At 60.5% G+C, this 113,633-nt stretch carries 110 protein-coding genes (1 of these 110 running past the window's edge); 59 read left to right on the top strand and 51 right to left on the bottom strand.

Annotation, left to right across the window (positions count from 1 at the left end):
• From HUV48_RS05595 to rpsI, 3 genes are all read left to right on the top strand, one after another.
• Positions 1–728 carry the 3' portion of a COX15/CtaA family protein gene (locus HUV48_RS05595; RefSeq protein ID WP_176266818.1) on the top strand. 373 nt of this gene lie to the left of the window's left edge, so 728 of the gene's 1,101 nt are visible here — the last part of the coding sequence; its start codon lies off the left edge, out of view; the stop codon is at positions 726–728.
• 174 nt (positions 729–902) lie between these two features.
• The gene (gene rplM / locus HUV48_RS05590; protein ID WP_176267303.1) at positions 903–1,382 is read left to right on the top strand and encodes a 50S ribosomal protein L13; all 480 of its coding nucleotides are present in this window, start codon (positions 903–905) and stop codon (positions 1,380–1,382) included.
• Positions 1,382–1,990 carry a 30S ribosomal protein S9 gene (gene rpsI, locus HUV48_RS05585; RefSeq protein WP_225871554.1) on the top strand — a complete coding sequence of 203 codons (609 nt, stop codon included), beginning with the start codon at positions 1,382–1,384 and terminating at the stop codon, positions 1,988–1,990. The genes rplM and rpsI overlap by 1 nt, the downstream gene beginning before the upstream one ends.
• Before the next feature lie 86 nt (positions 1,991–2,076).
• On the opposite strand, the gene HUV48_RS05580 is transcribed toward rpsI, so the two are convergent.
• From HUV48_RS05580 to HUV48_RS05570, 3 genes are read right to left on the bottom strand one after another with little or no spacing between them, the layout of a single operon-like run.
• Positions 2,077–2,934 carry a metallophosphoesterase family protein gene (locus HUV48_RS05580; RefSeq protein WP_176266817.1) on the bottom strand — a complete coding sequence of 286 codons (858 nt, stop codon included), beginning with the start codon at positions 2,932–2,934 and terminating at the stop codon, positions 2,077–2,079.
• On the bottom strand, positions 2,931–3,791 hold the full coding sequence (locus HUV48_RS05575; RefSeq protein ID WP_176266816.1) for a diacylglycerol kinase family protein: 861 nt from the start codon (positions 3,789–3,791) through the stop codon (positions 2,931–2,933). Before HUV48_RS05575 ends, HUV48_RS05580 begins: the two co-directional genes overlap by 4 nt.
• A 42-nt stretch (positions 3,792–3,833) precedes the next feature.
• Positions 3,834–4,100 carry a hypothetical protein gene (locus tag HUV48_RS05570; protein ID WP_176266815.1) on the bottom strand — a complete coding sequence of 89 codons (267 nt, stop codon included), beginning with the start codon at positions 4,098–4,100 and terminating at the stop codon, positions 3,834–3,836.
• A gap of 193 nt (positions 4,101–4,293) precedes the next feature.
• Here HUV48_RS05570 and HUV48_RS05565 point away from each other — a divergent pair, with 193 nt between their 5' ends.
• A complete protein-coding gene (locus HUV48_RS05565; protein ID WP_176266814.1) occupies positions 4,294–4,593 on the top strand; it encodes a UrcA family protein in 300 nt (99 codons plus the stop codon).
• A 159-nt stretch (positions 4,594–4,752) separates the two neighbouring features.
• On the opposite strand, the gene HUV48_RS05560 is transcribed toward HUV48_RS05565, so the two are convergent.
• The 3 genes from HUV48_RS05560 to HUV48_RS05550 form a co-directional block, all read right to left on the bottom strand.
• Positions 4,753–5,493 (bottom strand): LytR/AlgR family response regulator transcription factor, encoded by a 741-nt coding sequence (locus HUV48_RS05560; protein ID WP_176266813.1) that lies wholly within the window; start codon positions 5,491–5,493, stop codon positions 4,753–4,755.
• Entirely contained in the window at positions 5,486–6,745 is a 1,260-nt protein-coding gene (locus HUV48_RS05555) for a sensor histidine kinase (RefSeq protein ID WP_176266812.1), read from the bottom strand. Before HUV48_RS05555 ends, HUV48_RS05560 begins: the two co-directional genes overlap by 8 nt.
• A gap of 90 nt (positions 6,746–6,835) precedes the next feature.
• Positions 6,836–8,353: a fumarate hydratase gene (locus tag HUV48_RS05550; RefSeq protein WP_404799927.1), complete on the bottom strand. Its 1,518-nt coding sequence runs from the start codon at positions 8,351–8,353 to the stop codon at positions 6,836–6,838.
• A 193-nt stretch (positions 8,354–8,546) separates the two neighbouring features.
• Between HUV48_RS05550 and HUV48_RS05545 the strand changes: the two genes are divergently transcribed.
• The 5 genes from HUV48_RS05545 (at position 8,547) to HUV48_RS05525 (ending at position 13,951) form a co-directional block, all read left to right on the top strand.
• On the top strand, positions 8,547–9,158 hold the full coding sequence (locus tag HUV48_RS05545) for a protein-L-isoaspartate O-methyltransferase family protein (protein ID WP_225871553.1): 612 nt from the start codon (positions 8,547–8,549) through the stop codon (positions 9,156–9,158).
• Positions 9,158–10,684, top strand: a complete 1,527-nt coding sequence (locus tag HUV48_RS05540; RefSeq protein WP_176266810.1) for a TolC family outer membrane protein — start codon at positions 9,158–9,160, stop codon at positions 10,682–10,684. The genes HUV48_RS05545 and HUV48_RS05540 overlap by 1 nt, the downstream gene beginning before the upstream one ends.
• Before the next feature lie 103 nt (positions 10,685–10,787).
• A complete protein-coding gene (locus HUV48_RS05535; protein WP_176266809.1) occupies positions 10,788–11,354 on the top strand; it encodes a DUF2497 domain-containing protein in 567 nt (188 codons plus the stop codon).
• A gap of 60 nt (positions 11,355–11,414) precedes the next feature.
• Positions 11,415–13,568 carry an alpha/beta hydrolase family protein gene (locus tag HUV48_RS05530; RefSeq protein WP_176266808.1) on the top strand — a complete coding sequence of 718 codons (2,154 nt, stop codon included), beginning with the start codon at positions 11,415–11,417 and terminating at the stop codon, positions 13,566–13,568.
• Positions 13,565–13,951: a (2Fe-2S) ferredoxin domain-containing protein gene (locus HUV48_RS05525; protein WP_176266807.1), complete on the top strand. Its 387-nt coding sequence runs from the start codon at positions 13,565–13,567 to the stop codon at positions 13,949–13,951. Before HUV48_RS05530 ends, HUV48_RS05525 begins: the two co-directional genes overlap by 4 nt.
• On the opposite strand, the gene HUV48_RS05520 is transcribed toward HUV48_RS05525, so the two are convergent.
• Complete coding sequence (locus HUV48_RS05520) at positions 13,948–14,253, bottom strand: hypothetical protein (protein WP_176266806.1); 306 nt, start codon at positions 14,251–14,253, stop codon at positions 13,948–13,950. The genes HUV48_RS05525 and HUV48_RS05520 overlap by 4 nt on opposite strands.
• Positions 14,254–14,382: 129 nt before the next feature.
• Between HUV48_RS05520 and HUV48_RS05515 the strand changes: the two genes are divergently transcribed.
• Genes HUV48_RS05515 through xth form a run of 3 tightly spaced genes read left to right on the top strand, consistent with a single transcriptional unit; the run spans position 14,383 to position 15,996 of the window.
• Positions 14,383–14,811, top strand: coding sequence for a CBS domain-containing protein (locus tag HUV48_RS05515; protein WP_176266805.1), 429 nt, complete (start codon positions 14,383–14,385; stop codon positions 14,809–14,811).
• A 42-nt stretch (positions 14,812–14,853) separates the two neighbouring features.
• Positions 14,854–15,183 (top strand): HesB/IscA family protein, encoded by a 330-nt coding sequence (locus HUV48_RS05510; RefSeq protein ID WP_176266804.1) that lies wholly within the window; start codon positions 14,854–14,856, stop codon positions 15,181–15,183.
• A gap of 39 nt (positions 15,184–15,222) precedes the next feature.
• A complete protein-coding gene (xth, locus tag HUV48_RS05505; protein ID WP_176266803.1) occupies positions 15,223–15,996 on the top strand; it encodes an exodeoxyribonuclease III in 774 nt (257 codons plus the stop codon).
• Positions 15,997–16,063: 67 nt separating this feature from the next.
• Here xth and HUV48_RS05500 read toward each other — a convergent pair whose 3' ends face one another.
• The 9 genes from HUV48_RS05500 to HUV48_RS05460 all read right to left on the bottom strand — a co-directional run bounded on the left by HUV48_RS05500 (position 16,064) and on the right by HUV48_RS05460 (position 22,192).
• A complete protein-coding gene (locus tag HUV48_RS05500) occupies positions 16,064–16,723 on the bottom strand; it encodes a cell wall hydrolase (RefSeq protein ID WP_176266802.1) in 660 nt (219 codons plus the stop codon).
• Between the two features lie 190 nt (positions 16,724–16,913).
• The gene (locus HUV48_RS05495) at positions 16,914–17,315 is read right to left on the bottom strand and encodes a DUF1491 family protein (RefSeq protein WP_318656055.1); all 402 of its coding nucleotides are present in this window, start codon (positions 17,313–17,315) and stop codon (positions 16,914–16,916) included.
• 42 nt (positions 17,316–17,357) lie between these two features.
• Entirely contained in the window at positions 17,358–17,837 is a 480-nt protein-coding gene (locus HUV48_RS05490) for a PaaI family thioesterase (protein WP_176267299.1), read from the bottom strand.
• A 26-nt stretch (positions 17,838–17,863) separates the two neighbouring features.
• Positions 17,864–18,439: a ribosome hibernation-promoting factor, HPF/YfiA family gene (hpf, locus tag HUV48_RS05485; RefSeq protein ID WP_176266801.1), complete on the bottom strand. Its 576-nt coding sequence runs from the start codon at positions 18,437–18,439 to the stop codon at positions 17,864–17,866.
• A 126-nt stretch (positions 18,440–18,565) separates the two neighbouring features.
• Positions 18,566–19,252, bottom strand: coding sequence for a DNA polymerase III subunit epsilon (dnaQ, locus tag HUV48_RS05480; protein WP_176266800.1), 687 nt, complete (start codon positions 19,250–19,252; stop codon positions 18,566–18,568).
• A 45-nt stretch (positions 19,253–19,297) separates the two neighbouring features.
• The gene (coaE, locus tag HUV48_RS05475; protein WP_176266799.1) at positions 19,298–19,909 is read right to left on the bottom strand and encodes a dephospho-CoA kinase; all 612 of its coding nucleotides are present in this window, start codon (positions 19,907–19,909) and stop codon (positions 19,298–19,300) included.
• The gene (locus HUV48_RS05470; RefSeq protein ID WP_176266798.1) at positions 19,906–20,760 is read right to left on the bottom strand and encodes a shikimate dehydrogenase family protein; all 855 of its coding nucleotides are present in this window, start codon (positions 20,758–20,760) and stop codon (positions 19,906–19,908) included. Before HUV48_RS05470 ends, coaE begins: the two co-directional genes overlap by 4 nt.
• Positions 20,757–21,356: a Maf family protein gene (locus HUV48_RS05465; RefSeq protein ID WP_176266797.1), complete on the bottom strand. Its 600-nt coding sequence runs from the start codon at positions 21,354–21,356 to the stop codon at positions 20,757–20,759. The genes HUV48_RS05470 and HUV48_RS05465 overlap by 4 nt, the downstream gene beginning before the upstream one ends.
• The gene (locus tag HUV48_RS05460; protein WP_176267298.1) at positions 21,353–22,192 is read right to left on the bottom strand and encodes a pyruvate, water dikinase regulatory protein; all 840 of its coding nucleotides are present in this window, start codon (positions 22,190–22,192) and stop codon (positions 21,353–21,355) included. Before HUV48_RS05460 ends, HUV48_RS05465 begins: the two co-directional genes overlap by 4 nt.
• Positions 22,193–22,513: 321 nt before the next feature.
• On the opposite strand from HUV48_RS05460, the gene hemE reads away from it, so the two are divergent.
• The 4 genes from hemE (at position 22,514) to HUV48_RS05440 (ending at position 26,025) form a co-directional block, all read left to right on the top strand.
• Positions 22,514–23,536, top strand: a complete 1,023-nt coding sequence (gene hemE / locus HUV48_RS05455; RefSeq protein WP_176266796.1) for a uroporphyrinogen decarboxylase — start codon at positions 22,514–22,516, stop codon at positions 23,534–23,536.
• A gap of 32 nt (positions 23,537–23,568) precedes the next feature.
• Positions 23,569–24,012, top strand: a complete 444-nt coding sequence (locus HUV48_RS05450; RefSeq protein WP_176266795.1) for a CopD family protein — start codon at positions 23,569–23,571, stop codon at positions 24,010–24,012.
• Positions 24,013–24,221: 209 nt separating this feature from the next.
• On the top strand, positions 24,222–25,487 hold the full coding sequence (rho, locus tag HUV48_RS05445; protein WP_176266794.1) for a transcription termination factor Rho: 1,266 nt from the start codon (positions 24,222–24,224) through the stop codon (positions 25,485–25,487).
• Position 25,488: 1 nt separating this feature from the next.
• Complete coding sequence (locus HUV48_RS05440; RefSeq protein WP_176266793.1) at positions 25,489–26,025, top strand: AAA family ATPase; 537 nt, start codon at positions 25,489–25,491, stop codon at positions 26,023–26,025.
• 15 nt (positions 26,026–26,040) lie between these two features.
• On the opposite strand, the gene HUV48_RS05435 is transcribed toward HUV48_RS05440, so the two are convergent.
• Positions 26,041–26,739 carry a dienelactone hydrolase family protein gene (locus tag HUV48_RS05435; RefSeq protein WP_176266792.1) on the bottom strand — a complete coding sequence of 233 codons (699 nt, stop codon included), beginning with the start codon at positions 26,737–26,739 and terminating at the stop codon, positions 26,041–26,043.
• 96 nt (positions 26,740–26,835) lie between these two features.
• Here HUV48_RS05435 and HUV48_RS05430 point away from each other — a divergent pair, with 96 nt between their 5' ends.
• Complete coding sequence (locus HUV48_RS05430; RefSeq protein WP_176266791.1) at positions 26,836–27,096, top strand: DUF6489 family protein; 261 nt, start codon at positions 26,836–26,838, stop codon at positions 27,094–27,096.
• 34 nt (positions 27,097–27,130) lie between these two features.
• Positions 27,131–28,405, top strand: a complete 1,275-nt coding sequence (gene mnmE, locus HUV48_RS05425; RefSeq protein WP_176266790.1) for a tRNA uridine-5-carboxymethylaminomethyl(34) synthesis GTPase MnmE — start codon at positions 27,131–27,133, stop codon at positions 28,403–28,405.
• 43 nt (positions 28,406–28,448) lie between these two features.
• Here mnmE and HUV48_RS14600 read toward each other — a convergent pair whose 3' ends face one another.
• On the bottom strand, positions 28,449–28,583 hold the full coding sequence (locus tag HUV48_RS14600) for a hypothetical protein (protein ID WP_318656072.1): 135 nt from the start codon (positions 28,581–28,583) through the stop codon (positions 28,449–28,451).
• Here HUV48_RS14600 and mnmG point away from each other — a divergent pair.
• The 10 genes from mnmG (at position 28,530) to HUV48_RS05375 (ending at position 44,071) form a co-directional block, all read left to right on the top strand.
• On the top strand, positions 28,530–30,323 hold the full coding sequence (gene mnmG, locus HUV48_RS05420) for a tRNA uridine-5-carboxymethylaminomethyl(34) synthesis enzyme MnmG (protein ID WP_318656069.1): 1,794 nt from the start codon (positions 28,530–28,532) through the stop codon (positions 30,321–30,323). The genes HUV48_RS14600 and mnmG overlap by 54 nt on opposite strands.
• Positions 30,323–30,943, top strand: a complete 621-nt coding sequence (gene rsmG, locus HUV48_RS05415) for a 16S rRNA (guanine(527)-N(7))-methyltransferase RsmG (protein WP_176266788.1) — start codon at positions 30,323–30,325, stop codon at positions 30,941–30,943. Before mnmG ends, rsmG begins: the two co-directional genes overlap by 1 nt.
• Positions 30,944–30,952: 9 nt before the next feature.
• On the top strand, positions 30,953–31,735 hold the full coding sequence (locus tag HUV48_RS05410) for a ParA family protein (protein WP_176266787.1): 783 nt from the start codon (positions 30,953–30,955) through the stop codon (positions 31,733–31,735).
• Positions 31,732–32,709 carry a ParB/RepB/Spo0J family partition protein gene (locus HUV48_RS05405; protein WP_176266786.1) on the top strand — a complete coding sequence of 326 codons (978 nt, stop codon included), beginning with the start codon at positions 31,732–31,734 and terminating at the stop codon, positions 32,707–32,709. Before HUV48_RS05410 ends, HUV48_RS05405 begins: the two co-directional genes overlap by 4 nt.
• Before the next feature lie 79 nt (positions 32,710–32,788).
• Complete coding sequence (locus HUV48_RS05400) at positions 32,789–35,308, top strand: CHASE2 domain-containing protein (protein ID WP_176266785.1); 2,520 nt, start codon at positions 32,789–32,791, stop codon at positions 35,306–35,308.
• Positions 35,305–35,685: a response regulator gene (locus HUV48_RS05395; RefSeq protein ID WP_176266784.1), complete on the top strand. Its 381-nt coding sequence runs from the start codon at positions 35,305–35,307 to the stop codon at positions 35,683–35,685. Before HUV48_RS05400 ends, HUV48_RS05395 begins: the two co-directional genes overlap by 4 nt.
• A gap of 19 nt (positions 35,686–35,704) precedes the next feature.
• Entirely contained in the window at positions 35,705–38,224 is a 2,520-nt protein-coding gene (locus tag HUV48_RS05390) for a poly-gamma-glutamate biosynthesis protein PgsC/CapC (RefSeq protein ID WP_176266783.1), read from the top strand.
• Positions 38,221–38,988, top strand: coding sequence for a hypothetical protein (locus HUV48_RS05385; protein WP_176266782.1), 768 nt, complete (start codon positions 38,221–38,223; stop codon positions 38,986–38,988). Before HUV48_RS05390 ends, HUV48_RS05385 begins: the two co-directional genes overlap by 4 nt.
• On the top strand, positions 38,985–39,845 hold the full coding sequence (locus tag HUV48_RS05380; protein WP_176266781.1) for a hypothetical protein: 861 nt from the start codon (positions 38,985–38,987) through the stop codon (positions 39,843–39,845). Before HUV48_RS05385 ends, HUV48_RS05380 begins: the two co-directional genes overlap by 4 nt.
• Positions 39,845–44,071 carry a hypothetical protein gene (locus HUV48_RS05375; protein ID WP_176266780.1) on the top strand — a complete coding sequence of 1,409 codons (4,227 nt, stop codon included), beginning with the start codon at positions 39,845–39,847 and terminating at the stop codon, positions 44,069–44,071. Before HUV48_RS05380 ends, HUV48_RS05375 begins: the two co-directional genes overlap by 1 nt.
• Here HUV48_RS05375 and HUV48_RS05370 read toward each other — a convergent pair.
• Genes HUV48_RS05370 through msrC form a run of 3 tightly spaced genes read right to left on the bottom strand, consistent with a single transcriptional unit; the run spans position 44,068 to position 46,250 of the window.
• Positions 44,068–44,985, bottom strand: a complete 918-nt coding sequence (locus HUV48_RS05370) for a hypothetical protein (protein ID WP_176266779.1) — start codon at positions 44,983–44,985, stop codon at positions 44,068–44,070. The genes HUV48_RS05375 and HUV48_RS05370 overlap by 4 nt on opposite strands.
• Positions 44,982–45,710 carry a response regulator gene (locus tag HUV48_RS05365; RefSeq protein ID WP_176266778.1) on the bottom strand — a complete coding sequence of 243 codons (729 nt, stop codon included), beginning with the start codon at positions 45,708–45,710 and terminating at the stop codon, positions 44,982–44,984. The genes HUV48_RS05370 and HUV48_RS05365 overlap by 4 nt, the downstream gene beginning before the upstream one ends.
• Before the next feature lie 57 nt (positions 45,711–45,767).
• Positions 45,768–46,250: a free L-methionine (R)-S-oxide reductase MsrC gene (gene msrC / locus HUV48_RS05360; RefSeq protein WP_176266777.1), complete on the bottom strand. Its 483-nt coding sequence runs from the start codon at positions 46,248–46,250 to the stop codon at positions 45,768–45,770.
• 63 nt (positions 46,251–46,313) lie between these two features.
• On the opposite strand from msrC, the gene HUV48_RS05355 reads away from it, so the two are divergent.
• The gene (locus HUV48_RS05355) at positions 46,314–47,783 is read left to right on the top strand and encodes a PQQ-dependent sugar dehydrogenase (protein ID WP_176266776.1); all 1,470 of its coding nucleotides are present in this window, start codon (positions 46,314–46,316) and stop codon (positions 47,781–47,783) included.
• A 4-nt stretch (positions 47,784–47,787) separates the two neighbouring features.
• Here HUV48_RS05355 and HUV48_RS05350 read toward each other — a convergent pair whose 3' ends face one another.
• Positions 47,788–49,527: an acyl-CoA dehydrogenase family protein gene (locus HUV48_RS05350; RefSeq protein ID WP_176267297.1), complete on the bottom strand. Its 1,740-nt coding sequence runs from the start codon at positions 49,525–49,527 to the stop codon at positions 47,788–47,790.
• Positions 49,528–49,576: 49 nt separating this feature from the next.
• Here HUV48_RS05350 and HUV48_RS05345 point away from each other — a divergent pair, with 49 nt between their 5' ends.
• Positions 49,577–50,512, top strand: a complete 936-nt coding sequence (locus tag HUV48_RS05345; RefSeq protein WP_176266775.1) for an L-threonylcarbamoyladenylate synthase — start codon at positions 49,577–49,579, stop codon at positions 50,510–50,512.
• An 8-nt stretch (positions 50,513–50,520) separates the two neighbouring features.
• Here HUV48_RS05345 and HUV48_RS05340 read toward each other — a convergent pair whose 3' ends face one another.
• The 6 genes from HUV48_RS05340 to HUV48_RS05315 all read right to left on the bottom strand — a co-directional run bounded on the left by HUV48_RS05340 (position 50,521) and on the right by HUV48_RS05315 (position 55,881).
• A complete protein-coding gene (locus HUV48_RS05340) occupies positions 50,521–50,859 on the bottom strand; it encodes a hypothetical protein (RefSeq protein WP_176266774.1) in 339 nt (112 codons plus the stop codon).
• Between the two features lie 81 nt (positions 50,860–50,940).
• Positions 50,941–51,693, bottom strand: coding sequence for a head GIN domain-containing protein (locus tag HUV48_RS05335; protein ID WP_318656053.1), 753 nt, complete (start codon positions 51,691–51,693; stop codon positions 50,941–50,943).
• Positions 51,694–51,821: 128 nt separating this feature from the next.
• Positions 51,822–52,355 (bottom strand): CarD family transcriptional regulator, encoded by a 534-nt coding sequence (locus tag HUV48_RS05330; protein ID WP_176266773.1) that lies wholly within the window; start codon positions 52,353–52,355, stop codon positions 51,822–51,824.
• A gap of 245 nt (positions 52,356–52,600) precedes the next feature.
• Positions 52,601–52,939, bottom strand: a complete 339-nt coding sequence (fdxA, locus tag HUV48_RS05325; protein WP_176266772.1) for a ferredoxin FdxA — start codon at positions 52,937–52,939, stop codon at positions 52,601–52,603.
• A 45-nt stretch (positions 52,940–52,984) separates the two neighbouring features.
• The gene (locus tag HUV48_RS05320; RefSeq protein WP_318656052.1) at positions 52,985–53,305 is read right to left on the bottom strand and encodes an RNA-binding S4 domain-containing protein; all 321 of its coding nucleotides are present in this window, start codon (positions 53,303–53,305) and stop codon (positions 52,985–52,987) included.
• Positions 53,302–55,881 carry a helicase-related protein gene (locus tag HUV48_RS05315; RefSeq protein ID WP_318656051.1) on the bottom strand — a complete coding sequence of 860 codons (2,580 nt, stop codon included), beginning with the start codon at positions 55,879–55,881 and terminating at the stop codon, positions 53,302–53,304. Before HUV48_RS05315 ends, HUV48_RS05320 begins: the two co-directional genes overlap by 4 nt.
• Positions 55,882–56,080: 199 nt before the next feature.
• Between HUV48_RS05315 and HUV48_RS05310 the strand changes: the two genes are divergently transcribed.
• Genes HUV48_RS05310 through HUV48_RS05290 form a run of 5 tightly spaced genes read left to right on the top strand, consistent with a single transcriptional unit; the run spans position 56,081 to position 62,124 of the window.
• Complete coding sequence (locus HUV48_RS05310) at positions 56,081–57,712, top strand: M23 family metallopeptidase (RefSeq protein WP_225871552.1); 1,632 nt, start codon at positions 56,081–56,083, stop codon at positions 57,710–57,712.
• Positions 57,713–57,760: 48 nt separating this feature from the next.
• Positions 57,761–58,756, top strand: a complete 996-nt coding sequence (gene hemB, locus HUV48_RS05305) for a porphobilinogen synthase (RefSeq protein ID WP_176266770.1) — start codon at positions 57,761–57,763, stop codon at positions 58,754–58,756.
• Positions 58,749–59,315 carry a GNAT family N-acetyltransferase gene (locus tag HUV48_RS05300; protein WP_176266769.1) on the top strand — a complete coding sequence of 189 codons (567 nt, stop codon included), beginning with the start codon at positions 58,749–58,751 and terminating at the stop codon, positions 59,313–59,315. Before hemB ends, HUV48_RS05300 begins: the two co-directional genes overlap by 8 nt.
• The gene (locus tag HUV48_RS05295; protein ID WP_318656050.1) at positions 59,312–61,558 is read left to right on the top strand and encodes a fused MFS/spermidine synthase; all 2,247 of its coding nucleotides are present in this window, start codon (positions 59,312–59,314) and stop codon (positions 61,556–61,558) included. Before HUV48_RS05300 ends, HUV48_RS05295 begins: the two co-directional genes overlap by 4 nt.
• 2 nt (positions 61,559–61,560) lie before the next feature.
• Entirely contained in the window at positions 61,561–62,124 is a 564-nt protein-coding gene (locus HUV48_RS05290) for a gamma carbonic anhydrase family protein (protein WP_176266767.1), read from the top strand.
• A 27-nt stretch (positions 62,125–62,151) separates the two neighbouring features.
• Here the strand turns inward: HUV48_RS05290 and HUV48_RS05285 are convergent, their stop codons facing one another.
• The 4 genes from HUV48_RS05285 to HUV48_RS05270 form a co-directional block, all read right to left on the bottom strand.
• On the bottom strand, positions 62,152–63,759 hold the full coding sequence (locus HUV48_RS05285; RefSeq protein WP_176266766.1) for a cisplatin damage response ATP-dependent DNA ligase: 1,608 nt from the start codon (positions 63,757–63,759) through the stop codon (positions 62,152–62,154).
• 22 nt (positions 63,760–63,781) lie between these two features.
• On the bottom strand, positions 63,782–64,813 hold the full coding sequence (locus tag HUV48_RS05280; protein WP_176266765.1) for a ligase-associated DNA damage response exonuclease: 1,032 nt from the start codon (positions 64,811–64,813) through the stop codon (positions 63,782–63,784).
• A 62-nt stretch (positions 64,814–64,875) separates the two neighbouring features.
• Positions 64,876–67,266 carry an ATP-dependent Clp protease ATP-binding subunit ClpA gene (gene clpA, locus HUV48_RS05275; protein ID WP_176266764.1) on the bottom strand — a complete coding sequence of 797 codons (2,391 nt, stop codon included), beginning with the start codon at positions 67,264–67,266 and terminating at the stop codon, positions 64,876–64,878.
• Positions 67,267–67,419: 153 nt separating this feature from the next.
• A complete protein-coding gene (locus tag HUV48_RS05270) occupies positions 67,420–67,626 on the bottom strand; it encodes a DUF1192 domain-containing protein (protein ID WP_404799917.1) in 207 nt (68 codons plus the stop codon).
• Positions 67,627–67,742: 116 nt separating this feature from the next.
• Between HUV48_RS05270 and HUV48_RS05265 the strand changes: the two genes are divergently transcribed.
• From HUV48_RS05265 to HUV48_RS05255, 3 genes are all read left to right on the top strand, one after another.
• Positions 67,743–68,765: an NAD(P)H-quinone oxidoreductase gene (locus HUV48_RS05265; RefSeq protein WP_225871551.1), complete on the top strand. Its 1,023-nt coding sequence runs from the start codon at positions 67,743–67,745 to the stop codon at positions 68,763–68,765.
• Positions 68,766–68,903: 138 nt separating this feature from the next.
• Complete coding sequence (locus HUV48_RS05260; RefSeq protein WP_176266763.1) at positions 68,904–69,617, top strand: DUF1013 domain-containing protein; 714 nt, start codon at positions 68,904–68,906, stop codon at positions 69,615–69,617.
• A 73-nt stretch (positions 69,618–69,690) separates the two neighbouring features.
• Entirely contained in the window at positions 69,691–71,421 is a 1,731-nt protein-coding gene (locus HUV48_RS05255; RefSeq protein ID WP_176266762.1) for a long-chain-fatty-acid--CoA ligase, read from the top strand.
• 9 nt (positions 71,422–71,430) lie between these two features.
• Here HUV48_RS05255 and HUV48_RS05250 read toward each other — a convergent pair whose 3' ends face one another.
• Both HUV48_RS05250 and HUV48_RS05245 read right to left on the bottom strand, forming a co-directional pair.
• Positions 71,431–71,844 carry a bactofilin family protein gene (locus tag HUV48_RS05250; protein ID WP_225871550.1) on the bottom strand — a complete coding sequence of 138 codons (414 nt, stop codon included), beginning with the start codon at positions 71,842–71,844 and terminating at the stop codon, positions 71,431–71,433.
• Complete coding sequence (locus HUV48_RS05245) at positions 71,837–72,967, bottom strand: M23 family metallopeptidase (protein WP_225871549.1); 1,131 nt, start codon at positions 72,965–72,967, stop codon at positions 71,837–71,839. The genes HUV48_RS05250 and HUV48_RS05245 overlap by 8 nt, the downstream gene beginning before the upstream one ends.
• A gap of 305 nt (positions 72,968–73,272) precedes the next feature.
• On the opposite strand from HUV48_RS05245, the gene HUV48_RS05240 reads away from it, so the two are divergent.
• From HUV48_RS05240 to wecB, 10 genes are all read left to right on the top strand, one after another.
• On the top strand, positions 73,273–74,559 hold the full coding sequence (locus HUV48_RS05240; RefSeq protein WP_176266760.1) for a glutamate-5-semialdehyde dehydrogenase: 1,287 nt from the start codon (positions 73,273–73,275) through the stop codon (positions 74,557–74,559).
• Positions 74,559–75,209 carry a nicotinate-nucleotide adenylyltransferase gene (locus tag HUV48_RS05235; protein WP_225871548.1) on the top strand — a complete coding sequence of 217 codons (651 nt, stop codon included), beginning with the start codon at positions 74,559–74,561 and terminating at the stop codon, positions 75,207–75,209. Before HUV48_RS05240 ends, HUV48_RS05235 begins: the two co-directional genes overlap by 1 nt.
• A gap of 120 nt (positions 75,210–75,329) precedes the next feature.
• Entirely contained in the window at positions 75,330–75,692 is a 363-nt protein-coding gene (rsfS, locus tag HUV48_RS05230) for a ribosome silencing factor (RefSeq protein WP_176266758.1), read from the top strand.
• A 12-nt stretch (positions 75,693–75,704) separates the two neighbouring features.
• Complete coding sequence (locus HUV48_RS05225) at positions 75,705–76,127, top strand: 23S rRNA (pseudouridine(1915)-N(3))-methyltransferase RlmH (protein WP_176266757.1); 423 nt, start codon at positions 75,705–75,707, stop codon at positions 76,125–76,127.
• Positions 76,128–76,146: 19 nt separating this feature from the next.
• On the top strand, positions 76,147–77,409 hold the full coding sequence (locus HUV48_RS05220; protein ID WP_176266756.1) for a murein hydrolase activator EnvC family protein: 1,263 nt from the start codon (positions 76,147–76,149) through the stop codon (positions 77,407–77,409).
• A 64-nt stretch (positions 77,410–77,473) separates the two neighbouring features.
• Positions 77,474–78,823: a S41 family peptidase gene (locus HUV48_RS05215; RefSeq protein ID WP_176266755.1), complete on the top strand. Its 1,350-nt coding sequence runs from the start codon at positions 77,474–77,476 to the stop codon at positions 78,821–78,823.
• A gap of 56 nt (positions 78,824–78,879) precedes the next feature.
• On the top strand, positions 78,880–79,356 hold the full coding sequence (locus tag HUV48_RS05210; RefSeq protein WP_176266754.1) for a disulfide bond formation protein B: 477 nt from the start codon (positions 78,880–78,882) through the stop codon (positions 79,354–79,356).
• A 20-nt stretch (positions 79,357–79,376) separates the two neighbouring features.
• Entirely contained in the window at positions 79,377–79,874 is a 498-nt protein-coding gene (locus HUV48_RS05205) for a demethoxyubiquinone hydroxylase family protein (protein WP_225871577.1), read from the top strand.
• 93 nt (positions 79,875–79,967) lie between these two features.
• On the top strand, positions 79,968–80,561 hold the full coding sequence (locus HUV48_RS05200) for a hypothetical protein (RefSeq protein ID WP_176266752.1): 594 nt from the start codon (positions 79,968–79,970) through the stop codon (positions 80,559–80,561).
• A gap of 40 nt (positions 80,562–80,601) precedes the next feature.
• Entirely contained in the window at positions 80,602–81,747 is a 1,146-nt protein-coding gene (gene wecB, locus HUV48_RS05195; protein WP_176266751.1) for a non-hydrolyzing UDP-N-acetylglucosamine 2-epimerase, read from the top strand.
• Here wecB and HUV48_RS05190 read toward each other — a convergent pair.
• The 3 genes from HUV48_RS05190 to HUV48_RS05180 form a co-directional block, all read right to left on the bottom strand.
• Entirely contained in the window at positions 81,738–82,751 is a 1,014-nt protein-coding gene (locus HUV48_RS05190; RefSeq protein WP_176266750.1) for an NAD-dependent epimerase/dehydratase family protein, read from the bottom strand. The genes wecB and HUV48_RS05190 overlap by 10 nt on opposite strands.
• A gap of 10 nt (positions 82,752–82,761) precedes the next feature.
• Positions 82,762–83,721: a UDP-glucuronic acid decarboxylase family protein gene (locus HUV48_RS05185; protein ID WP_176266749.1), complete on the bottom strand. Its 960-nt coding sequence runs from the start codon at positions 83,719–83,721 to the stop codon at positions 82,762–82,764.
• A gap of 124 nt (positions 83,722–83,845) precedes the next feature.
• A complete protein-coding gene (locus HUV48_RS05180; protein ID WP_176266748.1) occupies positions 83,846–85,195 on the bottom strand; it encodes a lipid II flippase MurJ in 1,350 nt (449 codons plus the stop codon).
• A gap of 135 nt (positions 85,196–85,330) precedes the next feature.
• Between HUV48_RS05180 and HUV48_RS05175 the strand changes: the two genes are divergently transcribed.
• Both HUV48_RS05175 and HUV48_RS14645 read left to right on the top strand, forming a co-directional pair.
• Complete coding sequence (locus HUV48_RS05175) at positions 85,331–86,599, top strand: nucleotide sugar dehydrogenase (RefSeq protein ID WP_176266747.1); 1,269 nt, start codon at positions 85,331–85,333, stop codon at positions 86,597–86,599.
• 55 nt (positions 86,600–86,654) lie between these two features.
• Complete coding sequence (locus tag HUV48_RS14645; RefSeq protein ID WP_176266746.1) at positions 86,655–87,224, top strand: sugar transferase; 570 nt, start codon at positions 86,655–86,657, stop codon at positions 87,222–87,224.
• A gap of 34 nt (positions 87,225–87,258) precedes the next feature.
• Here HUV48_RS14645 and HUV48_RS05165 read toward each other — a convergent pair whose 3' ends face one another.
• Together HUV48_RS05165 and HUV48_RS05160 are read right to left on the bottom strand one after the other, a co-directional pair.
• Positions 87,259–88,122: an NAD-dependent epimerase/dehydratase family protein gene (locus HUV48_RS05165; RefSeq protein WP_176266745.1), complete on the bottom strand. Its 864-nt coding sequence runs from the start codon at positions 88,120–88,122 to the stop codon at positions 87,259–87,261.
• Complete coding sequence (locus HUV48_RS05160; protein ID WP_176266744.1) at positions 88,119–89,243, bottom strand: glycosyltransferase family 4 protein; 1,125 nt, start codon at positions 89,241–89,243, stop codon at positions 88,119–88,121. The genes HUV48_RS05165 and HUV48_RS05160 overlap by 4 nt, the downstream gene beginning before the upstream one ends.
• Before the next feature lie 48 nt (positions 89,244–89,291).
• Here HUV48_RS05160 and HUV48_RS05155 point away from each other — a divergent pair, with 48 nt between their 5' ends.
• Positions 89,292–90,422: a glycosyltransferase family 2 protein gene (locus HUV48_RS05155; protein ID WP_176266743.1), complete on the top strand. Its 1,131-nt coding sequence runs from the start codon at positions 89,292–89,294 to the stop codon at positions 90,420–90,422.
• 37 nt (positions 90,423–90,459) lie between these two features.
• Here the strand turns inward: HUV48_RS05155 and HUV48_RS05150 are convergent, their stop codons facing one another.
• Genes HUV48_RS05150 through HUV48_RS05140 form a run of 3 tightly spaced genes read right to left on the bottom strand, consistent with a single transcriptional unit; the run spans position 90,460 to position 94,210 of the window.
• Entirely contained in the window at positions 90,460–91,578 is a 1,119-nt protein-coding gene (locus tag HUV48_RS05150; RefSeq protein ID WP_176266742.1) for a glycosyltransferase, read from the bottom strand.
• 5 nt (positions 91,579–91,583) lie between these two features.
• Entirely contained in the window at positions 91,584–93,227 is a 1,644-nt protein-coding gene (locus tag HUV48_RS05145) for a right-handed parallel beta-helix repeat-containing protein (RefSeq protein ID WP_176266741.1), read from the bottom strand.
• Positions 93,228–93,247: 20 nt separating this feature from the next.
• The gene (locus tag HUV48_RS05140) at positions 93,248–94,210 is read right to left on the bottom strand and encodes an EpsG family protein (RefSeq protein ID WP_176266740.1); all 963 of its coding nucleotides are present in this window, start codon (positions 94,208–94,210) and stop codon (positions 93,248–93,250) included.
• 95 nt (positions 94,211–94,305) lie between these two features.
• Between HUV48_RS05140 and HUV48_RS05135 the strand changes: the two genes are divergently transcribed.
• The 3 genes from HUV48_RS05135 (at position 94,306) to HUV48_RS05125 (ending at position 99,540) form a co-directional block, all read left to right on the top strand.
• Complete coding sequence (locus HUV48_RS05135; RefSeq protein WP_176266739.1) at positions 94,306–95,427, top strand: glycosyltransferase; 1,122 nt, start codon at positions 94,306–94,308, stop codon at positions 95,425–95,427.
• 121 nt (positions 95,428–95,548) lie between these two features.
• Positions 95,549–97,507 (top strand): asparagine synthase (glutamine-hydrolyzing), encoded by a 1,959-nt coding sequence (asnB, locus tag HUV48_RS05130; protein WP_176266738.1) that lies wholly within the window; start codon positions 95,549–95,551, stop codon positions 97,505–97,507.
• Positions 97,508–97,686: 179 nt separating this feature from the next.
• Positions 97,687–99,540, top strand: a complete 1,854-nt coding sequence (locus tag HUV48_RS05125; RefSeq protein ID WP_217906702.1) for a polysaccharide biosynthesis protein — start codon at positions 97,687–97,689, stop codon at positions 99,538–99,540.
• Between the two features lie 396 nt (positions 99,541–99,936).
• Here the strand turns inward: HUV48_RS05125 and HUV48_RS05120 are convergent, their stop codons facing one another.
• The 4 genes from HUV48_RS05120 to HUV48_RS05105 are packed head-to-tail and all read right to left on the bottom strand — an operon-like array spanning position 99,937 to position 105,530.
• Positions 99,937–101,142, bottom strand: a complete 1,206-nt coding sequence (locus HUV48_RS05120; protein ID WP_176266736.1) for a tetratricopeptide repeat protein — start codon at positions 101,140–101,142, stop codon at positions 99,937–99,939.
• A gap of 36 nt (positions 101,143–101,178) precedes the next feature.
• Positions 101,179–103,395, bottom strand: coding sequence for a GumC family protein (locus HUV48_RS05115; RefSeq protein ID WP_318656049.1), 2,217 nt, complete (start codon positions 103,393–103,395; stop codon positions 101,179–101,181).
• Positions 103,396–103,401: 6 nt separating this feature from the next.
• Positions 103,402–104,136, bottom strand: a complete 735-nt coding sequence (locus tag HUV48_RS05110) for a polysaccharide biosynthesis/export family protein (RefSeq protein ID WP_225871547.1) — start codon at positions 104,134–104,136, stop codon at positions 103,402–103,404.
• Complete coding sequence (locus HUV48_RS05105) at positions 104,133–105,530, bottom strand: O-antigen ligase family protein (RefSeq protein ID WP_176266735.1); 1,398 nt, start codon at positions 105,528–105,530, stop codon at positions 104,133–104,135. Before HUV48_RS05105 ends, HUV48_RS05110 begins: the two co-directional genes overlap by 4 nt.
• Positions 105,531–105,620: 90 nt before the next feature.
• On the opposite strand from HUV48_RS05105, the gene HUV48_RS05100 reads away from it, so the two are divergent.
• Positions 105,621–106,061 carry a hypothetical protein gene (locus HUV48_RS05100; protein ID WP_176266734.1) on the top strand — a complete coding sequence of 147 codons (441 nt, stop codon included), beginning with the start codon at positions 105,621–105,623 and terminating at the stop codon, positions 106,059–106,061.
• 6 nt (positions 106,062–106,067) lie between these two features.
• Here the strand turns inward: HUV48_RS05100 and fabI are convergent, their stop codons facing one another.
• From fabI to HUV48_RS05085, 3 genes are read right to left on the bottom strand one after another with little or no spacing between them, the layout of a single operon-like run.
• Complete coding sequence (gene fabI, locus HUV48_RS05095) at positions 106,068–106,871, bottom strand: enoyl-ACP reductase FabI (RefSeq protein ID WP_176266733.1); 804 nt, start codon at positions 106,869–106,871, stop codon at positions 106,068–106,070.
• Positions 106,868–107,863: a YihY/virulence factor BrkB family protein gene (locus tag HUV48_RS05090; RefSeq protein ID WP_225871546.1), complete on the bottom strand. Its 996-nt coding sequence runs from the start codon at positions 107,861–107,863 to the stop codon at positions 106,868–106,870. The genes fabI and HUV48_RS05090 overlap by 4 nt, the downstream gene beginning before the upstream one ends.
• Before the next feature lie 38 nt (positions 107,864–107,901).
• Positions 107,902–108,858: a DnaJ C-terminal domain-containing protein gene (locus tag HUV48_RS05085; RefSeq protein WP_176266732.1), complete on the bottom strand. Its 957-nt coding sequence runs from the start codon at positions 108,856–108,858 to the stop codon at positions 107,902–107,904.
• A 206-nt stretch (positions 108,859–109,064) separates the two neighbouring features.
• Here HUV48_RS05085 and pdxH point away from each other — a divergent pair, with 206 nt between their 5' ends.
• Genes pdxH through HUV48_RS05070 form a run of 3 tightly spaced genes read left to right on the top strand, consistent with a single transcriptional unit; the run spans position 109,065 to position 111,453 of the window.
• Positions 109,065–109,682 carry a pyridoxamine 5'-phosphate oxidase gene (gene pdxH, locus HUV48_RS05080; RefSeq protein WP_176266731.1) on the top strand — a complete coding sequence of 206 codons (618 nt, stop codon included), beginning with the start codon at positions 109,065–109,067 and terminating at the stop codon, positions 109,680–109,682.
• Positions 109,683–109,714: 32 nt separating this feature from the next.
• Positions 109,715–110,644 (top strand): cation diffusion facilitator family transporter, encoded by a 930-nt coding sequence (locus HUV48_RS05075; protein ID WP_404799926.1) that lies wholly within the window; start codon positions 109,715–109,717, stop codon positions 110,642–110,644.
• Positions 110,644–111,453 (top strand): PhzF family phenazine biosynthesis protein, encoded by an 810-nt coding sequence (locus HUV48_RS05070; RefSeq protein WP_404799925.1) that lies wholly within the window; start codon positions 110,644–110,646, stop codon positions 111,451–111,453. Before HUV48_RS05075 ends, HUV48_RS05070 begins: the two co-directional genes overlap by 1 nt.
• A gap of 4 nt (positions 111,454–111,457) precedes the next feature.
• Here HUV48_RS05070 and HUV48_RS05065 read toward each other — a convergent pair whose 3' ends face one another.
• Positions 111,458–112,600 (bottom strand): serine hydrolase domain-containing protein, encoded by a 1,143-nt coding sequence (locus HUV48_RS05065; protein ID WP_176266729.1) that lies wholly within the window; start codon positions 112,598–112,600, stop codon positions 111,458–111,460.
• A gap of 35 nt (positions 112,601–112,635) precedes the next feature.
• Here HUV48_RS05065 and HUV48_RS05060 point away from each other — a divergent pair, with 35 nt between their 5' ends.
• Entirely contained in the window at positions 112,636–112,974 is a 339-nt protein-coding gene (locus HUV48_RS05060; protein WP_176266728.1) for a hypothetical protein, read from the top strand.
• Positions 112,975–113,042: 68 nt separating this feature from the next.
• Here the strand turns inward: HUV48_RS05060 and HUV48_RS05055 are convergent.
• On the bottom strand, positions 113,043–113,633 hold a 591-nt coding region (locus HUV48_RS05055; RefSeq protein ID WP_176266727.1), incomplete at its 5' end, for a YadA-like family protein.

The following is a 113,633-nucleotide window of genomic DNA, read 5'->3' as shown; positions in this document are numbered from 1 at the left end:
CGTGGTTCTGGATCCGCGGCGCGATCCCGGCCGGCTACAAGCCGCGTCTCGTTGCACTGCTCGCGCTGGGCGCTCTGCAAGGTGCCTTCGGCTGGTTCATGGTGCGAAGCGGGCTTTCGGGCGAGATGACCGACGTGAGCCATTTCTGGCTGTCGATCCATTTGCTGACCGCACTGTTCACGCTGGCGGGGCTCGTCTGGACCGCACTCGACCTGCGCGGGCTTGCCTTCACCGCCCGCTCGCGTCCGGCGCGGCTCAAGCCGCTGACGATGGGCGTGGCGGCAGTGGTCTTCGTCCAGCTTCTTCTCGGGGCGTGGGTGGCAGGTCTTAACGCCGGACTCGCATCGGACAGCTGGCCGCTGATGCAGGGCGGGTTCGTGCCGGAATACGACAGCAGTCGCGGGTTTTTCTACGCACTGACTCACGATCCCTATCTTCTCCACTTCCTGCATCGCTGGTGGGCCTGGGCCGCGGTCGCCGCGTTGATCGTGCTGGCGCGCGCGGTCAAACGCTCGAACCGCCTCGCCTCGATCAGCCTGCATATCGCCTACGGCACCATGATCGCCCTCGGCATCGGGACCGTTTTGAGCGGGGTTGAGCTGTGGGTGGCGGTCGCGCACCAGCTTGTCGGGGCGCTGCTCGTCATCGCGCTCGCCTGCGCCGCGCATATCTATGGCCGGCGGACCAAGCGGACCGGCATCGCAGGGCTGCAATCGGTACCGATCTGAGCGCGCGCGTAGTCATACGGTATTATTTTACCTCTCCCTAAACACGCGCATTTGCTTGACTTGCGGGCCGAGCCGTACCAAATGCGCCCGACTTTGTACCGTGCGGGGAAGCGATTCCCGTCGGCTGCGGCACGAAACCAGTTCACTTACACGAACCGAATGGAAAGACAGCCCATGAAGGCGCTCAGCAAGATGACGCGGTCGATCAAACCGGCCGAAGTCGAAAAGAAGTGGCACATCATCGATGCCGACGGCCTGGTGGTCGGTCGGCTCGCAGCGATCGTCGCCAACATCCTGCGCGGCAAGCACAAGCCGAGCTTCACCCCGCACGTCGACTGCGGCGATCACGTCATCGTGATCAATGCCGACAAGGTCCGTTTCACGGGCAAGAAGATGACTGACAAGGTGTATTACAAGCACACCGGTCACGTCGGCGGCATCAAGGAAACCACTCCCGCGAAAGTGCTGGAAGGCCGCTTCCCCGAGCGCGTGCTCGAAAAGGCCGTGCAGCGCATGATCCCGCGCGGACCGCTGGGACGTGACCAGATGCGCGCCCTGCACCTCTATGCCGGGACCGAGCATCCGCACGCGGGCCAGCAGCCCGAGACGCTCGACGTCGCTTCGATGAACCGCAAGAACAAGGCTCCGCAATAATGGCCGACAACAACACCGACGACAAAGCAGCCGAAACCGCTGTCGACACCAAGGCTGCCGACAAGCAGGCTGCGGACACCGCTTCCGAAGAGAAGAGCGACACGAAAAGCGTGAGCGACCTCGGCGATCTCAAGGAAATCGCAGGCGATACGCCCGATGCCGACGCTGCCGCGATTGCGCAGGCTCCTTCCGCGCCGCTGCGCGAGCAGGAACTCGACGCACAGGGCCGTGCCTACGCCACTGGCCGCCGCAAGGACGCCACTGCGCGGGTCTGGATCAAGCCGGGCAAAGGCAAGGTCACGGTCAACGGCCGCGATCAGGAAGTCTATTTCGCACGCCCGACCCTGCGGCTCGTCATCAACCAGCCTTTCACCATCACCGAGCGTGAAGGTCAGTACGACGTTATCGCCACTGTCAGCGGCGGCGGTCTGTCGGGCCAGGCCGGTGCGGTGAAGCACGGCATCAGCCAGGCACTCGCCAAGTTCGAGCCAGCACTGCGCTCGACCGTCAAGGCAGCAGGCTTCCTTACCCGCGACAGCCGCGTCGTCGAGCGTAAGAAGTACGGCCGTGCGAAGGCACGCCGCAGCTTCCAGTTCAGCAAGCGCTGATACTCGGACGCGAAGGCCTGCGGGAATACCCCAAGAAAAGGCGGCTCCTTCCGGGGTCGCCTTTTTTGTATCTGTTGTAATAGGCGTCAGTGAACGGGCGGATCGGTCCGCGGAACCTGACCCACCGGAGCGACGGGTTCGCCAGGCTCGCGCGGCGGGGTCGCGTCTTCCGGCACGTCGTCGATCTGCATCGCTTCCTTCGGCACGCTTTCGAGATTGCGGACCTCGACCTCGAGATGGCCGCCAAAGAAACGCAATTCATTGAAACTCGGCGGGGTCGAGCGCGTGCGCTTCGACAGCGTGCCCGCGCCGATCATGCGTACCGGCCCGTGCACCGTCTCCTGCGTCAGATCAAAGGCGTCGTGAACATGGCCCGACAGTACCGCGGTCACGCCGCGCTTCGCCAGCTCCGCCAGCGCCTTGTTGCCGTTCTTCGTCAGTGCCGTTCCCTCGGTCCCGACTTCGCGCAAGGGATGATGGACAGCGACCAGCGCCTTCGTCCCTTCCGGCAAGGCATCAATCGCCGCCAGCGTCTTTTCGAGTGCGGCGTCGGTTACCCAGCCCTTCGACCAGTTGAAGCGCCACTGCGCCCGCACCGCCGTCTTCAACGGAACGATCGCGATGCCGGGCAGGTCGATCTCCTTTTCGACCACTCCTTCCATCCCGTGAAAGCGCTTGTAGGGCGTGAAGAACCGCTCGATCGGGTTGAAATACGGCATGTCGTGATTGCCGACTTCGACGGTGACCGGCACATCGAGCTTCAGGATCCACGCGCGTGCGGCATCGAACTCGCGGTGCCGCGCTCGCATGGTCAGGTCGCCGGTGATCGCGACTGCGTCAGGCTTTTGCCGCTCGATTTCCGACGCCACCCAGTCGAGCGCCTGGTTGTCCTCCAGCCCGAAATGGATGTCGCTGAGGTGAAAGAGAAGTGCGTCGCCGGTCATGTCCGCGGACAAAACAGATCGAGGTCGAGCGGCGCAAGCGAAAAGCGCTCTTCGCTCCGCCCGTCGAAGCGCTCGCCGTCCACCATGAGCGGGATCGGGGCGCCGTCCTCCCCGACACAGGTGACACTTTTTACCGAGCCGAGGTCGTCGTGCGGTCCTTCGCGAAAATCGTGCTTCAGGATCGCGATGCCCTGCCCCAGAAAGTCGCCGACCGTTCCGGCCGAGTAGCCCTGTATCTTGATCGCCTCGCCGACCGGAGACAGGCGCACGCCGGCATACCCCTCCTCCTTGCCGAGCGGCGGATTGCGTAGCGCCACCTTGGGCCCGCTCCAGCTTTCGGATATCGCCTCGGCCGCATCGGTGGCCGCTTCGATCAACGCACTTTCGCGCAGTTCTTCGCGCACGTCCGCCCATTTCGCGCCTGGTCCGGCAAGTATCTCTGAAAGCGCGACGACTGTTTCGCCCCGGACGCATTCGATCCGCCGCCGTTCGAATTCGCCGTTCACGAAGCGCCGCGCGATATCCGTGCTGTCGCATTCCTCGAACAGCCGGTGGCACAGCAGATTTGCCGTACCGCCCGGTAGGGGCAGCAAGGCGCCGCCCCACCCTTCGAGTTCCCTCACCGTGTAATTAAGCGATCCGTCCCCGCCATGGACGATCAGGGCGTCCACACCCTCCCGCTCCAACTCGGCACGCGACGGCACCCCGTCCTTCTTCACATCAATGATCCGGACATCGCTCGCCGCCTGCCGGCCGAGGATCTCGCAAAGCTCGGCGATCAATTCTTCCTGGTGGCTGCCGCTCGTTTCGTTCACGACCAGCCAACGCCGCTGCGAAGTCATTTCGTCGTCTCCCATCTCGATGAAGCGTAGATAAAGCCCGCGCGTTCCCGAAACTGTTCAGATCCGCCGGGTCAGTATGAGCCAGCCTGTCGCGAGATTAAGGCCGCTGTACAAGGCGTAGATCCATGCGACGCCCGCCCAACCGTTCCCGGCCAGCAGCATCGCGGCGAGAAGCCATGCGAATTCCGCGACGAACGTGAAATGCCCCCGCGCGGCGCCTGTAAGCGCCTTTATCTCGCGCAGCATCGGATGTCCGCTCTGCAAGACCGCCTTGTGAATTGCAAAATTGCCGATTCCCAGCGCGAACATGACGAATATTACCATCGACTAGCGTCGTCCCTAATAATTCGTCGGCTCCCGAGTGTTGTTGGTCGGCCAACTTCACCCGCTTATCCGATTGGTCCTTCATCTGTCGAGATGCTGCTGCGCGTGGCGGCGGGATCTGTACCTTTCAAATTGCGCAACGCCTTCAGCGACCCCGAAGAAAACGAAGGCACGCAGTACGAAGGAGGATCATATGAAATACGCATTAGCAGCCATTGCGGCGCTCTCGCTTTCCGCACCCGCAGTCGTCCATGCCCAAGAAGAGCAGACCATCCATGTCGAATACAAGGATTTGAACCTGACCAGCCAGAAAGGGCAGCGCGCACTCGAGCGGCGCATCAATGCCGCCGCACGCGAAGTTTGCGGCATCGACTTCGCCCCCACCGGAACGCGCATCGTCCATCCGAAAGCGCGCGAATGCTACGACAAGGCCATGAGCGGCGCGATGACGCGCTACGCTGCACTCGTAGCCGACAGCCAGCTCGGTGGCTGAGCTTTCCTCCACAGCTTAGGAACCCCGGCGGACCAGTCCCTTTCGCCGGGGTTCCGACAGCCTGATCCGGCAGGCATAAATCCCGGGAAATCGACCCGAACAGACTGATACGGGCGGCGCATCGGCAGATGCGCCGCTTCTCTTTTCGGAGTGGCAGGATCAGCGGCCCGCCATCGCCTTGACCTTGGGCAGATAGGTCCGTCCGATCCGCAGCGCCTCGCCGTTTTCCAGTTCTGCCGACCAGACACCCAGCCCGTCGTGCCGCAGTCCGCGGATGTGGTCCTTGCGCAGGATCGTCGAGCGGTGGATGCGAATGAAATCCGCCGGATCGAGCCGCTCTTCGAGCCCTGCGATCGTCTGCAACAGCAGATAAGTGCGCTCGCCGACATGAAGCCGGACGTAGTCGCGCTCCGCATCGATCCGCCCGACTTCGCGCGTTTCGATCCGGATCAGCTCGCTGCGGTGCGGGATCCACAATTCATCGAGCCATTCGCTGGTCTTACCCTTACCGCTTCCGCGCCGCTGCAGGGCGCGTCCGATCGCACGTTCCAGCCGTTCGGCCTTGACCGGCTTCAGCACGTAATCGACCGCGTCGAGATCGAAGGCATCCACCGCATATTCGTCATGCGCCGTGACGAAGACGACCGCTGGTCGATGCTGCTTCTTCGACAGCGACTTCGCAACCGACAGGCCGTCCACCTCAGGCATGGTCATGTCGAGCAGAATGAGATCGGGCGACAGCGCATCGACCAGCCGCAGGGCGGCCGCTCCGTCGCTGGCGGTGCCGACCACGGACAGATCGTCGATCCGTGCGCAGATCACCTGCATGCGTTCCACGGCAAGCGGCTCGTCGTCGACGATCAGCGTCCGTAATTTGGGTTCGGCGGTTTCCTCAGCCATGTCGCACCAGTGGCATTCTCAGCTCCGTTTCGTAACCATCCAGGGTCGGGCCCGACGTGATACTCGCACTGTTGCCGAAGCGCGCAGCCAACCGGTCGCGGACATTGGCAAGACCGATGCCGAAACCGGACACGCCCTTGGTTCCGTCTCCGGCATTTCCGGCTGGTTCGCTGTGACCGCCGTCGTTGGTGACGGTCACGACGAGGCGGTCGAATTCCTCACGCGCTGCGACGTGGATCGTGACCGGTTCGGTGCTTCTTGCAACGGCATATTTCACCGAGTTCTCGACCAGCGGCTGAAGGATCATACCCGGCACTTTCATGCCGGCAAGCTCCTCAGGAAGTTCGAACTGCGTCCGCAGCCGTTGAGGAAACCGAACGGCTTCCACATCGAGATACCGGCGCTGCAAGGCGAACTCGTCTTCCAGCGGCACGTCCATAGTCGGATCGTCAGCCAGCGAATGCCGATAGAAATCCGAGATCGTCTGGATCATCTCTTCCGCATCGTCGGTCCGCCCGGTCATCACGAGCGCGGAAAGCGAGTTGAGCGTATTGAACAGGAAGTGCGGATTAACCTGGTAACGAAGCGAGCGAAGCTCCGCTGCCTTCGCGGCCCGCCTGAATTCGCCCTCGCGCCGCTCCGCCGCCTGTGCCTGCGCACCGGCGATCAGCGCGAGGTACAATGCCGACCACGCCAGCAGCAGGAAGTAGAGGCTGAGGGCAGCTCCGATGATCGGACGCCACCGGTCGAGGCCGGTCGGTGCGGGCTCGAGCGTCAGGCTGAACGAGGGTGGCGCAGCCCCGGCGCTGCCGTTCTCGTCTGCCGGAACCCAACCGCGCGGAGTAGGAATATCGACGAGAAGATTACCCGCCTCGTCCCGGCGCAGGTTCACGCCCTGCTCCTCGGCGAATTTCTTCTGCATCTCCTCCTGTATTTCCGCGAAGACCGCCTGGTTGATCTGCGCGATCAAGACCGATGCGGGCAATGCGGCAAGCAGAGCGATAACGATCTTGACCCACAGCGCCCGGTATTCGAACAATCTGAGGATCAGCCACAGCGCGACCGTCACCGCGGCTCCCGCGGCGCACACCAGGCTCCGCCGCCAGAGCAGTTCCGCTTGCATGTCGATACCCATCACATTGCCGCGAAGGGTGACGAGAAGGAAATAGCACAGCCACGCTCCGATAATGGAAGCAAGGACAATCTTCAGCGGCAGGCGTTCGTGCACGGTAAGCGCGGAGCTTTGGTTCATACGTGCCCTCGATAGTCCAAACCTGCCGCTCCTATCCAGCCCGGCGGTCGAGAAGCGAAGGGCGTTGGTCGATGGCCCACGCCCCCGGTCCTACAGCGTCGGCAGCAGATTCTCTTCCCTGATCCGTTTGCGCCACTCGGCGGGCGCCTGTTTGTGGACGTTGTTGCCTGCGCTGTCGACGGCAACCGTGACCGGCATGTTCTCGACTTCGAACTCGTAGATCGCTTCCATGCCGAGGTCTTCGAACGCGGCGACCCTGCTGCCCTTGATGGCCCGGCTTACGAGGTAGGCCGCCCCGCCCGTCGCCATCAGGTACGCAGTCTTGAAGCGGCTGATGACGTCGACGGCGTCGGGGCCGCGTTCCGCCTTCCCGATCATCGCAAGCAGCCCTAAGTCGAGCATCATCTCGGTGAACTTGTCCATGCGCGTCGCGGTGGTCGGGCCCGCCGGGCCGACCACCTCGTCCATGACCGGATCGACCGGCCCGACGTAGTAGATTGCGCGGCCCCTGAAATCGACCGGCAGTTCCTCGCCGCGGTCGAGCATGTCCTTGATGCGCTTGTGCGCCGCGTCGCGGCCCGTCAGCATCTTACCCGACAGCAGTAGGCGGTCGCCCGCGCTCCACTGGTTGACCTCTTCCTGCGTGAGCGTGTCGAGATCGACGCGCCGCGCCGAACTGTCCGGCTGCCAGTTCACTTTCGGCCAGTCGTCGAGGTCGGGCTGCGGGAGATAGGCCGGCCCGCTTCCGTCCATGGTGATATGCGCGTGGCGCGTGGCCGCGCAGTTGGGGATCATTCCCACCGGCTTGCCGGCGGCATGGCACGGCCATTCGAGGATCTTTACGTCGAGCACGGTGGATAGGCCGCCCAGCCCCTGCGCACCGATGCCCATTGCATTGACGGCATCGTAGATGTCGACCCGCAGCTGCTCGATATCGCTTCGCGGGCCGCGCTGCTTGAGCTGCGCCATGTCGATCGGATCCATAAGCGACTGCTTGGCCAGCTTCATGCATTTTTCCGCCGTGCCGCCGATGCCGATGCCGAGCATTCCGGGCGGACACCAGCCGGCTCCCATCGACGGGATCTGCTCGACCACCCAGTCGACGATGTTGTCGCTCGGGTTCATCATCTTGAACTTCGATTTGTTCTCGCTGCCCCCGCCTTTCGCCGCGACGTCGATACCAACGGTATCGCCCGGCACCATCTCGACCGAAAGCACGCAGGGCGTGTTGTCGCGCGTGTTGCGCCGGGTGAAAGCCGGATCGGCAAGGATCGAGGCACGCAGCTTGTTGTCGCTGTTGGTATAGGCGCGGCGCACGCCCTCATCGACGATTTCCTGCAGGCTGCGCTTCGAATCGAGGCGGCAGTTCTGCCCCCATTTTATGAAGACGTTGACGATCCCGGTGTCTTGGCAGATCGGACGGTGCCCTTCGGCGCACATCCGGCTGTTCGTCAGGATCTGCGCAATCGCATCCTTGGCAGCTTCGCCCTGTTCGGCCTCATAGGCCTTTCCGAGCGCCTGGATGTAATCCATCGGGTGGTAGTAGCTGATGTACTGCAGCGCATCGGCTACCGTTTCGATAAGATCGTCTTCCTGGATTATGGTCATGTCGCTCATCGAACGATTCCTTCCATCGGCAGATAGGCGCGCGCATCGGCCGCGCTCTTTACCTAGCGCCACTAGCGGTTAATGACGGGAAGCGTCAAAGGCCTTGGCTGCAATAACGGTTGCGCTTAAGGCAGCATGAGACTAACTGTATTGCACTCTTAATACACCTTGGAACGGGGTTGGATCGATTGACATGAGCGGGGCCGAAAACAGGCGGGACAACGCGCAGTTTTATGCGACTGCACGCAAGGCGATGATCGACAGCCAGCTACGCACGAGTGGGGTGAACGCGGACTTCGTGCTGAACCGGATGCGCAGCGTCGCACGCGAGGATTTCGTGCCCGAAGGTCTTCGTGCGAGTGCTTATGTCGACCGCTCGCTCAAATTCCCGGACGGCGGCGTGATGGCGCCGCCCGTATTCTACGGCATGATGCTTGAAGAAGCGCGCCCTACCGCCTCCGATCACGTCCTGATCGTGGACGGCGGCAGCGGCTATCTCGGCGCGCTGGCTACTCCGCTGGCCGGTTCGGTCACAACCGTCACGCCCGCTGATGCTTTCAAGGAAGCAAATGGGGATACGCCCTTCACTCTCGTACTGATCGACGGCGCGATCGAGGAAATGCCTGCCGCGCTCGTCAGGCGGATGGCGGACGATGCACGGGTCGTCACCGGTCTCGTCCGGGACGGCGTGACACGGATCGCGCGCGGCCGGAAGAGCGGCGATGGCGTGGCCTTCGCACCGCTTGGCGAACTCGGCATCCCGCGGCTCACGCAGTTCGACCGCAAGAAGGCATGGCAGTTCTGATGAGCGGCCAGGGCCGGCTACGGAGCGCGGGTTACGCGGTCACGGCGCTTGCCTCCTGCGCGGTGCTCGCGCTGACCGAAACGCCTGCCTATGCGGACACGCTGCGCGAGGCGCTACTCCAGGCCTATCGCAGCAATCCGACGCTGGAATCCGCACGGTCCGAGCTTCGCGCGATCGACGAGAACGTGCCGATCCAGAAGAGCGCAGGGCGCCCCTCGGTCGAAGCCAGCGGAACCTATACCGAGATACTGAAGCAGAACTCGACGAGTTTCTTCTCGCCCAGCCGGGCCGTCAATACCGGGATCGATCTCGGCGTGCCGATCTATTCGGGCGGTGCGGTCAAATATTCCGTACGCGCGGCGGTAGAGCGCGTGGAAGCCGGGCGCGCGGACCTTCGCGGCACCGAATCGGCCATCTTCAGCCAGGTCGTCGCCGCCTACATGGACGTGCTGCGCAGCGAAGCGGTCGTGGGCCTGACCGCTAACCAGGTCGAAGTGCTCGGCATCAACCTGCAGGCGACGAGCGACCGGTTCGAGATCGGCATTCTCACCCGCACCGACGTCGCGCAGTCGCAGGCGCGGCTTGCGCTTGCCGAAGGCGATTTGCGGAGCGCACAGTCGAACCTCATCTCCGCGCGCGAGACCTATATTCAGTTGGTGGGCGAAGCGCCGACCAATCTGCAGCCGCCTCCGCCGCTGACCGACATTCCCAGCGACGTGGAAACCGCGGTAGATATCGCGCTCGAGAACAATCCCGACCTCATTGCCGCGCGCGAACGCGCCGTGGCGGCAGGTTACGATATTCGGGTAGCAGGCGCACAGCGGTTGCCGCGCGTGTCGGTCTTCACCGGCTACGACTACCAGAACTTCCTCGGCAGCGTGCCCGACGGCGTGCTCGATCCGGACGATCCGAACAGCGAGGTCGTTGCCAGTCCGCAAGTGGCCACCGGCGCACAGGCGGGCGTTTCCTTCTCCATTCCCCTGTTTCAAGGTGGACGCATCGCTGCGCAGCAGCGTCAGGCGCAGGCGCGTGCCTCTGTCGCGCTCGAGCAGATCGTGGCAGCGGAACGCGACGTGATCGCGCAGGTCCGGGCGGCCTGGGCGAGCCTGCAAGCCTCACAGGCGATCATCGCTTCCTCGCAGACAGCGGTTGATGCCGCCGCGCTTAGCCTCGAAGGTGTGCGGGCGGAAAACTCGGTCGGCAATCGCACGATCATCGACATTCTCGATGCCGAACAGGAACTGCTCAATACGCAGGTCCAGCTCGTGACCGCGCGGCGTAATGCCTACGTCGCCGGCTTCAGCCTGCTTGCGGCGATGGGCCGCGCCGAAGCGCGCGATCTGGGGCTTGGCGAAGCCGGGCCGCTCTACGATCCGGTCGTCAATTACGAGCGGGTGGAGGGCAAGTTCTTCGACTGGGACCGCGATCCCGATCCGGAAACGCAAAGCACGCGGACGATCGACGTGCCTGCGCCCGATGCCGAAATACCCGACATGGGTCCCTACGAACGCGAACCCGATCAGTAACCGCAACCGTAAACGCATTTGATAAACGCATCCAATTTCGTTTAGACCGTGTTTGCGGCGAGCGATTGTGCCGATGCCGTATGTCACAGGGGCCCGAATTCTGATGCACCAGCTTGGCGAACCGTCGGTCGAGGAAATTCTCGATTCCATCAAGAAGGTGATCGCGCGCGACAGCCGTGCCATCGGCGTGCCGCGATACACGGACAACCGCGCCGAACCCGCCGATGCGGAGGAGGCCGAGGAAGTACTCGAATTGGCGGAGGACGAGATCCTCGGCTCGAACGAAGCTGCACCGGTTTCGAACGAGGAATTGCTGATCGACGAAGGTGCCGAGCCGCTCGAATACGGACCATGGCAGGACGATGACGAGATTTCCGCGGACGTCGATGACGCGGACGAGGACGAGGATTACGCCGACGACCTCGATGGTGGTCCGCTGACCAGCGCCGACGTGCGCATGGCGATGCGGGACAATCTGGCCGCGCTCGCCATGCTGTCGGACCCGAAAGGTGCGCAGCGCACCTTGCGCGCGGGCGAAACCTCGCTCGAGGAACTGACCCGCGATCTTTTGCGTCCGATGCTGGCGCAGTGGCTCGACGACAATCTTCCTGGCATGGTGGAGCGTCTAGTGAAGGCCGAGATCGCACGGATCGGCAAGAAAGCCCGCTAGAAAGTTACCCGGCAGCCTTAACTTCTTGCGCCTGCCCGGCGATTGCGCAACTGTGCGCGCATGAAGAAAATTACCGGCCCGATGGCCTGTTCGCTTGCTGCCCTTGCCGCATATCTAGCCGTCCCCGCGTCCGCTCAGACCAGCGCCGCGCCTGCCGCGAGGCCGATGAGCGCAGTCGATCTCGTCACGATGCCCCGCGTCGGGGCACCTGTCGTTTCGCCCAACGGACAGCACATGGTTTATGCGGTCACGAACACTGATCCGGAAAGCTTTTCACGTACCACGACGCTTTACTGGCGCCCGGTCATGGACATGGACGCGGAGCCCGTCGCGCTCGATCTTGGCGGCGATGCGAACAGCGCTACCTTCGGACCGGACGGCTACCTTTATTTCCTGAGCGGACGGGCAGGCACTGGCGGGGACGAAAAGAGCCGCATCTGGCGTACGCGCATCTCGCCTGCAGGTGTGGCCGGCGCACCCGAACAAGTGACCGACTTCGCCGCCGATATTGCCGGCTTCGCAGTCGCACCTACTGGCGGCAAGCTTGCGGTATGGGGCGAAATCTCGCGCGAATGTACGACCTTCGGCTGCGAGGGTGACGGCACCGCGCATCTGACCGGCCCCGGAACCGGCCGCCTATACGAAGGCGATACGGGCTTCATCCGCCACTGGGATACCTGGGAAACGCCGGGCACATACAGCCGCGTCTTTGTCTACGACCTCGCGAACGGAAAGGCGTCGGGAAGCGGAATGCCGATCGACGGTCCTGCAGGCGCGGAAGCGCTGGTCGGCGATACGCCCATAAAGCCGTTCGGTGGGGGAGAGGACGTCGCCTGGGCTGCGGACGGCAAAGGCGTGTACTTCGTCGCGCGCGAAGCCAATGCAGCCGAACCGACCTCGACCGACACGGATATCTACTACGCAGACCTCTCCGGCGAAGCGCCGCGCAATCTGACCGATGCGAACGAAGCGTTCGACCTGTCGCCTGCGCCCTCGCCCGACGGACGCCAGCTTGCCTATCTCGCGATGGCGCGGCCGAATTACGAAGCGGACCGGCAGGTGGTGCACCTCCGCGACCTGCGTACCGGCGAAACGCGCGCCCTCACGCAGGTTTTCGACCGCAGCTTCGGATCGCTTGCATGGACGCCGGACGGCCGCTGGATCGTCGCGACGGCGCAGGACGTGCTCGATACGCCTGCATTCCGGATCGATCCGCACAGCGGCAAGGTCGAGCGCCTCGACCTGATGGCCGGAAACGAAGCGCATATCGGAAACGTCAAACCGCTTTCCGGCAATCGCCTGCTGTTCACACAGGACTCCATCGGCGCTCCAGCCGAAATCTTCCTGTCGGAGAACTGGGGTCAGGCGCTTCCCATTACGGATATTGCAAAAGGTCAGGTCGGCGAACTCGCCTCGATCGAGACCAAGCGCTTCAACTTCGCGGGCGCAAACGGCGATACGGTATGGGGCCAGATAACCAAGCTGGAAAATCAGGACGGCCCGATGCCGGCTATTCTCTACGTCCATGGCGGGCCGCAAGGTTCGTTCAACGACGGATGGTCGAGCCGCTGGAACCCCCGCGTTCTTGCGAGCCAGGGCTACGCCGTCATCTCGGTCGATTTCCACGGATCGACCGGTTACGGTCAGGAGTTCACCGACAGCATCAACCGCGACTGGGGCGGTAAACCGCTTGAAGACCTGAAGCTCGGTCTCGCTGCTGCGCTTGCGCAGGATAGCCAGATCGATGGCAGCAAGGCCTGCGCGATGGGCGCGTCATACGGCGGCTTCATGATGAACTGGATCGCGGGACAGTGGCCCGACCGCTTCGATTGCCTCGTCCAGCACGACGGCCTGTTCGACATGCGCAGCTTCTATTACGTGACCGAAGAACTGTGGTTTCCGCGCTGGGACTTCGGCGGATCCTACGCCGAGCAGACCGAACAGTACGAGCGGTTCAACCCCGTCAACTACGTCGACCAGTGGAAGACGCCGATGCTCGTCATAACCGGCGAGCAGGACTTCCGCGTACCGTATACGCAAGGCATCGCGTCCTTCACCGCCCTTCAGGAACGCGGCATCGAATCGCAACTGCTCGTTTTCCCGGACGAGAACCACTGGGTACTGAAGCCCAAGAATTCGCTGCAGTGGCACAATGTCGTGTTCGACTGGCTCGCGCGATATCTCAAGGATGGGGAAGGCAGCGCGGCCGAGTGAGCGGCGGACTCCACAAAGCGGAAAAGGCACTCGCGAAACTAGGCGGGAGCGAGACGCAGCGGCATATCTTCCTGTGCGCGCTGGCGGAAAAGCAGAAATGCTGTTCGCGCAAGGAAGGCGAGCAGAGTTGGAAGTTCCTGAAGCGCCGGATGAAGGAGCTCGGTCTCACCAAGCCGAGCCGCGAGGGCGGGCCTGTCGCGCGGACCAAGGCCGATTGCCTGCAGATATGCGAGCACGGGCCGATCGCGGTCGTGTGGCCCGATAACGTGTGGTATCACTCCTGCACGCCCGAAGCGCTGGAACAGATCATTCAGGTGCATCTCATCCGCGGCGAACCGGTGGAGGCCTACCGCCTTCGTCCGCCCGAAGAAACCGGCCGCTAGTCCTTGCGCCAGTGATCGGCTTCTTCGCCGAGTCGGTCCTCTACCGCCTCGTCGTGGCCCGTCCCATGCGATAGGAACACGAGGCCCATCAGCGCGCCCGTCAGTAGCATGGTGAAGGTGATCGCCAGTCCCACCGCGATGTAGAAGTGGATCGAAACCGGGTCGCCGCCCTTGTAGATCAGCGCGAAGGCAATCAGCACGACGCCTACCGCCAACAGGAACATAAAGCGCATCAACCGCTTGTACCGGGCCCAGGCGAAGGCGGCGTTGCGGGGATCGTCCAGAGGGGATTTGCGCGTCATGCCCCTTTCATGGGGTATGCTGGTAGAAGGCGCAAGGTTGGCCCGCCTGGGCTCGCCTCGACTGGCGGACTCGCAATTTCGCCCCCTTCATGGCACAATCGCGGCAACAACAGCGAGGAGGATGCAGCTATGAAGATCGCTCAACTGATCGAAACGCGCGACATCGCGGATGTCGTCGTCGCCCATCCGGACATGTCGGTAATCGATGCGGTTGCCCTGCTGGCGGAGAAGCGGATCGGCGCCCTGCCCGTAATCCGGGACGGCGCGGTGGTCGGCATCTTCTCCGAGCGCGATGTGATCTATCGCCTCGCGCACGAGGGTAAGGGATGCATCGACACCGATGTCGGCACGATCATGTCCTCGCCGCCAATCACGGTGGAGCGGCAAACCTCGGTCGACGATGCGCTTGCCCTGATGACGCGTCGGCGCATCCGCCATCTGCCGGTCATGGACGGTACGGCGATGTGCGGCTTCATCTCGATCGGTGATCTCGTGAAGTCGCGCTATGCCGAGGTACAGCACGAAGCACAGGCGCTGCGGCAGTATATCCAGACCTGACGGCGGCTTGGAACCGAGCATGCGAACGCCTAGATAGGACGCATGGCCGATCCCCTTACCCTCAGCCCCGCTGCCGCAACCCGCGTAAAACTTATCGCGGAAAAGCAATCGCGCGAACCGATCCTGCGCCTGTCCGTAGAAGGGGGCGGTTGCTCCGGCTTCCAGTACAAGTTCGAACTGGCAGGCGAAGCGGACGACGGCGACAGCGTCAGCGAGACCGATGGCGCGCGCCTTGTGGTTGACCCCGTCAGCCTTGACCTCGTCGCCGGGAGCACGGTGGATTTCGTGGAGTCGCTCGGCGGCGCTGCCTTCCGGGTCGAGAACCCGCAGGCCGCTGCAGGATGCGGCTGCGGATCGAGCTTCGGCATTTAGGTTAGACGCGCAGGCCGTTGTGCGGCAGAAGGCCGGGCAATGAGGATTGCGACTTTCAACATCAACGGCATCAAGGCGCGGCTTCCGCGCCTGATCGAATGGCTTGAAGAAACGCGCCCGAGCGTCGCCTGCCTGCAGGAAATCAAGACGCAGGACGAAGGCTTTCCGGCAGACGACTTCGCGAAGATCGGCTACGAGGCGATCTGGCACGGCCAGAAAGGCTTCAACGGGGTGGCGATCCTCGCCGACGGCGTGAAGCCGGTCGAAACGCAGCGCGGCCTTTCCGGAGACGACAGCGATGAGCAGGCGCGTTACCTGGAAGCCGACGTGAACGGCGTACGCGTCGCCTCGATTTACCTGCCCAACGGTAATCCGCAGCCCGGACCCAAGTTCGACTACAAGCTCGCATGGATGGAGCGCCTGCGGGTGCATGCCAAGACCCTATGGGACGCCGAGATCCCGACGGCGCTGATCGGCGACTACAACGTCATTCCCGAAGACAAGGACGTCTGGTCCCCTGCCGCCATGGCGAACGACGCGCTGATGCAGCCCGCATCGCGCAATGCCTATTTCGCAATGCTGTCGGATGGATGGACCGATGCGGTCAATACGCTGAACCCGCGCGGCGGCGTATGGACGTTCTGGGACTACCAGGCGGGCGCGTGGCAGCGCGACCACGGCTTCCGCATCGATCACCTGCTCTTGAGCCCAGAGCTGGCCGACCGCATGACCGCGGTGGGCGTCGACAAGGAATACCGTGGCCGCGAGAAATCGAGCGACCATACCCCGGTCTGGGCCGAGTTCGCGGACTGACCACGGCGACAAAAAAGCGCCCCGCCCGGCAATCCGGACAGAGCGCTTCAATTTAATTCCGCAGGTTTTACCGGTAGAAGATGTGCCGGTTAATGGTGACGCGCGCTTCCTTGCGCGAGGCCCAGCGCGGTTTCACGTATTTGGCGTGGAAGTAGAGGCTGTCGCCGGCTTCGCTGTCCCACGTGCCCTGATGAGCGATATGGGCGAGTGCCTTCGCGTTGCGCCATGCGGCCGAATTTGTCCGGATCTTCGGCATCGCGCCGCCGCGTACGAAAGAGAACTGCGAACGCTGGAAGACCACGCCGCAGTAGTCGGAGGGGAAACGCTGCGATTCGGCGCGGTTCACGATGACCTGACCGACTGCGAGCTGGCCGGATAGCGGCTCTCCGCGCGATTCGAAGTAGATCGCACCGGCAAGGCACTGCATGTTTTCGGATAGGTCGCCGCTCGTATCGGTAAGCGCGACCAGTTCCCGGAGCGATGAAGCCGTAGCTGCTGCATTCGCGCGCTCGTCTTCCTCGGTTTCCTCGGGAATTGGCTGGACGACTTCACCGGCTTCGAACACCGGGACGACTTCGTCGGTCAGAACCGGGGCGGCAACCTGCGCCGCTGGTTCGGTAATCTGCTCTTCCTGTGCGAAGGCGTAGGAACCTTCGGCGTTGGCGAGCGTAAAAATCATCGTGGCCGCTACGGCGGCTGCACTGAATTTGATCGTCTTGCGGGTCATAGATCCGTTTGACTTAGCGGTGAACCGCCTGACGCAGATCGAAGCCCGTATCGCTTATCTTGCGATATCACTGGGTGGCTTTCATTATCTGCCGGCCGTCCCCCGTCTGCGCGCTAACACACACGGCCGAGTGCCGCGTTATGTCGCCTGCGCTTTGTGGAGAAGGTGGCCGCTAGGTAGAGACGAAGGATTATGAGTCAACTCGGTTAACCCTGCTCTCGATGAACTCCGCGGCGTTCGGCAAATCGATCTCCACGATCCACAAATCGTTATCTTGCGCCGCGCGGCGCGAAACATATTCCGAAAACTCTGTTGGTTTCTCAGCGTCTTGTTCGCGGGTCACGGTGAAGAGACGTGGCCCGTCCAAGCTTGGCATGCGTTCCCACAGGCTGGCATTGCTGCCCCGGTCAACGGATAACAGAACGATGGTCCCGGCGTCGCGGTCGCCGCGGGAAAGCACTGCTGCAAATCCTCCAAGCACTTGAACTTGCTTGATAATTGCAGATACTTCGACATGAGCGGGAAGACGCGTACCGGTCACCGAAGCCACACTTTCGACCAAACCGGTTTCAAATGCGACAAGTTGCAGCAAGCCTGCGATAGATTGTGCAGTGCACAATAAATCCGCTTCGCATTAGTTCGCTTTGTAGCCATCGAGACTCGACAACGGGATTCGCGAACGCATGAAGGTGCCTGTCCCGCGTCCTATCTCTTCGCCCTCCGCATCAACGAGGCGCGATTCGGCGACCAGGACGCGCCGCCTGCCGCTGACCCATTTCCCTTCAGCAACAACTTCGCCCGCGCGTACAGGCTTCGTGAAATGCAGATTGAACGACGTGGTAAGAAGGAAGCGGTCGGTCGCGAGCGTATTCGCAGCGTAGAAGGCCGCATCATCAAGCATCTTGAAATAGATCGTACCGTGCGCCGCCCCGGCGGCATGGAAGACCTTGTCGCTAACGACGAAACGGATGGTCGCCTCCCCTTCGCCGGCGATCTCGATATGCGATTCGAACAGGCGATTGATCGGTGCCGATACGTAGAGCCGTTCCAGCGCGCGGTAATGCGACGCAGCCCCGCCCGGCGCGGCTTCCGGCGATGATCCGCTCTCCTCCACTGCCTGCACCCGCCCCGGAACGAAATCTAAGCGCGCGGTTCGACCCAGCCGACCGAACCGTCGCGGCGGCGATAGACCATATTATGCCGGCCCGTGCCCGCATTCTTGAAGAACAGTGCGCCCGTATCACGCAGGTCGAGCATCATGACGGCGTCGGCGACGCTGGCTTCGGGAATATCGGCTGTCGTTTCCGCGATGATCGGAGGCGCGTCTTCACCGACTTCCTCTTCGTCGCGGTCCGGCTCGGGCGCGGCGAAGATCGTGTAGGCTGCTTCCTCCTCTTTCATGGCGTGAGCGGACTGGCTATGCCGGTCGGTTAGCCGGCGCTTGTAGCGGCGCAGCTGTTTCTCGATCTTGCTGGCGGCCTGGTCCGCCGCCTGGTGCGCGTCCTGCGCCTCTCCATGCGCTTTCAGGACGAGGCCCTGCATTACATGGGTTACGATGTCGCAGCTGAACGCGTTTGCCGGGGCTTTGCCGAAGATGACGTGCGAGGAAAGCGCACGGTCGAAATATTTCTCGACCACGCGGCCGAGCCGATCTTCGACATGTTCCTGAAGGGCTGCACCGGTATCGACCTGATGGCCGGAGACGCGAATATCCATGAGCGACAACCTCCTGTCTGTTTCACTGTCTTTAACGCAGGCTAAGCAGACAAGTGCCGTTCCACGAGTCATTTTTTGCAGAAATACGTAGCTCGCGCTTGCACCTTAAACTGCGATAGCGCCAACTCAGCTATTCCAGAGCGGACGCTCCATACCTTTCAGGAACTCGGCATGGCGCGCCAGTTCGGCAGCGCTTGCCATATGCGGGCGGGGCGGGCGCACGGTGCGGTTCTGCGGAACCAAACGCGCAGTCTCTTCCGCGATGCGCGCGTCGACTTCCGCCGCAAGTTCGAGACCGATCTGCCGTCCGCCGGTCAGTTCGATATAGACCTGGGCGAGGAGCTCGGCATCGAGCAATGCGCCGTGCTTGACCCGGTGGCTGCGATCGATCCCGTAGCGCGTGCAGAGCGCGTCGAGCGACAGCTTCGCGCCGGGATGCTTGCGCCGGGCGAGGGCGACCGTATCGACCATCCGTTCCATCGCGACGATCGGCAGGTCGCACAACGTCAGCTCGTTGTTGAGGAAGCCAAAGTCGAACCCGGCGTTATGCGCCACCAACGGATCCTCGCCGATGAATTCGAGCAGATCGTGACAGCAATCGCGGAAGAACGGCTTGTCCGACAGGAAGATCGCCGACAGGCCGTGCACCGCTTCCGCACCGGCGGGCATATCGCGTTCCGGATTGTAGTAGGCGTGGAAAGTCTTGCCGCTCGGCACACGATCGATCATCTCGACGCAGCCGATTTCCACCATCCGGTCGCCCGTCTTAGGGTCCAGACCGGTCGTTTCGGTATCAAAGACGATTTCGCGCATGGCGGCTCTTATTTACGATGCGCCGCGGACGAGCAAGTGCTCGCCTCAGGTTTTTGAACCGGCGAAGCGTTCGCGCAGTTCTTCGGCGAGTTCGCCGACCTGCCGCTCCGTTTCGGCGAGCGAGACGCCGGTATCGATAATGTAGTCGGCGCGCGCCCGCTTTTCGGCATCGGGTGTTTGCAGGGCGAGGATGTCCTCGAACTTCGCTTCGGTCATTCCCCCACGCGCCAGCACGCGGCGGCGCTGCTCCTCCGCAGGCGCTGATACGACCACGACCGCATCCATCGCGTCTGCGCCGCCCTTTTCGTAAAGGAGCGGGATGTCGAAAATGACAAGCGGGGCGTCCGCGTTCTCGGCGAGGAAAGCCGCACGGCGGCGCGCAACCGCAGGGTGGACGATCGCTTCGAGGCGCGCCAATTGCTCTCTATTGCCGAATACCAGCGCCCCCAGCTGTTCGCGCAGCACGCCGTTTGCATCGGTAGAGCCTGCGAACGCCGCTTCGATCGCGGCGACCAGTTCGCCGTCCGGCCCCTGCATCGCGCGCACAGCCGCATCGGCATCGAACACCGGTACGCCCGCGCGTTCGAACATCGCGGCAACCGTGCTCTTCCCCATTCCGATCGAGCCGGTGAGGCCGATGATGGCTGGCGCGCTCACCGCGTGAGCATATCGCGCAGTTCGCCATCATGCTCGCGCGGGGCCGGCTGACCGAAAAACAGCCCAAAAGCAGCCGCCGCCTGTCCGATGAGCATGGAAAGGCCGTCGATGGTGCGAAAACCGGCTCCGCGTGCAGCTTTGAGAAACTCGGTGTCTACTGGATCGGTAACGATGTCGTAGAAGATGCTGCCGGGCGGCGTATGGCTGAGGTCGAAGGGCAGGGCGGGGTGACCGCGCATGCCGAGTGGGCTTGCGTTGACGATAAGATCGCAGCAGCCCTCGCGGTCGTCGAAGGCGAAACCGGTGGCTTCGGCGAAATGTTCGAGCGGCGGTGTATGGTGCTCGCCCTCGGGCGCCAGTTCATCCAGCAAGGCCTGAGCCTTCGCCGGGTCGCGCGCGGCGAGAACCAGCGTAAAATTCTCGGCGGCCAGCGCATGGACGATCGCCCGCGCCGCGCCGCCCGCGCCGATGATGCGCGCCATGCGGAACAGGTGCGCCTGCCGGAGCAGCGGCAGCAGAGGCTCGAGGAAGCCTGCCCCGTCGGTGTTCGTCCCCAGCAATTCAGGCGCGCCGCGATAAACCGTATTGACCGCGCCGATCTCTGCCGCTGGCGTTTCAACGCGGTCGAGATGCTCTCGCACGCGCAGCTTGTGCGGCATCGTGACATTGCACCCGCGCCAGTCCGGGTCCTTGCGGCGATCGGTAATGTAATCGGCAAGTTCGGGCGGTTTGACGTGGGTCGCGCGGTACTCAGCCTCCAGACCCAGTTTGGCGAGCCAGAAATTGTGGATCGCGGGACTCTTCGATTGCGCGATGGGGTCACCGATGACCTCGGCATAGGGTCTGCTCATTGCAGCAGGCCTTCCGCGCTTCCTGCATGTTCGCGCAGTGCCCCGAGAACTTGAAGTAGCGGCATGCCGAGAACGCTGAACTGGTCGCCGCGGATAGTCTCGAACAGATGCGCGCCCCGTCCCTCGATCCGGAATACGCCAACGCATGCACCGACTTCGGGCCATTCGGCGTCGAGATAGGCCTCGATAAACGCATCGCTGAGTTCGCGAACCGCCAGTGCAGCCATATCATGCCCGACCCAAAGTGTGCGCCCATCCAGCACCAGCGCGGCTGCGCTATGCAGGCGCATGGTCTTGCCAGAAAAGAAGCGGAGATGTTCCGCAGCGTTTTCGCGGCTCGCTGGCTTGTCGAACCGCTTGCCCTCGACCTCGACCAAGGAATCGCTTCCCAGCACCAAGTGGCCCGGATGATCCGCCGAAACCGCCGCTGCTTTCGCTGCGCTCAGCGCCTGGGCGATTTCCTCTGCCGGCGCGCTTTCCATCGCCGCTTCGAGGGCGCGTTCGTCCAGATCCGCCGCTACCGCTTCGAACGCGATCCCGGCCCCTTCCAGCATTGCCTTGCGAGAGCCGCTTTTCGACGCGAGGATCAGCGTCATACCGGACCGCCGATCTTTTCGGCCCTTTGCAGATCGCGTTCGTTGTAGAGCTTGATGATCGCCGCGGCCGTTTCCTCGATCGAGCGGCGCGTTACGTCGATGATCGGCCAGCCCTTGTCGGCAAAGATGCGGCGCGCGAATTTCACTTCCTCGCGCACCCGGTCCTCGTCGGCATAGGCGGTCTGCTTGTTCTCGTTCAGGGACAGTAGCCGGTTGCGCCTGATCTGCACCAGCCGCTCGGGCGAACTCGTCAGACCGACGATCAGCGGCCGCTTCAGATTATAGAGCGCCTGCGGGGGCGGGCTTTCGACCACGAGCGGAATGTTCGCGACCTTGTACCCGCGGTTGGCGAGGTAGATGCTGGTCGGCGTCTTGGACGAGCGCGATACGCCTGCCAGCAGCATATCGGCCTCTTCCCAATCCTCGTGCAGCACGCCGTCGTCATGCGCGATCGTGAACTGGATCGCCTCCACGCGGTTGAAATAGGCCTCGTCGAGAATGTGCTGCCGGCCGGGCTTGCCGTGCGCTTCCTGACCGAGCTTCGCCTCGAGCGCCTCGGTCACCTGGTCGAGTACCGGGACCGCGGTGATGCCGAGCGCGTGGCACCGGTCTTCCAGCCGGGCACGCGTATCGTCGTTCACCAACGTATAAAGGACGAGGCCGGGATTATCCTGCAGTGTCGGCATGATCCGGTCGAGGTGCTGCTGCGAGCGGACCATAGGCCAGAAATGACGTACGACATCGGCATCCTCGAACCGGGCGAGCGCCGCCTTGGCGATCATTTCCAGCGTTTCGCCGGTGGAATCCGATACGAGATGCAGGTGCAGACGAACCATCGGGCCTTCGCGCTGTGGGCTTGTGGACAACGGGAGGCATAAACCACGGCACAAGCCTGCCGACAAGTTCCGGCATGGAATTCGTGCCCGCTACCGGCCTGCTTCGCCCGCACATATGGACAGGACGGCCAAGTTATGAGCAGCCTGTGGAGAAGGCGAACAGCTTTCGTTTGACTCAATCGGCTCCGCGAGTCGAAAGCGCGCATCCGGTAGCGTTGGCGGGAAAAATCGGGCAGGGCGGCGCTATCCCCGATGTCCACAGGGCCAACTACCTTCATCATTCTATTTATAATTATATTATTTTGATTGGATACGCGCGCGATGCCCGGTTTGCTTCTCGATACGCTAGGCGGGGCGATGCCCGCCGTTCCGCCGGTATGGCTCATGCGCCAGGCTGGTCGGTACCTGCCGGAATACCGCGAACTGCGCGCCGAGAAAGGCGGTTTTCTGGAGCTCGTCTACGATACCGAGGCAGCTGCCGAAGTCACGGTCCAGCCGATCCGCCGGTTCGGCTTCGACGGTGCGATCCTGTTTTCCGACATTCTGATCGTGCCCTATGCTATGGGACAGGATCTGGCGTTCCTGGCAGGCGAGGGACCCAAGCTGTCACCGACGCTGGTCGATCATGCGCTGGAGGGGCTGGAAGCGGTTCCTGAGCGCCTGACGCCGATCTACGACACCGTCGCTAGGGTCAGATCGCTTTTGTCGCCTGACACCACGTTGCTGGGCTTTGCAGGCAGTCCATGGACCGTGGCGACCTACATGATTGCGGGCGAGGGCAGCCGCGACCAGCACGATGCGCGCGCGATGGCATACCGCGATCCGGCTGCAGTGCAGGCAATCTGCGATGCGGTCGGCAACGTGACGATCGAATATCTCTCCGGCCAGATCGAGGCAGGGGCGGAAGCGGTGCAATTGTTCGATAGCTGGGCAGGCAGCCTCGCACCTGACGAGTTCGAACGCTGGGTCATCGCGCCCAACGCCCGGATCGTCGAAGCGCTGCGTGGGCGGCATCCCGATACTCCGGTCATCGGCTTTCCCAAGGGCGCCGGCGAGAAGCTGCCGTCATACGCTCGGGAAACAGGCGTACAGGCTATCGGCGTCGACGAAACGCTCGATCCGGTCTGGGTGGCTGGCAACTTGCCCGAGGGCATGCCGGTGCAGGGCAATCTCGATCCGCTACTGTTGCTGGCGGGGAGCGACCGGCTCGAGCCGAGAATTGATGCCATTCGCGAGGCGTTTGCCGGCCGTCCGCACATCTTCAACCTCGGCCACGGGATCGACCGGCGTACCCCTATCGCCCATGTCGAAAGGCTGCTTGCGGCCGTTCGCAAAAGGGGATGACGCTGCCCGCGCAAATTCCTAAGTAGCGGCTCATGCAGGAAGTGCTTTCCATGACTTATCTCTGGCTGAAAGCCGGCCACATCATTTTCGTGATTTTCTGGATGGCTGGGTTGTTCATCGCGCCGCGCCAGCTCGTCTATATGCATTCCGCGGCCCCCGGCTCGCCCGAGGAAGCGCTGTGGGCAGAACGCGGAGCGACGCTGCGCCGCGTGATCCTGACGCCCGCCCTCATCGTGGTGTGGCTTCTGGGCCTTGCGCTGATGATGACGATCGGCGCCTGGACGATGGGATGGTTCCACGCGAAGCTGCTCTTCGTACTGCTGCTTTCGGGTTATCACGGTTGGGTCGTCGCCACGGCGAAGAAGATGGCGACCGGAAAGCGCCCCGTCAGCGAGAAGAAGCTGCGGCTCTACGGCGAGGTCCCGGCGGTGATCGTTGTCGTTGTCGTCGTGCTCGCGATCGTCAAACCGTTCTGACGCAATCCTGCGCCGCTTGGCGGCGCGGGGGCTCATAAGCCGATTGACGTCGGTAGCGCCCGGTTCTAATCGCAAATCCATATCCGGCGGCGAGCGGGTATCCAAAGCCGTTCGCCAGCTCTGCTGTCTCCCAGCCCCTAGGGCCAAGACCGGAAATTCTCCCATTCGCGCTGCCGCGTCGGCGCAGACATTTCTCGGACGAACCGCTCATGCATCTCAAAGAACTCAAACTCAAAGCCCCGGCCGACCTCGTCAGCATGGCCGAGGAACTCGGCGTCGAAGGCGCTTCCACCATGCGGCGGCAGGACCTGATGTTCTGCATCCTGCGCGAACTGGCGGAGGACGAGGACTACGAAGAGCAGATCATGGGAATCGGCACGATCGAGGTGCTGCAGGACGGTTTCGGCTTCCTGCGATCGCCCGAAGCCAATTACCTCGCCGGACCAGACGATATCTACGTCTCGCCGAATCAGGTGCGTAAATGGGGCCTACGCACCGGCGATACGGTCGAGGGGCAGATCCGCGCACCCAAGGAAGGCGAGCGCTATTTCGCGCTGACCAAGCTTTCCTCGGTCAATTTCGAAGATCCGGAACAGGTCCGGATGCGGACCAATTTCGACAACCTCACGCCGCTCTATCCGGAACAGAAGCTGACGCTCGACACGCTCGATCCGACGGTGAAGGACAAGTCGGCGCGGGTCATCGACATCATCTCGCCGCAGGGCAAGGGTCAGCGCGCGCTGATCGTGGCTCCGCCGCGGACCGGTAAGACGGTCCTGCTCCAGAACATCGCGAAGGCGATCACCGACAACCACCCCGAGGTTTTCCTTCTGGTGCTGCTGGTCGACGAGCGACCCGAGGAAGTCACCGACATGCAGCGCAGCGTGAAGGGCGAGGTCATCTCCTCCACCTTCGACGAACCGGCGCAGCGGCACGTACAGGTCGCCGAAATGGTGATCGAGAAGGCCAAGCGACTGGTCGAGCACAAGAAGGATGTCGTTATCCTGCTCGATTCGATTACGCGCCTGGGCCGCGCCTACAACACCGTCGTTCCGTCGAGCGGCAAGGTGCTCACCGGCGGTGTGGACGCTAATGCATTGCAGCGCCCGAAGCGGTTCTTCGGTGCCGCGCGTAACATCGAGGAGGGCGGCTCGCTGTCCATCATCGCAACCGCGCTGATCGATACCGGCAGCCGCATGGACGAGGTCATCTTCGAAGAATTCAAGGGCACCGGCAACAGTGAAATCGTGCTCGACCGCAAGGTCGCCGACAAGCGCATCTTCCCGGCACTCGACGTCGGCAAGTCCGGCACCCGCAAGGAAGAGCTGCTGGTCGAGAAGGACAAGCTCTCGAAGATGTGGGTCCTGCGCCGTATCCTCATGCAGATGGGCACGGTCGACGCGATGGAATTCCTCCTCGACAAGATGAAGGATTCCAAGACGAACGAAGACTTCTTCGACACAATGAACCAGTAATTTGGCTTCGCCCGCGCCTCTACGAGCTGCCGTTACCGGCGCTCCTGGGGCGGGGAAGTCGACGCTGCTGGGAGAGCTGTCATGCCGCGGTATCGCGACTGGGCCGGAGGTCGCGCGCACGATCCTGCAATCACCGGGCGGAATGGAACTGCGCGCGTCCGATCCGCGCGGCTTCGCTTTTGCTATGCTGGAAGCGCAGCTTGTCAGCTGGCACGACGCGCGCGGCAATGCGGAGATTGTCGTATTCGACCGCGGCTTTCCCGACATCGCCGGCTTCTTAAGGGTGGAGGGGCTTGAGGTACCCGACGAGATAGACCGCGTTTGCCGAGAATACCGCTACAACGGACCGATCTTCCACGCGCCTGCATGGGCCGAAATCTACCGGCAGGACGCAGAGCGCATCCAAAGTTGGGGCGGGGCAATGGCTAGCGAGGACGCTATTGCCGCCGCCTGGCGTTCCTACGGGTACAGGCTTATACGGCTTCCCTTGGCTCCGCCCGCGGACCGGGCGGAGTTCGTCACCTCACAGTTGACCTGAAAGTCCCGCGTCTGGTCAGCTAAGGTGCTTTTGGAAGAACTCGGCGGTGCGCTTGTCCGCAAGGTCGGCGGCATCCTCAGCGCGCCGGTCGCCGAATTCGGTCGCGAAACCGTGGTTCAGCCCGTCGTAGTCGTGCAGTGTCACCTTTGGATGCGAATCCAGCCCGTCGTGCATAGCCTTCTGCGCTTCGGCATCATTGAAGTCGTCGTCGGTCGGGATGTGAAGCATGAGCGGATTGGCGATCGCTTCCTTTTCGTCAAGCATGTCCGGAACGCCGACCGCGTAGTAGCCGACCGTCGCGTCGCTGTCGGTCCGCGCTGCCGTCATATAGGCAAGCTTTCCGCCAAGACAGTAGCCCACGGCGCCTACCTTTTTCCCGCCGGTTTCTTGGTGCGCCCAGCGTATCGCAGCCTCGATATCGCGGATGCCCTGATCCTCGTCGAACTTTTCCATCAGCTTCAGCGCCCGGTCGAATTCGGGTTTGACATCGGGATCGAGTTCGATGCCGCGCTCAAGCTTCCAGAACAGATCGGGTGCCACCGCGAGATAGCCCTCTTCGGCCAACTTGTCGCATTTGCGGCGGATGCCGGCATTCACACCGAAAATCTCCTGAATGACGACGATGGCTGCTTTCGGTTCGTTCGCCGGACGCGCGACATAGAGTTCGAAACTGTCGTCTCCTGAAAGGGTATCGATCGTAGCGTTGCCGGTCATATATGGCTCTCCTCAAAGGCATGCGGACCTTGGCGCTTGCAACCGCGCACCTGCGGGCCCAAATTGAACGTTCAGACACCTAACGGAGAAACCGCGATGAAGGTCCATGTCGAAATCGATTGCACGCCGGAAGAAGCGCGGTCCTTCATGGGCCTGCCCGATGTCGGCAAGGCCAACGCCATCTATGTGGACATGATGGCGAAGGCGATGAAAGGCGTTTCCAATCCTGACCAGCTGCAGGATTACGCCAAGCAGCTTGCACCGATGGGGCAAATGGGGATGAAACTGTTTCAGAGTTTCGTAGAAGGTTCGATGCGGGCGAACAGCCCGGGCACATCGACGACGGACAAGACCTGACTGCGGGGCGGGGCGAGACTTTTCCTAATAAGCATTGGATACGATTTACGCCTTGTCGAGCGGTTCGCCGCCCGCCGCCATCGGCATCGTTCGCATAAGCGGCAATGCTGCCGGTGAGGCTCTTCGGAATTTAAGCGGGTCGCTGCCTCCGCCGCGCATAGCGACATTGCGCACATTGCGAAGCTCTATTGGCGAGGTGCTCGATACCGCGCTGATCTTGTGGTTTCCCAGACCCGCGACCGCAACCGGGGAGGACCTTGCCGAACTCCATTGCCACGGCGGGCGTGCGGTCATCGCAGCAGTAGAGCGCGAACTTGCCGCCTTGCCGGGACTGCGGCGAGCAGAGCCGGGCGAGTTTACGCGCCGCGCCTTCATCAACGGGCGGATGGACTTGTCGGAAACGGAGGGGCTCGCCGACTTGCTGGCAGCGGAGACCGAATTGCAGCGCCGTTCAGCGCAGGCTCTCTCCCAAGGAGCACTTTCGCAGCAAGTCGATGAGTGGCGCGAGCGACTGCTGATACTATCGGCGCGGGTCGAAAGCGTGCTGGACTTCGGCGACGAGGACGATGTGAGTGAACTGCCAACCTCGTTCGGCTCGGAAGTCGAAGCGCTGCGCAGCGAGATCGAACATTGGCTGGCGAGGCCGCGTGCCGAGAAACTTCGGCAGGGCGTGAGAGTGGTCCTCACTGGACCGCCCAACAGCGGGAAATCGACGCTTTTCAATGCATTGTTGGAAGAAGCTGCGGCGATAACCTCCGCAGAAGCCGGAACGACGCGCGACGCGATAGAGCGCAGCGTGTCTCTTGGAGGGGTGCCTATCGTGCTCGTCGATACTGCCGGTTTGAGAGGCGAGGGGGCAGGGGAGATAGAGTCAATCGGTATTGATCGCGCGCGCGATCAGATCGGTAGGGCCGATGTAGTACTTTGGCTCGGAGAAGAGGGGGCAGGTCCGCCCGGATCAATCGAAATTGAAACGAAAACCGATATCGGTGAAAACGACAGAAAGGTAGCGCCGGACGTGCGCGTTTCGGCGCTTACTAGTCAAGGCCTGGACGAAGTGCGTGAGTTGATCATGCGTGTAGCGAGTTCTGTGCTTCCGAAACCCGGGGACGTCGCACTCAACGAGCGTCAGGCCGGTCTCCTGCGAGACGGAGCTTCCGGACTATCGAATGTTAGCGAACATATGGATCCGTTGATCGTCGGCGAAGCGCTACGCGAATGCCGTGTTGCTTTCGACCGGTTAACCGGAAAAAGCTCGACTGAAGATATGCTCGATGCGCTTTTCGGGCGGTTCTGCATTGGAAAGTAGTGTTCCACGTGGAACGCTTTCGTCTTTGACGCTTCGAGCTTGATCAATTAACGAGCGAACGACCATGGAAATATTTGATGTTCTGGTAGTCGGCGGCGGGCACGCGGGGGTCGAGGCAGCGGCGGTGTCTGCCCGAATGGGCGCCAGCGTTGGCCTCGTCAGCTTCGATCTCGATCACATCGGGGCGATGAGCTGCAATCCGGCCATCGGCGGTTTGGGGAAGGGTCACCTTGTTCGTGAAGTTGACGCGTTCGATGGACTGCTAGGCCGGGCCGCCGATGCTGCCGCGATCCATTACCGGATGCTCAATCGTTCAAAAGGCAGCGCCGTTTGGGGACCGCGGGTCCAGGCCGATCGCGTCCTTTTTAAAGCCTATGTGCAGGATGCCTTGGCATCGCAGCCAGGACTGACGTCCATTGCCGGAGAAGTAGTCGGATTGCTTGTCGAAGGCGATTTGGTCACCGGAGTGTTCTTGGCGGACGGAACGAAGATTGCGGCACGGAATGTCATTCTTTGTACGGGGACGTTTCTCGGCGGGAAGCTGTTCCGCGGAGAAGAGCGACTGACGGGCGGACGTATCGGCGAAAATTCCGCGCAGAAGCTTGCCGAACAGATGCGCGAGTTCAGCCTGCCGCTAGCACGTCTGAAGACCGGGACGCCGCCGCGACTGGACGGGCGCACGATCGACTGGGCAGCGCTGGACGAACAGCCAAGCGATGCGGACGAATGGACAATGTCTCCTGTGACATCGCGCCGCTTGAACCCACAGGTCTTCTGCGCCGTAACCCGGACGAACGAAAAGGCGCATGACCTGATCCGCGCCAATCTAGACCGATCGCCGCTTTTCAGTGGAGCGATCGGCGCCGAGGGACCTCGCTACTGCCCATCGATCGAAGACAAGATTCATCGTTTCGGCGACAGGGACGGCCATCAGGTTTTTCTCGAGCCGGAGGGCCTCTCGACGCATCTGGTTTATCCGAACGGTATCAGCACATCGCTTCCGGTGGATGTGCAAGTTGGCATGTTGCGGGCGATGAAGGGTCTAGAGGCCGTCGAAATGGCGGTGCCCGGATATGCGGTAGAGTACGATTACATCGATCCGCGCTCGCTCGACAGCGGTTTGGCAATGAAAACTGTTAGCGGTCTTTACTGTGCCGGGCAGATCAATGGCACTACCGGTTACGAAGAAGCTGCTGCGCAGGGTCTGGTTGCTGGAATGCATGCTGCCGCACGGGCTTTGGGCGGAGAACCGGCAACGCTTGACCGTTCGAATTCGTACATGGCGGTGATGGTCGATGACCTGACTCTGCATGGGGTGAGTGAACCTTACCGTATGCTGACATCGCGCGCCGAATACCGCCTTCGCTTGCGAGCGGGTAACGCAAGCACGCGCTTAACTGGAATGGCGATAGAGTCCGGATGCGTCGGTGCAGAGAGAACCGCTTGGTTCGAGCAGCGAGAGCGCGAACGGGACAAGTGGGATCAGGCACTTTCGCGGGAGGCGAATGCCGCGGAGCTTGTCTCGCTCGGCGCGAAGGTAAAATCCGATGGCGGGCGCAAACCGCTGAGAGATTGGCTCGGGAGCGGCACAGTAACGGTGGATCAACTCAAACAGTTGCATGATCTCAGCCATGTTGATGCCGATTTCGAAATCGAGATTGCTGAAGATGCGGCTTATGCGCCTTATGTAGCGCGCCAAGACGCGGAGCTACGTGACATGCAGGCGAGTCAAACGGTAAAGCTTGGCGCTACATTCCCGTATCACGCCGTACCCGGTCTTTCGAACGAAATGACCGAACGCTTATCTCACGCGCAACCGGCAACGCTCGCAGATGCGTCGCGTGTTCGGGGGATTACACCTGCGGCAATGGCGGCCATTTTGGCGTTTGCACGAAAGCGCGAGCTATCGGCCGCGTAATGATTAGTAATGAGGCTGAGGCCAAGAAGTACGTCGCCAGTCTGTGCAGCGACGAGGATTTTGAAAAGCTTGAGCAGTATGTTTCAATGCTGCGCGATGAGAACAGGCACCAAAACCTTGTCGCCCATCGAAGCCTGGACAACGTTTGGCATCGCCATATCGCCGATTCTGCGCAATTGGTCCGCTATGTTCCACGTGAAACGCAGGTCGTTCTCGACCTCGGTTCCGGTGCCGGACTACCTGGCCTAATTTGGACAATGATCCGACCAAATGATCAAGTCATCTTGGTCGAATCACGGCGCAGGAGGATCGAGTGGCTACAGCGCGTTACGAACCTATTAGCCCTCACGAACTGCCAGATTTTCGGTGAACGATTGGAGAATATGGAGACCTTTCACGCTGAAGTTATTACCGCGCGTGCATTCGCCCCGCTGCCGCAACTGGTCGCGCTCGCCGAACGGTTCTCCACAAAGGGTACGACATGGGTCTTGCCGAAGGGGCGTTCTGCAGCGCAAGAAAGGCAAAAGCTGCCTGCGCGCGTTCGATCGTTGTTTCACGTGGAACAATCGTTGACGGACCAGAATGCTGGTATCTTAATCGGAAAATCACCACCGGAGTGATCCACAGACATGATTACGATTGCAATCGCTAACCAAAAAGGCGGAGTGGGAAAAACAACTACCGCGATCAATATTGCCACAGCGATGGCAGCAGCGGGATGGCGTACGCTTCTAATCGACCTGGACCCTCAGGGGAACGCTTCGACCGGGCTCGGTGTGGGCGCGAACGACCGTGAGCGTTCGAGCTACGAGTTGCTCATCGACGGTGCCAGCATCGCAGATTGTGCACATAAGACGGACATACCCGCCCTCGACGTAATCCCTGCGACTGTCGATCTGAGCGGTGCGGAAATCGAGCTCGTATCGGTCGATGAGCGTACTGCGCGGTTGGCGAACGCTCTCGCGGGTGACACGACGCCATCGTATGACGTTTGCTTCATCGATTGCCCGCCTTCACTTGGCCTGCTGACGCTGAACGCGCTGACTGCGGCCGATACCTTGCTCGTTCCGCTTCAGTGCGAGTTTTTTGCGCTCGAAGGACTGAGTCAATTGCTCCAAACTGTCGAACGGGTCCAGCAGCGCTTCAACGCCAATTTGGGAATCGTTGGTGTGGTCCTGACCATGTTCGATCGCCGTAACCGGTTGACCGATCAGGTCGCGGACGATGTTCGTGATTGCCTCGGGGGTCTGGTGTTCGACGCAGTCATACCGCGCAATGTACGGCTTTCCGAAGCACCCAGCCACGGGTTGCCGGCTCTGATCTACGATCATGCCTGTATGGGCAGCCGTGCTTATATGACCTTAGCGCGCGAGTTGATCGCGCGTCTCCCCGAAGAGAGGAAAGCCGCATGAGCAATTCCGACATCATTCGACTTTCCCCAAACCGGGACGGATCCGTCGACAAGAAAAAGCGACTGGGCCGGGGACTTGGTGCATTGTTGGGCGAAACGCGCCGCGAAGAGCCGCTTGCAGCAGCGGACGAACTAAGCTCAAGCGAAAGCACCGTAGAAGGCGGACCGCTGGCCGGTGGCTTGGCGAATATCTCGGTTTCCGCCATCGAGCCATTGAAGGGGCAACCGCGAACGCACTTTGATGAGAAGGCACTGGATGAACTCGCCGCTTCGATCGGAGCGCGCGGCGTAATCCAGCCGATTATCGTCCGGCCGAAAGGCAACGGCCGGTATGAGCTTGTCGCCGGCGAGCGGCGCTGGCGCGCGGCGCAACGAGCACGGCTGCACGACATTCCCGCAATCATACGCACGCTGGACGATGGTGAGGTCATGGCGCTTGCCCTGATCGAGAACCTTCAACGGGAAGATCTCAACCCGATCGAGGAGGCGCGTGCCTATCAGCGTCTCGCCGATAATGAGGGTATGACACAGTCGGAAATCGCCGAACTCGTCGACAAGAGCCGCAGCCACGTAGCCAATTTGCAGCGACTACTGGTACTTCCGGACGCCGTTCAGGATCGCGTGGCGAACGGCACGCTCGATATGGGACATGCTCGTGCGCTGATTGGTTATGACGATGCAGAGGAACTTGCGAAAGAGGCTGCGGACAAGCAACTTTCGGTTCGTGAAGTCGAAAAGCGCGTTCGGCAGGCGAAAGGGAGCGGAAAGAAGTCATCCGCGAGTAGAAATGCCAGTGCGATTGCCGAGAACGATGCTGATATCGCGGCAGTACAGGTTCATTTGCAGGAGTTTCTGGGTTTGACCGTGAAGATCAAGACGGACGACGATCCACGAAAAGGCCAAGTATCGATATCGTATAAAACATTGGATCAGCTCGATCTAATATGTCAGCGGTTAACCGGAGGTGCCGTTTAGTACCAAATAGGTAAGTATGGCGAGGCGTTGAATTCGCTTCTAACGGCAACGGTTAACCATTTCAGGATAAGCGTTGGCCGTGGCACCGAGTAAAATCCTCGACGCAGTTAAGGGCGACCGCGATGCTCGCTGGGCCTTTTTGATCGCCCTAGGCATCGCGGCGATCGTTGCACTCTTGAACTACGCATCGTTTTTGACCGCGAGCGATGGTTTGCTGCTCGACGCGGGCAACCGGGCTTCCGAGCCTACAGCGCCCAAAGTTGTGGTAGTCGACCCCGGCACACAAGATCCCGCAGGCAATTTTGAACTGCTTGAGCGGCTAGCGGAAACGGCGAGAAACTTAGGCGCCGTCCGGATCGGCCTCTACTCCGCAAACGCTCCAGGAGCCTTGCCCGAAAGCCCTTCGGTTCCGTTGACTTTCGGACTTGCCGAACTGGGCCGAGTGCCTTCCGCAGACGATCGCATCGACTACGCCGCTGCGCGGATTGCGGCGGCGGACCACGGCATTTCTCGTCGGCAGACGCCGAGTTTCGCCTCCGCGAACGGCGCGATACCCTCCTTCGAGACTGCACTGGCCGGGCGGCTCGCCGCTAAGGATTATTTCGTGCGGATGCCGCGCGAACAGAACATCCCGGTCGTCTCGCTAGCGCAAGTCCTTGCGAACGATTTTCACGCCGATGACTTCGAGGGAATGGTGATGATCGTCGCGCCCGGCCGCGATCTTACCGAAGCGCATCTTTCTACCCCTCTTTCGAAAGACGGCGCTCGAACACCCGCGTCGCTGTTCAGCGCTTACGCCGTGCAAAGCCTGCTCGATCGCTCCGAGATATATGCGGCGACGCCGTGGACCGCCTTCGCTGCGATCCTTGCCTTAACGCTTGCGGTAGCCGCAGCGATGACGGCGTTCGAACCGAAGCGTGCGCTTGCCCCCGTTCTTTTCCTCGGTGTGCTTTCCGCGCTCCTCGCTGCGTATCTGGCCTTGTCCTTCGCCAACCTCTTGCTGCCTATAACCGCCATGATCGTAGCGATCATAATGGCGGCGGTCGGCCTTCTTTTGTTCTCGGAGGTCCGGCAGGACCGCCGTCTGGCCGCGATCCTTGAGCGTGCCATCGCCATGGCGTTCGGCAATTCGCCCTACGATGCGCAGACAGAGCCGGGGCGGCATCTGACGGAGGCGGCAGAGCGGATCGGCCTCCATCACAGCCTCGTGCTTTCGGTACCGCACAGCGGCCCCGCGTCGGTTCTAGGAGCATTCCGCGCCGATCAAGACGATATGCCGAGCGAACGGACGCTGCGCCTCATAGCCGCAGACCGAAAGGATTCCGCCACGTCCATCGAACGCCCGACCGATTGGAACGGGGAGGTCCACTCCGCCCTCCTTTCGTCCGACGATCCTGCACTTGTTTGGCTCTACTCCGCTCCAGCGGAAGGCAAAGCGCCGCACCCGGCCGAACATGCGCACAATATCGCCGCTGCCATCCGCCAGACCCATGAATGGCGCAACGACCTGTCGACCGGGGCTCGCCGTGCACGGCGAAAGCGTCCGATCGACGCGCAACTCGCAAGCGCCGCCAGCCTGATAACGGCTCGTTCCGACCGGATCGCTGCCGGGCTCGACGGACTCGAAACCGCCGCGATGATCTTTCACCTTGGCGGGTTTCCGGTCCACGCGAATGCGCAAATGGAGGCGCTGGCAAGGCAGGCCGGGTTGACCCCGCACGGTACAAACCTGCTCAAGACTCTCACGGCCCTCAGCGACTTTTCAGCCGACCACCTGTCGGAACTCCTCTCGGCAATCATCCGCGACGGTGTGGAAATCCGCATTCCGGCCAAGGACTTCGGCGGGTTGCAGCGCATTCTGCGGGTTGCCCCGATGCTCAAAGGAACGCATGACATCATCATTCTCGAAGCGGTCGACATCACCGAGCAGAATCGCTTGGCGCAGCAACGCTCTGCAGTCGGCAATTTCGTCGACAAGCAATTGCGCAACGATCTCGAAGTCATCGAACTCGGGGCGGAAATAGGCCAGGCAAGCGCCGGAGAAGGTTCGCACGTGAAGGAAATCTTCTTTAATCTGAGCGAGACGGTACAGCGGGCCATCGGACGGCTTGAGGAAGTCGCCGACTTTCTCAACGACACCGGCACCAGTGCCGCCAACGTCTGCTACCCGCTGGATGCGCGCAAAGTGGTGGATGAGGCGCTCGAAAAGGTTGCGCCCTTCGCTGCAGAATTCGATGTATCGATCGAAACGGCGCTGCCGGGGATCAGCGGTTTCACGATGGCGGAGCCGAAGTCGCTTCTGGCAACGTGCGAGGCAATGCTCCGCATCGTCATCGCCGACACACCCCACGGGGGACGCGTCAAGGCGCGGCTGACGGAAGAACTGGACGGTACGGTGATCGAGGTATCAGGCGGTTTCGGGATTCCCTTCGAACGGCTTATGGCGGCGCTCGACAGCCGGTCGGAAGAAGTGCCCGAAGAATACCGCGCCTTGGCAAGCGGCTTCAAGGACGTAGCCCGATGGCAGGGTCTCTCCAGCTATTGGAGCGCCGTGGGCCAGGGCCTACGGTTCAACGTCAAGATGCGGCGCATCGGATGACCGGCGCGCGCATTCTGATCGTCGACGATGACGAGCTCTTGTGCGAAATGCTCGCGTCGCTGTTCAGGATGAGCGGCTACGAAGTCACTGTAGCGCATGACGGCGAGGCGGGGCTAACGAAGCTTGCCGCCGAAGGAGCGGACCTGATCGTGCTCGATCTCGTGATGCCGAAGATGGACGGCCTGCGGTTCCTGCGTATACTCCCCGAACGCATCGCGCAGCCGCCGCGCGTGATCGTGGCCTCCGCTTCGGCAACGCCGGAGATGGACAAAAAGCTCGGCCAAGCGGAGATCGCAGCCGTCGTGCGCAAGCCGGTGAAGCCCGCGCTGCTTCTGGCAACCGTCGCCGAGGCGCTGGAAAAGCCGACCGGCGGGTGAGCAGCGCGGCGGCGCGGCGATGAATCTGACGATCTTTCCCGAAGGCGGTCTTGCCGGCTCGGTCATCACGACCGTGTGGGTCGGCGTATGGGTGCTGTGCTTCTTCAACCTGCGCTTCGGGTGGGTCCTGTCTGGGCTCGTCGTGCCGGGCTACCTCGTTCCGCTGCTGATCATCAAGCCGCTCGCAGGCGCAATCATCATCGTCGAAGCGATCCTGACCTATATGATGGTCTGGCTCTTTTCGGAAAGGATCGGGCGGGGCAGATGGCCGAGCCTGTTCGGGCGTGACAGGTTCATGGGGCTGATTCTGGCAAGCATCGCGGTGCGATTATCGCTAGACGGATATGTCCTGCCGCAGCTAGCCGAATGGCTCTCGGCGAACTGGAACCAGCAACTTGACTGGCGCAGCGACATGCAGAGCTTCGGTCTGGTTATTATCTCGCTTCTCGCGAACCAGTTCTGGAAGCCGGGTCTTAGCCGCGGTCTCTTCGCGATGGTCGTTACCGTCGGGCTTACTGCCCTGATCGTGCGCTTCGGGCTGATGGAACTGACCAACTTCCGGTTGAGTGGGGTTTCCTACCTCTACGAGGGACTTGCGAGTTCCATCCTCGCCAGCCCCAAGGCGTACATGATCCTCGTGCTGACGGCGCTTTACGCAAGCCACATGAACGTGAAGTACGGATGGGATTTTTCCGGCATCCTCATTCCGGCGCTGATTGCCCTGCAGTGGTATCAGCCGGCCAAGATACTCACCTCGTTCGTCGAGGCGGGCATCATCTATCTGATCGCGATCGCGGTTCTGCGGCTGCCTGTCTTCGCGAACATCACGATGGAGGGCGCGCGCAAGATCCTGCTCTTCTTCAATATCAGCTTCATCTACAAACTGATCCTCGGGCACGCAGTGGTGCTCGCCGAAATGGAAGTGAAAACGACCGATCTGTACGGTTTCGGCTACCTGCTCGCTACGCTCATTGCGATCAAGGCACATGACAAGAACATTTTCGGCCGGCTGATGCGAACGACCCTTCAAGTCTCGTTCGTCGGAGCGGTTGCAGGGAATTTGGTCGGGCTGATCCTGTCTTCGCTGGTTCCGGTGCAATCCGCCGTGGCGAGTGTGAGCGACGCCCCGGTTAGCGGCAGCGACGCGCAGCAGCGGCGCATGGCTGCGGCGGCGATCGGCGATGCCTATCTGCAGCGATGGCGCGGCGGGGCGGAACCCATAAGCGCGGAAAGCGCCGAAACTTTGATCGACCTGGTCAGGCTTCTCGAGGCAGGCCTGCCGCCGCTGGAGGCCAATGCACGTGTCGGCGCTTCAGGATGGCGAGTGGAAACGCTTGCGGGCGGGCGCATCGCCATATCGCGGGCAGACGGTGACGGACGCGCGATGCTGTTCTACTATCCCGATGCGGCACGGGATCTCGCGATTACCGTACCCGACGCCTCCGCGCAGCCGGGGCTAGCGATGGCCGCACTTTCCTTACGGACCGGGCAAGATGCGAAGTGGGTAGTGCTGGATGCGCCGCGCGCACGCAACGCGCTCGGCCGCCCGTCGACCCTCTCCGCGTTTCGGCAAGGTAGCCAGATGCCGGAACTCGTCGTTGCCGGGGGGCGCGGGGCAACCGGCAATTTCGCTGGCGGTTCCGCTTCGCGCATCGACATTGCCGCACTCCGCAACGCAGTACCGGGTATGCAGACCCGCTTCACCGCAGGTCAATCGGCGGCGGGAGCGGACACGAACGATGCGGTACTGACGCTGGGAGACAAGGCCATCGCCAGTTTCTGGAACGACGCTTCGTCGCAAACAGCGGGCTCGTGCGACATAACTGCGAACATAGCGACCGCTTCGGCCATCACCGATCTGCCGGACCTTGCTTTTTTGCGCGCGGAGATCGTCGACCCGCTCCTAGCCGCTCTCGAGGACAGCGATGTCCCGTCATCCGCGATCGCGGCAGGCCAGTCGATCGGCATCGACGTTGGCCCCTGCGCAACGAATGGCGGGCGCGCTTGGCGTATCGATGCTTCGGGGCGGGGCGGCGGCATCTATCTGTTTTATCCCGGCGGCGACGCCGGCCGTATCGTGCAGGGCTACCTTGAAAGCGATGCACGCGCCGGACCCTTCGACCTGGTCCAAAGCATCCGCAACGCCTGGGGCGCTTCCGCGCTCCTGCTGGCTCCAGACCAACATGCGTTCGGCGGTGATCAGACGACCATCTTCGGCGTAATCAGCCAGGCGGTGGTCCGCGCACGCGGCGACCGTGATGCGGCAGTCTTGCAAATCAGACCCATGCCGATGGAGATCGCTGAAGAGGCGCGCGTCACCCGTCCGGTCTTGTCGTTCGACCGGATCGAAAGCGGAAGCGCGCTTCGCGGCAACCTCGAAAGAGCCTTGAGGGCTGCCGAAATCGACCCTCTGATTGCAGCTAGAGACCGTGAGACGGCCGGCCTGGAAGTAAGCCCCCTCAATTCGCTGCGCTACATGCGGCAGACCGTAAACCAGCGTTACGCAGTGTTGCTAGTCCCGGATAAGCTAACCCGATGACGCTATCCCTGTCCGGCCTCGTTCGCATTCTCGTCATCGGCGCCCTGCTTGCGGTACTCGCAGTAGCGGGATGGCTTTACGTGCCAACGCTAGCACGGCTTGTCAGTCCGGAAGGCCGAGAAACAAGCGGACAAGCGCGGATCGAAAGCCGCTCGCTCGTCTACCGGCTCAACCCCGCAGCTCCCGTTCGTTTCGTATTCTCCCAGCCAGTTCCGAGCGTCCGCATCTTGAGCGCCCCCCTGATCGAACTATCCTCCTGGGAGCGCGAGGCGCGATGGACTTACGGTTACCGTGTCACCCTGCGCGACGGGTCCGGCAGTGTTCTCGCTTCCCATGAAGTTTATTCGAGCGGGAGCCATCCGCAAAAACTCGAGCAGCCACTGCCCTGGACCCGCTTCTTCCGCGGCGCGGACGGGTTCGTAGCAACGCAGGATCAGGCGATCATTGATAGCGGTACGGAAATTGCGAGCTTAGAGATCGCTCCGCTTCCGTCCGATCAAGGCGTGACGGCAATCGACGTGCGGGCGTATGAGCAAAGGCCGTTCCTGTCACGCGGCGACGCGCTCGCGGCTTTCCGCCGCCGAAGCGGCGACGAACAGCGCGACCTTGCGCGGGCGAACGCCTTTCCCGAGGAATTTATTGGCGACGACGAACGCGCCAATATCGCGATAAACCTTTGGCGGCCGATCGGACCGGTGGGGATCGCAGGTGAGGATTACGAAGTCGGAGTCATGTACCAAAGCGCGTTGGACGAAGCGCCATGAAGCGGCTCGCGGTCGTAGGCACGGGTGCCGCCCTTCTGTTACTGGCGATCATGGCCGCACGCTACGCAGACCTGTTCCCGCCGCTTGACGAGGCGGAAAGCTTCGACCGTCCGAGCGCCGCGGAGTTTGCGCGGACGCGTCGCGCCTTTGTAGAGGTGTTCGCTGGCGGCAGCGAGGCGCAACTCGAAGATCTCGCATTTGCGCGTTCGGACTCGGAAGTGTTAGCAAGCACGCGAATGTATACAGCAATCGGAGCGAAGTGCGACGGTAGGGGAACCTATTTGGTTCGGAGCAATAAAGTCCGAACGTCGGTGCTATTTACCGCTCCGCATCGCGGGTTCGACCGGTTGACCGGAAACCTCGCAGCGCAGCTTTATGACGAGGCGGGCGCTGCGGGCGCGGCCTGGAACACCGCGCCCCGCCGGGAGACGGCCGAATGCGCCGCTTTTGGTGACCTCGCTGCCGAGCCCCGCCATTGGTTTACAGCGTTTGCCTTAGCCTTTGCGCATACACATCCCGATGCCCGCATAGTGCAACTCCACGGGTTCAACCGCATAAAGCGTAGCAGCGGGCGGCTGCAATCCGCTTCGGTTATTCTGAGCGACGGTACCGAAGAACCTGGAGCGCGTTTGCTCGACCTGTCCGATTGCCTTACCTCAGCAATCCATCCGCGGCAGGTGCGCGTCTTTCCGATCGACGCCGACGAATTGGGCGCGCTCCAGAATGCGCAAGGCATCGCTCTGCGCGAAGCGGGTTTCAGCGGGTTTACCCATATCGAGCTGAGCTTGCCGCTGCGCCGCGCCCTTCTGTCGGACGATGATTTGCGCGCCCGTTTTGGCCAATGTTTCGCGCAGTGATGACGACACCGCCCCTCGCATCGCCATGCTTGCTGTCCGCTGCGCTCGACAGCGGTTTTGCATGCAAACTGGTCGGGACCTATGCCGATTTGCGCGACCATATCATCGCAAGTGCAGGCGGCGACCAGCTTGCGACCCTCAGCGACCACGCGCAATGGGTATGCGATTTCGGCCGCGCCACACTGGACCGGATCGAGCGGCTTCACGAGGCATCCGCGCTATTCAACGCCCGTTTCGCCAGCGCTCTCGACGAGCCGGCAGAGCGGCTGGCCATCATGGATTTTGCGCAGCGCCTAGGCGCGGACGAAGCGCAGCTGAAGCGGGACCGCAAGGCGCTCGACACGTTCTTCGACCGGGATGCCGTGTTCGAGCGGTACCGCAGGCGTGCCGGTGAGTGCGAGCGTGCGCTCGCCTACGCTACCGAGCGGCTGGGTTATATCGTCGGCGGCGCATTGAAGCTCGGCGAAATCGGTGGCGAGAGCGCTCTACTCGTGCGCACGATAGCCCCATACCTTGCCAGCATTCGCGCCTACCGGGGCGACAGCCGGGTTCGGCAAGCGGCGCACCGGGCGCTTCGTCGTATCGGGGAAAGCGCACCGGAGCCACTACACGGGTTCTGGGTTGATACCGCCGTGCGCGATACACGGCGGCTGGCGCTCGATGCGAGCGAGGATACCTGGGCGCAATGCGATGCCTTCGCGACGCTGCTGGCGATGTCGCCGCAATCGCTCGAGCCGGTGCTCGAAAAGCGATTGGAGGCGACCAGCGATCGCGGTTCGGCGCTGCGGCAGGACAACCGGATGTTCGTGCGGCGCTATATTGCGGACCTGCTGTGCCGCGCCGCGGGCGCGAACCCGCCGCTCGCGAAGTTCCTTCCGCGCATCGCAAACGACCGCAATGGCGCGGTTCGCCAGGCACTTGCCGCCTCGCTGCCTCATCTGCCGAAAGCCCTCGCTGTGTCGCTAGTGTCACGATTGAGAGTCGACCGCGACCCGCAGGTTCGCGCGATGCTGTTCTTCGATGCGGAAGGCATGGCGTCGCTTTTGGGCGCGGAACTTTACCGCTCGCATATCGTCCGCGTACTCGACCGCGATACTGACGGCTTTGTACTACGCCTGACGATCGACGCGGCGACCCGTGTTGCCGCATGGCAGGTCGGCAACGATCCGCGGGATCTTCCGCAGACCATAGCCCAACTACAGACTGCTCTGGTTGGCCTGAGGCATCGTGCGGAACCGGCGGAAATACGGCGGTGGGCGGGAAAAGCGCTGGAGCGGCTGTGGCTCCTCTCCGATGCCGATGCGCTCGATCTGGCCGAGTACGTCACTTGGCAGATTGCCAAGACGCCAGAGGGCGGAACATGCGCGTTGCCGGAACTAGGGCAGGCTCTCGAAAGCGATCCGGTCATGGTCGGGCGGATGATGTCGGTTCTGGCGCAGGACGGCTTCGGGCTGGAGCTTGTGCCGGGCCGGGTGCCGAAAGTGCAGAAGGGCGAGCGGTTCAAGCGGCGGCTCTGGCGTATTCTGTTCGAATTCGGCACTTCGGCGACCGACAAGCGGCAGGCGTTCCTGCACACGATCGGGCGCGTTTTGCCCGGGCCAATCTCCGCGCCTGCCGCGCATCTCGCCGAACTCGCGCCGACGAAGGTTCTGGGCGAGCCGCTGAAAATCAAAGACGAAGGTGGATGGCGCAATTACCTGCCGCTGGTCGATCATGCGCTGTCCGCTCTGGATCGGGGCGGGGAGACGCGCATCTTTACGAGCGAAGGCGTCACGACGTTAACCGCCTGTCCGGGTATTGTGGCACGGGCGAAAGCCTATTGGCGCATGAGCCGCGCCTATCCGCGGTTGTCGGCGCTACGCAATGCAGGCACGCATGAATATGTCGAAGCGCTGAAGCCATACGGGGTCACAGTCCGCTTCGCCCCGCACGACTACGGCGAACCGCTCGCTCTGCCGGATCGGGAAGCTTCAGAGCCGGCGCCCATAGCGCAGAACAGTGCCGACAGGGAAGTCGTTCACCTGTTCGGCATGGGCGGTGCGCTGGTCATGATCCCGGTGCTGTTCGAATCCGCTGCCGCCTATTTCGCCACCGTCTTCGCCAACACGCTCGGTCAGTTGGCGCTGTTTCTGTTGCTGGCAGCAGGGTGGTTCTTCGGCCGACACATCTACCTTGCGAGGAAAGCGCGGCAGTACCGCGGCGCCATACCCCTTTCGCTCGGCGGTTGGGGGACGCGCGGCAAGTCGGGCACGGAGCGGCTGAAAGCGGGGCTAATGAACGCGCTCGGCCATCCGCTCATATCGAAGACGACGGGGTGCGAGGCGATGTTTTTGCGCGGAGAAGCTTTCGGCGATCTCACCGAGATGTTCCTGTTCCGCCCATACGACAAGGCGACCATCTGGGAGCAATTGAACCTGATCCGCATTTCCGCTGGGCTGAAAGCGCGGGTGTTCCTCTGGGAGTGCATGGGCCTTAACCCCGCTTATGTGCGCGTACTGCAGCAAGATTGGATGCGCGACGATATCGGCACGATCACCAATACCTATCCCGATCACGAGGACGTGCAGGGGCCGGCGGGACGGAACATTCCCGAGGTAATGTGCGAGTTCATTCCGCATCGGTCGGTGTTGCTGACTACCGAAGAAGAAATGCTTCCGATCCTCGCCGAAGGGGCACGGCGCGCCGACACGCGGCTGCGGACGATCAATTGGCGGCAGGCCGGGCTGGTGCATGCGAACCTGCTCGCCCGCTTTCCCTACGCGGAGCATCCCTACAATATCGCGCTGGTGGCCGCGATGGGCGACGAATTGGGTCTATCGGAGGATTACTCGATCAAGGAAATGTCCGACCGCGTGGTTGCCGACCTTGGCGTGCTGAAAATCTATCCGCGCGCCCCTGTAGAAGGCGCAACGCTCGAATTCGTGATGGGCATGTCAGCCAACGAGAAGTTCGGAGCGATGGGCAACTGGGACCGAATGGGCTTTGCGCACCACGATCTAAGTCTGGACCCCGAAATTTATGTTACCACTCTGGTAAACAACCGCGCCGACCGCGTACCTCGGTCGCGGGTTTTCGCGAGGATGCTCGTCCAGGACGTCGCCGCTGACAGGCACTTCATCATCGGTTCTAACATTGACGGGATGATGGGTTTCATCGCGGAAGAGTGGGCTGCCTACGCAAATACGCTGAATATATTCGACGACGAGAAGCGTTCGCCTGCCGAAAAGTTCGAAGCGCTTGGGAAACACCAGCGCGTGCCGATGGCGCAGGACCAGCTCGAAGGCAGACTTCGCGCTATGCTAACCGGCCAGCTTTCCGCGGAGGCGCAGGACCAGGCGGTCAAGGCGGCGCGCGAAATGCGGCTTGAGGTGATGCTGAAAGAAAACGGCGTAGCGGAATACGAACGTATCGCACAGCATTACGCCGAACTGTCGGCGCAGCTCGAATCCTTCCTAAAATTGCGGACAAGACTTGCACAAGGCGGCGATCAGGCTGCGCTCGACCGCGAGATCAAGGCGTTTCTGCGCGCCGCTTTTATGGCGAAGCTCGTTCCGGTGCGCGACTTCTACATATCGGGCGAGAACATCGTGCGGCTGATCGGCAAGACTACGCCTCCCGGCCTCGTCAACCGGATCATGGGAATGCAGAACATCAAGGGCACGGGGCTCGATTACGTCTATCGCTGGCAGGCTTGGGAAACGGTCCACCGTGCGTGCGTACAGGCGGTCGATCCGCACCCGGTCACTGCGGAAAAGGGGTTGGCCCTGCTCGCCTCCTTCCAAGAATATGGAGTGCTCAGCGCGCCCATGGTGCGAGAAACCATTGCGACACTGAAAGCATCGGGCGAACTTCCCAGTACGTTCGGACCGGCGCAGCTCGATGCGATCGTCGCGCGCGTCGATGCACAACTCGCCGAACTCGACGCGGGCGAATTGAGTTCCGACAGCGGCGGGGGTGAGAAAGGACGTCTGGCCCAGGTTGGCGACTGGCTGGTCGAGGCCTCGGAAGCCGTGCTGGACGCGGGCGACGCGGTGCGCCGCCGCCGCCGGGCCGATGGCGTTTACAAGGCCATGATCGCGGAGCAGATCAGCAGTGGACGCGCTGCGCTGGAACTCAAGAAACTGACGAAGCGGCAGAAGGGCGGCTGGCTCGCTGCAAGCCTAGCGGACGCGGGCGGATCGGTAACGGCACTACTGCCGCGCGCGCTCTGGCGAAAGGATGCCTAGAACCGGTAGCCTACGTCAAGCATGAAGCGCGGCGCATCTTCGCCGAAGCGTTCGTCGTTCGAGGCGCGAAACTCGTACTCGGCCGAACCCTCGGCATAGAAGCCGTGTGATTTTCCGTATGCAAGTCCGATTTCCGGGCTGACCAGATGATCTTCGCGGAGCCTTCCTTGTGGATCGCCCTGCGCCTCTCTGGCGTCGTAGCGCCACTGTCGATACTCGAGAGCGGGCTTGAACCTGAGCAGATCTGTTATCGGCAGGCTGTATTCGCCGCGGACCATCTCGCGCTCATAACTGCGGCGCGGGGCGTCGCCGCTCTCGATAGCATCGTGGCGCACTGTCAGCCGCGCCCAATGCCACGACCCGAAGCGGCGGTTGTATTGCATCTCGAAGCTCGGTCCTTCGCCCTGCGAGCGAATGCTGTCGTCGTAATCGCGCACGCGCCACTCTGCCTCAAGACGAATGCGGTCGCCGCCCTTGCTCCATTCCGCTTGTCCGCGAACCGCACGCTGGTCGGCGCTGCGGCTCTCAAGCGTCACGATATCGGATACCCGGCGCGCGCGCACTTCGAGTTCCAGGTGCTCGGAAACCTGCTGGCGCGCATAGACTGAAATGCCGAGGCTTTCGCGCCGTTGCCGCTCGTCGTCGGAAAATTTGAAGACTTTCGCGTCGACGGCGATGCGGACGCTGGTATCTTGCTCTCGCAGGGTTATTCCGGCGAGTGCGCTCGCCCCGACGCCGCTGCTTTCCACGTCCTCGCCCTGAAAGACGGCGCGGTCGGCCTGTACTGCGTGCAGTGTTGTGCGCAGATCGAAATCGATATCGTCGAGCGCGGAAAGGGGCGCGACGGGCAGCAGCACCGCGCCGAGCAAGACCAAAGCCCGCAGCAGGCTCGTCGCAGCGGATCGGACGATCACTGCTCCAGTGCCTGGGCGAATTTGCTGAGGATGCCCGTCAGTTCGGCAGGGTTGCAGTCGATCAGGTTCGCGCCGCAATGTGCCGACTTTTCGCTCAGGCCGGGGTCGCCGAAATTGCCGGCGGTTCCAGCCAGCTTATGCAGCATGTCGCGAATTTCCGTGATCGTCGGCTCCGATATGTCGCCGCTATCGACCGCGTCCGCTATCTTCTGCAGCGTTTCATGCTTCCGCTCCTCATAGCGTTTGAGCAGGTCGGGGTTCGGCCGCAGGACCGGAGAGACGAGAGTTTCCGGTGCCCATACGCCCAAAGTGCGCGCGAGATCGCTCATGCTGACGGGTTTACCGATATAGGCTTGCATCCCTGCGGCGAGATACGACTTCACCTCATCGGAAGAGGCCGCCGCCGTGACGGCAACGATCGGCAGTTCCTCGGCGGTAAAGCCTTCCGCACGCAGACGGACGGTAACCTCCACGCCGCCAAGGATCGGCATCATCGCGTCGAGCAGCAGCAGCGAGTAGGGTTTGCGCGAACGCGCAGCTTTACGGATGCGTCCGAGCGCTTCGAGACCGTCCTGCGCATGGTCGATGGTCACGCCGAGATGGCGGCCCATCATCGTGATGATTTCGCCCGAGATCGCATGATCTTCGGCCAGCAATATACGTGCTGGCGCGGCTACGCCTGTCGCACGTTCGCGCTGCGCCGGGATGGGTGCGGACATATCCATTGCGCTCGCTTACCCGCGCGATGGTTAAGTTCCGGCTAAAACCGGGGAAATCAGCGGCTAGATACGGGTTTCGAGCAGGGCGGCAAGCGTCTCGAAGCCGCAGGCGTCGTTCTCGTCGAAATGGCCTTTGACAGGGCTGTCGAGGTCAATCACCGCGATTACTTCGCCTCTGCGCATAACCGGTACGACCAGTTCCGAGGCGCTGGCTGCATCGCAGGCGATGTGACCGGGGAAAGCGTGGACGTCCTCGACCAGCTGCGTTTCGCCGCTCTTCGCCGCCGCTCCGCAGACGCCTTGGCCCACGGGTATGCGGATACAGGCCGGTCGCCCAACAAAGGGTCCGAGGACGAGCTCGCCGCCGACCATGCGGTAGAATCCTGCCCAGTTGAGGCCGGGTACGAACTCCCAGATCAGTGCCGCGATATTGGCCATATTGGCAACGCCGTCGCTTTCGCCTGCCGTCAATGCGTCTGCCGCATCGCGCAATTGGCGATACCGCTCCACCTTGGACAGCTCTGCATCGGGTTTGAAATCGAACATCGGCGTCGCAATAGCGCGCTATCGTGTTGCCGCAAGCCGCCGCGATGATTATCTCTTCGGGATATGAGCACCGGAAAAAAGATCGTCCTGTGGGTCGGCGCGCTGATCCTCGTCCTTTTGATCGTCGGATGGTTCGTCACGCGAGGCGATCGGGCCGAACTGTCTGTCGAGGCAGTAACGGGAACCGACCCGGTGCTGACAGAGCCCGAGCCGGAGACGATTCCCACGGTCAATATCGCCGAACCGGTCGGCTGGGCCGAGGGCGAAACGCCGGACGCTGCGGCGGGGCTCGAAGTCGTCCGCTTTGCCGAAGGGCTGGACCATCCCCGTGTGATCCATACGCTGCCCAACGGCGATGTTCTGGTCGCCCTGACCGGCTCTCCCGGGTTCAAGCCCGAAGGCGCTGAGGACGGCGGCATATTTAAGGCCATTCGCGGGTTTATCGAAGGTATCCTGTTCTCGAAGGCCGGCGCGGATAGCGGAAGTGCGAACGAGATAATGCTGCTGCGTGATACGGACGGCGACGGCGTAGCGGACCAGCGCGGCGTGATTGTGGATGACCTTTCCTCACCATCGGGTATCGCCTGGCGGGACGGAACCCTGTACGTCGCGAACCACGATGCCTTGCTCGCCTTCCCGTACGAACTCGGTGCGAGCCGGGTCGGCGGGGAGCCGCGCAAACTGATGGATTTGCCGCCGGGCGGCGGGCACTGGATGCGCAACATCGAACTGTCCGAGGACGGTACGAAGATCTACGTCGCAGTCGGCTCGGTTTCCAATATCGGCGAGAACGGCATGGAGGTCGAAGAGGGGCGCGCCGCGATCTGGGAATACGACCTCGAACAGAACCGCCAGCGGCTGTTCGGAGCTGGTCTGCGCAATCCCAACGGACTCGATTTCAGCCCTTGGAGCGGCGAATTGTGGACGACGGTGAATGAGCGCGATATGCTTGGCAGCGATCTCGTGCCCGATTACCTCACGAACGTGCCGGTCGGCGCGCAGTACGGGTGGCCGTGGGTCTATTACGGCGACACTTTCGACCGACGCGTGGAATCGAACCCGCCGCAGTTCCTGACCGAATATACACGCTATCCCGAATATGCGCTCGGACCCCATGTCGCGGCGCTCGGCTTTCGGTTTACGGACGAAGGCGCGCGCTTGGGCGAGCGGTTCGGTTCGGGCGCCGTGATCGCGCGTCACGGAAGCTGGAACCGGAAGCCGGCATCAGGCTACGACGTGGTGTATGTCGATTTCGACGAGCGGGGTAATCCGCAAGGCAAGCCGCAGCCCGTGCTGACCGGCTTTCTCGCCGGCGACGGCGAAACGCGCGGCCGCCCGACCTGGGTCGAATGGGCTGAGGACGGAGCGCTACTGGTCAGCGACGATACGGCCGGGATTATCTGGCGTGTGGTCGACCCGAATGCGGAGCCGGCTGCAGCGATCGAGCGACTGGAAAGCCGTCCGCTACCGCCGCAGCGCGAATTGTCGGGCGAAGCGCGCGCGACCTTCCAGGACGACTACGTTCGCGAGTAACCGCCTAGCTGGCCAAGGCCTCCGCATCGAGCGCGTAGAGCAGGTCCGCGCCGGCCGTCGCGCTCGTTTTCAGGCCCCGCGCCTCGGGCACGATCCGGTCGAGGAAAAACCGTACGGTCACGCGCTTGCGCTGCGCAAGGGCGGGGTATTCGCCGCTCTCGACAGAGCGTAGCTGCTCCAGCAGTTGCCAGCCTGCCACGGCGACGGCGAACATCGTGCAGAACGGCACCGAGCCAGCGAGCCGATCGTCCATGCTCGCTTCGCTGCGCATCCATTCCGCCGTGTCGGCGCAGTCCTTTGCCAGCGCGGCGAGTTCGCGCTCACCGGACGCATCGCGGACAATCTCGGAGCACAGCGACAGCACGGCGTCACCGCCCACGAGGCCAAGCTTGCGGGTGACGAGATCGGCCGCCTGAATGCCGTTCGTCCCTTCGTAGATCGGTGCGATCCGCGAATCGCGCCAATGCTGCGCTGCGCCCGTTTCCTCGACGAAGCCCATGCCGCCGTGGATCTGGATGCCGAGCGAGGCGACTTCGATGCCCGTGTCCGTACCCCAAGCCTTGATGAGCGGGACGAGCACGTCGGCGCGCATCTTCGCATCTTCGTTGCCCAACACGCCGCGATCGGTCTGCCCTGCGGTGTAGTAGAGGAGGGCGCGGATGCCTTCGGTGAGCGATTTCATGCGCAGCAGCATGCGGCGTACATCGGGATGCTCAAGGATCGCGACAGGAGACTTGTCCTGCGCACCGGCGCGCGCCGATTGAATGCGCTCGCGGGCATAGGCGGTCGCCTGCTGGGTGGCGCGCTCGGCGATTTGCACACCTTGGTTGCCGACGTTGATCCGCGCGTTGTTCATCATCGTGAACATGGCTGCGAGCCCGCGATGCTCCGCCCCGACGAGTTCGCCGATGCATTCGTCGTTGTCGCCGTAGGACATGACGCAGGTCGGCGAAGCGTTGATCCCCAGCTTGTGTTCTAGGCTGACGCAGCGAAGGTCGTTGCGCGCACCCAGCGTTCCGTCGGGCTTCACGTGATATTTCGGTACGAGGAACAGCGAGATGCCGCGGCTACCCTCCGGCGCTTCGGGCGTACGAGCGAGCACGAGATGGATGATGTTCTCCGCCAACTCGTGATCGCCCCAGGTGATGTAGATCTTCTGGCCCTTGATTAGGTACTTGCCGGCATGTTCGCCTTCGGTGATCGGTGTGGCCGTAGTCCTGAGCGCGCCGACATCGCTGCCCGCCTGCGGCTCGGTCAGGTTCATCGTGCCCGACCATTCCCCGCTGACGAGCTTGGGTAGATAGGCCGCGCGCTGCTCCGGCGTGCCGTGATGGTCGAGCGCCTCGATCGCGCCGACAGAGAGCATCGGCAACAAGTTGAAGGCCATGTTGGCGGTGCCGAGGTTTTCGAGCACGTTGCAGGCGAGCGTGAACGGCAGACCTTGCCCGCCGAAGTCCGCTGGGCTCGCGATCGCGTTCCAGCCCTGCTCGACATAGTGCGCGTAGGCCTGCGCGAACCCATCCGGCAAGCGCACCACGCCGTTTTGTAGCTTCGCCCCTTCGAGATCGCCAACCCGGTTGAGCGGTGCGAATTCTCCGGCCGCGAACTGGCCCACACCCTCGACGATGGCTTCGACCATGTCCGGTTCCGCTGCAGCGAAGCGCTCCGATTTGGCGAGTTCGTCGATGCCGGCGTTGACGCGGATGGCAAGGAGTTGGTCTTGGGTGGCGGGGGTGTATGAGATCACGCGAGTTTCCTTGGCTTTTGCGAGGTCCGTTCTATAGGCGCAGCGCATGACCGGCAAGAACGCTACGGAAATGCTCGGCGCGGACGAGGCGGGCGTTGCGCGTGCGGCCGAACTGCTTAGGGCAGGCAAGCTTGTCGCGCTCCCGACGGAGACGGTTTACGGACTGGCGGCGCGCGCCGACGACGCCGCGGCAGTGGTACGAATATACGAGGCGAAGGGCCGGCCGAGCTTCAATCCGCTGATCGTGCATGTGCCGGATGTAGCGTCCGCAGAAGAACTGGCCGACTTTTCCGAGAGCGCGCGGTGTGTGACGAAGCAGTGGCCCGGTCCGATGACGCTCGTGCTGCCGAGAAAAGCCGGTGCCGCGCTTGCGGACGCCGTGACGGCGGGTCTGCCGACTGTCGCGATCCGCGTTCCGGCTCATCCGGTCATGCGGGCGGTGCTGAAAGCCGCGGGCGTACCGCTCGCCGCTCCATCCGCGAACCGCAGTGGCTTCATCAGCCCGACAAGCGCGGACCATGTGCTTGCATCACTTGGCGGCCGAATCGACGCGGTGCTCGACGCAGGTGTGTGCGAGCGGGGGTTAGAATCGACCATCCTCGCCGATCGTGGCGGCGCGTGGGAGGTGCTACGACCCGGCCCGATCGAACTGCCCGAAAAGTTGCGCCGCGCAACTTCTGCGGGCGGCGGAGTGGAAGCGCCGGGTCAGCTCGCGAGCCATTATGCGCCGGGGAAACCCTTGCGCGTCGATGCAAGTGAGGCGCAAAACGGCGAATTCCTGATCGGTTTTGGTGATGTGATTGGCGATTGTTCGCTGTCGGAAAGCGGCGACCTGACGGAAGCGGCTAGCCGACTCTATGCCTGTCTGCACCTCGCAGCTCGCGCTTCGCAGGGCGCGATTGCGGTGGCCCCCGTTCCGGACGAAGGTATCGGAACCGCTATCAACGACCGGCTTCGCCGAGCAGCGACCCCGCCCGACTGATCCGCGGATTAACGCGGCTCGTAGGGTATCGTTGGAATGATAAGCTGCATTTCCGCATAGATCTCGCGCGCTTCGCTGCACGCGCGGCTATTGCCGTCGTCGCATCGCCGCATCTGCTTGTCGTATTCGCGCTCAAGCTTGCCAAGTTCCTCTTCGCGCTTGCGAATCTCGCGGCCGCGGTTCCGGTCCGCCTCGTCTTGGCTCTCGGTCGCCCAATCGGCAGCTTTGCCCACCACCTTGACCGGGGCAGTCACGACATCGAGCGCGGTCTTCGCGATACAGCCCTGCAACAGAGGAACGGCGGCGAAGATGGCGAGCAAGCGAATGGGGGTATGGCAAACAGGCATCGGGTGCTCCCTAACGCCCGTCTTCTAGCGCCCCATCCGTTGCCAAGCCATGAACTTTCGGCAGGCGGCGGCGTCAACGCGTCACCGTTCGGCGCGGGTTTCCGTACCCGCCTCGCATGTCACCGTGCCGGAGCCCATCGCGCTCACCTTGCACCGTGCCCGGCCGATGACCGTCACGTCGCCGCTACCCATGATGTTTGCGTCGACCTGACCGTCGGATGCGAAGCGCGCATCGCCCGAACCCATGATGTTGATTTCGGCCGCCTCAACCTTGAGCGAAGACATATTCGCGTCGCCCGATCCTGCGATGTTCAGATCGAGCCGGTCGGCGCGTCCGGCAGCTTCGAGCGTCCCCGAGCCGGCGATGTTCACATCGAGCAACTGCGCCGCGACCCTCGGAGCCCGGATCGTACCCGAACCGGCGATGGAAAGCTCCGTCTCGGCAGCGAGATCGCTCGCTTCGATTTCACCCGAACCGGCAAGCGTGATGTTGCGCGGCGCGGGCATCGTTAGCCGCACGATCGCGGTACCGTTGTCGCCCGACGATTTCGCGCGCGCTACGGTAAGATTGTCCCCGTCGCGCTCGAACCGCAGGAGATCGACTGCGCGGCTGTCGCCCGATACGTCGATGTCGAGCGTGTCGCCGCGGGTGAGGATGACGCGGTCCGGTCCGGACAGGGTGAAGCGGGTCGGCGCCTCGCCGCTTGTGTCGAATTCCGCCAAAGGAACGCCGTTACTACCGCTTTCGAATGTCATGTCGCTGCAGCCGGCCATCGCCGCGCCCGCTGCCATGGCGGCAATCGGTCCGATCGTTCTGAAAAACTTGTGAAGCACCTGCACTCTCCTGTTCTCGCACCTTGTGTATTGCTAGTATAATACAGCGCGAAACGGGCGCAAGTCGCATACGAAAAGGGCCGCCCGTTTGAGGCGACCCTTGTCGATGTCCATCAATTGTCCGTCGATTACTCGTCTTCGGCGTTGTCGTAATACTGCGGAGCGTGTTCGCGCAGAACGTCGAGAATTTTTTCGAGCGCGGTCGGCTCGTCGGTCTTTTCCATGGCCGCGAGCTCGCGGGCGAGACGGCTGGAGGCCGCTTCGAAGATCTGCCGCTCGGAATAGCTCTGCTCGGGCTGATCCTCGGGGCGGAACAGGTCGCGGGTAACTTCGGCAATCGATACCAGGTCGCCCGAATTGATCTTCGCCTCGTATTCCTGCGCGCGGCGCGACCACATGGTGCGCTTCACTTTCGGCTTGCCTTTGAGCGTTTCCATGGCCTCTTTCAGCGTCTTGTCGCTAGAAAGTTTGCGCATGCCGATCGACTCGATCTTGTTGGTCGGAACGCGCAGCGTCATGCGCTCCTTCTCGAACCGGAGCACGTAGAGTTCGAGCTGCATCCCGGCGATTTCTTCGTTCTGCAATTCGATAACCCGGCCCACGCCGTGCTTCGGATAGACTACGTAATCACCAACATCGAAGGCCATTGCCTCACTCGCCATGCAAATTCCTTTCAACTACATACCCGCTCGCAGCCGGGCCGTTCGGACGGGTTCAACGAGGCGTATCGCCGAAAACGGCGTAACGGGTGCTGAACGTGAACGGGAGCGGTGCGGCACCGGGCCTTTCAATCAAACCAGGGCTGACCGGCGCAGACCGGTACAGTTAGTAGATTATATAGCACGGCTGTAACAATATTACCAGTCGGCATGGGATACCGCTAACACGGCCCGAACACGATCTGTAGCTAGTCGCCTTCGCCGGGGGCGTCGGTGAAGTACTTCTCGAACTTGCCTTCCTCGCCCTTGTGCTCGTCCGCATCGGCGGGCGGGTCTTTCTGCTGGGTGATGTTGGGCCATTCGGCCGAAAGCTTCGTATTGAGCTCCAGCCATTTTTCGAGGCCGTCTTCGGTGTCGGGCAGGATCGCCTCGGCCGGGCATTCGGGCTCGCATACGCCGCAATCGATGCATTCGCTGGGGTTGATGACCAGCATCGTCTCGCCTTCGTAAAAGCAATCGACCGGGCACACTTCCACGCAATCGGTATATTTGCATTTGATGCAGGCATCGGTGACGACGTAAGTCATGGACGGCGGCTTCCTTGGCAATTCACGCTAGTTTGAAAATTTGCGCTATGGCGCTTTGGCGTCTGTGGTCAACCCTCCCGCTGCATCGCCGCTCGCAAGGATGCGGTAATGGAGAGCCGCTTCGCTCGCTGAACCGCGCCGTTCGGGCAGCGAGAGAACCTCGACCGCGCGGACCGTCCTCCCCGTAGGCAAGGTCAGGACGTCGCCGGGTTTGATGCACAGGCTGGAACGCAGGACGCGCTGACGGTTGCAGCGGATATGGCCTTCGCCGACTAGCGCCTGCGCGGCGGAGCGGGTCTTCACGAAGCGCAGGCAGTACAGCAGGCGGTCGATCCGCATCCCGCCGGTGCCGCAGTCGCCGCTCACCGCATCAGATCTGCAAGCGCGCCGAACGGATTGCCTTCCGCCACCGTCTTGGGCTGGGGCGAGCGCTCCCGCTTCCCGCGCTCCGGCTTTCCGCGAGACAGGCTTTTGCCTGAAGCTGCGCGCCGTGAGGAGGGTTGCCATTCCCACTTGTCGGGCACCGGCGGGCCGAACGCGCCTTCGGCCAGGGCGGGCGCTTTCTGCAGGCGGAAACCGGCTGCGCTCATGAGGCGGCGATAGTTCGCAGGTTCGAGGCCGATCGATACCGGGAGCGCCGAATCGAAGAAGAACTTGCGCGCCTTGCTCTTGCTGCGCGCCTCGTGCGCGGCGCGGAAGACCTTCTCGGCAAGGTCGAGCCGGATCGCCTGCTCGCCAGCGGGCCGGTAGCCGCTCGGCAGGTTCCGCTCCTCTGCGATTACCGGCAACATCGCGCTCTGAAGCGGGCGGCGGTCGATACCGAGCATGTGGAGGAGTTGCCGCGGTGCAGGTTTGAGAAGCGCGGGCACAAAGATGTCTAAAGCGCCGAAAGTGACGCCGAGACGCCTAAGAAAGGGTCTCAATTCCTTCGGTAGATGCATCAGGCCGGATTTGTCGCGCCGCGCGAAGCCGTGACCTGCGATCAGCGTATGTACGATTGCCCGGGCTTCCGATTCGGCGGCAGGATCGCGCGCGGCCTCGTGCAGCTTCTCCAGCGGGGCGAGCGGCTCCAGTCTAGTTGTCAGCCATCCTTCCAGCGCTGCCATGAAGGCCTCCCGGCTGGCGGCGGGCAGCATCGCGAGGTCCCTTGCGGGCGAGAGGGCGGGCATGACCTTGCCTTCGCGCAGATCGAGCGAGGCGATCGCATGACCCTGCCAGTGAAGCGCCCCGTCCATTATCGTGACGCCGTCCATCCCGCTGTCGGTCAACTTGGTAGCGCGCGCAGCAAGAATGCCCGGTAGCGCCTTTTCCGCTGCAGCGAGCAGCATCTTGCGGTCTTCATGCCCGGCCGAAGTATCGACGACGAACCGGAACCCTTCCAGATGGCCGATGCGCTCGTCCTCGACGAGGACCGCATCGTCCTCTCCTATCGTGATGGGCAGTAGCGAGGCGTCCTGGCCTGCGGTTTTCATCAGCAACGTCGTCCTTCGGTTTACGAATCGTTCGGTAAGGCGCGCATGGAGCGCGTCGGAAAGCTTGGCTTCGGCGGCCCGGGCGCGGGCTGCCATTTCGTCGCGCGCCAGCACCCAATCGGGACGCTGGCAGATATACGCCCAACTGCGAATCGCAGCGATACGTCCTTGAAGCGTATCGATATCACCCTGAACATTATCGAGCTGGGCGATGCGCGAGGCAACATAATCTGCGCCGAGATAGCCGGTCGAAAGATCGGCCCACAGGCGGGAAACGAAACGCGCGTGCATGTCAGTCCCCTGGCTGCGGAAGTCCGGTAGCTGACAAATTTCCCAGAACCGCCTGACAGAACCAGCGCCTTTTACCGCTTCGGTTATGCCGTCGCTATGTAGCCGTTTGAGAACCGCTAGGTCGATCGCCTCCGGAGCGGCGGCAAGGGCCGCGTGATCAGGCGGAGCTTCAAGGTCAGCGATGAGAACCTCGATCGAATCGAAGCGAGGCTCAGGTTCGCGCCAGTAGAGGCGGGTCAGCGGCGCAAAACGGTGTTCCTCGATCGCATAGACTTCCTCGTCATCGAATTCCGGCGGCGGTGCGCCGCGCCCGCCGTCGCGCGACATCCCCGCTAGGACGCCGAAGGTCCCGTCGCGTTGGTGCCGCCCCGCGCGCCCGGCGATCTGCGCCATCTCGGCGGGCTGCAATCGTCGCTGCCGCATACCGTCGAATTTGGTGAGGCCGGCAAAGGCGACGTGGTTGAGATCGAGATTCAGGCCCATGCCGATCGCGTCGGTCGCCACGATGTAGTCGACCTCGCCCGACTGGAACAGGTCGACCTGCCGATTGCGCGTCTCGGGGCTCAACGCGCCCATGACCACGGCCGCGCCGCCGCGGAACCGGCGCAGCATCTCTGCAACGCCGTACACCTGCTCGGCGGAGAAGGCGACGACCGCACTGCGCGGCGGAAGCCGCGAGAGCTTGCGCGCGCCAATATGCGTTAGGGTGGAAAAGCGCGGCCGCTCCACCAGTTCCGCCTTCGGTTCGAGTTGCCGGACGAGCGGCTCGAGCGTGGCCGAGCCAAGCAGCATGGTTTCTTCCCGCCCGCGCGCGTGAAGCAGCCGGTCGGTGAAAATGTGTCCCCGCTCGCGGTCCGCGGCGAGTTGTGCCTCGTCGAGCGCGACGAAGGCGAAATCACCTTCCGGTCCGCCGCCCATCCCCGGACGGCGTAGCGGCATGGCCTCGGCGGTGCAGAGGAAATAGCGCGCATCCGGCGGCTCGATGCGCTGCTCCCCGGTGATGAGCGCGACCTGCTTCTCGCCCTTGATCGCGACCACGCGGTCGTAGACTTCGCGGGCAAGCAAGCGCAGCGGAAACCCGATCGCGCCGCTCGAATGCGCGCACATCCGCTCAATCGCCAGATGGGTCTTGCCGGTATTGGTCGGCCCGAGGACCGCCTTGAGCTTGCTGCCTTCCACGCCCCATGGAATGCCAGCACGCGGGCAGAGCCGCAACCGCGTAGACCGGCGCAATCTCGGTTTGCCGCGCAAAGGCGGCGGATCGTCGCGGATTAACGCGATTTTAAGTTTGATTTCCCTAGAAATTCGGCAATCAAGCGCTTGGACAAGAGGGCCGACCGGCAAGGGATCGCCGGCGGCAACAAGAAAAGAGGGCGGGTTGGACCTACCGCGATCATCGTCGAGCCATTCGGAACCAGCCGCTGAAGACGCAGCGATCGAGGAGGTGCGCTGGAACCTGGCGCGCGACCGAGATACCCGACCGCGCGCCGATACTGCAAAACCGCGGGCAGCCAGCAGCAGCAAAACTCAGAAGCCTGTCAAACCGGGTCTGCGGGCGCGGATCGAGCGGAAACTGTCCGGTTTCGAATTCGCACCCGACCTCGCGCAGGACATCGGCAGCGGGCGCTGGTTCCGCGGCGCCGGCACGATGATCGCGCTGATCGCGGTATCTGTCGCGCTATGGCCCGACTTCGCACCGCTCGAGGCGGCCGATCTCGCCAATATCGACGAGAATGCGCGCGACGAATATCGCAGCCAGATGATCATGCCCCTCGGTCTTGGAGGCGATTCCGGACGCCGCATGGCCGCGACCGCCGCCGTGACGCCGCTCGCCGCGGCTCCCGAACGCCCGCAATTGCAACTGCTGTCGACGCTTGGGCGCGGCGACAGTCTTGACGAGATGCTGCGCCGCGCCGGTCTTGGCGGTAGTGAGGCGGACCGGATCGCGGAGATGATCGGCGGCGCCTTCCCGCTAGAGGAAATCGAGCCCGGTACGCAGTTCGAAATCACGCTCGGTCGCCGTCCCGCCCAAGGAGCGAGTCGCCCGCTCGATGCCCTAAGTTTCCGCGCGCGTTTCGACCTGCAGCTGTCCCTCAACCGTGAAAACGGCCAACTGGCGGTCGAGCGCAAGGTGATCCGCGTGGACGATACACCGCTGCGCATTACCGGTACGGTCGGCGACAGCCTCTATCGCTCCGCACGGGCGGCGGGTGCTCCGGCAAGCGCGATCCAGTCCTATCTCAAGGCGCTCGGCGATCATGTCGACCTAGGACGGATTGCCGCCACCGACACGTTCGACATCATCATGGCCCACCGCCGCGCGGAAACGGGCGAGCGGCAAGCGGGCAAGCTGCTTTACGCCGGGATTGAGCGGGGCGGCAAGCCGACGACGCAGTTGATGCGCTGGGGCTCCAAGGAGCGCTTCTTCGATGCGTCCGGCACCGGAGAAGAGCGCGCCGGCCTTGTCGCGCCGGTTCCCGGCAGCATGTCCTCCCGTTTCGGAATGCGCCGCCACCCGATCCTCGGCTACCGCCGCATGCACGCCGGCCTCGATTTTCGCGGGCGGCACGGCACGCCGATCGTCGCCGTCACGGACGGGCGCGTCACCGGAGCGGGACGCATGGGCGGATGCGGCATTGCGGTCCGCCTCAGCCATGCCGGCAATCTGTCGACCCGCTACTGTCACATGAGCCGCAGCGCGGTGCGTCCGGGCCAGTCGGTCCGGCGGGGGCAGGTGATCGGCTACATCGGCTCGACCGGGCTTTCGACCGGACCGCACCTGCATTACGAAATGTACCGCGGCGGCCGCGCGGTCGATCCGCAAAGCGTGAAATATTCCATGCGCGAACAGCTTTCGGGCGCTGAACTCGTGCAGTTCCGAACGACCCTGAACCGGCTGAAGACGGTGAAACCGGGCGAAGCGCTGAACGATCTGGAAGTGACGACGAGCGAAGCGGCAGAGCCGGTGCGCGAGATCGACCGGCTGGAGCAGGTGACGCGGATCGACTGACGCGCGCGGCGCCTTGCGCTCGCACGCGGAAAGCTTCATCAGCCTGCCATGCCTGCCGCCTATCCCCGCCTTCGAATGCGCCGTACGCGCGCCAGCGGGTGGAGCCGCGCGCTGCACCGCGAAACCGCGCTGTCTTCCTCCGATCTGATCTGGCCGCTGTTCGTCACCGAGGGGCGTGAAACCGAAGAGGCTGTTCCCAGCCTTCCGGGGGTCTCGCGCTGGAGCGTGGACGGTATCGCGGCGCGCGCGAAGGAAGCCGTAGCGCTCGGTATCCCCTGTATCGCATTGTTTCCCAATACGCCCGCGGACAAGCGCAGCGAGCGGGGCGAGGAAGCGCATAATCCGGATAATCTGATGTGCCGCGCCATTCGCGCCGTGCGCGATGCCTGTGGGGGCAACATCGGCATTCTGACCGACGTGGCGCTCGATCCCTATACGAGTCACGGTCAGGACGGCGTGCTCGACGCGGCAGGTTATGTCGCGAACGACGAAACGGTCGAAATACTCGTCCGCCAGGCGCTGAACCAGGCGGAAGCAGGCGCCGATATCATCGCGCCCTCCGACATGATGGACGGCCGCATCGGCGTAATCCGCGACGCGCTGGAAGAGGCCGGCCACGTCAATGTGCAGATCATGTCCTACGCCGCGAAATATGCGAGCGCTTTCTACGGCCCGTTCCGTGACGCCGTGGGGTCGGGCGGGCTACTGAAGGGCGACAAGCGCAGCTACCAGATGGACCCCGCCAATGCCGAGGAAGCGCTGCGCGAAGTGGCGCTCGACCTCAATGAAGGTGCGGACAGCGTGATGGTGAAGCCGGGCCTCGCCTATCTCGACATCGTCTACCGCGTGAAAGAACGCTTCGGCGTGCCGGTGTTTGCCTACCAGGTGAGCGGCGAATATGCCTTGATCGAGGCCGGGGCTGCTGCCGGGGTCGCTTCGAAAGAGGCGCTGGTGATGGAAAAGCTGCTCTCGATGAAGCGGGCGGGTTGTACCGGTATTCTGAGCTACCACGCGCCGCTTGCTGCGCGACTCCTCAATGGCTGAATTCCGTATCGAGACCGACCGGCTGATCCTGCGCGACTGGCATGATGAGGACTGGCCGCGGTTCTGGGAGGTCACCAACACGCCCGAAGTCATGCGGTGGCTCGGCGGAGTGGCGAATGCTGAGAAACGTCGCGGCGCCGAGGAACGGCTCCGAAGCTACCGGCGCCAATATGGCCACACCTTCTGGGTTTGCGAGCGCAAATCGGATGACGAACATTTGAGCGGCGAACTGCTTGGTTTCTGCGGTCTCAAGCGCTGCAACCAGGCGGGCGGGCCGATCGGCATGATGGAAATCGGCTGGCGCCTGCGCGAAGATGCGTGGGGGCACGGCTATGCGAAGGACGCGGCGGCTGCATCGCTTGCGGCGGGCTTCGAGCGGTTCGGAGCGGACGAGATCATCGCGCTGACGGTGGAGGCCAATGCGGCAAGCTGGGGCCTCATGATCCGGCTCGGCATGCGCCGCCGCGAGGATCTCGACTTCGACAATGACGAGTTCGATCCCGATACCGGTCGGATAATCGTCTATTCGATTTCATGCGAGGAGTGGGGAGGGAAGTGACGAGCGCCGCCACGGCCCAAACGAAAGGCGGCGCGGCATTGCGTTCGCGGCGCTGGCTGTTCGTCATAACGTTGCTGACAGGGAGTTTCCTGCTGTTCCTCGTGCAGCCGCTGGTCGCGCGGCTCGCATTGCCGCTTCTGGGCGGAGCGCCGAACGTCTGGAACAGCGCGATGCTGGTGTATCAAGCGCTACTTCTGGGCGGATATGCCTACGCCTATTGGCTGACCCGGTGGCCGCTCCGTAAGCAGGCGATCGTGCATATTGCGCTGCTGGGCATCGCCGGATTGACCCTGCCGATAGGCCTTGCGGAGCTGCCTTCGCCGGCGCCGGGGTGGGAGCCGCTATGGGTTCCGGCTCTGCTTGCGCTTACGATCGGGCCGGTCTTCTTCCTCGTTTCGGCGCAGGCGCCGCTGATGCAGCAATGGTTCGCCGCTGATAGCCGAGCGGGTGATCCGTATTGGCTGTACGCTGCGTCCAATGTCGGAAGCTTCGCCGGATTGCTGGCATACCCGTTGTTGTTCGAGCCCAATCTGAGCCTGCAATCGCAAAGCATCGTGTGGAGTATCGGCTATGCGCTGCTCGCGGCGATGGTTGCCGGGAGCGCCGCCGCCCGGTGGAAGGCGAAAGCGCCAATCAACGCTATTGCGGAAACCGCGGCGCCTTCCGAACCGATCCCGGCAAAGCGCATATTGCTGTGGCTTGCGCTCGCCGCCGTGCCGTCGGGCCTCATGCTGTCGACCACAACGCACCTCACGACCGACCTGTTTGCCATGCCGCTGCTCTGGGTGATCCCGCTCGGGCTTTACCTGTTGAGTTACGTTCCCGCATTCGCCACGGATCGCAGTTTCGCCTGGGCCTTCACGCGGCCCGCGCCGATCATCCTGCTGCTGGCGGGAAGTATGGCGATGGTTTCACGTGGAACCGGCAATCTATCGAGCGCGTTGGCGGCCATAGTGCTTCTGTTCGTCGTGGCGACCACGCTGCACGGGCGGCTCTACGATACGCGGCCCGCGCCCGACCAGTTGACCTTGTTCTATTTGGTGATGGCGAGTGGTGGTGTGCTCGGGGGCATCTTTACTGCACTGATCGCCCCAGTCGTATTCGACTGGGTGTGGGAGCATCCCCTGCTTATCATCGCAGCAGGCGCGCTACTGCCCGGCCAGCCCCTCATCCGCTGGATGGACCGGCTGCGCATGCATCCGCGCACGCACTCGCTTGCGGCGGCGTTGCTTGTGGTCATCTCGGTCGCGCTCGGTTCGTTCATGGTGAGCGCGATCGAGGCGCGCGACGATACGCCTGTCCTGCTCCTGACCGTCGGCATGGCGATCTGCGGCATTCTCGCACTGGGCAAGAAATGGGCATTCCTGATGATCCTCGTTATTCTTATGATGGCGCGGGGAGGGCTGGAAACGCTTAAACTGACGCTCGATGGCGACCGCAGCCGGTCCTATTTCGGCGTCTATACCGTGCGCAATTACGAGGAAACGCAGCGCCGCGCCCTGCTGCACGGTACGACGATGCACGGCCTTCAGTCCTTCGCGCCGGGGATGCGGAGTCAGCCGCTGACCTATTACGGCCCAACTTCAGGGGTCGGACTGGCGCTCGCCAATGTGGGCACGCTATACGGACCCGAAGCATCGGTCGGCGTGGTCGGTCTGGGTACCGGTAGCCTTGCCTGCTACCGCGAACCGGACCAGAGCTTCGACTTTTTCGAGATCGATCCGCAGGTGCTGCGCTATTCACGCGGCGGGGTTTTCACCTTCCTCGAAGATTGCGCGCCGGAAGCCGACATCCTTCTAGGCGATGCGCGGCTTAAGCTGGCAGAACTGCCGCCGTCGCAATACGACATCCTCGTCATCGACGCGTTTTCCTCCGACGCGATCCCGCTCCATCTGCTGACCGAAGAAGCATTCGAGACCTACGCCCGCGCGCTTAAGGCCGACGGTATGCTGCTGCTGCATATATCGAACCGTTTCATCGAACTGCGCCCGGTTATGGCCGCCGCGGCTGAGGCGCGCGGCTGGGACAGCGCGATCCGCAGCGACGTGCCCGGCGGCGAGGACGGCGCGAGTTCGTCGGACTGGATCGTCACCGGCCCGGGGAAAGCGAAGATCGCCGCCCTGCGCGAGGCGGATGCGGCGATGGCATGGGACGTGCTGCCGGAGCCCGAAAGCGATGCCTGGACGGACGACCATGCATCCATCCTGCCTTTCATAAAGTGGGAGAATATGCTTGGCAGTTAGTCATGACAGTCTCCAGACCCGGCGTAACCATCGTGCCCATCCACGGGCACACCCCTGAGATCCACGAGAGCGCGTTCATCGCGCCCGGTTGCACCATCGTCGGGAACGTAACGATCGGCGCCGGGTCGAGCATCTGGTACAACTGCGTGCTGCGCGCCGATTTCAGCCGCATCGTCATCGGCGAGCGGACCAATATCCAGGACGGCAGCGTCGTGCACTGCGACGGGCCGACCCCGCGCGATCCCGATGGCTGCCCCTGCATCATCGGCAACGATGTGCTGGTCGGCCATATTGCGATGCTGCACGGCTGCATCATCGAGGATCGCGGCTTCGTGGGTTTGGGAGCGATCGCGATGAACAAGGCGCGCATCGCGAGCGACTCGATGCTGGCCGCAGGCGCGATGCTGACCGAGAACAAGGTGATGCAGACGCGCGAACTATGGGCGGGAAGGCCGGCGAAGAAGCTAAAGGAATTGAGCGACGCGGCGATCGCCGGGATGAAGCTCGGCGTCGCACATTACGCGGAGAACGCAAAAGCGCACCGGAAGGCCGTCGGCGAAATGTGAAGTTGCGCGGCGCAACTTCTCGACGTTTCAGTCGCGGATAAGCGCCTGCAACGTTTCGATCCGGTCCGCCTCGTGTGCAGGCTTGTCCCAACGGATGCGGTGGATGCGCGGGAAGCGCATGGCGAGCCCCGACTTGTGCCGCTTGCTCGAATGGACGCTGTCGAAGGCGACCTCGAACACCAGTTCTTTCTCGGTTTCGCGTACCGGGCCAAAGCGGTTGATCGTGTTTTGCCGCACGTGGCGGTCGATCTTTTTCAGTTCCTCGTCGGTGAAGCCGGAGTAGGCTTTTCCGACGGGCAATAGCTCTGCGCCGGTGTCGGGATTTCCGTCCCAGCAGCCGAACGTATAGTCGGAGAAGAAGCTGGAGCGTTTCCCCGAACCGCGCTGCGCATACATTAGCACGCAGTCGACCAGCAGCGGATCGCGCTTCCACTTGTACCACAGTCCGGTCTTGCGGCCCGCGATGTAAGGCGAATCGCGCCGCTTCAGCATGAGCCCCTCGATCGCATCGTCGCGCGCGCTTTCGCGGATTTCGGCGAGTGCGTCGAAGCTTTCTGCCTTCACGATGCGCGAAATGTCGAAGTGGCTGTCGGGCAGTTCGGTCACGGCCTGCTCAAGACGCGCGCGCCGCTCGCTCCACGGCAGGGTGCGCAGATCCTCGCCGCGCCATTGCAGCACGTCGTACAGCCGCACGAAGGCCGGCGATTCGGTAAGCATCTTCTTCGATACGGTCTTACGGCCAAGCCGTTGCTGCAACGCGTTGAAGCTTGCCGCGCCGCCGGTTTCGCCGCCTTGGTGAGTGCCGCGGACCAGCAGTTCGCCGTCAAGGACCGCCTTGATCTGCAGCGCATCGAGCATTTCGGGAAAGGTCGCGGAGATATCGTCGCCGCTGCGCGAATAGACGCGCGTTTCGGCTTCTTCTCCGTCTCCTGCATGGACCAGCTGCACGCGGATGCCGTCCCATTTCCATTCCGCCGCATAGTCCTCCATCGAGACCACCGTTTCCTCGAGCGGGTGAGCGAGCATGAAGGGGCGGAACAGCGGCAGGTTTTCGGTATCGGGCGGCGCTTCGCCCTTCGCGGCCCAGTCGAACAGTTCGGGATAGGGCGGGGCGAGCCCGTGCCAATATTCCTCCACCTCGTCGACCGAGACATCGAACGCTTGCGCGAAAGCCGTTTTGGCGAGCCGCGCGGAAACGCCGATCCGCATCGCACCGGTCGCGAGCTTGAGCAGGGCATAGCGCCCCGAAGGATCGAGCCGGTCGAGTAAACCGCCGAGTTCCTGGATCGCGGTCTTGCGTGTCATCTTCGACAGCGCATCGACCGCGTCGGCAACGCTCGGCGGATTGGCGGCAGCTTCGAGCGGGGCAGGCCAGAGCAGGCTTGCGCATTCCGCCGTATCGCCGACGAAATCGCGGCTCAGCGTCCACAGCACCGGATCGACCCGTTCTTTCAGGAGGTTGCGGATGGTCGAGGATTTGACTGCGGGAAAGTCGAGTCCGTCGCTCAAGGCTGCCAGCGCCCAGCCGCGGTCGGGATCAGGTGTGTAGCGCAGATACTCGGCGATTATCGCAAGCTTCGCATTGCGGCTGCGCGTGTAGACCAGCGCGTCGATGAGGGCGGCGAACTCTTCCATTCAGCTTTCGCGCCTCGGGGGCCTAGTCATCCTCATCCTCGTAGCCGACCATGGCGAGGGCGCGGGCGCGGCGCTGGTGCAGTTGATGCCAGCGCAGCAGTGCTTCCTCGCGCCCATGCGTAATCCAGCTTTCATGCGGGTTCACCTCCTCGACCGTGCGCGTCAGTTCCTCCCAGTCGGCGTGGTCGGAGATGATGAGCGGCAGTTCGACGTTCCGCTGCCGGGCGCGCTGGCGCACACGCATCCAGCCGCTCGCCATTGCGGTGATCGGTTCGGGCAGGCGGCGGCTCCACCGATCGTTGAGCGCGCCGGGCGGGCAAACGACGATATGTCCGCGCAAATCGTCCTTCGAATGATCCGCGACCAGCCGCAATTCGCCAAGGCTGACCCCGTGATCTTCGTACAGCCGGCACATCTTCTCCATCGCCCCGTGAAGGTAGATGGGCGCATGATGGCCCGCGCGGCGGAGTTCCGCGATGACTCGCTGTGCCTTTCCGAGTGCATAAGCGCCGACCAGAACGCAGCGATCGGGTTCGTCCTCAAGCCGCTTCAGCAGTTTGGCGATCTCGCCTTCGATTGGCGGATGGGTGAAGATGGGAAGCCCGAAGGTCGCTTCGGTTATGAGGATATCGCAGGGCGTGACCACGAACGGGGGGCAGGTTGGATCGGCGCGCCGTTTGAAATCGCCGGTTACGATGACCTTTTCGCCCGCATGTTCGAGCAGGATCTGCGCACCGCCGAGCACGTGTCCGGCGGGGATGTAAGTCGCATCGACGCCGCCCCTTAGCCGGATAGTCTCGCCGTATTGGACCGGTACGGCCTTGTGCGGGATTTCGCCCGCATCGTCTTCCGCCCCGGTGCGGTAGCGTAGTTCCATGATCGCCAGCGTCTCGGGCGTAGCCACCGTCTCGCCGTGACCGCCCCGCGCGTGGTCGGCGTGGCCGTGGGTGACCAGCGCGTGGCCGACTGCGATGCTCGGATCGACCCAGCTATCGGCCGGAACCACATGGATGCCGTGCGGCTCCGGCTTTATCCATGAGAAGGGCGCTGCCATGACGCAGCAACGGGCAGCGAGGCGGCGCGGTTCCTACCGGCCGCCTTCACAGCGCACGAAAATCAGCTTTCGTCGCCTTCCGTCGTACTGCCTTCGCTCGCGTCCGCTTCCGGCGCCTTCGGTTCGGGCTTGGCTTTTGCGGAGGGCTTCTTCGCCGTCTTCTTCTTCGAAGGCTTCGGCGCAGCAGGCGTTATTTCGAACGCCGGCTTCTCGTCCTTGATGCTCACATGGACCTCGCCGCCGTCCGCGAGCTTGCCGAACAGCAGTTCTTCCGCGAGCGGCTGCTTGATCTTCTCCTGCAGCAGGCGGCCCATCGGACGCGCGCCGTAGAGACGGTCGTAGCCCTTGTCGCCCAGCCATTTACGCGCATCGGCGTCGAACTGAATGTCGACGTTCTGTTCGGCCAGCTGCAGTTCGAGCTGGAGGATGAACTTGTCGACCACGCGGGCGACGGTGCTCTTGCCGAGGTAGCTGAAGGGCACGATCGCATCGAGACGGTTGCGGAATTCGGGCGTGAACATGCGTTTCACCGCTTCCTCGCTCGCGTCTTCCTTCGACACGTCGCCGAAACCGATGCCCTGGCTCGCCATGTCGGCGGCCCCGGCATTGGTGGTCATGATGAGGACGACATTGCGGAAATCGACGGTCTTGCCGTGATGGTCGGTCAGACGCCCGTTATCCATGACCTGCAGCAGGATGTTGAAGAGGTCGGGATGCGCCTTCTCGATTTCGTCGAGCAGCAGCACGCAATGCGGGTTCTGGTCGATCGCATCGGTCAGCAGGCCGCCCTGGTCGTAGCCGACATAGCCTGGAGGTGCACCGATGAGGCGCGAGACGCTGTGCCGCTCCATATATTCGGACATGTCGAACCGCTTAAGCTCGATGCCCATGATGGAGGCGAGCTGACGCGCGACCTCGGTTTTGCCGACGCCGGTGGGGCCGGAGAAGAGGAAGCTGCCGATCGGCTTGTCGGGATCGCGCAGGCCTGCACGGGACAGCTTCATCGCAGTCGAGAGCTTCTGGACTGCAGCGTCCTGACCGAACACGACGTGCTTCAGATCGCGTTCGAGGTTTTCGAGCGCTTTCTTGTCGTCGCTGCTGACCGATTTCGGCGGGATGCGCGCCATAGTCGCGATCACGGCCTCGATCTCGCGCGCGGTAATCTTCTTCTTCCGGCGGCTGGGAGCGACGAGCATCTGCATCGCGCCGACTTCGTCGATCACGTCGATCGCCTTGTCGGGCAGCTTGCGGTCGTTGATGTAGCGGGCCGAAAGCTCGACCGCGGTCTTGAGCGCGTCGGGCGTGTACTTCACCTTGTGGTGATCCTCGAACGCGCTGCGCAGACCCTTGAGGATCTTGACCGTGTCCTCGATCGTGGGTTCGTTCACGTCGATCTTCTGGAAGCGGCGCAGCAGCGCGCGATCCTTTTCGAAGTGGTTGCGGAACTCCTTGTAGGTGGTCGAACCGATGCAGCGGATCGCGCCGCTCGACAGCGCCGGCTTCAACAGGTTGGAGGCGTCCATCGCCCCACCGCTGGTCGCGCCGGCGCCGATGACGGTGTGAATCTCGTCGATGAAGAGAACCGCGTGCGGCATCTTCTCAAGCTCGGACACGACCTGCTTCAGCCGCTCTTCGAAGTCGCCGCGGTAGCGGGTGCCGGCAAGCAAAGCGCCCATGTCGAGCGAGTATATCACCGCTTCTTCCAGCACTTCGGGCACGTCGCCCTCGACGATTTTGCGCGCTAGGCCTTCCGCAATCGCGGTTTTGCCGACGCCGGGATCGCCGACATAGAGCGGGTTGTTCTTGCTGCGGCGGCACAGGATCTGGACCGTGCGGTCCACTTCCGGGCCGCGCCCGATCAGCGGGTCGACCTTGCCGTCCTCGGCCTTCTTGTTGAGATTGACGGTGAACTGGTCGAGGGCGGATTCCTTCTTCGAACCCGTTTCGCCCGACTTGTCCTCGCTGACCGAGGCCTCTTCGGAGCCGCTGACGGACTTGCTTTCAATCTGCTTGCCGCCCTTGCCAATGCCGTGGCTGATGAAGCTGACCGCATCAAGGCGGCTCATGTCCTGCTGTTGCAGGAAATAGACCGCGTAGCTGTCGCGTTCGGAGAACAAGGCGACGAGCACGTTCGCGCCGGTCACCGTATCCTTGCCGCTCGACTGGACGTGCAGAATCGCCCGCTGGATGACGCGCTGGAAGCCCGCAGTGGGCTGCGGATCGTCACCATCGTCGCTTTTGAGCGACTGGTATTCCTGTTCGAGATACTGCTTCACCGCTTCGCCGAGATCGGTGATGTCCACACCGCAGGCGACCATGACCTGCGCCGCGTCCTCGTCGTCGATCAGCGCGAGCAGCAGGTGCTCCAGAGTTGCATATTCGTGACGCCGCTGCCCGGCATCGTTCAGCGCCGCGTGGAGGGTCTTTTCGAGGTTCTGGGCAAAACTTGGCATTAGGGTATCTCTTTTACGTGGAGGAAATCGAGGTAGGCCTGCCGAGACTCTAGCACCGAATGCTTAGTCAAAGCTGTATGAAGGGCCGTCCGTGCAGCCGATATAGGGGTCCGGTCCCGGCTTTTCAGCCCCTGGCTCATCGGACCCGCCGCCTCACCCGGCCTGCCCCGGTTTCCCGAACAGCGCATCTGCGGCGCTTCGGTGGCTGGCGGCCGCATCGCGGTGCTTTCTGACCCGCGCGATCTCTGCTTCGAGCAGCGCGATCCGATCCGCCAGTTCGTCCTGGGAGTAGGGCGCGAGATCCTCGGCTGCGAGCAAGCTCGCCGCATCGCCTTTCGGCCGGGGAAGATCGTCGTCCATCAGCCATGCAGCATCGCAAAGCTGTGCTTGCTGTCAATGGGCTCCGGCGATAGGGCGGTGCGCGCTCGGCGCGGGTGTGCCGCCTTTGCAACAAAGCCTTATCGAAGAGGGGCAAGATGGCCGCGAACTCCGACAGTAGCTTGCCCGAAACGATGACCGCGATGGGCTATGACGAGCCGGGCGGAGCGGACGTTTTTCGCGCAGAGACGCTCGCCGTTCCGGAATGCGGCGGCGACCAGGTCCTGATTCGCGTAGCCTACGCCGGCGTAAACCGGCCCGACGTGATCCAGCGGAAGGGGCATTACCCGCCGCCCCCGGGTGCCTCGCACATTCCGGGCCTCGAAATATCGGGCGAAGTCGTGGCTGCAGGTGAGAACGTGCCGCGCGAAATGATCGGACAGTCCGTCTGCGCGCTCGTGACGGGCGGCGGCTATGCCGAATATGCGCTCGCCCATGCGCGCCACTGCCTGACCGTGCCGCGCGGCATGTCCTTGAAGGAAGCGGCGGCGATTCCCGAGACCCTGTTCACAGTATGGCACAACGTGTTCGAGCGCGGCTGGGCGAAATCGGGCGACACGCTGCTCGTCCACGGCGGCACGAGCGGAATCGGCACGATGGCGACGATGCTCGCCAAGGCATTCGATCTCGCCGTCATCACGACGGCGGGCAGCGATGAGAAATGCGCGGCGTCGAAGGAGCTCGGCGCCGATCTCGCGATCAATTACAAGACGCAAGACTTCGTGGAGGAGGTGAAGGACTTCACCGAAGGCAAGGGCGTCGCGGTCGTGCTCGACATGGTTTCGGGCGATTACGTAGCGCGCAACCTGTCATGCCTCGCTACCGAAGGGCGGCATGTCACCATCGCCGTGCTTGGGGGAGCGAAGGCCGAAATCAACATGGTGCAGGTCATGTCGAACCGGCTGACGCTGACCGGCTCGACGCTGCGGGCGCGCAGCGACAACTTCAAGGCTCTGCTCGCCGACGAGATTTCGGGCAACGCCTGGCCTCTGTTCGAGGACGGGCAGATCAGACCGGTGATGGACGAGACGTTCGACCTTGCCGACGTCACGAAGGCGCATCAGCGGATGGAGGCGGGCGAGCACATCGGCAAGATCGTGTTGAAGGTCGCCGGGGGATAGGCTCCCGCGAGCGGCGGACCTTTCCATCGCTCTTGCCGAATCCGCCTGCAAAGCGTAGATGCGCCCACGTACCGGCCGCTCCGAAAGGGGCGGCCCTTATATTTTCAGGAGCCGCGCACCGCGCGGAAAGACATAGATATGGCCGATCAAGCAAAACCCCTCATGCCCCATGCGACTGCCACCTGGCTGGTCGATCACACGGGCCTCAGCTTCGAGCAGATTGCCGCGTTTTGCGGTCTCCACATCCTCGAAGTGCAGGCGATGGCGGACGATTTGGCCGGCAGCAAATACACCGGCCGCGATCCGCTTCACGCAGGCGAACTCACGCAGGACGAAATCGCCAAGGGCGAGGCGGACAGCAGCTACGATCTCAAGATGCAGCGTGCGCCCGTCGCCGTTAACCGCACCAAGGGGCCGCGCTACACACCGGTCTCGAAGCGGCAGGACAAGCCCGACGGGATCGCGTGGCTGCTCCGCAACCACCCGGAAATGAGCGACGCGCAGATTTCCAAGCTGATCGGCACGACCCGCAACACGATCAACGCCATTCGCGACCGGACGCACTGGAATATCCAGAACATCCAGGCGAAGGATCCGGTAACGCTCGGCCTGTGCTCTCAGCGCGAACTCGACGCCGTGGTGTCGAAGGCCGCTAAGAAGGCCGGCATCGAGGAAAGTGCGCCTGCCGCGAGCGACACGAATACCAGCGACAAGGAAAAGCTGATCGAGGAACTGCGCGCCGAACGCGCTGCAGCCGAGAAGGAGGCATCCGAAGCTGCGCAGGAAGCCGAAGCAGCGGCATGGCTCGAAAACAAGCGGGCACAGGAAGCGGGCGAAAACTCGCCTGAATAAGCAGAGCTGAACGCCGCGGGCGAGCGGGACAAACCGCTTGCCCTTTGGGCGGGCAGGCGGCATCCATGCTTACATGGCTGTCAATAACGATCCGGTCGCCTTTCCCGCCACTCCGCAAGCGGCGAAAGCATCCTATCACCATCCCTGTCAGTGGGACGCGCCGCTCGATCCGGCCACCTTGCCCGCGTTCTTCGCAGAGGGCGCGCGTCTGCACCCGGATCGCACCCTGGTCGAGTTTCTGGGGGCGCAACACTCCTATTCTGCCCTGTTCGACGAAGCCTGCCGGTTCGCCGCGGGGCTGATCGCGCGCGGCGTCGCGAAGGGCGACCGCGTCGGCCTGTTCCTGCCGAACGTGCCGATGTACATCTCCGCCTATTACGGAGCGATGATGGCGGACGCTGTGGTGGTCAATTTCTCGCCGCTCTACACGGTCGCCGAGCTTACCCATCAGGTCGAGGATTCGGGGACGAAGCTCCTCGTCACTCTCGATGCCGCAAGCCTGCTGCCGACCGCACTGGAAGTGCTCGACACTTCCGCGCTCGATACGCTGATCGTCGGGCGTCTTGCGGATATGCTGCCGTGGTACAAGGGCGCGGCGCTTCGCACGCTTGGTCGCAGTCAGATCGAGGGCATTCCCGACCGGACGGATGTCCAGCTCTGGGACGATGCGCTGACGAGCAGGAACTACGCTACCGAATTGGGCGATGACTGGTCAGACCCGCTCCGGCTCGACCCGGACGATCTGGCGTTGCTGCAATACACCGGCGGCACGACCGGCACGCCGAAAGGCGCGATGCTGACCCACGCCAATCTTTCCAGCAACGCGCAGCAGGTGGACGCGATCGATCCTTTCGATCCGCACGAGGATGACATTGTGCTGGGCGCGCTGCCGCTGTTCCACGTCTTCGCCAACACCTGTGTCCTTAACCGGACGGTGCTGCGCGGCGGGACGATCATCATGCTGCCGCGCTTCGTTCCGAAGCAGGTGCTGGCGGCAATCCGCCGGACGAAGCCAACCGCCTTTCCCGGTGTGCCGACCATGTATCAGGCGCTGCTCGACCATCCCGACTGCGCGAAGACCGACTTCAGCGCGATGAAGATCTGCATTTCCGGCGGCGCGCCGATGCCGGGGCCGCTTCGCGACAAGTTCGAGGCGCGGGCCGGCGTGCGCCTGGTCGAAGGCTACGGTCTTACCGAAAGCAGCGGCGTGGTGTCGGTCAATCCGTATCGCGGGCTTCGCAAACCGGGCACGATCGGCCAGCTACTCCCGCAAACGCGCGTAATCTTGCTCGACAAGGAAGACCCGACGAAGATCGTGGGCGTCGACGAACCCGGCGAACTCGCGGTCGCGGGACCGCAGATCATGAAGGGCTACTGGAACCGGCCCGATGCCGCAAAGAACAGTTTTGCCGAGCACCTAGGCGAAACCTGGCTGCGCACCGGCGATGTCGCGACGGTGGATACCGACGGGTTCATCGCCATTGTCGACCGGCTGAAGGACATGATCGCGGTCGGGGGCTTCAAGGTCTTCCCGAGCCAAGTCGAGCACGTCATTCAGGACCATCCGGCAGTCAAGGAAGTGCTCGTCATCGGCGCGCCCGACGATTACCGCGGCGAATGCGTCCACGCCTATGTCGTCCTTAACGAGGATTTTGACACGGACGAGAGCGCGCTGTGCAGCTGGGCGAACGAACGCCTCGGCAAGCACGAACGGCTCGACAAGCTGGTAATCCGCGAAGAATTGCCGAAGACGATGATCGGCAAGCTGGACCGGAAGGCTCTCCGCGCCGAAGTGCAGGGCTAGGGCGCCGGTCTAGTTCGCGACGGAGAGCTTCAGTTCGCTGTCCGAATTCGCGGCCTCGAAGGACTTGCCGGCCGGTTTATCCTTGGCTGCCTTGGGAGCGAAACGCCCGTCGACCTCGGCTCCCTGCTCAATGGTCAGCGCATCATATTGGACGTCGCCATGAATGCGCGCCGACTTCAGCACGACCAGTTCGCGCGCGGAGATCGAACCCTTGACCGTTCCGGCGAGCCGGGCGGTTTCTGCCGTTACGCTGCCGGTGACGACGCTGGTCTCGCCCTGCACGAGCGCGCAGCAGGCGATGTCGCCTTCGACCTTACCGTCAATGTGCAAATCCGCCGAAGCGTCGATATCGCCGGTAACGGTGATGTCCGATCCGATGACGGAGAAGGTCGACTTGCCGCCGCTTGCCACCTGCTTAGGCATCTTCGTGGGGCTTTCCGGGGACGGCGCGGACTTCTTTGAGAACATGAGGTGCGGTTTCCAGGAATGGGCGCGGATTGACCGGGCGATTGTGGATGCGGACTTCGAAGTGGAGATGCGGGCCGGTCGAGCGGCCGGTGCTGCCGATGGCGCCGATAACATCGCCGGCGTCTACCCGCATACCGACCTTGGCGGCAAAGCGCGACATATGCGCATAGCGGGTCATCAGGCCGTTGCCGTGCGAAATTTCGACGACCTTGCCGTAGCCGCCCTTACGGCCGACGAAGGTGACTTTCCCTTCTGCGGCTGAGCGGATCGGAGTGCCGGTCGCGCCGCGGAAATCGAGGCCGTTATGCATCGCGCCGCTCCCGCTGAACGGGTCGCGGCGGTAACCGAAGCCCGATGAAATGGATTCGATGCTGGCAGGAAGGACTTGCGGCACGCCGTCAAGGACCTGCTCCAGCGCGCTCATGCGCGCAAGGCTGAGGCCCATTCGCTCGAACCGCGGATCGATCGAGCCGTCGCTGGCGGTGGAAAGTCGCTCCAGTGGACCACCCATCGCTTCGCGTTCGGCCTTGCGTAGAACCGCCGACGGATCGAGGCCAAGTTTGCGCAGGGCGGTTTCGGCGCGCTCGGCGCGGTAATCGGCGAGATGCGTCAGCTTCTCGACGAAATCGAGCTGGCGCTTTTCCATCCGAGCGAGTGCCGCGGCTTCGGGAAGAACCGCGCTGATCTTCGAAACGGTGCGAGCCGCTTCGGTCGTGGATTCGGCCCCACTAACTTCGGCGACGAGGTCTTCCGGCAGCGTCGGAACCATGTTTTCGAGGAATTCCTGCCGCTTTTCGAGGTCGGCTGCGACCTCGCCGATATTGTCGCGGTAGGCTTCGACACGTTCTTCCGCCGTGGTGACCTTGGCTTCGCGCTGCGAGAGCGACGCGAGATCGGCCTGAGCGCGGTACTGCGTCCATCCCATCATCGCGAGCGATACGGCCCAGCCGAGCAATGCGGCAAGAACGATGGCGGCAGCAATCATCTGGAACCGTGATGTCACGGTGATGAAACGCACCTGTCCCTGGGAGCGCATGAAGAATTCGCGTTCCGGAAAAAGAGCCCGGACGCGCGTCATTAGACCGGCTTCGGTTGTTTCGTTTCGCAAGTGCGACCCCCGTCGTCGTGTTTATAAGACCCAGCCAGTTCCTACGGATAAAGGTTAATAATTTCGATACGTCCGGCGCCGCTAAGGGGTGAACCGAAGGGGCAGCGGGGTGAGTTGAGCCCAATGTTGATATTTTTGCGCACTCTTTGGGAACCAAATCCATTTGTTGCGTTTGGCACAGCGCTGCGCATGAAGATTCGGCGTCCGAGGTGACAAATGGAAAAACCGCGGAACTCCGCCCTTTATTTGTCCCGGTGGCTTGCTACATGTTAGCCATGACACAGCAGACAACGACCAAGCCCGCCCCGACCACCGATTACACCGCGCTCATCAGTTCGCTGGCGAAGGACGCTCGCGCCGCGCAGATGCGGCTGGCGCGCATGTCCGACATCGAGAAGGCAGCCGCTCTCAGGAGCGCAGCCCACGCGCTTCGGGCGCAGAAGGCGGATATTCTCGCTGCCAACGAGAAGGATATGGCTGCGGGGCGCGAGAGCGGCCTGACTGATGCCTTGCTCGACCGGTTGAAGCTCGACGAAGACCGGCTCGAAGGGATCGCCAGCGCAGTCGAAGCCGTAGCGGGCCTGCCAGATCCGGTCGGCGAGGTTCTTTCGACCGACAAGCGACCGAACGGCCTCGAACTTTCGCGGGTCCGCGTGCCGGTAGGCGTCATCGGCATCATATATGAGAGCCGGCCCAATGTGACCATTGATGCGGCGGTCCTTTGCGTACGTGCCGGCAATGCCGCGATCCTGCGCGGCGGCAGCGAGGCGGTGCATTCGAACCGGGCGCTCCATGCCGCTCTGGCTGAAGGCATGGCGGAAAAGGGTGTGCCCGAAGCGGCGGTCCAGCTCATGCCGACGCAGGAACGCGAAGCGGTCGGCGCGATGCTGAAGGCGAGCGGAGAGATCGACATGATCGTCCCGCGCGGCGGCAAGGGTCTGGTCGAGCGCGTACAGAACGACGCGCGCGTGCCGGTGCTCGCCCACCTCGACGGGATTTGCCACACCTACATCGATGCTTCCGCCGATCCCGAGATGGCGCGCGAGGTCGCGGTGAACGCGAAGATGCGCCGGACGGGCATCTGCGGCGCCATGGAAACGCTGCTGATCGATAGCGATTTCGCGAACGGCGAAGAGGTCGTTTCCGCTATCCTCGATGCGGGCTGCGAAGTCGTCGGCAACGAAGCGGCGCAGGCGCTCGACAGCCGAATTTCGGCGGCTCAAGCGTCGGATTGGGATACCGAATATCTCGAACCGAAACTGTCGGTAGCGGTGGTCGGCGGGCTCGACGATGCGCTTGAGCATATCGCCCGGCACAGTTCTGGCCATACCGATGTGGTTATCTCGTCGGACGATAAGGTGACGGAGCGGTTCCTGAACGAAGTCGATTCGGCGATCGTAATGGTCAACGCGTCGAGCCAGTTCGCCGATGGGGGCGAGTTCGGCCTTGGAGCAGAGATCGGGATTGCGACCGGTCGCCTGCACGCACGCGGACCGGTGGCGCTCGAAGGCCTTACTACGTATAAATGGCAAGTGCGCGGGACGGGTCAGACCCGCCCCTGATGACGGCCAAGCGCGTCGGGCTGCTGGGAGGGAGCTTCAACCCCGCACACGGTGCGCACCGCCGGATATCGCTGTTCGCTCTGGAGGCACTCGCGCTCGACGAAGTGTGGTGGCTGGTCTCGCCCGGCAATCCGCTCAAACCGCGTGAAGGCATGGCACCGCTGTCTGCCCGCTTCGCTTCGGCGCTTAAGCAGGCTCGCCGCGCACCGATCGTGCCGACTACGATCGAACGGCAACTCGGTACGCGCTATACTGTCGATACGCTGCGCGCGCTGAAGCGGCGTTATCCGAAGCATAACTTCGTATGGCTGATGGGCGCCGACAATCTCGCAGAGTTCCACCGCTGGAGGCAATGGCGCGACATTGCCCGAGCGATGCCGATTGCAGTGATCGCGCGGCCCGGCTATGATGCAGCCGCTATCGCCAGCCCCGCGATGGCATGGCTTAGGCGCCACCGCGTGCCTGCAGCCAGTTTTGCAAAAGCCGGGGCGAGGAGTGCACCGGCACTGACTATATTGCGTTTTGATCCCGATGCCCGCTCTGCCACGGCGATCCGCCGCGAGCGGCCCGATTGGGCGGAGCAATATCGAAGCGCGGCGCTACGCGATCGATTAACGCGCCTGCTGGTGGAAGAGGCCGAGACCTCGTAATGTACTGCCGCAATCCCCATATTCGCCAATCAATTGATCCAAGGAGTTGGAAGCACGCCCATGCCAGAGGCGCACACAGATATTACGACAATCGGCGGCACCGCGCCCGCCCGTTCACCCATGACTGACGTCCCGAGCCGCGAATTGCTCGAACTCGTCCTCGACGAGCTCGACGAGAACCAGGCGCAGGAAGTCGTTTCTATTCCGCTCGAAGGTAAAAGCTCGATCGCGGACCATATGGTCATCGCTTCAGGCCGGTCCACGCGGCAGGTCGCGTCCATCGCGCAGAAACTGACCGAGCGGATTAAGCAGGCCGGAATGGGTCCGGTAAGGCTCGAAGGGCTGCCAGCCGCAGACTGGGTACTGGTCGATGCCGGCGATGTCGTCATCCACCTGTTCCGCCCGGAAGTGCGGAGTTTCTACAATCTCGAGCGGATGTGGGCATTCGGCGACGCGCCGCCGGTAGCTGCCGGAAACGCCTGATCCGATAGGGCGGTGCTGCTCCATATCGTCGCGCGCGGAAAGATCGGTCGTTCGCCCGAAGCCGAACTGGTCCAGCGGTACGAGAAGCGCATCACCTGGCCGTTCAAACTGACCGAACTGCCGGAAACGGGCGGGCGTGTTCCCGATGCCGCGACGCCCTTTAAGACCGTCCTGCTCAACGAGCGGGGACGTGATCTCCCTTCCGAAAAACTGGCCAAAATACTTCGGTCTTGGCGTGACGACGGTGTCCGCGAGGCCCGCTTCGTGCTGGGGGCGGCCGACGGCCATTCGCTCGAAGAGCGGAAGTCCGCAGACCTGCTGCTGGCGTTCGGCAAGGCGACGTGGCCGCACCTGCTTGCCCGCGCCATGCTGGCAGAGCAGCTTTACCGCGTCACGACGATCGTCAGCGGACACCCCTACCATCGCTCGGGCTGATCGGGCATGATGGCGCGAAATGCGCAAACTTATTGTCCTGATCGCCGCCATCCTGATTGGCACGGCGCTCGTCTTCGGAGCGGCGATGATCCAGCCCTTGCTGGCGCAATCGCACTCCGCGTCCGGCAAAAGTTTGACCGAAATTCGGAAAGATCTGGCGCGGGCTCAAAGACAAGAACAAGCCGCGCGGCGCCGCGCCGACGAGCTACGCGAAGCGGCTGAAGCCGATCTGGCGGGTGCGGAGCGGGCGAACCGCGAACTTGCGTCGCTGGCCGGTCAGATCCAGCTCGAGGAGGCCAGCATGGCGGCGGCACGCACTCGCATGACGCTGATCGCGCGCCAAGGCCGAATCATCGACGGAGCGCTTGCAGAGAAACGCGAGCCCCTAGTGCGGCTGACAGCGGCGCTTCAGCGGCTCACTGCGCGGCCGCTTTCGCTGACTGCGTTGCAACCGGGATCGCTTAAGGAGACCGTCTATCTACGAGCCGTGCTCGACCAGACGGTCCCAGCGATCCGGGAGCGGACAGTGGACCTTCGACAAGAGCTCGAGCGAAGTCAGGCGCTGGCACGCGAAAGCGAGCAAGCGCTTGCGGCGCTAGCACGAAGCGAGCGCGACCTGCGCGCACGGCGCACGCGGCTGCAGGCCGATCTTCGCAAACGGCGCCTTGCTTCGCGTAAGGCTTCTGGGGAGGCGCGCCAGCAGACGGAGCGAGCGCACGAACTCGCAGCACAGGCACGCAGCCTGAACGGGCTTCTGTCGCAGATAGGCGCGAGCGGATCGCAAAGCGCCGCGCTTGCAGATCTGCCCGGACCGATCATGCGCCCAGCGCAGCCGACCGCTCGGCGTGCCGCCTCGCGCATGGCGGCGGCAGCGAAGCAAAGCGGCGCAAGGGCGGGCGCCTCTGCTTCCGGTCCTGAAGATTACCGTCTGCCGGTCATCGGACGCGTTACGGCAGGCTTCGGCGAGCAGGGCGGCAGCGGGATGCGGCAGTCGGGTATCGTCATCGAGCCGAACGGGCGCGCGCAGGTCGTCGCACCGGCGGCGGGGCGCGTGGCCTTCGCCGGCCCCTACCGCGGGTTCGGCCAGATCGCTATCATCGAGCACGGCAAGGGTTGGACCAGCCTCGTGACGGGCCTCGAAGACCTCGACGTGGAGGTGGGTGACACACTCGCCGCTGGCGGTCCGCTGGGGAGGACCGGCACTACGCGCCCGGAGATCCTGCTCGAACTGCGGCGGGCGAACAAGCCGGTCAATCCGCTCGAGTACGCGGCCGCTCAATGAACTAATCTGGCATTAAGCAGCGGTCAGGCATATATATCGGCAGTTGCTAGGAGCATTCCATTCCATGAAGATCGCCGCATTCGCCCGCCCTACCTTGAAAGCTGCCGCGCTGGTCACGGCCGTCGCGCTCATTCCCGCGACAACTGCCAGCATGGCGCAGGTCGACGGACGTGCAGGGCCCGAATTCGCGCGCCTTTTCGCTACTTACGAGCGGATCAAGGCAAGCTACGTGGAAGAGGTGGACGACGAGAAGCTGATCCGCGGCGCGATCGACGGAATGCTTGCATCGCTCGATCCGCATAGCGCCTATCTCGACGGGCAGGACCTTCAGCGACTCGAAACGCTGATCGACGGCAACTACTCGGGCCTTGGCCTTTCGGTGGTGCAGGAAGACGGTGCGGTTAAGATCATTTCGCCGTTCCGCGGCAGCCCTGCCGACCAGGCTGGTCTGAAGGCGGGCGACTACATCACGCATCTCGACGGCAAGCTCATCTACGGCAACGACCTCGACGAAGCGGTCGGCATGATGCGCGGACCCGCAGGCACGTCCATCGAGCTGACCGTATTCCGGCCGGGCCGCGACGAACCGTTCGACGTCAATGTGACGCGCGGCGTGATCGAGCTCGAACCGGTTACTTCCAAGCTCGAAGCCGGCAATATCGGCGTCATTACGGTCAACGAATTCTCCCGCGATGTGGGCAGCGACGTCTATGCCGCGTGGAACAATTTGCAGAAAGAAGCATCGGGCCGGATTACGGGTCTGGTGCTCGATCTGCGGTCCAATCCGGGCGGCTCGCTTGACGAGGCCGTGGCGCTGTCCGACCTGTTCCTCGACGACGGCCGGATCGTCTCGCAGCGGGGCCGTGCACGCGGCGAAACCCTGCTCTACGATGCGGAGAGCGTGTTCCGCGGGGACATCGCGAGCGACGTGCCGATGATCGTATTGATCGACGCCGGTTCGGCGTCGGCTTCCGAGATCGTGGCGGGAGCCCTGCAGGATCACCGGCGTGCAGTCATCATGGGCGAGCGCAGCTTCGGCAAGGGCAGCGTCCAGTCGCTCCTGCCGCTGGGCCGCGAAGCCGCGCTCAAGCTGACGACGGCGCGTTACTTCACGCCTTCGGGTCATTCGGTGCAGGAAGGCGGCATCAAGCCCGATATCGCCGTGCCGCAGCTGAGCGATCCCGACCTTGCCTTGCGTTCCAAGTTCATGCGGCGCGAATCCGATCTGCGCGGGCATCTCATCAACGAGCTTGGTGTCGAAGACGATGCGATGGAGCAGGACCGGCTCGACGATCCGCGCTTCCAGTTCACCGCTGAGGAGCTGAAGGAAAAGGGAATCGAGGACTTCCAGCTCGATTACGCGCTGAAGACCTTGCGGCGGACAGCGCCGAATACGGTGGCCAAGCGCAACTGAGCTGATAGAAAACGCGCTTATATGGCGCCTCATTCCTGCATGACCGGTTCGCGACCATGATCGACACGCCGTCCTCACGGCTGGCGCAGCGCCTTGCGGTCGGAATTCCGGCACTGCTGATCGGCGGAGCGCTGATCTCGCAATACGGCTTCGGCCTTTACCCGTGCGAGATGTGCATGTGGCAGCGCTATCCGCATTACGCCGCAATCGGTCTGGGTCTGATGTCCTATGTTCTCGGCCCGCCGCGTCTGTGGGTCGCGCTCGCAGCCTTGGCGATCCTCGTGTCCGGCATTATTGGCGGGTTCCATGCGGGCGTCGAATACGGCTGGTGGCAGGGCGTCACCGACTGCGCGACGGCGGCGCGAGCCGAGGGCGTTAGCGCAATCGATGCGATCTCCGCCGCGCCAATGATCCGCTGCGACAGGGCACCGTGGGACCTGCTGGGCGTTTCCCTGGCAGGATGGAATTTCCTGATCTCCGTCAGCGGAGCGATTTCCATCCTCTATCTGCTTGCGAAAAGGAAGCCGCGGTGAAGAAGGAACAAATCGACGCCATGATCCGCGTGGACCAGGCGGGTGAATTTGGCGCGACTCGCATCTACGCCGGTCAGCTTGCCGTGATGGGTGACCGCGCTCCCGACAGCGCGGAAATCCGCCACATGGCTGCGCAGGAGGCGGTTCACCGGGCGGAATTCGACGCCTTGATGGCGCGGCGCGGGGTTCGGCCGACCGTGCTTGAACCATTCTGGTCCGCTGCAGGCTATACGCTAGGCGCCGTAACTGCGCTCATGGGTCCGAAGGCCGCGATGGCTTGCACGGCTGCCGTCGAAACCGAAATCGATAAGCATTATTCGGAGCAGCTCAACCGACTCGAAGCCGACGGCAGCGACCCCGAACTCGCGGCCATGATCGAACGCTTTCGCGAGGAAGAGCGCGAGCATCACGATACCGCCATCGGCTCTGGCGCGGAGGAGGCGGCGGCCTACCCGCTGCTCTCGGGCGCGATCCGGCTCGGCTGCAAGGCCGCGATAGCGCTGTCGCAGCGTATCTGAGCGGGAACCACTGCCCGCGCTCACTCGCTTCATGGTTGGTTCACGGCCAAACGCCTTCTTTCAAACGCACCGAAAATCGATCTGGAAACCGACATGAAACGCCTCGTCCTCTCCGCCGCATTTGCATCCGTATCGCTTGCGGCGCTGCCGTCTGCCTCATCGGCGCAGGACGAGGATTATGCAGTCAATCAGGTCTACATCACCGAAGACGAGGAATGCCCGGCTTCGACCGATGAGGTCATCACGGTCTGCGGCGTCCTCGAAGATCCGTACCGCATTCCCCGGGCGCTGCGTTACAGCGAAGACCCGGCGAATACGGCCTGGGCCGAGCGGGTGCAGCAGCTCCAGACGGTCGGCGAAACCGGCATCAATTCCTGCACCCCCGTCGGGGCGGGCGGCGCGACCGGATGCACGCAAAAGCTGATCGAACAGGCCTATGCCGATCGCCGGAATTCGGCCGAGGGACGCTTCGGCCAGTTGATCGCAGAAGAGCGCGAGCGGCGGCTTTCGACCATCGACGAAGATGCCGAGGAAACGCAGCGCCGCGTCGAGCAGATCGAACGTGAATACGAAGAACGGTTGGAGCGCGAGCGTGCCGCTCCGCTGCCCGGTGATGAGACGGAAACCGGCGTGACTACGGGCGAGCTTGGTCTGCCGCCGTCCGAAAGCTCCGCTGGCGACGATTGATTTTGCGGGTGCGATAGCGACGCGGTAAGCGGGTCAGCGAATGACTGGGCCGCTCAAGATTCTGACCGTTTTCGGCACGCGGCCCGAAGCGATAAAACTGTTCCCGGTGTTGCATAGGCTGACCGGCGACGCGCGCTTCACTTCGCGCATTTGCGTGACGGGGCAGCACCGCGAAATGCTCGACCAGGTTCTGGACGTAGCCCGCATCGAGCCCGACTACGACCTCGATGTAATGCAGCCCGGCCAGACACCCGACGAACTTACGGCGAGACTGCTTACCGGCATCGGCGGCGTTCTCGATATGGAAAAACCTGATGTCGTTCTCGTTCAGGGCGATACGACCAGTGCGCTGGTAGCGGCGCTTGCTGCCTATTACCGGCAGATCGCCGTGGCCCATGCCGAAGCCGGATTGCGAAGCGGCGAAAAATACCGGCCTTGGCCGGAAGAGATCAATCGCAAGGCGATTACGGCTATTGCCTCGCTGCATTTCGCTCCGACGCAGACTGCGGCGATCTCGCTGGAAGCAGAAAGCGTTGACCCGGCAAGCATTCACGTAACCGGTAACACAGCGGTCGATGCAGTTCGCTGGATGGCGGCGAAGCTGGATGCCGATAGCACACTCGGCGCCGAGGTCACCGAAGTGCTCGAGCGGTTCGCGGAGAAGCGCATCATCGTTCTGACAGCACACCGTCGTGAGAGCTTCGAGGAAGGTTTGGGCAACATTGCGCGCGCCGCGGCTACGATTGCAGTCAGGGAGGACGTCGCAATCGTTTGTCCCGTCCACCCCAACCCTGCCGTGAGGCCCGCGCTCGAAAATGCGTTGAATGATCGTGAGAACGTCGCGCTTGTTCCGCCGCTCGGCTACGCGCCGTTCGTGCGCTTGTTGAAGGCTTCGGCGCTGCTGCTCACCGACAGTGGCGGCATTCAGGAGGAAGCCGCAGCGCTCGGAAAACCGGTCCTTGTCATGCGCGATGCGACCGAGCGGCCTGAAGGGATCGTCGCCGGCACCGCACGGTTGGTTGGTACGCAGGAGATACGGATCGTTTCCGAAACGGAGCGGCTACTAGACGACCCGCAGGCCTATGCCGCCATGGCGAATGCAAAGAACCCATTCGGAGACGGTAAAGCCGCGCAGCAAATCTGCGAGCTGTTGGCGAGAATGACTCCGGCTAACCGTCAGACTTGATAATAATCGCGGTACCAGGAAACGAATTTCGCGACGCCTTCCCGGTAGCCGGTTTCGGGCCGGTAGCCGGTCAATTCCTGTAGCAATGTCGTATGCGCCCAGGTCGCGGGTACGTCGCCGGTTTGCATCCCCATATCGTTGCGGATGGCAGATTTGCCGACGCTCTCCTCGATTGCCGCGATGTAGTCGGTCAGCTTGACCTTCTCGCTATTGCCGATGTTCACTACGCGGAAGGGAGCGGCTTGCGATAGCGAATCGAACTCTGCGATATCCTCCGCATTTTCGGGCCGCTGCGGCGGGACGTCGATCAGCAAGCGGATAGCGCGCACAAGATCGCTCACATAGGTGAAGTCCCGGTACATCTCACCGCGATTGTAAACGTCGATCGGAGTGCCTTCGATGATGCCCTTGGTGAATTTGAACAAAGCCATGTCGGGTCGTCCCCACGGACCGTAAACCGTGAAGAAGCGGAACATCGTCGTCGGCAAGTCCCACAGATGCGCATAGCTGTGCGCCATCGCCTCGTTTGCCTTCTTGGTCGCTGCATAGAGCGTCAGCGGCGTGTCGCATTTCTGCCGCTCGTCGAAAGGCATTTCCTCGTTCGCGCCATAAACCGAACTGGTCGATGCCATGAGCAAATGTTCGACGCCGAGTTCGCGGGCGCATTCCATGACGTTGAACGTACCGACCAGATTGGCATCGATGTAAGCGCGTGGGTTCTCGAGGCTATAGCGCACGCCCGCCTGAGCAGCGAGATGCACAATAACGTCCGGTTCTTCTGCCATCGCGAGTGAGCGAAGTTTCTCGAAATCTTCGAGCAGTCCCTCCTCAGCGAGAAAATGCTGGTTTTGAAGCAACATCTGATGACGGCGCTCCTTGATGCGCACGTCATAGTAATCCGTCATGCCGTCGTAACCGACGACGGAAAATCCTTCGGAGAGAAGAAGGTCCGCGAGGTGATAACCGACAAACCCGGCGGTACCGGTGACAAGAATCTTTTTCATGCCGAGTACCTCAGCCCGCTACCACTTTGCGGAAATACGCGATCGTCCGATCAAGACCCTCATCGAGTTGCACCTTCGGCTCCCACCCGAGCACGTCCTGCGCCTTCGTGATGTCAGGCTTGCGCTGCATCGGGTCGTCCTGAGGGAGCGGCTCCTCGATCAGCTTCGACTTGCCGCCGATCTTCGCAAGAACCTGTTCCGCGAGTTCGCGAATAGTGAACTCGTTCGGATTGCCGATGTTGATCGGTCCGGTGACTTCGGGACCGATATCCATCAACCGCAGAAAGCCTTCGATGAGGTCGTCGACATAGCAGAACGAACGCGTCTGCGAGCCGTCGCCGTAGATCGTAATGTCCTCGCCGTGCAGCGCCTGGACGACGAAATTGGATACGACGCGTCCATCGGCTGCGTTCATACGCGGACCGTAGGTGTTGAAGATGCGCGCGACCTTGATGCTAAGATCGTGCTGCCGATGATAATCGAAGAACAGCGTCTCGGCGCATCGCTTGCCTTCGTCGTAGCAGCTGCGAATGCCAATGGGATTGACGTTGCCCCAGTAGCTTTCGGGCTGCGGATGAACGCTGGGGTCGCCGTAGACTTCGCTGGTCGATGCCTGGAAGATCGGTACCTTAAGGCGTTTCGCGAGACCAAGCATGTTGATCGCACCGTGGACGCTCGTCTTGGTCGTCTGGACCGGATCGTGCTGGTAATGGATTGGCGAGGCCGGGCAGGCGAGATTGTAGATCGCATCCACTTCGACGAACAGCGGCAGGCAAACGTCATGCCGCATGAATTCGAAGCGTGGATTGCCCGCAAGATGGTCGATGTTGCTCTTGTCGCCAGTGAACAGGTTGTCGACGCACAGAACTTCGTCTCCCCGCTCAAGCAGTCGATCGATCAGATGCGACCCAAGAAAGCCAGCTCCGCCGGTTACAAGGACGCGGTTGCGGCGGTAAGTAGGCTTGTTCAATGTGTTCTCCTGACTCAGTAGTCAAAGGTCGCTTTTTATAACGCGGGTAAACAGCAATCGTGGTCGGCGCAACGTCTTCCGGGTCGAAGATGTGTCCTAGATCGTCTGCCGGGTAAATCTGATGCTAACTGCCCACTTTAGACCGCTGCGCTTGGGATATAATTCTCAAGTGTAGAACCTGTATAATGGATACGACGACCACCGATGCGGCAAGCCCATATAGGCCTAATAAATGAATTAGTAAAAATCCGATTGTTACTTTAGAAACGATCGCGCTGACAGCGACCCAGGCTAGCAGTCTATAATTGCGTTCGACGATTTTCTGCTGCGAATATAACATGGCCAGTAAATAAAATGGTAGCTGCCATGACAGTATCGCGAAAATTTTTGCAACTGTTATCGTATCTTCACGCCCAAACGAACCTCGCTCGAATAACAAAGATACCATGGGCACAGAAAACGCAGTACAAATGATCGACAGACCAAGTCCGAAACTACCCAGTGCCCAAGCCCATTTTCGGATGAAACCGTCCACGTCCTCGGCATTCTGCGATCGCAGCACGGCGATTGCAGGCAAGAGAACGCGCGGAACAGCCAAGGCAAATAACGAGAAAAGAACTGCCTGAATACGGAGCGCGTAGCCGAAGCGGGATATCGAATTTGGGCCAAGCCAAGCGACTATCAGTTGGTCGAGTACACTTGTCGTAGATTGCAGTAATTGAACGCCAATGATCGCCAGCAACGCGGGTATTAAAGGGCGCCAAACCGCCATTCGCAACTTGATCCGTGGAAGATATAAGTCGCCCCTCCGATACAACGAGATTGCCGTTAGCACCGACTGCAGGAAGAAGCCGCCCGCCGTCGCGGCAAGGAGGGCGGTAAAGTTATCGTCAGTCAGTATGAGAGCTACAGCAATGCATAAGGCCGGTGACGCGTCGTAAAGGGTATTACTATGTATGTTTCGCGCCATGAGGCAGGCACCGCCACAATAGGACAGAAAAAGAAGCGGCAACATTACCCAGAGCCAGCTGACCGCCGTGATAGCTAGATCTTGGCTTTCCGAGGGCAGACCGGACAATGGGCTTGATACGTACGCATACAGTGCCGCGCCGGCAATCGGTCCCAAAACTAAGCCGGCAACGACTGAAAGTCCGAAAAATTCCGAAAGAAATGAGGCGGCTTCTTCCGATTCGTTTCGCTCTAAATGGATGAGATTAGGAATAAGGATGGCGCTTGTGGCAGCCAGCCAGATCGTCGCTGGTAACGACAGCAGATTGAAGACGAGCAGGTAAGCATCAATTCGCGGCCCAGCGCCGAAGTCTGATGCGATCGCTACTTCTTTTGCAAGCCCGATTAATTTGGCGATCGCAGCCAGTCCCGCGACCAAACTAAAGGTGCGCGCGGATGAAGATAGCCAAATTCTGTTTGCTAACATTCGTGGCATTAGGAATTGCGGTCTAACTTCGCTCATCATGGGAGTTCGGTTTTGCGCTTGGTTCTCGGTCGAACCAGCAAGAACTTTCTATTAGCGAAAACACGCCTTGAGTATAGAAGGTTATCAATCTAGACGCGCGCTCCTACCAAATCTCACCAAACTAGGAGCGTGGTTGTGACCCCGCCAAGCAACGAAAAGATAGTCGTAGTCGGCCTCGGCTATGTAGGGCTTCCACTCGCGGTTGCTCTCTCCCGGACGGGGGAATGCTGGGGTTTAGATATCGACCAAACACGCATCAATGAACTTCGCAGTGGATATGATCGGACGGATGAAGTTTCTGCCGAAAATTTGAACGCAGCCAGGCTTCACTTGACGAGTGATCCGAACGACTGTCCCACTGCTAACATTTATATTGTCACAGTACCTACTCCGGTTACTGGCGATAACAAGCCTGACTTGTCTGCGATGATTGCCGCGACGCAAAGTGTCGCAACGATGATTGACCCGGTGCTGAAGCCTATAATAATCTTTGAAAGTACGGTTTACCCCGGAGTAACCGAGCATATCTGCGGGCCGGAAATCGAACGGATGACAGGCCTGACAAGCGGGGTCGATTTTTTTCTCGCTTACTCTCCCGAGCGGATAAACCCCGGCGATCGAGAGCATACTGTAGATCGGATAACGAAAGTTGTGTCGGGCCAGACCGATGCGACATTGGAACGCGTGGCTGATCTTTATTTACGCGTTACAACAGGCGGAGTGCATCGCGCGCCATCGATCCAAGTCGCGGAGGCGGCGAAGGTGATCGAGAACGCTCAGCGCGATATCAACATAGCATTCATGAACGAGATTGCTCAGATTTTTGGCAAACTCGGCCTATCGGTTTACGATGTTCTTGCTGCAGCAAGAACCAAATGGAACTTTCTGCCGTTCACACCAGGGCTTGTAGGGGGTCACTGTATCGGCGTGGACCCATACTATTTAAGCCATGTGGCAAGGGAAAATGGGGTGGATCCCAAGGTGATCTTAGCAGGGCGCTCTACCAACGATCAAATGGCGAACTGGGTAGCAGATGCAGCGATTGGAAAAGCGCGTGCAGAGCGTATTTTGGTTCTTGGGCTTACTTTCAAAGAAAACGTTCCTGATCTGCGTAATTCCAAAGTCGCAGATCTCGTGCGGGCACTATCCAATCACGGAGAAGTGTTCGTTCACGATCCGCTGGCATCCACTGAAGAGGCGTTCGAGGAGTACGAGATCCAGCTTCACCAAGGTGAGCTAACAGAGACGTACGACTTAGTGGTTCTAGCAGTGCCGCATACCGACTACGTTGAACAGAATGAAAAATTGCTCATGCTCGTCGGCGACAAGGGCCGACTTTTCGATCTTAAAGCAGCCGTCTCGCACCTGCGGCTAGAACTAGGCGAGAGATATGCAAGTCTTTAAAAGAGGTTTTCACTTGAATAACACGCCATCAAGACTTCTTTAGGTGTATTTTAGGATGATTGGGAAAAGATTTTTCGACTTCGTGATAGCACTAGTCCTCATCCCGCCAAGTTTTGTAATTTGTTCTATGTTGGCCATTCTGATCGTATTGATCGACAAGTCAAATCCGATCTTTGTCCAGTGTCGCGTTGGGTGTAACGGCGAAACATTCCGATTGTACAAGTTGCGGACCATGCGGAAGGATGCCTTACAGCTTCCAAGCCATCTCTCCTCCACTAACGAAATCACTCGATTAGGGGCGTTTCTACGAAGGACGAAGGTTGATGAGTTACCCCAAGTTTGGAACGTTCTGCGCGGCAAGATGAGTTTCGTTGGTCCCAGACCCTGTCTTCCGCAACAGATCGAACTGTTAGAAAAGCGCGAATCTTTAGGTGTACATACGCTAAAACCCGGCATCACTGGCCTAAGCCAACTTGCAGGGCTGGATATGTCGCAGCCAGAGAAGTTGGCGCTTCACGACGCGCAGTACCTGCGAAAGTGGTCTTTACGCGATGATATAAAAATCTTGTATCGAACAGTCATCAAGCGTGACCATACTGATGTTATTGGTCGTACTAGCAGATAGCTTCGTATTAAAATATTGACCTTTCGCCATCCGCTCAAGAATCTTCGACCGGCGCGAATTCGATGTTCGATTTTACTGAATAGGGGGGGGTCCATCCAATATCGATCAGTTCATTAAGTGAGCTCCTGTGCTTTTCTGACGATGTGACTGTTAAGGGAGAAAGGCTATCAATAAATGGCACAGGAAAAAGAACTAGGGGCTTTCTCCGTACTTGCGCAATCGATCGCGCCATTTCCTTGAGAGAATAAGGCTCCATGTCTACAGGCGTCAGGATTAAGTGGTTTAGATTAGTGCTATTGCATAATTGTACGGCTAACGAACGAAGATTTTGGACCCCGAGAAATCGCCGTGGTCGCTTCGCTAGGGCGAAAGGGAGCGGTATTTTACGCTGGACGCAAGAACTTAACTTTCCGTACAAACCTTTTGCACCGCCACCATAGACCGGAGGCAGGCGCAAGATGACTATCCGCATATCGCCAGCGCTATCTAGGATTGCGCGTTCGGCCGTATACTTTTCGGTGCCATAGATGCCCGATGACGGGTATTCCGCATATATTGAGCTGGCATAAACGAATGTCTTCACGCCGCAGGCAGAACTGGCACGCGCAAGATTTCCGGCTAGTGCAACCCGTTCGTTGGCTATCGGCGCCCTACGATTGGAATTCTCCGCAAAGTGAAAAACTGTATTTATGTTCTGAAGACTATTTTCAGATGTCAATTCGTCATAATGTTGTATCGATAATTGAGTACAAAAGGGCTGGCTCGAAAGGGTTCTGCTGCGGGAAACGGCTACGACATTGCAGTTTGATTCGCACAAGGCGTCAACCACATGCCTTCCTATATAGCCGCTAGCTCCTGTAATCAGTATGCGACGATCTTCTAGTTTATCTTGGTTCATGTCTTTTCGAGCGCGCGTTCATAAATATCCAGATGGATTTGAGTGACTATTCGGATGTCAAATTCTTTTTCGGCATGGCGTCGCGCAGCTCTCCCCATTTGTTCCCGGAGCGCAGGGTTTTCAACAAGCGCGGAAGTCGCTTCAGCCAAAGCGTGTGCGTCTCGCGCTGGGACCAACAGTCCGGTTATGCCTGGGATGATCGCATCGCGGCAACCTGGTACGTCACTCGTGATAACTGGCCGCCCGGCCGCCGCTGCATCGATAAGACTTTTTGAAAATCCTTCACGATAGGATGGCAGAACGACGATGTGTGAGCTGCCGAACATTTCATTTGGATCGCTGCTGAACGGCTCGTATTCAACTACTCCTTCGGCAACCCAGTCTGACAGTTCCGACAAAGATATCGCAGTTGGGTTCTGCTCATCAATTTTGCCTTGCAGTCGGAAAACGACATCGCCGTGTTTTGTTTTGACGAGCCGAGCAGCCTCAACGAACTCCCTTACGCCCTTGTCGCCGAGCAACCTTGCAGGAAGCAGTACGACTACTGATCCGGTCGGTTCTGAGCGGACGTCAATTTGATCTAGATTTACACCCGACCCCGGAATCAAGACTAAAGCGGGCCATCTGATTGATCCATTTTCGAGCAGGAGATCCCTGTCACTCGTATTTTGAAAAATAACTGTATTTCGGTCGGAGTTGAGCGATAGGGCGTACCCTTTGCCTACCAACCAGCGAAGGATTTTGGTTCTCAGTGAGCGGCCGATAAATGCAAAACCTAGGCCAGATACCGCTGCAACAACGGGAATGCGAAGTATTCTCGCCGCGATACCTGCAAGAATTATCGGCTTCGCCGTAATCAAATGCACCAAGTCTGGCCGTATGGCCTTCACGATCGAAAAGTAAGTAAAGAACAGCCTCATCTGGCTAATAACGGAGTTTCGTTCCCGGACTGTGTCGGTTTCTACATGTTCAATCTGGTACTTTTTCAACACGGTTAAGTCGGGCCACGGCGGAGAAACTATAATCGTTCGGTAGCCCTTAATCCTACAAGCAACAGCTAGGTTAAGACGATGGGTAATAAAGAAGTTCGAATCATTTACTATGAAGGCAATTGTTGTCATACGTAGATATCAGAAATGCTCGGTTACTTTCAGAGATGTATTAGAAACATGAAAAAAGCGCAAGCTGGCCAAGAACTGCCTTTGTTCACGGTGTTTACCCCGACTTATAACCGTTCAGCAACACTTACTCGCCTCTTTCGAAGCATTAATGTCCAAAGCTTTCGGGACTTCGAATGGCTTATTGTCGATGATGGCTCATCAGATGATACAGCAGCCGAAGTAGCTAAGTTTGCAGCTATTGCAAGTTTCCCACTTCGCTACGTTTGGCAACCAAATGGCGGAAAGCATACGGCGATCAATCGGGGCGCGGCGCTGGCTGCTGGCAAACTTTTTTTGACAATTGATTCGGATGATGAATTGATGCCGACCGCTCTAGAGATTTTTAATCGAGCGTGGAGTGAGATACCGATCGACCGAAGATCTGAGTTTGCTGGAGTGACTGCCCGATGTATCGATGCGGGGGGAAAGTTGGTTGGTGCTCCCGCACCGCACGATGTCGTTGATTCTGATAGCGCTCGAGCGACATTCATCTTGGGCATGACTTCCGAGCGAATAGGTATTATTCAAACTGCAATATTAAAAAAGCATCCTTTTCCAACACACTTACCGACCAAATTCATCCCTGAAGGTCGCCTGTGGCTCGAGTTAGCGCAGGAGTATAAAACGCGGTTCATCGAAGAGCCCGCTCGCGTTTTTCACGATCATGGTGAGCCGCGTCTCAGTCAGTTAAATCGCGGTATGCGCGCGTACGGTGATTATGAGTATTATCGGTTTGCTCTTCAAAATTACGTATCTTGGTGGCCAGTAATACCCAAAGCGGTGGCGAAGTTTGCGGTTGGGTTACGTCGAGCTGAGCTGCATTTGGACTTCCGCGCGAACAGGGACGGACTTTCCAAATTGGCGCGCGCTGGATTGCTTGCCGCTTCACCGTTGGCTGCCGGACTGTATATTCGCGACATGACACGACTTCATGGACGTCTAGGCTGCGCCGTAGCTATTTGCCGAACGATATTGCGTGGTAAAACTCCTCGGAGTATCGCACGCGCAATTGCGACTTTCGTGAAGAAGAGCGCCGACAGCCGGTCGATTTTGGTATATTTGGAGGGCGAGGAGGTAACCGTCAAAAGTTCTGACGATAGTTATGAGCAAATTCTGTTCGCCCATAGGAGTCGATGGTAAAAGCTTTGCTCACAGCTTTCGCCATAAGGGAACGACTTTACTTCTGAGGTGGTAGACCGAGGACGCGAAGATATTCATCAATAGCGTAACTTTCCCTGAAGGCAATTTGTCGTGCGGTCGTGTCAGTATTGGCCCCATCGATTGCCTTCTCGATCGCAACGCTCATCGCATGGGGGTCACCTACTGGGACCAACTGACCCCAGCGACCTCGTTCGAGAATTTCCTCCGGACCCGTCGGGCAATCAGTACTGACCAACGGTACGTTGCAGTGAAGTGCTTGGACTAACGCTCCAGGAAGGCCTTCGTAACGGGATGAAAGTACAAATACAGAGCAATGCGCCATGTAATCAACCGGGCGCTTAACGAATCCGGGCATTTCGACGTCGTCTTTCAAACCGGCCCTTATAATCTCTCGCTCTAAGCTGGCGCGGTCCTCGCCTTCGCCTAGTATTATAAGTTTTGCTGTTCGCGTGGTTCTTAAAATAGCGAACGCTCGCAAAAGTGTATGAAAGTCTTTTTGCGCCGTAAGCCGTCCGCAACCTATGATAACAGGCGACGATGCGCCTTTATTCAGCCAAGGATGAGGAGGTGGCCCCCGCAATGCTCTTAAGATAGTCGCGCGCTCGACCGGATTGAAAATAGTTTCAATTTTGTGCGGAGAAAGACGTAATTCACTAACTAGTTCATCCGAAATCTTTTTCGCCACAACTGTAATTATGTCTGCCCTTTTGTAAAGTAGGTGCATCAGTAAACGAGTAGCTCGGTCCTTCACGCTTTTCTGATAGAGTCGGGAGGCCGAGAGGCTTACCCTTTCACTTATAACCGATCTTACAGGTGAGCCAGACATAAGTATCGCAATCAGCCCAGCTACGTTGGCATGACTAAGGCCGCTTAGAAAGCATCTCGGTCGCTCCTCCCTCAAATAGGAAGCGAGTGCTCCGATGCTTTTAAAGACGCTGGCCTTTCGAAGATTGATGATACGGACTGATTCGTCTACCAAAGGGATATATGGGCCTGTTGCGTTCACGAGAACGAGGTCGACTGAATATCCGCGGGCGGAAAAGCCATTCGCGAGTGTAACGAAAACTCTCTCGGCACCCCCGCCCTCGAGCGAAGGAAGATAAACCGCGATATCTGCGTGCGCCCGCTTTCGCATCGAGGTTACTTAAGAAATGACCTGACGACAGCGGTACTAAATCCATCAAACTCATTCTCTCTGATAGATTTACTTATAGCTTCAAGGCGTAATGCGACTTCGCCATTCCCTTGCAGGTAATTCTTTTCGATAATTGCGCTTGGTGCGATTACCCGGATTGCCCCCTCCCAGTCCGTATGTCTGATTTCTCTGAACTGGTTTCTCGTGATAAGCGTCCTTTGGCCAACCACCACCAAAACCGCTCCCTCGCTGCCAACAATCGTATTATCCGTAAATTCAGTTTCATTTCCGGCCAAGGCGATTGCATGGTTACATATGCTTGGGTGGGCTGTAATGTAGGCCCGACGGAGGGCGCTTCCTTCACGACCAAGTCGCGCTATCGCGACGCTTGAGTGCTTACAGACTAAGGTATCCACCTCAACAGGGGCATAAGCATTTTCATGGACGTAGATTAGAGGTGCTTCTGAGTGAGCGCTTGCAACGTCCGCAAATTCGGTGTCAACAACACGTATTCGTATCGCGCTCATCTGTCTTTTCGCTGCTGGAAAGTCAATTGCGCCGCGAAATGCCGTCGAGAGAAACCCCGTGATCTTTGAACCGGTAATAAAACCAGATTCCGCTCCAAACGAAATCGCTCCCAAGCGATTGCTTCGAAAGCTGCAGTTCAGGACCTTTATATTACGCGGCGACGCTACTGTAGCAACCAGAACACCAAACCCATCATTCTGAGCGAAATCTACGTTCTTCAAAGTAATGTCACTAATAGCTCCGTCTGGCGCCCCGGCATCACTTTCGAGATCTATGCCGGCTCCCGGAGCGGTACCTTGCGTGCCACTATAATGGCCTCCATCAATTACACCATTTCGCGCTTCGATGATAGAACAACCCTGCCGGTAGCTTCCATCTACTGAACAATCTTTTAACAAAAAGTCACTGCAGTGCGTGTCAAATTTAGCTGGTTCAGCCGAATACAAAAAGATGCCATCACAAACGGCATTCCGTACCCGAAGTCCGATACACGAAAACTCATGGCAAGATTGAAACGTAACAGAATGAGCGTGAACCTCTGCGGCCTGCCGAGTATCCCGGGCAGCATCGAGAGTCAGTCCCATTAGCTTGAATCCAGTGCATTGGGAAAAATAGAGCATTCCGAAACCGTAGGCCACGGGCGTGCCGCCCTTCACAGTGATAGATCCTCGCCCCTCAACGACAAACTTCGATCGGTTCGCCACGGCCACCATCGCCGAGATATGGTAGGCGCCATCTAAACGCAGTGTGACGCCTTCGCCCGCAAGTTCAAAAAGCTCTTGTAATAAAGCCGTGTGATCAATCAATCTCTTGCCATTCGCGAGCATCTCGGGCGTTGCAACCAAGCCCTCTCTAACCCACGCCCCCTCGCGCGACCCTTTCAATGCTGACCGCACATACAACAAAGAATTTGAATCGCGTTTTATCCGGTCAGAAAAATTTCCTGTTCTCCAAATGAAAATCCCGCTTCGATATTTGTCATTTAATTGGACCCGGTCCCGAGAGATTGAAAGCTGCTCTAGCTCGTCAGTTGAGTAGACAGTTCGCGTAACAAACTTATCCGATCCCGCTGCCAGAATAAATGGCGCGACCGACATGAACTGTAAGATCGTACGCCTCATGGGATCGACTAAACGATGCACTATCCATTCGCCCAAATTACGAAATAAATCGTAGAGAAAAGAACATATTGGAAATAAAATAGATGACGGCGCTCTTTTGGCACATCTTGACTAAGGACTGCTAGTGCTGGGATGGCTACCGACACGAAGCGGGCCCCATATTCCCCGGCAAATATCGATGCAATAAACATCATTATGTTAAGTACAAAAAAGTAAAAGTTAAAATCGAACTGCTTATTGTTTCTTAATATCATGTAGCTGACGATGAATGTGGACCAAGCGATACCTAGCAATATGCCTGAAGTTTGGTCTTCTAGTATAAATGCTCGGTTATCATCAATGGCGCTCAAAGCGGCGTCCCGGAAAAAAGCTAACGTAAGTGCGAGCGCAAACAATACCATGAAAAACACCGCATACCTTTCGGTCAACCATACAATAATGCGAGTTTTCTTAGTGAACAAATACAGATAATACAATGAAAGGAAAAGAAGAAAAGAGGTGTGTATTGAGGCGGCTAAAAGAAATAGAGGAATTTTAGCGTAGTGGCTCTTGGCCTGAACCGCGGTAAAAAAGAGCCCGCAGGCTAAGCCCGACCTAAGTTGCTCGACAATCAAATGTATGAACGCTGGATTTATAAAGAAGATTAGCGGAGCGGCAGATCTGCTCTGTCGCAAGACATAAGTACTAATTAATAACAAAGAAGCGAAGCTAACGACCAAGAAGCTTGTCTCGATATCCCCAAGCTCGCGCCACAGAGCATCGAAGCCGTAAACCCACGTACCCTCAGACAAAAAGAAGCGCAGCCAATCTAAATTAATTACCGAGAATAAATACCAGCCACTGGAAAAGCCTTCTCGGTAATTGGACAAGTCAGGGAAATTGTATGGAAAGCGTTCTAGCCAATCGACAGCGAAAAACACTCCGCAAAAAAGGAACGCAACGGCGACGGCCTGATAGGTGCGGTTGATTTTAAGTGACGGCATACGTGGTGTACCTTTAGACCGCGGACATCTGCGCGATTGTCGGCTGCCCTGCAAGGGTTTAGGGCGAGCTAGCTCCGGAGAAGGTAAGGTTAGGTGTGGGTGTTGCTTTGCGCGTTTTGCATTTCATATCAGGTTTAGGACCGGGGGGCGCTGAACACATGCTTGTCCGGCTTGTTGAAAATACGCCGGAATTAAATCATCACGTACTCAGCCTTACTGGCCCAGGAGAACTGTCCCCCGCACTAGAGGCTGCTGGAGCGGTCTTGCTTGAGGGCCGAAAGCGGGAAGGGCTCTGGAATACATTCTTGCTGCAAACCGCAAAAGCCGTGCGCACCGTCCAGCCAAATGTCATTCAGGGCTGGATGTACCACGGAAATTTGGCCTCTCTTTTTGCCGTACGAACTCGTTCAAAGCAACCATTAGTATGGAACATCAGGCAGCAAGTGCCAATTGCTCAAACCGCAAAGTTACATCAACAGGCAGCCATTCGCTTACAGGCGCGCGGATCGCGTTTTGCCGATGCGATAATTTATAATTCCTCCGCCGCAGCTTGCGGCCATGAAGCTATCGGCTTCAAACCCGCGAAGCGTAGGTTGATACCTAACGGTTTTGATACGAATATTTTCCGTCCCGATAGCGAAGCCCGCCGTTCAGTTCGGAACGAACTTGGGCTATCAGATGACACACTTGCGATCGGACTGGTGGCTCGCTTTGACCCGTGGAAGAATCACGCTGCCTTTTTTTCAGTATGCGCGCGACTCCTCGAAAGTCGTGATGATTTGGTCTTTGTCTTAGCCGGAAAGGACATGACGGCAAATAACCCGCATGTAAATTCGCTCGTATCGCGCATTCCGTCACGAAACCTCCGATTGCTCGGCGACCGCCGCGACGTGCCACGAATCGTTTGCGGCCTTGATATTGCTACCAACGTATCTCTTGGTGAAGGCTTTCCTAATGCTGTTGGAGAAGCGATGTCATGCGCAAAATTCTGTGTAGCCACACCTGTGGGCGCGACGCCGACTTTGATAGAAAACTGCGGACTGATCGCATCAGGAACAGATGAAGCTGAAATATACTTGGCTCTGCTACGAGCTGTAGATATGGGACATGATCAACGCGACGCGGTTGGAAAAGCGGCTCGCGTCAGGATACAAAATCATTTCAGCATCCAGGCTGTTGCGCAGCAGTACGCCGAACTTTATCGCGAGCTTGTGTGATCTTTTATCTCAGTTCTTAGATCGCTCACCGGCTGTATTTTCATTAACGATGGCGGCGCCCTCAAAGAGGGGCAATTAGAGGGTCCCTCTGGCGTCGTCGGACGAATAGGTAAGGTTGCTCATGTGCGGGATCGTTGGTTTCATTGGTGTGGCACAAAATAACGGCGCACTTTCGGCGACAGTCGAAGGCATGGCGCGTCAACTCGCGCATCGTGGGCCGGACGATGCGGGACGGTGGACAGATCCGCGTCACGGAATCGCTTTAGGGCATCGCCGGCTGTCGATAATAGACCTGTCTGGTGCGGGTCATCAACCAATGATTTCGCGCTGCCAGCGCTATGTGACGGTATACAATGGAGAAATTTACAATTTCAAAGAGCTAAAGGCCGAACTCGAAAAATCCGGTGCCATAAATTGGTCTGGGCATTCGGATACGGAAGTTATGTTGGAGGCAGTTTCAAGGTGGGGTGTTCGCAAAACGTTGCCTCGATTGAATGGCATGTTCGCACTCTCGATCTGGGACAGGCGGGAGCGCAAACTGCATCTCGCAAGGGACAGATTTGGCGAGAAACCGCTTTTTTATGGTCGATGCGGCAAAAGCTTTTTGTTCGCGTCGGAACTAAAAGCCTTAAAGGCACACCCTGATTTCGATCCGACCATAGACCGCAATGCGTTGGCGTTGTTTCTCCGGCATAATTACGTTCCGGGGCCTTTTTCAATTTTCGAAAAGGTAAAAAAGCTTGACCCCGGAACCCACCTTGAGATTGATGAAGGCGGATCCATCGTCCAACAATCACAATATTGGTCTATGGAACAAACCGTCCTTCGCGCGCGAGCTCAAGGGGTCCGAGAGGGCGACACTGTTTCGAGGCTGAATGAAATTCTTAGTAAGGCGGTCGAACAGCGCATGCTTGCTGATGTTCCGCTTGGTGCCTTCCTTTCCGGCGGCATCGACTCATCTTTAATTGTAGCCTTGATGCAGAGTATTTCGGAACGTCCCGTCAACACCTTCACTATTGGATTTACATCGCAGGGCTACAACGAAGCCGACGTGGCGGCAGCGGTTGCGAAGCACCTCGGGACTAATCATGAAGAATTGTACGTTACACCGAAAGACGCTCTGAATTTGATCCCTCAAATCCCAGAATTCTGGGACGAGCCGTTCGCTGATTCCTCTCAGATACCGACCTTTCTGGTCAGCAGGATGACGAGACGGCGCGTTACTGTTGCGTTATCCGGTGACGGTGGAGATGAGCTATTTGGCGGCTATACTAGGTACATCCTAGCCAATCGACTCTTCAAAAATTCCCGAAAGCTACCGACACCAATTAGAAACGCAGCCGCAAGCATTCTCGAGCGTCCGAGTACCGCAATTGCTGCCCAAGCGATGGTCAACAAGCTACCAGCAAAATTCCGGCATCAAGGTTTACGCGATCGATTGCCTAAGGTTGCTCGCATACTCAGCTCTGAAGATATAAGCGACGTTTACCGACAGTTGGTGTCTCACTTCGACAATCCATCGGACCTACTTATCCGTGGTGAAGAGCCGCCGACATATCTGAGCTGCGGTTTAAGTGGGGAGCTTTCCAATATCGAAGCAATGATGTTAGCCGATACGCTAACTTATCTTCCCGATGACATTCTAACGAAGGTCGATCGAGCAAGCATGGCAGTTAGCCTTGAAACAAGAGTTCCCTTTCTTGATCCGCAGGTGGTCGAATTTGCTTGGCAAATCCCGCTGGCTGAGAAAGTAACTGGTAATTCTGGAAAAAAGATCTTGCGCAGACTGCTTTATCGTTATGTTCCGCAGCGCATCGTTGATCGTCCGAAGATGGGATTCGGGATTCCGATAGGCGATTGGCTGCGTGGACCGTTACGTTCCTGGGCTGATAATTTGCTGGAACCTAGGCGCCTGCTGGAGGAGGGCTTCTTCAATCCAAGTGCGGTCACAAAGATTTGGGAAAGACACTGCGAAGGGTCGGGGCATCATCAATACCAAATCTGGACGATATTGATGTTTCAAGCTTGGTTGGAAAAACATCGTTCCGAAAATGTTATCCCTGTTATTCAACACAACTAGAAACAATCTAGAACACGAAGCAGTCTCGCTGCCTTAAGCGTCGAAGTATGTACCATCTTTGAGAACCTAAACAGTATAAAAAGAATACTTTTTGAGTTAAAATCACAATGAACCTACCTCCGTCTTATGTAAGAAAAATTCTTGCGCTTCCGCGCTGGTCTAAGCGTCTAGTGGTAGTCATGCTTGACGCAGTTTTGTGTTTTGCCAGCGTAATGCTGGCCACGTACTTGCGTTTAGGCTTCTGGCCTCCAGTAGATGACGCGATCCTTTTACCTACTGCAATCGCCATCGCTACGGTCGTTCCTTTATCGCTCATGATGGGGGGATACCGGGCGATTTTTCGCTACGCAGGGAGCGTGTCTCTTTTTTTGAGCGCGAAAGTAGCACTGCTACATGGATTTATTTTCGCGACAATATTCACTTTTATAGGCGTTGATGGTGTCCCAAGAACGGTCGGCTTGCTCCAGCCATTGATTTTAGGCTGCATGATGGTGATGCTCCGCGTTGTCGCGAGTTCCCTCCTGAACCGTTCGATCACGTTCCCGTGGCAAAAGACCAATGTGCCCACCGTGCTAATCTACGGTGCGGGTAGGGCCGGACGCCAACTGGCGTTGGCGATACGCGCAAGTGGAGAGATGAATCTCGCTGGCTTTATCGACGACGACCTTTCACTCCAGTCGCGTACATTAGATGGGATTCGTATTTATAACCCCACTGAACTTCATACTGTTGTTTTAGAAAAACAAATTACAGATATTCTACTAGCTCTTCCTTCGGCTGGTAGGAGTAGAACGCGCGAGATCGTCGAGCAACTGAAGCAATTCAATTTGCACATTCGAACGCTCCCTAGTTATTTGGATTTGGCGCAGGGTAAAGTTTCGGTCCTCGACCTAAAAGAACTGGAGATCGAGGACTTGCTTGGTAGGACGGCCGTTCCGCCTGATCTGGAACTGTTGCAGAGGGCGATTACCGGAAGAGCCATCATGATTACCGGTGCCGGTGGCTCCATCGGTAGCGAACTATGTCGTCAAATTGCTGCAATGCAGCCATCCGTATTGATCCTGGTCGACCATAGCGAGTTCATGCTATATTCCATTGAGCAAGAACTGAAACGAGCGGCTGCTTTGAAGGACGGCGCTGGCTGCAAACTCGTTTCGATACTTCGTTCGGTGACGGACGAAGCGAAAATGGATCGCGTAGTTGCGGAATGGCGTCCTGACTGTATTTTTCATGCGGCTGCGTACAAACATGTACCTCTTGTCGAGCAGAATGCCGTTGAAGGTGCATTCAACAATATCATCGGAACGCGTACCATGGCGGATATCGCTATGCGCCATGGAACCGAGGCTTTTATCCTCATCAGTACAGACAAGGCCGTTCGTCCTACAAGTGTGATGGGCGCAACGAAGCGTGTTGCGGAATTGGTCCTGCAGGCAAAGAGTTGCAACGGCGCGAAAATCGCTACGCGCTTCTCAATGGTGCGGTTCGGCAATGTTCTAGGTTCAAATGGTTCCGTCGTTCCGCTCTTTCGCAAGCAAATTGCTGAAGGTGGTCCTGTCACTGTGACCCATCCCGACGTGGTCAGATATTTTATGACGATTCCGGAGGCTGCTCAATTGGTGATACAGGCCGGAGCGATGGCAACGGGCGGTGAGGTTTTTCTGCTCGACATGGGCGAACCGGTCAAGATTGTCGATTTGGCGCGCAACATGATCGAGCTATCCGGCATGACGATGGCTGAGAATGGACAATCAGGAGATATAGCTATTGAGTTTGTTGGCCTTAGACCTGGCGAAAAGCTTTTTGAGGAACTGCTGATTGAGGATGACGCGATGCCTACAGATCATCCTCAAATTTTGCAGGCACGGGAAGTCTCTCTTTCTTCTGAAGAGCTCGGCAGCTTTATGGCTAGACTAGAGCGTGCAATAAAAGCGAATGATGAAAATGCTGTGCGCGAATGCCTCAATGAGGCAGTCCCCGATTATCGCCCCGCGCAAAAACAGGTTACCCTAAAGGCGGTTACTGCGGCCTAGTAGTTATACGACCAGGCGATGAACGCTTACGTATTTCGTCGTCGGTTTTTCCGAAGACAGTCACGATATCGGCGCTGGGATCGTAATCTTTATCGATTCTGTTGCGAAGCCTAGATTCGATCCGGTTCGGAATGCGGGTCGAGAGGCGTAGTGACAAACCTCGATCTTCCGCGTTTCTTTCTGCCCTCTCGCTTTTTACGTCATCGCCAGCTTGCGGTAGCCGCCGCACCTCAAGTCTGTTCGCTCTCGGGTCTAGCTGATCAGCGTTTGACCTAGCAGTGTCGTCTTGCGCCCGGGCATCGGGCGAACTCGGCATTCCCGACTGTGCCAACGCGCCGCCGTTTCCAGTGACAAGAACGCCCGCCGCCAAAAGCACCCATCTCATTACACAACTCATCAGTCTCTGCCGCTCGCGACGCGCTTGATCTGAGCGCTCGTGATAATTCCCACGCCGTTTGAAAATCCGGATACTGGGCGCAGCATTAAAGCTAGGTTCTGCGAAAAGCAATCTCGCGGAATTTCAACTATTCCAGCAAATTGCCAATCCGCGCCCGACTCTTCCGGTAGATTTATCCGAGCTACTTCACTTCCATTCGCGCAAGTGATGATCCAGAAAGGGTTCGCATCAGTTTGATTTTGAGCGCTGCTTCCTGTTGCGCGAAAACGGTACCGGCCGGGAGGGAGCCTCTGTCCTTGCTCAAGTACTTTAACGAGCCCGCTTGACGGAAAGGTGAATTCTACGGTGCCACCCTCGGGGGCGGGATTAATTGCCGCATAAACTTCAGGAGCGTCGCTCGCACGCCAGTCAAAGGTTGATCGCCCATCTCCTTCATAGGTGAATTCTGGATCGCGTGAACTGTCTGCGGATTGGATGCCGCGGAAAGAGCGATAGTAGGCCCACGCAGCGTCAGCTTTTTCGCTATCGTAGAGCGCATCAACAATTTTCGAGCGAGAAACGCTATCAATGGTGATGCCGGCGCCTTCTCCTTCGTTAAAAAGCGCAATTAAGGCTTCCGGCTCAGCAGGGTTGGCCACCAAATAGTTGACGAACTCCTTCTCCCAAATCGGGCGCGTTCCGAGGACGTCGATCAATTGACGTCGAATCTTGCTTTCGTTGATTGCCTTAGCGAGGACGGGGAACAATACGCGTCTTCCTTGTTCGCTTACGCGAAGAGCAAGGTCGTACGCTTTTATGGCCTGCGTGATATCGCCTCGTGCGACCGCCTCTTCGATAGCCCATATCTGCGCACGATACTCTCTACGGGTCAAACGAGAGACGTGTTCAAAGATGTCCGCTGCACGATCCCGATCACCATCGATTTCGGAATCGATGGCCAAAGTTAGCAATCCATCAACTGCGGTCGCATCTTTAATAATAGCACTGCGCGCCTGAAGTAATGCCTCGTCCCGTTCTCTTTGAGTCGATAAATTGAGATAAGTATTTGACGCGTATGCAGCTTCAATTTGCGCATTTTCGGGGGAGAGCAGCAACGCTGTCTGCGGATCGACTCTGACGATCACGTTCCCCAAGCTAGATGTTACCGCAAAAAACGCGATGAATGTTGACACCGCGCATGCAACAAGGCGTGTTTTACGGCCCATGAACTTGCCTACAGCTTTGAACAGGGGACGAGAACGTCATGCAGCAACCCCTTCATCGTCGCGGCCGTAGCCATACCCGTATTCGTAACCGTAAGAGGACTTCTGTGGCTCGAACTTAGTTAACACACCGCCAAATATTCTCGCGTTCGCACTTCGCAAGCGAGCGAGAGCGGCTTTCACTTGTGATGATCGAATACCGTGCGACTCAATTGCATAAATTACCCCTTCAACATTGCTTGCAATCAGCGGAGCGTCTGCAAGCCCCATTACGGGGGGCGAGTCAATAACCACGTGGTCGTAGTCACGCAGTAAACGATTAATTAGATTGGAAAGGCGATTGCTGGTCAGAAGTTGTGCCGCGTTAGGAGGTATTGGTCCTGCGGACATGCCGGTAAGCCCTAAATCAGGCATCGAAAATGTGAGTGAGTTGATGTCGTCTTCGCCCGCCAAATAGTTGCTGAGTCCACGGTCATGATCGACTTCTCCGAGATGATGCACGGACGGCGAGCGCATGTCTCCGTCAACTAGAATAACCTTCCGGCCACTGCGCGCTAGGCTTGTGGCGAGCGCGAACGATGTCGTCGACTTACCTTCGGCCGGACGCGTCGAGGTGACCGAGAAACTTTTCGGAATGCCATGTTCGGTCGTGAATCCGAGGTTGGTTTGAATTGAAAGATAAGCATCGAACAAATCTGATTTTCGATCCAGCAGTGCGTCGCGAGGGCTATCAGTCCCAGTGACCTTCGGCACCGTGCCAAGCAACGGCAGCCCAAGCTGCTGCTTTAATTCGTTCGGATCGCCAATAGCTTCATCAAGCTGCTCAAGGCCTAAAGCCGCTAAAACACCGACAACTAACCCGCTTACGATAGCTAGCAGAAGATTTAACAGTAATCGCGGGCTTGATGGCTCCTGAGGAACCTTGGCAGCGTCTACAACTGAAATATTGTTCACACCTACGCCACCAGCGACCCCAATCTCTTTAAAACGCTGCAACAGAGAATCATACAGAGCTTGGTTAGTTTCGACTTCTTGTTGATAAACATTGTAGCTGATCGACCGCCGGCGAAGGTCCAGAAATTCGTCCTTTAAAGCGTTCACTCTGCTTTGCAGCGCATTTTCGCGCGCCCTCGCCTGTCGATAACCAGATTCCAGAGAACTCGTAATTCGCCGTTCCTCTACAGTAATGGCTCGGTCCAACTCGCTTATTTGTTCCTGCAAAGCCTGCGCTGCCGGGTAACCTGGTTCGAAGCGCACCATCATGTTCTCATACTGGGCAGCCAACTCTGCACGCCGCTGCCGCAGACTGTTGATTGCATCATTGGCGAGAGCTTCTGGCGATGATCCCCCAACCGAACTTTGGCGGAATCTTGTCTCGGCCCTGATCCGGTCGGCGGTTGCTTCGCTGAGGGCGGCGTTAAGTGCAGCCAGATTATCGACGACAATAGAGCGCTCCTGCACTCCCCCACCTTCTCCCGATGAAGAAGCGGGCAGGTTTATGATGCCTTGCTGGGAAGCATAGTTCACCAATTGCCGCTGTGATTCATCGAGCCGATCTTTGTATTCTGCCAGTTGACGTTGGAGGACCTCGCGCCCGTAAGCAGTGGCTTGGACTTTGCGCTCTAGGTTCGTCTCAATGAAATTTGTGGCCCACGAATTCGCAATGCGTTCGGACATGACAGGATCGGGACTGGAGAACGCAATATCAACTAGACGCGATAAACGCGCGGGCTGCACAGCTACGTTTTCCAACAGGATCGCTCCTGCTTTTCGTATGCGTTCACCCCTGCCTTCGGCAACAAAGCGATCGCCGTTGAGTTCAAAGGCGGGGTTTTCTTCATTAAGTGCGCCGAACATTTCAAAAAATGCCGGATCATCAACCAATCCCAGCTGGGTGGCAATGCGTTCAGCGAGTGTAGCGCTTCTCAGTAGCCCATACTGCGTCTGATAAAACTCTTGATCCCCTATACTTACGTCGCGTTCAACGCTTTGAAAGGTAGTAACTTGATCCGTTTCGCGAGAAATCTCAATCGTCGCGGTGGCTGTATATTGCGGGGTCATCAGGAACGATATCAATAGTCCGAGAAGTACGAATGCAGCAGTAATCCCCGCAATCAACCACTTTCGGCGGCGAGCAACACGGACGTAATATTTCAATAAATTCGGCCGCGCTTCGGCTTCGTCCTCGCCCTCGGAACTCGCATGCTGATTCCGCAGATCTTCAAAGCGTTGAAGGTTTTGTGCTGGTACGTTCACGAGGTCTTAATTCCGCTGAATAAGGGCAACGACCGGTGCGGCGAGCAGGGGCGCGGCGCTCAAGATATCCCGAAACATTCGGCGCTGTGGGCTGTCACCGACTACAACGAGATCATTTGCATAGAGGGGCGGATCTTCATAAACCCCTCTGCGCAGTGCTTCAATATTATAGAGGGCTGCCATCCTTTGGCCGTCGACAGTGCGAAGTATGACAACATCATCCTGCTTGGCCAACTCGGTCAACCCGCGGGCGGAGGCGACGGCCCGCAATAGTGTCATCTGATTAGTGACAGGATAGAGCCCTGGCTCTACTACCTGACCGTCAATAGTGACCACTTGGCTTACCGAAGACTCAATATTCACGGTAACTTCCGGGTTTTTCACATACCGTCCACGAAGCAGCGTTGCAATCTCTCGAGCTACCTCTGCAGCGGTCTTTCCCCGCGCGTCGACAGTCCCAATCAAAGGCATGGAAATGCGCCCACTTGCGTCCACCTGCATCTGCCGACTAAGTTCGGGAACTCCGAACACATCAACGGTGATGGTATCAAGTGGTCCAATTAGTGAAAGACGGTCCGCCGCCGTCAGGTCGTTTCTCACCGGCGCTGGAAGGGCCGATTCTCCTTCAACCACAGTCAGTGTTGGGGTTGAGACTAACGGCATTTTTTCTGAGCCACAGCCCATTAAAACCAGAGATACGAGTGGGATAAGGCGTGAACGCATAAATACTTTCGGTTTCATAATTTACGGTGCGGAGCAAAAGAGCCAACATCTTGCTTCCGAATTTTACGTGAAGGCCGACTAGATGACATCCATACTGCGCTTAGCACAAGTACTGCCATTACGAACGGTGTGCGCGCAGGGTAATCGACGAAACTAGCAAGCATTACAAGAAGCATCATGCTTGAGCCTATCTGCGCGAGCGAATTTTGCGGGTCTTGCATCCACACCTTCCAACTTCTGATCGTGAACCACGCTACACCTGTGCAAAGAAGCAGGAGACCCGCGAGGCCGCCATCAATGACAATTTCAATCCAGTCATTATGAGCGTGGTTAAAATATAACGGCTGCAAGATATTATTCGGCTCACTAATGCGGAACGCCGGATCAAAAGTTCCCATTCCCGCTCCAAATGGAAAATACCTAAAGATCATTTCCTGCAACGTCGGCAGGGACCGGACACGAAGGTCTTCCGCTGAGCGCATGTCTATCGCACGCTTGACAGACTCGGCGCGATCTAGGTCGATGCTCAAAAAGATGATTAATATAATGCCGATAACCAAAATCGCGCCCGCAGGAACAACAACCTTTCTTGGGTATCTGGCAACATACGGAATGAAGTCATGCCGTGCGATGAACAATCCCATAAATAGTGCGAGAACGCTAAGAAGAATTCCCGCTCTTGAACCGGTCCCGAGCGATAGCAGCAGCAGGGCGGGCAGCAGGCCCGATGCGAAAAGCAGCCTCAATTTCAATCGTTCACGCCGCGCAAACACCCATGCTGGGACTAGCAAAAGGCCAATGGCTACGATCAGGGCAAAGTGATTGCGATTAGCGAAGTTCGCGCTCACAGAACCAGGAAGGTCATTGATGAATGGATAATCGATCCGTCCGCCAGAGAATTGAATCAAAGCGATTCCGCTGCTGACAGCGAATAGACCCAACAGAAGAGTTACAATCTGCCAATGACGCGTCGTTGTGATTTGTGTCGCAAGCAACAAGCACACGGCGGGGACTATTAACGATGAAAGTGCGTTGACCGTCGCGCTTGGCGATATGGAAATTGGCCTCCATGGAGCGGGCGCGCCAATAACCGAAGTTGAGTCGGCCAGTAAATCTCTTCCAGGTAGATTTGTCCACCAAGTTGCTGGCATCGGTATCAATTGTAAAAAGCACAGTGCCACACTGCTTAGCAAAATTAGACTAGGAATGACCGAGGCGGGACGCTGAATCTTTTTCAACGTAAAGATGGAAACAATCAGCACGGCCCAAGCGAACATCCGAGTTACAGGTTGTGCCATTACGTCCGCGCGCGAAGCGCCGCCAAAAATCCACAAGATTGATAGCAGCGCGATGAGCAACCAAAACGGAACGCTCTGAGCATCGGAGAAGGTTCGTCTCAGCGTGGGGATCATCGGCGCGATTTACCGGATAGTCATATTGCCGCAAGTGGTAATGTCGCGTAGAGCAGCACGATGCTCATATGCCAAAATTTTAGGCTAACGATGTTTGTCGCAGCCCTTTTTTCCATTCTTCTAGCATCATGTAATGACAGGGCGAGTGAACTAACGGGCGATCCTCCAGCCGATAAGCGCAAAGAATTTAGCGATGCGGAAAAACAGATCGCTGCAGAGTTATCGATCGGAAATCAGGCAATTCTGGAGGAGGCAACATCAGATTATGAGCAGGCACTTGTGTGCGATATGGCACTGGAGTCGCTAGCCACGCAACTGACCGAGCGTGGTGCTTTGAACGCCGCTCAGCGTCAAGCTTTTGTCGACGCACGAAAGTTGTTCGTGCGACGGCAAAAGCTTTTTGCCGGTCAGCGCAACGGTGAGGATATTGCCAGTGATCGGCGCGAATTCGAGATTTACGCCGGCGAAGACTCTGTACGAGCACAGATTGCGATTGGTTGCATTCGGAAGTTACAGGAAGAGCAATCCTGACGAGCATCAATCCAGCGCGATGTCGGGCGCGTCTTCCTGCTTCATGCCGACGACGTGATAGCCTGCATCGACGTGGTGTGTCTCGCCCGTGACGCCCGACGATAGGTCCGACAGCAGATACAGTCCCGATCCGCCGACATCGTCGATGGTGACGTTGCGGCGCAGCGGCGAATTGAGCTCGTTCCACTTTAGGATGTAGCGGAAGTCGCCGATGCCGCTTGCCGCCAGGGTCTTGATCGGGCCAGCCGACAGCGCGTTCACACGGATGTTCTGCGGGCCGAGGTCGTTGGCGAGATACTGCACGCTGGTTTCCAGCGCGGCCTTGGCGACGCCCATCACGTTGTAGTGCGGGATCACCTTCTCCGCGCCGTAATAGGTCAGCGTCACGATGCTTCCGCCGCTGGGCATCATCTTCGCGGCCCGCTGCGCGACGGCGACGAGCGAGTAGGCGGAAATGTTCATCGTCATCAGGAAGTTGTCGAGGCTCGTATCGACATATTTCCCGCGCAGCTCGTTCTTGTCGGAAAAGCCGATTGCGTGGACGACGAAGTCGATCGTGTCCCAGCGTTCCTTCAGCGTGTCGAACGCCCGGTCGAGCGCGGACATCTCCGACACGTCGCATTCGAAGGTGAAGTCGCTGCCGAGCTGCTCGGCGAGCGGCTTCACCCGCTTCGCCAGAGCTTCACCTTGATAGGTGAAGGCAAGCTCCGCTCCGTGCGCGGCGAGCTGTTTCGCAATGCCCCAGGCAAGCGACTTGTCGTTCGCGAGGCCCATTATCAGGCCGCGCTTGCCTGCCATCAGATTACTCATGCACTCGCCTCCGTCGTGTTTGCATCCGCGTCGTCCGCTTGCTCGATCACGTCCGTTTCCTCTGGCGTTTCGGCAAGGGCCGCGTTGAGTTCGGCGCCTATTACCATTCCGAAGCCGACTAGCCAGAAAAAGAATAGCGTTACCATCATGCCCGCAAGGCTGCCGTAAGTGAGGTCGTAGGTGAAGAAGCTGCGCAGGACCGGCGGCAAGGCGACGGTGACGGCGAGCCACCACAGCGTCACCACGAGCGCGCCGGGCCACTTGGGATAGCGCCGTTTGCGGTATTCGTGCGGGGTGAGGGTGTAGAACAGCATGTACAGCGATGCGAACAGACCGACCGCCGGGACGATCCGGGAAAGCGAGAGGCGGGACAGCGCCTCGTTAAGCTCCGGCAGGTAGGCGGCGATGAATTCCTGCGCCGTCCCGATCAGGACCTGCGCGATGAGCGAGATCATCAGCATAATGACGGCGAGGAAGATGATGCCTGCCGACAAGAGGCGGTAGCGCAGGAAGGAGTGGGTCGCCTCGGTTCCGTAGGCGCGGCGGAGCATGTCGCGGATCGTCTCGACTAGGCTTCCGACGGTCCACAGGGCCACCGCGGCGCCGGCCCATAATAGCCAGCCGCTGCGCGCTTCGATGACATTGCGCGCGACCGGGCCAATGGTTTCCGCCACTACCGGCGGCAGGGCGAGCAGAATGGCGTTCACAGTCGCCGCGCGGTCCTGCTCTTCGCCGATGGCGGAGAACATTGCGGCGCCGAGGATGAAGAAGGGGAAGATCGCCAGCATCGCCATGTAGGCGAGGTTGCCGGCATGGATGAAGCCGTCGTTATAGGTGCCGACCGCGACCCGTTTCATGATCTCGAAGGTACGTGTGCCCGGCCCCATCCGGGCGCGAACGCGCTTGAAATACTTGGCTTCCTTGCGCCGCTCTTCCGGCGTGAGCGAGCGCTTCTTGCGCTGCTCGGGATCGGCCAGCTTGCTGTCGGGCAAAGATGCCTCCCCTCACGCGTCGGGCCTGTCGGCCCGCTTTAGCCGCCCAGCTTGCTGCGCGGATCGCTCGTGTCTTTCCAGCCTTCGAGGCGCTTGGCAAGTTCTGCAAGATCTTGAGGGAGCTGTATTTCCAGCGTCACGAGCTGGTCGCCGCGCGTCCCGTTCTTGCGCGTGAAGCCCTTGCCCTTGAGGCGCAGCACGCTGCCTCCGTCGGTCCCCGGCTTGATCGTCATCATCACCGCGCCGTCGACCGTAGGCACGCGCACCTTTGCACCGTATACAGCTTCGTCGAGCGTGATCGGCAAATCGAAGCGCACGTCGTCCCCGTCGCGGCGGTAGAGCGAATGGCCGAGGACCTCGATCTTCACGATCCCGTCGCCTGCGCCGCCCGGACCCTGCTCGCCCTTGCCCTTGAGGCGCATCTGCGTGCCGTCCTCGACCCCGGCGGGTAGTTTGAGATCGATGGTTTTGCCGTCGGAAAGGGTGATGCGCTGGTCCGCGCGGGTCGCTGCATCGACGAAGGGCACGCGCAGGCGGTACATGATGTCGGCGCCCTTGCGCGGCGGCGGGGGCGGGGGACGCCGCGCGCCCCCGAAGCCTGCACCGGCGCCGCGTCTGCCGCCGCCGAACAGCCCTTCGAATATGTCGCCGATATCGGCATCGTTGCCGAAGCCTTCGAAATCCTGCGCTCGGAAACCGCCTTGCTGCCCGCCGCGGAAGCCGCCGCCCTGGTAGCCACCACCACCGCCCATACCCGCGAATGGGTTGGCCGGGTTGCCGTCTGCGTCGATTTCGCCGCGGTCGAAGCGGGCCCGCTTATCCTTGTCGGACAGGAGATCGTAAGCTTGCGTCGCTTCGTTGAATTTCTCCGCCGCGCGCGGATTGTCCTTGTTGCGGTCCGGATGGAGCTCCTTGGCGAGTTTCCGGTAGGCGCTCTTGATGTCCTTTTCGGACGCGTCGCGCGCAATGCCAAGGGTGGAGTAAGGATCGGCCATCGCCCGATAGCTAGGTGCGCCGCGCCCCGCGCGCAAGCGCGAAGGCTTCCCTACCTGCGCTCCGGGAGTTAGAGCGGCGTTCATGTCTTGCGAGGCGATCTCTTTTTCCGGCTTACGCGGCTACGCGCAGCTCCCTGTTCGGCGCGCTTCAGCCGCCCAAATTTTCGTTCATTGTACCGTGTTCCATGTGTTCCATCCTGTAGGAGATGCCCGTGGAGAATGAGCAGAGCGTCATTCCGGCAAGCGATCCCTTCGCGCTGTTCGATGCGTGGTTCGCAGAGGCGAAACAGAGCGAACCGAACGACCCCAACGCCATGGCACTGGCGACAGCCACGCCCGAGGGTGCACCGTCGGTGCGGATGGTCCTGCTCAAGGGTCACGGGCCGGGCGGCTTCGTGTTCTACACCAATGCACTGAGCCGCAAGGGCGGTGAGATCCACGCGAACATGCAGGCCGCCTTGCTGTTCCACTGGAAGAGCCTGCGCCGTCAGATCCGGATCGAGGGTCCGCTCACGCAGGTCACTGATGCGGAAGCGGACGCGTACTTCCATTCGCGCGGCCGCTCGTCTCAGATCGCCTCCGCCGCGTCTGACCAGTCGCGCCCCCTGCCGCACCGCGCCGACTACTTCGAGCGGGTTGCCACGCTCGAGGAACGCTATCCAGAAGGGACCGAAATACCGCGGCCCCAGGAATGGACCGGCTTCCGGCTGACGCCTCTGGCCATAGAGTTCTGGATCGATCGGCCCGCGCGGATGCACGACCGCCGCCGCTTCACTCGCAGCGGCGAGGGGGAGGCGTGGTCCGACACGCTGCTGTTCCCGTGACGGCGGCGGCCCAAGGCACGCGGAGCGTCGACATCGACCGCGCCCGCCTGACGCGCAGCGCCGCACTCGCGTCGATCAGCGTGGCAACCTTCCTGCTGGTTCTGAAGATCTGGGCGAGCTGGCGTACCGGCTCGACCGCGATGCTGGGCAGCCTCGCCGACACCGCGCTCGATCTCGTGGCGAGCCTCGCGACGCTCGTCAGCGTATGGATCGCGTCGCTGCCCGCCGACCACAACCACCGGTTCGGCCACGGCAAGGCGGAAGCGCTGTCCGCGGTCTTCCAGGTGCTGCTGATCGGTATCTCGGCTGCGGGCATTGCCTTCCGGTCCGTCAGCGCGCTCCTGACCGGCGAACGCGTCGAGGCAGCGGGCGAGGGCATTGCCGTCAGCGTCGTCGCGATCCTGGCGACGCTCGCGCTGCTCGGCTGGCAGCGCTACGTCATCAGCCGCACCCGCTCGGTCGCGATCCATGCCGACCACGTCCATTACCAGTCCGACCTGCTGCTCAACGTGGCGGTCATCGCGGCGCTCGCGCTCGACCAGTTCCTCGGGTTCGGCAAGGCGGACCCATTGTTCGGGATCGCCATCGCGCTGTGGCTCGCCTGGGGCGCGTGGCAGGCGGCAGGCGAAGCGGTGCACCAGCTGATGGATCACGAATGGCCCGACGAGAAGCGCCAGCGTTTCGTCGAGGTCGCCGCGCGCCATCCCGAACTTAGCAACCTGCACGATCTTCGCACCCGTACCAGCGGCCACACCGACTTCGCGCAGTTCCACGTCGATCTGCCCGGCAGCATGAGCGTGCACGACGCGCACGAAATCATCGATTCGGTGGAAGAGGATCTGTGCCGCGAGTTTCCCGGCCTCGAACTCCTCATCCACATCGATCCCAAGGGACATATCGACGAGCCGGACAACCCGCTGGTCGAACAGAACGAATTCGCGAAACTGGAGAACGGCGAATGATGCTGCGCCTGCCCTACTACCACGTCGATGCCTTCGCATCGCGGCCGTTCACTGGCAATCAGGCGGCGGTCATGCCGCTCGAAGAATGGCTGAGCGACGAGGTACTGCAAGCGATCGGCGAGGAGAACAACTTCGCCGAAACGGCATTCGTCGTACGCGACCAGACCGGCGAAGCGGATTGGGAACTCCGCTGGTTCACGCCGACCTGCGAAATCCGGCTCTGCGGCCATGCGACACTCGCGAGCGGCCATGTCCTGCTGACGCGGGACGGCGGGGATCGCCTAACCTTCCGCACGCGCAAGGCGGGCGTGCTGGAAGTGGCACGCAGCGAGGCGGGTTACGAGCTCGGGCTGCCGGCCATTCCGACCGAGCGCGGCGAATGGGCCGAAGCGGCGGCGCTGCTGGGCGCTGATCCATTAGAGGTGTGGCTCAATGAAAACGGCTACGGCATCTACCTGTTCGAAAACGAGGAACAGGTCCGCGCGCTCGATCCGGACCTGCGCGGTCTTGGTGCGCTCGGCGACGACCAGTTCATCTGCACCGCGCCGGGAAGCCGGACCGATGTCGTCAGCCGCGTCTTCGTGCCCGGCGGCGGGGTCGACGAGGATTCGGTGACCGGCTCCGCCCACGCCGCGTTGACACCGTTCTGGGCCGCAAAGCTGGGGCGCGAAACCTTTACGGCGCACCAGGCAAGCAGGCGAGGCGGCGATTTGGCGTGCCGGCTGGAGGGCCACGGCGCGGATGCGCGAGCAGTACTCGGCGGCGAATGCGTGAGCGTCGTGGAAGGGGAGTTCCTGCTGCCCCACTGAAGGGTCAGTCGGCGGGGTACAGTTCCACGATGTCGAACAGCCCGCCGACCATCCTCGTTCGCTCTTCGCTGTCCGAGTGGCCGAGCCTTACCAGCGTCAATTCTTGCTCCGGCGAAACGAGAATGTATTGTCCCATGTGGCCGACAGCCGCGAACAGCGTATCGGGTCCGCGGTCCGCCTTGCTCTTGTCGCGGTCGATACCCGAATCGCGGTTGAGCCAGGTCTGGTAGCCGTAGAATTCGGACTTGGGGCTTGGAGTCGTCATCGCGTCGACCCATTGCCGCGGCACCAGCTGCGCGCCGCCCGACGAACCGCCGGTGCGAAGGAATTCACCGAACTTCGCCCAGTCGCGCGCGGTTCCGTGGATCAGGCTGCCGCCGATCAGCGTGCCGCTCGCATCGAATTCGGGGATCATCGAGGTCATGCCGAGCGGGCCGAACAACCGCGCCTCGAGGTAATCCGCAACCGCCTTGCGCCGCGTTTGCGGGTCGGTGCTGTCGGTGAGTGCTCGCGCGGCGATATCGGCGAGGATGACCGTGGTGTTGCTCGAATACTCGTACTGCTCGCCTGGCTCGGCCTCTAGCGGCTGCTCCTTCGCCCAGCGCGCCATGTCGCCTCGTCCGTCGAGGAAGAGCATGCGGACCTCGCTGCTTTCGTATGGCGGGTCGCCCGCCTCCGTATGGTCGAGCCCGCTGCGCATCTGCAGGAGGTGGCGCAGCGTGATCTCGCTTCGCGCATCGCCGGCGCGCTGCCACATCGGAACCGGCGCGGGCGCGTCCAGGGTGAGGCGCCCGTCGGCTACCAGCATGCCGATCATGACGGCCGTGACCGTCTTCGCCATCGACCAACTGACGAAGCGCGTGTCCGCATCATAACCGGGAGCGTAACGCTCGGCCGCGATCTTGCCGCCGTGCATGAGGACAAGTGCGCGCGTTTCTCCGAACTCGCGGTCGGTGAAGAGCTCGTCGACCTCGCGGGCGAGCTGATCGCGCGGCGCGCCGGGGTTCTCGTTCACTGCCGCTAATGCCGTTTCGGTCAACGGCGGTAGGGGCTCCTCCTGCGGTTCGCCGCAGCCAGCAAGGGCTGGCAGGAAAGCGAGAGCGGCGATAGGGAGCGCAGCTGATATGTGGAAGCGAAGGCGGAGCATCGACGCACCCCTCGCGCAAGGAACGCGATTCTTCAATGACCAAACGCAAGTCGATGTTCAAACCGGGCTGGGGCCTCGCGCTATTGGCGGTAACCGTCGTGATTGCCGGAGCGATCTGGCTCTACCGCGCGCCGATACATGGCTATGCGGCGGCGGGCACAGCGTATAGCGCGCGGGTAGCATGCTCGTGCCGGTTCGTAGCCGGACGCAGCCTCGACGACTGCGCGAAGGACAAGCTGGCGGGAATGGAACTCGTTCGCCTGTCCGAGGACGACGAAGCGCGAAGCGTGACCGCGAGCTTCCCACTGGTGCGATCTGACACAGCCTCGTACCGCGAAGGCTACGGCTGCGTCCTTCAGGACTGGCAGTCTTAGCCGGAAAACGCAAAAAGGCCGGCCCCGCGAATACGGGACCAGCCTCTTAAGTCAGTTGCGGGCAGCAGTTAGAAGCCGAAGGCTACGCCTACGCGCCCGCCGGTCGTGTTGTCGGCCGTCGAACCGGCGATACCGCCCGATACGTAAATACGCGGGGCGACGCGAGCCGAGACAGTGCCGGCAAAGCCTTGCTCGCCCTGATAGGTCGAGCCGTTCAGGCTGACGCTGATCGCGCTGTCGGGAACGATCATCGTTCCGCCGAAGGCCATGGCCGCGGCAATACCGCCGCTGGTGGTTTCGTCGAGCTGATCGAGGCGGAAGTCGAGGCCGGTCACCTGATCGGAGAGTGCAGCGAACTGCGCATCGGTGACGGCGGCGATATTGTCCATGGCGAGGCGGACGTTGTCGACCTGCGCGGCGGTGGCGATGGCGGTGGTGCCGAGCGTACCGGTGCTGTCGACCGTTACCGCCTGGACGTTGCCCGACTGCGCGGCGGTCGATGCGGCGATGTCGCCGATGCGCACCGAAGAACCCGAACCGCCGAGCGTGACCTGGTTTGCGGCAGTGGTGGTGGCGTTCGCACCGATTGCGGTAGAAGAGGTTTGGCTGGCAGATGCACTGGTGCCGATGGCAACCGCGCCGATACCCGAAGCCGATGC

Source organism: Qipengyuania atrilutea (assembly GCF_013370205.1).
Taxonomy (GTDB): domain Bacteria; phylum Pseudomonadota; class Alphaproteobacteria; order Sphingomonadales; family Sphingomonadaceae; genus Actirhodobacter; species Actirhodobacter atriluteus.
The sequence above is the reverse complement of the archived record's forward strand: the minus strand, read 5'-3'. Positions and strand labels throughout refer to the sequence as shown.

Excerpts from the sequence above, each read along its gene's own strand:
- rplM (WP_176267303.1), top strand. The coding sequence starts at position 903 with ATGAAGGCGCTCAGCAAGATGACGCGGTCGATCAAACCGGCCGAAGTC.
- rpsI (WP_225871554.1), top strand. The coding sequence starts at position 1,382 with ATGGCCGACAACAACACCGACGACAAAGCAGCCGAAACCGCTGTCGAC.
- HUV48_RS05580 (WP_176266817.1), bottom strand. The coding sequence starts at position 2,934 with ATGACCGGCGACGCACTTCTCTTTCACCTCAGCGACATCCATTTCGGG.
- HUV48_RS05575 (WP_176266816.1), bottom strand. The coding sequence starts at position 3,791 with ATGGGAGACGACGAAATGACTTCGCAGCGGCGTTGGCTGGTCGTGAAC.
- HUV48_RS05570 (WP_176266815.1), bottom strand. The coding sequence starts at position 4,100 with ATGGTAATATTCGTCATGTTCGCGCTGGGAATCGGCAATTTTGCAATT.
- HUV48_RS05565 (WP_176266814.1), top strand. The coding sequence starts at position 4,294 with ATGAAATACGCATTAGCAGCCATTGCGGCGCTCTCGCTTTCCGCACCC.
- HUV48_RS05560 (WP_176266813.1), bottom strand. The coding sequence starts at position 5,493 with ATGGCTGAGGAAACCGCCGAACCCAAATTACGGACGCTGATCGTCGAC.
- HUV48_RS05555 (WP_176266812.1), bottom strand. The coding sequence starts at position 6,745 with ATGAACCAAAGCTCCGCGCTTACCGTGCACGAACGCCTGCCGCTGAAG.
- HUV48_RS05550 (WP_404799927.1), bottom strand. The coding sequence starts at position 8,353 with ATGACCATAATCCAGGAAGACGATCTTATCGAAACGGTAGCCGATGCG.
- HUV48_RS05545 (WP_225871553.1), top strand. The coding sequence starts at position 8,547 with ATGAGCGGGGCCGAAAACAGGCGGGACAACGCGCAGTTTTATGCGACT.
- HUV48_RS05540 (WP_176266810.1), top strand. The coding sequence starts at position 9,158 with ATGAGCGGCCAGGGCCGGCTACGGAGCGCGGGTTACGCGGTCACGGCG.
- HUV48_RS05535 (WP_176266809.1), top strand. The coding sequence starts at position 10,788 with ATGCACCAGCTTGGCGAACCGTCGGTCGAGGAAATTCTCGATTCCATC.
- HUV48_RS05530 (WP_176266808.1), top strand. The coding sequence starts at position 11,415 with ATGAAGAAAATTACCGGCCCGATGGCCTGTTCGCTTGCTGCCCTTGCC.
- HUV48_RS05520 (WP_176266806.1), bottom strand. The coding sequence starts at position 14,253 with ATGACGCGCAAATCCCCTCTGGACGATCCCCGCAACGCCGCCTTCGCC.
- HUV48_RS05515 (WP_176266805.1), top strand. The coding sequence starts at position 14,383 with ATGAAGATCGCTCAACTGATCGAAACGCGCGACATCGCGGATGTCGTC.
- HUV48_RS05510 (WP_176266804.1), top strand. The coding sequence starts at position 14,854 with ATGGCCGATCCCCTTACCCTCAGCCCCGCTGCCGCAACCCGCGTAAAA.
- xth (WP_176266803.1), top strand. The coding sequence starts at position 15,223 with ATGAGGATTGCGACTTTCAACATCAACGGCATCAAGGCGCGGCTTCCG.
- HUV48_RS05500 (WP_176266802.1), bottom strand. The coding sequence starts at position 16,723 with ATGACCCGCAAGACGATCAAATTCAGTGCAGCCGCCGTAGCGGCCACG.
- hpf (WP_176266801.1), bottom strand. The coding sequence starts at position 18,439 with ATGGATATTCGCGTCTCCGGCCATCAGGTCGATACCGGTGCAGCCCTT.
- dnaQ (WP_176266800.1), bottom strand. The coding sequence starts at position 19,252 with ATGCGCGAAATCGTCTTTGATACCGAAACGACCGGTCTGGACCCTAAG.
- HUV48_RS05470 (WP_176266798.1), bottom strand. The coding sequence starts at position 20,760 with ATGAGCAGACCCTATGCCGAGGTCATCGGTGACCCCATCGCGCAATCG.
- HUV48_RS05465 (WP_176266797.1), bottom strand. The coding sequence starts at position 21,356 with ATGACGCTGATCCTCGCGTCGAAAAGCGGCTCTCGCAAGGCAATGCTG.
- HUV48_RS05460 (WP_176267298.1), bottom strand. The coding sequence starts at position 22,192 with ATGGTTCGTCTGCACCTGCATCTCGTATCGGATTCCACCGGCGAAACG.
- hemE (WP_176266796.1), top strand. The coding sequence starts at position 22,514 with ATGCCCGGTTTGCTTCTCGATACGCTAGGCGGGGCGATGCCCGCCGTT.
- HUV48_RS05450 (WP_176266795.1), top strand. The coding sequence starts at position 23,569 with ATGCAGGAAGTGCTTTCCATGACTTATCTCTGGCTGAAAGCCGGCCAC.
- rho (WP_176266794.1), top strand. The coding sequence starts at position 24,222 with ATGCATCTCAAAGAACTCAAACTCAAAGCCCCGGCCGACCTCGTCAGC.
- HUV48_RS05435 (WP_176266792.1), bottom strand. The coding sequence starts at position 26,739 with ATGACCGGCAACGCTACGATCGATACCCTTTCAGGAGACGACAGTTTC.
- HUV48_RS05430 (WP_176266791.1), top strand. The coding sequence starts at position 26,836 with ATGAAGGTCCATGTCGAAATCGATTGCACGCCGGAAGAAGCGCGGTCC.
- rsmG (WP_176266788.1), top strand. The coding sequence starts at position 30,323 with ATGATTAGTAATGAGGCTGAGGCCAAGAAGTACGTCGCCAGTCTGTGC.
- HUV48_RS05410 (WP_176266787.1), top strand. The coding sequence starts at position 30,953 with ATGATTACGATTGCAATCGCTAACCAAAAAGGCGGAGTGGGAAAAACA.
- HUV48_RS05405 (WP_176266786.1), top strand. The coding sequence starts at position 31,732 with ATGAGCAATTCCGACATCATTCGACTTTCCCCAAACCGGGACGGATCC.
- HUV48_RS05395 (WP_176266784.1), top strand. The coding sequence starts at position 35,305 with ATGACCGGCGCGCGCATTCTGATCGTCGACGATGACGAGCTCTTGTGC.
- HUV48_RS05390 (WP_176266783.1), top strand. The coding sequence starts at position 35,705 with ATGAATCTGACGATCTTTCCCGAAGGCGGTCTTGCCGGCTCGGTCATC.
- HUV48_RS05385 (WP_176266782.1), top strand. The coding sequence starts at position 38,221 with ATGACGCTATCCCTGTCCGGCCTCGTTCGCATTCTCGTCATCGGCGCC.
- HUV48_RS05380 (WP_176266781.1), top strand. The coding sequence starts at position 38,985 with ATGAAGCGGCTCGCGGTCGTAGGCACGGGTGCCGCCCTTCTGTTACTG.
- HUV48_RS05375 (WP_176266780.1), top strand. The coding sequence starts at position 39,845 with ATGACGACACCGCCCCTCGCATCGCCATGCTTGCTGTCCGCTGCGCTC.
- HUV48_RS05365 (WP_176266778.1), bottom strand. The coding sequence starts at position 45,710 with ATGGATATGTCCGCACCCATCCCGGCGCAGCGCGAACGTGCGACAGGC.
- msrC (WP_176266777.1), bottom strand. The coding sequence starts at position 46,250 with ATGTTCGATTTCAAACCCGATGCAGAGCTGTCCAAGGTGGAGCGGTAT.
- HUV48_RS05355 (WP_176266776.1), top strand. The coding sequence starts at position 46,314 with ATGAGCACCGGAAAAAAGATCGTCCTGTGGGTCGGCGCGCTGATCCTC.
- HUV48_RS05345 (WP_176266775.1), top strand. The coding sequence starts at position 49,577 with ATGACCGGCAAGAACGCTACGGAAATGCTCGGCGCGGACGAGGCGGGC.
- HUV48_RS05340 (WP_176266774.1), bottom strand. The coding sequence starts at position 50,859 with ATGCCTGTTTGCCATACCCCCATTCGCTTGCTCGCCATCTTCGCCGCC.
- HUV48_RS05330 (WP_176266773.1), bottom strand. The coding sequence starts at position 52,355 with ATGGCGAGTGAGGCAATGGCCTTCGATGTTGGTGATTACGTAGTCTAT.
- fdxA (WP_176266772.1), bottom strand. The coding sequence starts at position 52,939 with ATGACTTACGTCGTCACCGATGCCTGCATCAAATGCAAATATACCGAT.
- hemB (WP_176266770.1), top strand. The coding sequence starts at position 57,761 with ATGCCTGCCGCCTATCCCCGCCTTCGAATGCGCCGTACGCGCGCCAGC.
- HUV48_RS05300 (WP_176266769.1), top strand. The coding sequence starts at position 58,749 with ATGGCTGAATTCCGTATCGAGACCGACCGGCTGATCCTGCGCGACTGG.
- HUV48_RS05290 (WP_176266767.1), top strand. The coding sequence starts at position 61,561 with ATGACAGTCTCCAGACCCGGCGTAACCATCGTGCCCATCCACGGGCAC.
- HUV48_RS05285 (WP_176266766.1), bottom strand. The coding sequence starts at position 63,759 with ATGGAAGAGTTCGCCGCCCTCATCGACGCGCTGGTCTACACGCGCAGC.
- HUV48_RS05280 (WP_176266765.1), bottom strand. The coding sequence starts at position 64,813 with ATGGCAGCGCCCTTCTCATGGATAAAGCCGGAGCCGCACGGCATCCAT.
- clpA (WP_176266764.1), bottom strand. The coding sequence starts at position 67,266 with ATGCCAAGTTTTGCCCAGAACCTCGAAAAGACCCTCCACGCGGCGCTG.
- HUV48_RS05270 (WP_404799917.1), bottom strand. The coding sequence starts at position 67,626 with ATGGACGACGATCTTCCCCGGCCGAAAGGCGATGCGGCGAGCTTGCTC.
- HUV48_RS05265 (WP_225871551.1), top strand. The coding sequence starts at position 67,743 with ATGGCCGCGAACTCCGACAGTAGCTTGCCCGAAACGATGACCGCGATG.
- HUV48_RS05260 (WP_176266763.1), top strand. The coding sequence starts at position 68,904 with ATGGCCGATCAAGCAAAACCCCTCATGCCCCATGCGACTGCCACCTGG.
- HUV48_RS05255 (WP_176266762.1), top strand. The coding sequence starts at position 69,691 with ATGGCTGTCAATAACGATCCGGTCGCCTTTCCCGCCACTCCGCAAGCG.
- HUV48_RS05250 (WP_225871550.1), bottom strand. The coding sequence starts at position 71,844 with ATGCCTAAGCAGGTGGCAAGCGGCGGCAAGTCGACCTTCTCCGTCATC.
- HUV48_RS05245 (WP_225871549.1), bottom strand. The coding sequence starts at position 72,967 with ATGACGCGCGTCCGGGCTCTTTTTCCGGAACGCGAATTCTTCATGCGC.
- HUV48_RS05240 (WP_176266760.1), top strand. The coding sequence starts at position 73,273 with ATGACACAGCAGACAACGACCAAGCCCGCCCCGACCACCGATTACACC.
- HUV48_RS05235 (WP_225871548.1), top strand. The coding sequence starts at position 74,559 with ATGACGGCCAAGCGCGTCGGGCTGCTGGGAGGGAGCTTCAACCCCGCA.
- rsfS (WP_176266758.1), top strand. The coding sequence starts at position 75,330 with ATGACTGACGTCCCGAGCCGCGAATTGCTCGAACTCGTCCTCGACGAG.
- HUV48_RS05220 (WP_176266756.1), top strand. The coding sequence starts at position 76,147 with ATGCGCAAACTTATTGTCCTGATCGCCGCCATCCTGATTGGCACGGCG.
- HUV48_RS05215 (WP_176266755.1), top strand. The coding sequence starts at position 77,474 with ATGAAGATCGCCGCATTCGCCCGCCCTACCTTGAAAGCTGCCGCGCTG.
- HUV48_RS05210 (WP_176266754.1), top strand. The coding sequence starts at position 78,880 with ATGATCGACACGCCGTCCTCACGGCTGGCGCAGCGCCTTGCGGTCGGA.
- HUV48_RS05205 (WP_225871577.1), top strand. The coding sequence starts at position 79,377 with ATGATCCGCGTGGACCAGGCGGGTGAATTTGGCGCGACTCGCATCTAC.
- HUV48_RS05200 (WP_176266752.1), top strand. The coding sequence starts at position 79,968 with ATGAAACGCCTCGTCCTCTCCGCCGCATTTGCATCCGTATCGCTTGCG.
- wecB (WP_176266751.1), top strand. The coding sequence starts at position 80,602 with ATGACTGGGCCGCTCAAGATTCTGACCGTTTTCGGCACGCGGCCCGAA.
- HUV48_RS05190 (WP_176266750.1), bottom strand. The coding sequence starts at position 82,751 with ATGAAAAAGATTCTTGTCACCGGTACCGCCGGGTTTGTCGGTTATCAC.
- HUV48_RS05180 (WP_176266748.1), bottom strand. The coding sequence starts at position 85,195 with ATGATGAGCGAAGTTAGACCGCAATTCCTAATGCCACGAATGTTAGCA.
- HUV48_RS14645 (WP_176266746.1), top strand. The coding sequence starts at position 86,655 with ATGATTGGGAAAAGATTTTTCGACTTCGTGATAGCACTAGTCCTCATC.
- HUV48_RS05165 (WP_176266745.1), bottom strand. The coding sequence starts at position 88,122 with ATGAACCAAGATAAACTAGAAGATCGTCGCATACTGATTACAGGAGCT.
- HUV48_RS05160 (WP_176266744.1), bottom strand. The coding sequence starts at position 89,243 with ATGACAACAATTGCCTTCATAGTAAATGATTCGAACTTCTTTATTACC.
- HUV48_RS05155 (WP_176266743.1), top strand. The coding sequence starts at position 89,292 with ATGAAAAAAGCGCAAGCTGGCCAAGAACTGCCTTTGTTCACGGTGTTT.
- HUV48_RS05150 (WP_176266742.1), bottom strand. The coding sequence starts at position 91,578 with ATGCGAAAGCGGGCGCACGCAGATATCGCGGTTTATCTTCCTTCGCTC.
- HUV48_RS05145 (WP_176266741.1), bottom strand. The coding sequence starts at position 93,227 with ATGAGGCGTACGATCTTACAGTTCATGTCGGTCGCGCCATTTATTCTG.
- HUV48_RS05140 (WP_176266740.1), bottom strand. The coding sequence starts at position 94,210 with ATGCCGTCACTTAAAATCAACCGCACCTATCAGGCCGTCGCCGTTGCG.
- asnB (WP_176266738.1), top strand. The coding sequence starts at position 95,549 with ATGTGCGGGATCGTTGGTTTCATTGGTGTGGCACAAAATAACGGCGCA.
- HUV48_RS05125 (WP_217906702.1), top strand. The coding sequence starts at position 97,687 with ATGCTTGACGCAGTTTTGTGTTTTGCCAGCGTAATGCTGGCCACGTAC.
- HUV48_RS05120 (WP_176266736.1), bottom strand. The coding sequence starts at position 101,142 with ATGGGCCGTAAAACACGCCTTGTTGCATGCGCGGTGTCAACATTCATC.
- HUV48_RS05110 (WP_225871547.1), bottom strand. The coding sequence starts at position 104,136 with ATGAAACCGAAAGTATTTATGCGTTCACGCCTTATCCCACTCGTATCT.
- HUV48_RS05105 (WP_176266735.1), bottom strand. The coding sequence starts at position 105,530 with ATGATCCCCACGCTGAGACGAACCTTCTCCGATGCTCAGAGCGTTCCG.
- HUV48_RS05100 (WP_176266734.1), top strand. The coding sequence starts at position 105,621 with ATGTTTGTCGCAGCCCTTTTTTCCATTCTTCTAGCATCATGTAATGAC.
- fabI (WP_176266733.1), bottom strand. The coding sequence starts at position 106,871 with ATGAGTAATCTGATGGCAGGCAAGCGCGGCCTGATAATGGGCCTCGCG.
- HUV48_RS05085 (WP_176266732.1), bottom strand. The coding sequence starts at position 108,858 with ATGGCCGATCCTTACTCCACCCTTGGCATTGCGCGCGACGCGTCCGAA.
- pdxH (WP_176266731.1), top strand. The coding sequence starts at position 109,065 with ATGCCCGTGGAGAATGAGCAGAGCGTCATTCCGGCAAGCGATCCCTTC.
- HUV48_RS05070 (WP_404799925.1), top strand. The coding sequence starts at position 110,644 with ATGCTGCGCCTGCCCTACTACCACGTCGATGCCTTCGCATCGCGGCCG.
- HUV48_RS05065 (WP_176266729.1), bottom strand. The coding sequence starts at position 112,600 with ATGCTCCGCCTTCGCTTCCACATATCAGCTGCGCTCCCTATCGCCGCT.
- HUV48_RS05060 (WP_176266728.1), top strand. The coding sequence starts at position 112,636 with ATGACCAAACGCAAGTCGATGTTCAAACCGGGCTGGGGCCTCGCGCTA.